The 109,719-nt window shown below is 74.5% G+C and carries 105 protein-coding genes and 1 riboswitch (1 of these 106 cut by a window edge); of the genes, 55 read left to right on the forward strand and 50 right to left on the reverse strand.

What is annotated here, in order from left to right:
• Positions 1 to 267, reverse strand: partial view of an outer membrane protein assembly factor BamB family protein gene (locus tag IE287_RS21080; protein WP_189850681.1) — the 5' portion only. It extends 972 nt beyond the left edge of the window; 267 of the gene's 1,239 nt are visible here — the first part of the coding sequence; its start codon is at positions 265 to 267; its stop codon lies off the left edge, out of view.
• A 195-nt stretch (positions 268 to 462) separates the two neighbouring features.
• Here IE287_RS21080 and IE287_RS21085 point away from each other — a divergent pair, with 195 nt between their 5' ends.
• Positions 463 to 681: a hypothetical protein gene (locus IE287_RS21085; RefSeq protein WP_189850682.1), complete on the forward strand. Its 219-nt coding sequence runs from the start codon at positions 463 to 465 to the stop codon at positions 679 to 681.
• On the opposite strand, the gene dapA is transcribed toward IE287_RS21085, so the two are convergent.
• Entirely contained in the window at positions 660 to 1,553 is an 894-nt protein-coding gene (dapA, locus tag IE287_RS21090; RefSeq protein WP_189850683.1) for a 4-hydroxy-tetrahydrodipicolinate synthase, read from the reverse strand. The two genes, IE287_RS21085 and dapA, sit on opposite strands and share 22 nt — an antisense overlap.
• A gap of 131 nt (positions 1,554 to 1,684) precedes the next feature.
• The gene (locus tag IE287_RS21095; protein WP_229883623.1) at positions 1,685 to 2,131 is read right to left on the reverse strand and encodes a GNAT family N-acetyltransferase; all 447 of its coding nucleotides are present in this window, start codon (positions 2,129 to 2,131) and stop codon (positions 1,685 to 1,687) included.
• Positions 2,132 to 2,222: 91 nt separating this feature from the next.
• Between IE287_RS21095 and IE287_RS21100 the strand changes: the two genes are divergently transcribed.
• A complete protein-coding gene (locus tag IE287_RS21100) occupies positions 2,223 to 2,930 on the forward strand; it encodes an antibiotic biosynthesis monooxygenase family protein (protein WP_189850685.1) in 708 nt (235 codons plus the stop codon).
• A 13-nt stretch (positions 2,931 to 2,943) separates the two neighbouring features.
• On the opposite strand, the gene IE287_RS21105 is transcribed toward IE287_RS21100, so the two are convergent.
• Entirely contained in the window at positions 2,944 to 4,782 is a 1,839-nt protein-coding gene (locus IE287_RS21105; protein WP_189850686.1) for a DUF8508 domain-containing protein, read from the reverse strand.
• 264 nt (positions 4,783 to 5,046) lie between these two features.
• On the opposite strand from IE287_RS21105, the gene IE287_RS21110 reads away from it, so the two are divergent.
• The 4 genes from IE287_RS21110 to IE287_RS21125 all read left to right on the forward strand — a co-directional run bounded on the left by IE287_RS21110 (position 5,047) and on the right by IE287_RS21125 (position 10,003).
• Complete coding sequence (locus IE287_RS21110) at positions 5,047 to 6,495, forward strand: hypothetical protein (RefSeq protein ID WP_189850687.1); 1,449 nt, start codon at positions 5,047 to 5,049, stop codon at positions 6,493 to 6,495.
• Between the two features lie 148 nt (positions 6,496 to 6,643).
• Entirely contained in the window at positions 6,644 to 8,092 is a 1,449-nt protein-coding gene (locus IE287_RS21115; RefSeq protein ID WP_189850688.1) for an alkaline phosphatase PhoX, read from the forward strand.
• Positions 8,093 to 8,222: 130 nt separating this feature from the next.
• The gene (locus IE287_RS21120) at positions 8,223 to 8,936 is read left to right on the forward strand and encodes a GntR family transcriptional regulator (RefSeq protein WP_189850689.1); all 714 of its coding nucleotides are present in this window, start codon (positions 8,223 to 8,225) and stop codon (positions 8,934 to 8,936) included.
• A gap of 47 nt (positions 8,937 to 8,983) precedes the next feature.
• The gene (locus IE287_RS21125) at positions 8,984 to 10,003 is read left to right on the forward strand and encodes a 1-aminocyclopropane-1-carboxylate deaminase (RefSeq protein WP_189850690.1); all 1,020 of its coding nucleotides are present in this window, start codon (positions 8,984 to 8,986) and stop codon (positions 10,001 to 10,003) included.
• A gap of 73 nt (positions 10,004 to 10,076) precedes the next feature.
• Here the strand turns inward: IE287_RS21125 and IE287_RS21130 are convergent, their stop codons facing one another.
• Both IE287_RS21130 and IE287_RS21135 read right to left on the reverse strand, forming a co-directional pair.
• The gene (locus IE287_RS21130) at positions 10,077 to 11,306 is read right to left on the reverse strand and encodes a TerD family protein (RefSeq protein ID WP_189850773.1); all 1,230 of its coding nucleotides are present in this window, start codon (positions 11,304 to 11,306) and stop codon (positions 10,077 to 10,079) included.
• A gap of 45 nt (positions 11,307 to 11,351) precedes the next feature.
• Positions 11,352 to 11,591 carry a hypothetical protein gene (locus tag IE287_RS21135; protein WP_189850691.1) on the reverse strand — a complete coding sequence of 80 codons (240 nt, stop codon included), beginning with the start codon at positions 11,589 to 11,591 and terminating at the stop codon, positions 11,352 to 11,354.
• A gap of 55 nt (positions 11,592 to 11,646) precedes the next feature.
• Here IE287_RS21135 and IE287_RS21140 point away from each other — a divergent pair, with 55 nt between their 5' ends.
• A complete protein-coding gene (locus IE287_RS21140) occupies positions 11,647 to 12,618 on the forward strand; it encodes an AraC family transcriptional regulator (protein ID WP_229883624.1) in 972 nt (323 codons plus the stop codon).
• A 153-nt stretch (positions 12,619 to 12,771) separates the two neighbouring features.
• Here IE287_RS21140 and IE287_RS21145 read toward each other — a convergent pair whose 3' ends face one another.
• Positions 12,772 to 13,626: an NAD-dependent epimerase/dehydratase family protein gene (locus tag IE287_RS21145; protein WP_189850692.1), complete on the reverse strand. Its 855-nt coding sequence runs from the start codon at positions 13,624 to 13,626 to the stop codon at positions 12,772 to 12,774.
• A 208-nt stretch (positions 13,627 to 13,834) separates the two neighbouring features.
• Between IE287_RS21145 and IE287_RS21150 the strand changes: the two genes are divergently transcribed.
• Positions 13,835 to 15,025 (forward strand): hypothetical protein, encoded by a 1,191-nt coding sequence (locus IE287_RS21150; RefSeq protein WP_189850693.1) that lies wholly within the window; start codon positions 13,835 to 13,837, stop codon positions 15,023 to 15,025.
• On the opposite strand, the gene IE287_RS21155 is transcribed toward IE287_RS21150, so the two are convergent.
• From IE287_RS21155 to IE287_RS21185, 7 genes are all read right to left on the reverse strand, one after another.
• Entirely contained in the window at positions 15,022 to 16,290 is a 1,269-nt protein-coding gene (locus tag IE287_RS21155) for an amidohydrolase (RefSeq protein ID WP_189850694.1), read from the reverse strand. The two genes, IE287_RS21150 and IE287_RS21155, sit on opposite strands and share 4 nt — an antisense overlap.
• Positions 16,291 to 16,442: 152 nt before the next feature.
• Positions 16,443 to 19,223 carry a SpoIIE family protein phosphatase gene (locus tag IE287_RS21160; protein WP_189850695.1) on the reverse strand — a complete coding sequence of 927 codons (2,781 nt, stop codon included), beginning with the start codon at positions 19,221 to 19,223 and terminating at the stop codon, positions 16,443 to 16,445.
• On the reverse strand, positions 19,220 to 21,370 hold the full coding sequence (locus IE287_RS21165; protein WP_373307872.1) for a SpoIIE family protein phosphatase: 2,151 nt from the start codon (positions 21,368 to 21,370) through the stop codon (positions 19,220 to 19,222). The genes IE287_RS21160 and IE287_RS21165 overlap by 4 nt, the downstream gene beginning before the upstream one ends.
• A 102-nt stretch (positions 21,371 to 21,472) precedes the next feature.
• On the reverse strand, positions 21,473 to 22,660 hold the full coding sequence (locus tag IE287_RS21170) for an MFS transporter (protein WP_189850697.1): 1,188 nt from the start codon (positions 22,658 to 22,660) through the stop codon (positions 21,473 to 21,475).
• 48 nt (positions 22,661 to 22,708) lie between these two features.
• Entirely contained in the window at positions 22,709 to 23,092 is a 384-nt protein-coding gene (locus IE287_RS21175) for a hypothetical protein (protein ID WP_189850775.1), read from the reverse strand.
• Positions 23,093 to 23,284: 192 nt separating this feature from the next.
• Positions 23,285 to 24,733 carry a peptidoglycan D,D-transpeptidase FtsI family protein gene (locus IE287_RS21180; protein ID WP_189850698.1) on the reverse strand — a complete coding sequence of 483 codons (1,449 nt, stop codon included), beginning with the start codon at positions 24,731 to 24,733 and terminating at the stop codon, positions 23,285 to 23,287.
• A 148-nt stretch (positions 24,734 to 24,881) separates the two neighbouring features.
• Positions 24,882 to 25,652, reverse strand: coding sequence for an IclR family transcriptional regulator (locus tag IE287_RS21185; RefSeq protein ID WP_189850699.1), 771 nt, complete (start codon positions 25,650 to 25,652; stop codon positions 24,882 to 24,884).
• A gap of 122 nt (positions 25,653 to 25,774) precedes the next feature.
• Between IE287_RS21185 and IE287_RS21190 the strand changes: the two genes are divergently transcribed.
• Positions 25,775 to 27,268 (forward strand): aldehyde dehydrogenase (NADP(+)), encoded by a 1,494-nt coding sequence (locus tag IE287_RS21190; RefSeq protein ID WP_189850700.1) that lies wholly within the window; start codon positions 25,775 to 25,777, stop codon positions 27,266 to 27,268.
• A 53-nt stretch (positions 27,269 to 27,321) separates the two neighbouring features.
• On the opposite strand, the gene IE287_RS21195 is transcribed toward IE287_RS21190, so the two are convergent.
• A complete protein-coding gene (locus IE287_RS21195; RefSeq protein ID WP_189850701.1) occupies positions 27,322 to 28,752 on the reverse strand; it encodes an MFS transporter in 1,431 nt (476 codons plus the stop codon).
• A 70-nt stretch (positions 28,753 to 28,822) separates the two neighbouring features.
• On the opposite strand from IE287_RS21195, the gene IE287_RS21200 reads away from it, so the two are divergent.
• From IE287_RS21200 to IE287_RS21210, 3 genes are all read left to right on the forward strand, one after another.
• Positions 28,823 to 29,893, forward strand: a complete 1,071-nt coding sequence (locus tag IE287_RS21200) for a GlxA family transcriptional regulator (protein ID WP_189850702.1) — start codon at positions 28,823 to 28,825, stop codon at positions 29,891 to 29,893.
• Positions 29,894 to 30,035: 142 nt separating this feature from the next.
• Positions 30,036 to 30,758, forward strand: a complete 723-nt coding sequence (locus tag IE287_RS21205) for a DsbA family oxidoreductase (protein WP_189850703.1) — start codon at positions 30,036 to 30,038, stop codon at positions 30,756 to 30,758.
• A gap of 153 nt (positions 30,759 to 30,911) precedes the next feature.
• Complete coding sequence (locus tag IE287_RS21210) at positions 30,912 to 31,970, forward strand: aminotransferase class V-fold PLP-dependent enzyme (protein ID WP_189850704.1); 1,059 nt, start codon at positions 30,912 to 30,914, stop codon at positions 31,968 to 31,970.
• Between the two features lie 163 nt (positions 31,971 to 32,133).
• On the opposite strand, the gene IE287_RS21215 is transcribed toward IE287_RS21210, so the two are convergent.
• Positions 32,134 to 32,640 (reverse strand): MarR family winged helix-turn-helix transcriptional regulator, encoded by a 507-nt coding sequence (locus IE287_RS21215; RefSeq protein WP_189850705.1) that lies wholly within the window; start codon positions 32,638 to 32,640, stop codon positions 32,134 to 32,136.
• A gap of 134 nt (positions 32,641 to 32,774) precedes the next feature.
• Here IE287_RS21215 and IE287_RS21220 point away from each other — a divergent pair, with 134 nt between their 5' ends.
• Complete coding sequence (locus IE287_RS21220) at positions 32,775 to 33,842, forward strand: alkene reductase (protein ID WP_189850706.1); 1,068 nt, start codon at positions 32,775 to 32,777, stop codon at positions 33,840 to 33,842.
• Positions 33,843 to 33,913: 71 nt separating this feature from the next.
• Here the strand turns inward: IE287_RS21220 and IE287_RS21225 are convergent, their stop codons facing one another.
• Complete coding sequence (locus IE287_RS21225; RefSeq protein ID WP_189850776.1) at positions 33,914 to 35,017, reverse strand: pyridoxal-phosphate-dependent aminotransferase family protein; 1,104 nt, start codon at positions 35,015 to 35,017, stop codon at positions 33,914 to 33,916.
• A gap of 86 nt (positions 35,018 to 35,103) precedes the next feature.
• Between IE287_RS21225 and IE287_RS21230 the strand changes: the two genes are divergently transcribed.
• Positions 35,104 to 36,189 (forward strand): amidohydrolase family protein, encoded by a 1,086-nt coding sequence (locus IE287_RS21230; RefSeq protein WP_189850707.1) that lies wholly within the window; start codon positions 35,104 to 35,106, stop codon positions 36,187 to 36,189.
• A gap of 48 nt (positions 36,190 to 36,237) precedes the next feature.
• Here the strand turns inward: IE287_RS21230 and IE287_RS21235 are convergent, their stop codons facing one another.
• Both IE287_RS21235 and IE287_RS21240 read right to left on the reverse strand, forming a co-directional pair.
• Complete coding sequence (locus tag IE287_RS21235) at positions 36,238 to 36,804, reverse strand: GNAT family N-acetyltransferase (protein ID WP_189850708.1); 567 nt, start codon at positions 36,802 to 36,804, stop codon at positions 36,238 to 36,240.
• Positions 36,801 to 38,882 carry a penicillin acylase family protein gene (locus tag IE287_RS21240; RefSeq protein WP_189850709.1) on the reverse strand — a complete coding sequence of 694 codons (2,082 nt, stop codon included), beginning with the start codon at positions 38,880 to 38,882 and terminating at the stop codon, positions 36,801 to 36,803. The genes IE287_RS21235 and IE287_RS21240 overlap by 4 nt, the downstream gene beginning before the upstream one ends.
• Positions 38,883 to 38,984: 102 nt before the next feature.
• Between IE287_RS21240 and IE287_RS21245 the strand changes: the two genes are divergently transcribed.
• Both IE287_RS21245 and IE287_RS21250 read left to right on the forward strand, forming a co-directional pair.
• On the forward strand, positions 38,985 to 39,704 hold the full coding sequence (locus IE287_RS21245; protein ID WP_189850710.1) for a siderophore-interacting protein: 720 nt from the start codon (positions 38,985 to 38,987) through the stop codon (positions 39,702 to 39,704).
• A gap of 319 nt (positions 39,705 to 40,023) precedes the next feature.
• Entirely contained in the window at positions 40,024 to 41,031 is a 1,008-nt protein-coding gene (locus tag IE287_RS21250) for an SCO1860 family LAETG-anchored protein (RefSeq protein ID WP_189850711.1), read from the forward strand.
• Positions 41,032 to 41,129: 98 nt separating this feature from the next.
• Here the strand turns inward: IE287_RS21250 and cobC are convergent, their stop codons facing one another.
• The gene (gene cobC / locus IE287_RS21255) at positions 41,130 to 42,743 is read right to left on the reverse strand and encodes an Rv2231c family histidinol phosphate aminotransferase CobC (protein ID WP_373307874.1); all 1,614 of its coding nucleotides are present in this window, start codon (positions 42,741 to 42,743) and stop codon (positions 41,130 to 41,132) included.
• Positions 42,744 to 42,881: 138 nt separating this feature from the next.
• Between cobC and IE287_RS21260 the strand changes: the two genes are divergently transcribed.
• Positions 42,882 to 43,610 carry a ZIP family metal transporter gene (locus IE287_RS21260; protein WP_189850712.1) on the forward strand — a complete coding sequence of 243 codons (729 nt, stop codon included), beginning with the start codon at positions 42,882 to 42,884 and terminating at the stop codon, positions 43,608 to 43,610.
• A gap of 2 nt (positions 43,611 to 43,612) precedes the next feature.
• Here IE287_RS21260 and IE287_RS21265 read toward each other — a convergent pair whose 3' ends face one another.
• From IE287_RS21265 to IE287_RS21295, 7 genes are all read right to left on the reverse strand, one after another.
• Positions 43,613 to 44,953 (reverse strand): cobyrinic acid a,c-diamide synthase CobB, encoded by a 1,341-nt coding sequence (locus IE287_RS21265; RefSeq protein ID WP_189850713.1) that lies wholly within the window; start codon positions 44,951 to 44,953, stop codon positions 43,613 to 43,615.
• Positions 44,947 to 45,555, reverse strand: a complete 609-nt coding sequence (cobO, locus tag IE287_RS21270) for a cob(I)yrinic acid a,c-diamide adenosyltransferase (RefSeq protein WP_189850714.1) — start codon at positions 45,553 to 45,555, stop codon at positions 44,947 to 44,949. The genes IE287_RS21265 and cobO overlap by 7 nt, the downstream gene beginning before the upstream one ends.
• Positions 45,555 to 47,609, reverse strand: a complete 2,055-nt coding sequence (locus IE287_RS21275; protein WP_189850715.1) for a putative cobaltochelatase — start codon at positions 47,607 to 47,609, stop codon at positions 45,555 to 45,557. Before IE287_RS21275 ends, cobO begins: the two co-directional genes overlap by 1 nt.
• A 49-nt stretch (positions 47,610 to 47,658) precedes the next feature.
• A complete protein-coding gene (locus IE287_RS21280) occupies positions 47,659 to 49,167 on the reverse strand; it encodes a cobyric acid synthase (RefSeq protein WP_189850716.1) in 1,509 nt (502 codons plus the stop codon).
• Complete coding sequence (locus IE287_RS21285) at positions 49,164 to 50,138, reverse strand: cobalamin biosynthesis protein (RefSeq protein WP_189850717.1); 975 nt, start codon at positions 50,136 to 50,138, stop codon at positions 49,164 to 49,166. The genes IE287_RS21280 and IE287_RS21285 overlap by 4 nt, the downstream gene beginning before the upstream one ends.
• 54 nt (positions 50,139 to 50,192) lie before the next feature.
• Positions 50,193 to 50,274: riboswitch (cobalamin riboswitch) on the reverse strand.
• A 159-nt stretch (positions 50,275 to 50,433) separates the two neighbouring features.
• The gene (locus IE287_RS21290) at positions 50,434 to 50,655 is read right to left on the reverse strand and encodes a hypothetical protein (protein ID WP_189850718.1); all 222 of its coding nucleotides are present in this window, start codon (positions 50,653 to 50,655) and stop codon (positions 50,434 to 50,436) included.
• Positions 50,656 to 50,683: 28 nt separating this feature from the next.
• Entirely contained in the window at positions 50,684 to 51,958 is a 1,275-nt protein-coding gene (locus IE287_RS21295; RefSeq protein ID WP_189850719.1) for an inorganic phosphate transporter, read from the reverse strand.
• 374 nt (positions 51,959 to 52,332) lie between these two features.
• On the opposite strand from IE287_RS21295, the gene IE287_RS21300 reads away from it, so the two are divergent.
• Both IE287_RS21300 and IE287_RS21305 read left to right on the forward strand, forming a co-directional pair.
• A complete protein-coding gene (locus IE287_RS21300; RefSeq protein ID WP_189850720.1) occupies positions 52,333 to 53,442 on the forward strand; it encodes an alpha/beta hydrolase in 1,110 nt (369 codons plus the stop codon).
• Between the two features lie 133 nt (positions 53,443 to 53,575).
• Entirely contained in the window at positions 53,576 to 55,018 is a 1,443-nt protein-coding gene (locus IE287_RS21305; RefSeq protein WP_373307873.1) for a hypothetical protein, read from the forward strand.
• Positions 55,019 to 55,040: 22 nt separating this feature from the next.
• On the opposite strand, the gene IE287_RS21310 is transcribed toward IE287_RS21305, so the two are convergent.
• Positions 55,041 to 55,439 (reverse strand): VOC family protein, encoded by a 399-nt coding sequence (locus IE287_RS21310; RefSeq protein ID WP_189850721.1) that lies wholly within the window; start codon positions 55,437 to 55,439, stop codon positions 55,041 to 55,043.
• A gap of 67 nt (positions 55,440 to 55,506) precedes the next feature.
• Complete coding sequence (ypfJ, locus tag IE287_RS21315; RefSeq protein WP_189850722.1) at positions 55,507 to 56,400, reverse strand: KPN_02809 family neutral zinc metallopeptidase; 894 nt, start codon at positions 56,398 to 56,400, stop codon at positions 55,507 to 55,509.
• A gap of 279 nt (positions 56,401 to 56,679) precedes the next feature.
• Between ypfJ and abc-f the strand changes: the two genes are divergently transcribed.
• From abc-f to IE287_RS21330, 3 genes are all read left to right on the forward strand, one after another.
• Positions 56,680 to 58,278 (forward strand): ribosomal protection-like ABC-F family protein, encoded by a 1,599-nt coding sequence (gene abc-f, locus IE287_RS21320; protein WP_189850723.1) that lies wholly within the window; start codon positions 56,680 to 56,682, stop codon positions 58,276 to 58,278.
• A gap of 320 nt (positions 58,279 to 58,598) precedes the next feature.
• A complete protein-coding gene (locus tag IE287_RS21325; RefSeq protein ID WP_006123601.1) occupies positions 58,599 to 58,820 on the forward strand; it encodes a helix-turn-helix domain-containing protein in 222 nt (73 codons plus the stop codon).
• 133 nt (positions 58,821 to 58,953) lie between these two features.
• Complete coding sequence (locus tag IE287_RS21330; protein ID WP_189850724.1) at positions 58,954 to 59,754, forward strand: enoyl-CoA hydratase/isomerase family protein; 801 nt, start codon at positions 58,954 to 58,956, stop codon at positions 59,752 to 59,754.
• 21 nt (positions 59,755 to 59,775) lie between these two features.
• Here IE287_RS21330 and IE287_RS21335 read toward each other — a convergent pair whose 3' ends face one another.
• Positions 59,776 to 60,420 (reverse strand): hypothetical protein, encoded by a 645-nt coding sequence (locus tag IE287_RS21335; RefSeq protein ID WP_308436877.1) that lies wholly within the window; start codon positions 60,418 to 60,420, stop codon positions 59,776 to 59,778.
• A gap of 124 nt (positions 60,421 to 60,544) precedes the next feature.
• Between IE287_RS21335 and IE287_RS21340 the strand changes: the two genes are divergently transcribed.
• From IE287_RS21340 to amaP, 5 genes are read left to right on the forward strand one after another with little or no spacing between them, the layout of a single operon-like run.
• Positions 60,545 to 61,000, forward strand: a complete 456-nt coding sequence (locus IE287_RS21340; protein ID WP_189850726.1) for an Asp23/Gls24 family envelope stress response protein — start codon at positions 60,545 to 60,547, stop codon at positions 60,998 to 61,000.
• 48 nt (positions 61,001 to 61,048) lie between these two features.
• Complete coding sequence (locus IE287_RS21345; RefSeq protein ID WP_189850727.1) at positions 61,049 to 61,240, forward strand: hypothetical protein; 192 nt, start codon at positions 61,049 to 61,051, stop codon at positions 61,238 to 61,240.
• Positions 61,241 to 61,246: 6 nt separating this feature from the next.
• Positions 61,247 to 61,606 (forward strand): Asp23/Gls24 family envelope stress response protein, encoded by a 360-nt coding sequence (locus IE287_RS21350; protein WP_229883626.1) that lies wholly within the window; start codon positions 61,247 to 61,249, stop codon positions 61,604 to 61,606.
• Positions 61,603 to 62,271, forward strand: a complete 669-nt coding sequence (locus IE287_RS21355) for a DUF6286 domain-containing protein (RefSeq protein ID WP_189850728.1) — start codon at positions 61,603 to 61,605, stop codon at positions 62,269 to 62,271. Before IE287_RS21350 ends, IE287_RS21355 begins: the two co-directional genes overlap by 4 nt.
• Positions 62,272 to 62,278: 7 nt before the next feature.
• Positions 62,279 to 62,878 (forward strand): alkaline shock response membrane anchor protein AmaP, encoded by a 600-nt coding sequence (gene amaP / locus IE287_RS21360; RefSeq protein ID WP_189850729.1) that lies wholly within the window; start codon positions 62,279 to 62,281, stop codon positions 62,876 to 62,878.
• 77 nt (positions 62,879 to 62,955) lie between these two features.
• Here the strand turns inward: amaP and IE287_RS21365 are convergent, their stop codons facing one another.
• The 6 genes from IE287_RS21365 to IE287_RS21390 all read right to left on the reverse strand — a co-directional run bounded on the left by IE287_RS21365 (position 62,956) and on the right by IE287_RS21390 (position 68,552).
• Positions 62,956 to 63,711, reverse strand: coding sequence for an SDR family oxidoreductase (locus tag IE287_RS21365; protein ID WP_189850730.1), 756 nt, complete (start codon positions 63,709 to 63,711; stop codon positions 62,956 to 62,958).
• Positions 63,712 to 63,715: 4 nt separating this feature from the next.
• Positions 63,716 to 65,500: a glycoside hydrolase family 15 protein gene (locus IE287_RS21370; protein ID WP_189850731.1), complete on the reverse strand. Its 1,785-nt coding sequence runs from the start codon at positions 65,498 to 65,500 to the stop codon at positions 63,716 to 63,718.
• 34 nt (positions 65,501 to 65,534) lie between these two features.
• Positions 65,535 to 66,380, reverse strand: coding sequence for an SURF1 family cytochrome oxidase biogenesis protein (locus tag IE287_RS21375; RefSeq protein WP_189850732.1), 846 nt, complete (start codon positions 66,378 to 66,380; stop codon positions 65,535 to 65,537).
• 98 nt (positions 66,381 to 66,478) lie between these two features.
• Positions 66,479 to 66,712 (reverse strand): metallothionein, encoded by a 234-nt coding sequence (locus IE287_RS21380; RefSeq protein ID WP_051787423.1) that lies wholly within the window; start codon positions 66,710 to 66,712, stop codon positions 66,479 to 66,481.
• A 63-nt stretch (positions 66,713 to 66,775) separates the two neighbouring features.
• A complete protein-coding gene (locus IE287_RS21385) occupies positions 66,776 to 67,750 on the reverse strand; it encodes a DEDDh family exonuclease (protein WP_189850733.1) in 975 nt (324 codons plus the stop codon).
• Positions 67,751 to 67,934: 184 nt separating this feature from the next.
• Positions 67,935 to 68,552 carry a TetR/AcrR family transcriptional regulator gene (locus IE287_RS21390; RefSeq protein ID WP_189850734.1) on the reverse strand — a complete coding sequence of 206 codons (618 nt, stop codon included), beginning with the start codon at positions 68,550 to 68,552 and terminating at the stop codon, positions 67,935 to 67,937.
• A gap of 142 nt (positions 68,553 to 68,694) precedes the next feature.
• Here IE287_RS21390 and IE287_RS21395 point away from each other — a divergent pair, with 142 nt between their 5' ends.
• The 8 genes from IE287_RS21395 (at position 68,695) to IE287_RS21430 (ending at position 76,378) form a co-directional block, all read left to right on the forward strand.
• Entirely contained in the window at positions 68,695 to 69,492 is a 798-nt protein-coding gene (locus tag IE287_RS21395; protein WP_189850735.1) for an acetoacetate decarboxylase family protein, read from the forward strand.
• Positions 69,492 to 70,376, forward strand: coding sequence for an SDR family NAD(P)-dependent oxidoreductase (locus IE287_RS21400; protein WP_189850736.1), 885 nt, complete (start codon positions 69,492 to 69,494; stop codon positions 70,374 to 70,376). Before IE287_RS21395 ends, IE287_RS21400 begins: the two co-directional genes overlap by 1 nt.
• Positions 70,377 to 70,397: 21 nt before the next feature.
• The gene (locus tag IE287_RS21405; RefSeq protein ID WP_189850737.1) at positions 70,398 to 71,693 is read left to right on the forward strand and encodes an amidohydrolase family protein; all 1,296 of its coding nucleotides are present in this window, start codon (positions 70,398 to 70,400) and stop codon (positions 71,691 to 71,693) included.
• Positions 71,690 to 72,916 carry an amidohydrolase family protein gene (locus IE287_RS21410; protein WP_189850738.1) on the forward strand — a complete coding sequence of 409 codons (1,227 nt, stop codon included), beginning with the start codon at positions 71,690 to 71,692 and terminating at the stop codon, positions 72,914 to 72,916. The genes IE287_RS21405 and IE287_RS21410 overlap by 4 nt, the downstream gene beginning before the upstream one ends.
• A gap of 24 nt (positions 72,917 to 72,940) precedes the next feature.
• Positions 72,941 to 73,654: a VIT1/CCC1 transporter family protein gene (locus IE287_RS21415; RefSeq protein ID WP_189850739.1), complete on the forward strand. Its 714-nt coding sequence runs from the start codon at positions 72,941 to 72,943 to the stop codon at positions 73,652 to 73,654.
• A gap of 107 nt (positions 73,655 to 73,761) precedes the next feature.
• Positions 73,762 to 74,646, forward strand: a complete 885-nt coding sequence (locus IE287_RS21420; protein ID WP_189850740.1) for a sterol desaturase family protein — start codon at positions 73,762 to 73,764, stop codon at positions 74,644 to 74,646.
• Positions 74,647 to 74,707: 61 nt separating this feature from the next.
• Positions 74,708 to 75,319 (forward strand): lysoplasmalogenase family protein, encoded by a 612-nt coding sequence (locus tag IE287_RS21425; protein ID WP_189850779.1) that lies wholly within the window; start codon positions 74,708 to 74,710, stop codon positions 75,317 to 75,319.
• 15 nt (positions 75,320 to 75,334) lie between these two features.
• On the forward strand, positions 75,335 to 76,378 hold the full coding sequence (locus IE287_RS21430) for a zinc-dependent alcohol dehydrogenase family protein (protein ID WP_189850741.1): 1,044 nt from the start codon (positions 75,335 to 75,337) through the stop codon (positions 76,376 to 76,378).
• Here IE287_RS21430 and IE287_RS21435 read toward each other — a convergent pair.
• Both IE287_RS21435 and IE287_RS21440 read right to left on the reverse strand, forming a co-directional pair.
• The gene (locus IE287_RS21435) at positions 76,368 to 77,666 is read right to left on the reverse strand and encodes a CoA transferase (RefSeq protein WP_189850742.1); all 1,299 of its coding nucleotides are present in this window, start codon (positions 77,664 to 77,666) and stop codon (positions 76,368 to 76,370) included. The genes IE287_RS21430 and IE287_RS21435 overlap by 11 nt on opposite strands.
• A gap of 86 nt (positions 77,667 to 77,752) precedes the next feature.
• Positions 77,753 to 79,297, reverse strand: a complete 1,545-nt coding sequence (locus tag IE287_RS21440; RefSeq protein WP_189850743.1) for a S8 family peptidase — start codon at positions 79,295 to 79,297, stop codon at positions 77,753 to 77,755.
• 273 nt (positions 79,298 to 79,570) lie between these two features.
• Between IE287_RS21440 and IE287_RS21445 the strand changes: the two genes are divergently transcribed.
• The 3 genes from IE287_RS21445 to moaA all read left to right on the forward strand — a co-directional run bounded on the left by IE287_RS21445 (position 79,571) and on the right by moaA (position 82,777).
• Entirely contained in the window at positions 79,571 to 79,945 is a 375-nt protein-coding gene (locus IE287_RS21445; protein ID WP_189850744.1) for a DUF485 domain-containing protein, read from the forward strand.
• Positions 79,942 to 81,591: a monocarboxylic acid transporter gene (locus IE287_RS21450; RefSeq protein ID WP_189850745.1), complete on the forward strand. Its 1,650-nt coding sequence runs from the start codon at positions 79,942 to 79,944 to the stop codon at positions 81,589 to 81,591. Before IE287_RS21445 ends, IE287_RS21450 begins: the two co-directional genes overlap by 4 nt.
• 196 nt (positions 81,592 to 81,787) lie before the next feature.
• Positions 81,788 to 82,777 (forward strand): GTP 3',8-cyclase MoaA, encoded by a 990-nt coding sequence (gene moaA / locus IE287_RS21455; RefSeq protein WP_229883627.1) that lies wholly within the window; start codon positions 81,788 to 81,790, stop codon positions 82,775 to 82,777.
• Here moaA and IE287_RS21460 read toward each other — a convergent pair.
• Both IE287_RS21460 and IE287_RS21465 read right to left on the reverse strand, forming a co-directional pair.
• Complete coding sequence (locus IE287_RS21460) at positions 82,760 to 83,017, reverse strand: hypothetical protein (RefSeq protein ID WP_189850781.1); 258 nt, start codon at positions 83,015 to 83,017, stop codon at positions 82,760 to 82,762. The two genes, moaA and IE287_RS21460, sit on opposite strands and share 18 nt — an antisense overlap.
• A 240-nt stretch (positions 83,018 to 83,257) precedes the next feature.
• Positions 83,258 to 83,590, reverse strand: a complete 333-nt coding sequence (locus IE287_RS21465) for a DUF3099 domain-containing protein (RefSeq protein ID WP_189850746.1) — start codon at positions 83,588 to 83,590, stop codon at positions 83,258 to 83,260.
• Between the two features lie 169 nt (positions 83,591 to 83,759).
• On the opposite strand from IE287_RS21465, the gene IE287_RS21470 reads away from it, so the two are divergent.
• Entirely contained in the window at positions 83,760 to 84,035 is a 276-nt protein-coding gene (locus tag IE287_RS21470) for a GlsB/YeaQ/YmgE family stress response membrane protein (protein ID WP_189850747.1), read from the forward strand.
• 75 nt (positions 84,036 to 84,110) lie between these two features.
• Here IE287_RS21470 and tyrS read toward each other — a convergent pair whose 3' ends face one another.
• Genes tyrS through IE287_RS21485 form a run of 3 tightly spaced genes read right to left on the reverse strand, consistent with a single transcriptional unit; the run spans position 84,111 to position 88,338 of the window.
• A complete protein-coding gene (gene tyrS / locus IE287_RS21475) occupies positions 84,111 to 85,376 on the reverse strand; it encodes a tyrosine--tRNA ligase (RefSeq protein ID WP_189850748.1) in 1,266 nt (421 codons plus the stop codon).
• Between the two features lie 50 nt (positions 85,377 to 85,426).
• Positions 85,427 to 86,830: a metallopeptidase TldD-related protein gene (locus IE287_RS21480; protein ID WP_189850749.1), complete on the reverse strand. Its 1,404-nt coding sequence runs from the start codon at positions 86,828 to 86,830 to the stop codon at positions 85,427 to 85,429.
• On the reverse strand, positions 86,827 to 88,338 hold the full coding sequence (locus tag IE287_RS21485; RefSeq protein ID WP_373307875.1) for a TldD/PmbA family protein: 1,512 nt from the start codon (positions 88,336 to 88,338) through the stop codon (positions 86,827 to 86,829). Before IE287_RS21485 ends, IE287_RS21480 begins: the two co-directional genes overlap by 4 nt.
• Positions 88,339 to 88,544: 206 nt before the next feature.
• Between IE287_RS21485 and fabG the strand changes: the two genes are divergently transcribed.
• From fabG to IE287_RS21500, 3 genes are all read left to right on the forward strand, one after another.
• Positions 88,545 to 89,264: a 3-oxoacyl-[acyl-carrier-protein] reductase gene (gene fabG / locus IE287_RS21490; protein ID WP_189850751.1), complete on the forward strand. Its 720-nt coding sequence runs from the start codon at positions 88,545 to 88,547 to the stop codon at positions 89,262 to 89,264.
• Positions 89,265 to 89,269: 5 nt separating this feature from the next.
• The gene (gene fabI / locus IE287_RS21495; RefSeq protein WP_189850752.1) at positions 89,270 to 90,055 is read left to right on the forward strand and encodes an enoyl-ACP reductase FabI; all 786 of its coding nucleotides are present in this window, start codon (positions 89,270 to 89,272) and stop codon (positions 90,053 to 90,055) included.
• Between the two features lie 172 nt (positions 90,056 to 90,227).
• Positions 90,228 to 90,665, forward strand: coding sequence for a hypothetical protein (locus tag IE287_RS21500; RefSeq protein WP_189850753.1), 438 nt, complete (start codon positions 90,228 to 90,230; stop codon positions 90,663 to 90,665).
• Here IE287_RS21500 and IE287_RS21505 read toward each other — a convergent pair.
• Positions 90,662 to 91,357 (reverse strand): FadR/GntR family transcriptional regulator, encoded by a 696-nt coding sequence (locus IE287_RS21505; RefSeq protein ID WP_189850782.1) that lies wholly within the window; start codon positions 91,355 to 91,357, stop codon positions 90,662 to 90,664. The genes IE287_RS21500 and IE287_RS21505 overlap by 4 nt on opposite strands.
• A 163-nt stretch (positions 91,358 to 91,520) precedes the next feature.
• Between IE287_RS21505 and IE287_RS21510 the strand changes: the two genes are divergently transcribed.
• The 4 genes from IE287_RS21510 (at position 91,521) to IE287_RS21520 (ending at position 93,896) form a co-directional block, all read left to right on the forward strand.
• Positions 91,521 to 92,825, forward strand: coding sequence for a CynX/NimT family MFS transporter (locus tag IE287_RS21510; protein WP_189850754.1), 1,305 nt, complete (start codon positions 91,521 to 91,523; stop codon positions 92,823 to 92,825).
• A gap of 17 nt (positions 92,826 to 92,842) precedes the next feature.
• Positions 92,843 to 92,959 (forward strand): SGM_5486 family transporter-associated protein, encoded by a 117-nt coding sequence (locus tag IE287_RS39125; RefSeq protein ID WP_268254990.1) that lies wholly within the window; start codon positions 92,843 to 92,845, stop codon positions 92,957 to 92,959.
• Positions 92,960 to 93,138: 179 nt separating this feature from the next.
• Positions 93,139 to 93,342, forward strand: coding sequence for a hypothetical protein (locus IE287_RS21515; protein WP_189850755.1), 204 nt, complete (start codon positions 93,139 to 93,141; stop codon positions 93,340 to 93,342).
• Between the two features lie 35 nt (positions 93,343 to 93,377).
• Positions 93,378 to 93,896 (forward strand): SixA phosphatase family protein, encoded by a 519-nt coding sequence (locus tag IE287_RS21520; protein WP_189850756.1) that lies wholly within the window; start codon positions 93,378 to 93,380, stop codon positions 93,894 to 93,896.
• A 144-nt stretch (positions 93,897 to 94,040) separates the two neighbouring features.
• Here the strand turns inward: IE287_RS21520 and serB are convergent, their stop codons facing one another.
• Positions 94,041 to 95,288, reverse strand: coding sequence for a phosphoserine phosphatase SerB (serB, locus tag IE287_RS21525; protein WP_189850757.1), 1,248 nt, complete (start codon positions 95,286 to 95,288; stop codon positions 94,041 to 94,043).
• Between the two features lie 219 nt (positions 95,289 to 95,507).
• Between serB and IE287_RS21530 the strand changes: the two genes are divergently transcribed.
• Positions 95,508 to 98,084: an FHA domain-containing protein gene (locus tag IE287_RS21530; RefSeq protein WP_189850758.1), complete on the forward strand. Its 2,577-nt coding sequence runs from the start codon at positions 95,508 to 95,510 to the stop codon at positions 98,082 to 98,084.
• A gap of 76 nt (positions 98,085 to 98,160) precedes the next feature.
• Here the strand turns inward: IE287_RS21530 and IE287_RS21535 are convergent, their stop codons facing one another.
• Positions 98,161 to 98,952 (reverse strand): transglycosylase SLT domain-containing protein, encoded by a 792-nt coding sequence (locus tag IE287_RS21535; RefSeq protein WP_189850759.1) that lies wholly within the window; start codon positions 98,950 to 98,952, stop codon positions 98,161 to 98,163.
• A gap of 1,146 nt (positions 98,953 to 100,098) precedes the next feature.
• On the opposite strand from IE287_RS21535, the gene IE287_RS21540 reads away from it, so the two are divergent.
• The 3 genes from IE287_RS21540 (at position 100,099) to IE287_RS21550 (ending at position 102,278) form a co-directional block, all read left to right on the forward strand.
• The gene (locus IE287_RS21540; RefSeq protein WP_189850760.1) at positions 100,099 to 101,244 is read left to right on the forward strand and encodes a GAF domain-containing sensor histidine kinase; all 1,146 of its coding nucleotides are present in this window, start codon (positions 100,099 to 100,101) and stop codon (positions 101,242 to 101,244) included.
• The gene (locus tag IE287_RS21545; RefSeq protein ID WP_189850761.1) at positions 101,237 to 101,881 is read left to right on the forward strand and encodes a response regulator; all 645 of its coding nucleotides are present in this window, start codon (positions 101,237 to 101,239) and stop codon (positions 101,879 to 101,881) included. Before IE287_RS21540 ends, IE287_RS21545 begins: the two co-directional genes overlap by 8 nt.
• Positions 101,882 to 102,035: 154 nt before the next feature.
• Complete coding sequence (locus IE287_RS21550) at positions 102,036 to 102,278, forward strand: chaplin (RefSeq protein ID WP_031015607.1); 243 nt, start codon at positions 102,036 to 102,038, stop codon at positions 102,276 to 102,278.
• A 175-nt stretch (positions 102,279 to 102,453) separates the two neighbouring features.
• Here the strand turns inward: IE287_RS21550 and IE287_RS21555 are convergent, their stop codons facing one another.
• Positions 102,454 to 103,245 carry an Rv1486c family protein gene (locus IE287_RS21555; protein WP_189850762.1) on the reverse strand — a complete coding sequence of 264 codons (792 nt, stop codon included), beginning with the start codon at positions 103,243 to 103,245 and terminating at the stop codon, positions 102,454 to 102,456.
• Between the two features lie 144 nt (positions 103,246 to 103,389).
• Between IE287_RS21555 and IE287_RS21560 the strand changes: the two genes are divergently transcribed.
• From IE287_RS21560 to IE287_RS21575, 4 genes are all read left to right on the forward strand, one after another.
• Positions 103,390 to 104,181: an ABC transporter ATP-binding protein gene (locus IE287_RS21560; protein WP_189850763.1), complete on the forward strand. Its 792-nt coding sequence runs from the start codon at positions 103,390 to 103,392 to the stop codon at positions 104,179 to 104,181.
• A gap of 97 nt (positions 104,182 to 104,278) precedes the next feature.
• The gene (locus tag IE287_RS21565; protein WP_189850764.1) at positions 104,279 to 104,707 is read left to right on the forward strand and encodes an NfeD family protein; all 429 of its coding nucleotides are present in this window, start codon (positions 104,279 to 104,281) and stop codon (positions 104,705 to 104,707) included.
• A 95-nt stretch (positions 104,708 to 104,802) separates the two neighbouring features.
• Positions 104,803 to 105,744, forward strand: a complete 942-nt coding sequence (locus tag IE287_RS21570) for an SPFH domain-containing protein (protein WP_189850765.1) — start codon at positions 104,803 to 104,805, stop codon at positions 105,742 to 105,744.
• Positions 105,745 to 105,853: 109 nt separating this feature from the next.
• Positions 105,854 to 106,621, forward strand: a complete 768-nt coding sequence (locus IE287_RS21575) for a sulfite exporter TauE/SafE family protein (protein ID WP_189850766.1) — start codon at positions 105,854 to 105,856, stop codon at positions 106,619 to 106,621.
• Between the two features lie 61 nt (positions 106,622 to 106,682).
• Here the strand turns inward: IE287_RS21575 and IE287_RS21580 are convergent, their stop codons facing one another.
• From IE287_RS21580 to IE287_RS21590, 3 genes are all read right to left on the reverse strand, one after another.
• Complete coding sequence (locus IE287_RS21580) at positions 106,683 to 107,189, reverse strand: HNH endonuclease (RefSeq protein WP_189850767.1); 507 nt, start codon at positions 107,187 to 107,189, stop codon at positions 106,683 to 106,685.
• Positions 107,190 to 107,356: 167 nt separating this feature from the next.
• On the reverse strand, positions 107,357 to 107,896 hold the full coding sequence (locus IE287_RS21585; protein ID WP_189850768.1) for a YbhB/YbcL family Raf kinase inhibitor-like protein: 540 nt from the start codon (positions 107,894 to 107,896) through the stop codon (positions 107,357 to 107,359).
• Between the two features lie 24 nt (positions 107,897 to 107,920).
• Complete coding sequence (locus tag IE287_RS21590) at positions 107,921 to 108,703, reverse strand: sporulation protein (protein WP_189850769.1); 783 nt, start codon at positions 108,701 to 108,703, stop codon at positions 107,921 to 107,923.
• An 87-nt stretch (positions 108,704 to 108,790) separates the two neighbouring features.
• Here IE287_RS21590 and IE287_RS21595 point away from each other — a divergent pair, with 87 nt between their 5' ends.
• Positions 108,791 to 109,453 (forward strand): DNA-3-methyladenine glycosylase, encoded by a 663-nt coding sequence (locus tag IE287_RS21595; RefSeq protein ID WP_189850770.1) that lies wholly within the window; start codon positions 108,791 to 108,793, stop codon positions 109,451 to 109,453.
• The last annotated feature ends 266 nt before the right edge of the window (positions 109,454 to 109,719 follow it).

The raw sequence follows: 109,719 nt of genomic DNA on the forward strand, positions 1-109,719 counted from the left end.
CGCGTCCATGCCGAGGGCGCCCCCGGCGGTCCGCCGCTGCCACAGGGGCTCCGGGGCGGTGCCGGGCGGCGGGGTGGCGAAGGCCTCGCCGCCGCCGGCCGGAGCCCCGGAGGGGGTGCCCGAGGGGGCGGAGGGCGCGGCCGCTCCCGGTTCCTCCACCGGGCCGCAGCCCCAGGCGCCCGCGCCGAGGGCCGCGAGGCCCGCTCCCGTGCCCGTCCGCCGCAGCACCGTCCTGCGGGAGACCCCGCGCCCCTCGTGCCGTTCCATCCGTCCGCCCCTCACCTGGTCCGATTCCCTGTTCGACGGCGGGGAGCCTAGCGACCCGGCCGGGCGCCGCCCGGCTTCGGGACACGACGGGGACAGGACCGTGAACCTCGTGACGACACGGCAACCCTTTGTGATCACGGAGCGTTGTCACGGGGGAGCGCAGTGCTCCACCGAGAGACGAGGCGAGGAGCAGACATGAGGACGAAGCCCATGGTCGCGGGGGTGCTCACCGCGGCGGCGGTGCTGCTGCCGGCAGGGGCGGTCCGGGCGGACGAGACGCACACGCACAACGGGCCCACCGTGACCAACGGCCCCAGTCTCAGCCTGCACACCGGGCAGATCGACGACCCGCTGGAGGACGTCCTGGAGCACGCGGCGATCCTCGGGCGGACCTACACCACCGACTCCGCCTGAACCAGCTCCGCCAGCAGGACCCGCAGCCCGTCGGCCGTCTCCCGGTCGGCGGGCCGCAGCGGTTCGCGGACCGGTCCGCCGAGGAGGGCCTTCGCCGTGACCGTGCCGGGCAGGCCGGCGGCCATCATCCGCTCGACGAGGGGCAGCGTGCGGGCGTGCAGCCGGGCCGCCAGGGCGGTGTCGCCGGAGTCGTACGCGTCGAGGACGGCGGCGAGCGGGCGCGGGGCCACGTTGGCGACGGTGCTCACGTACCCCGCGCCGCCGACCGCGTACAGCGGGAGGTTCAGCTCCTCGCTGCCGGAGTAGTACGCGAGGGGGGTCTCGGCGATCAGCCGGGCGGCGGTCAGCAGGTCGTACGAGCAGTCCTTCACCGCGGTGATCCGGGGGTGCCCGGCGAGCCGGCGCATGGTGTCGGGCTCGACGCGGGTGCCGGTGCGGCCGGGGATGTCGTAGACCATCACGGGCAGCCCGGTGCCGTCCGCGACCTTCAGGAAGTGGGCGGCGACCGCGTCCTGCGGCGGGCGGCTGTAGTACGGCGTGACGACGAGCAGTCCGTCGGCCCCGGCCGCCTCCGCCCGGCGGCCCAGCTCGACGGTGTGCCGGGTGTCGGCCGTGCCCACGCCCGCGACCAGCGCCGGAGCCGGGCCGACCGCCTCCCGCACGGCCCGGACGAGCGCTTCCTTCTCGGCGTCCGTGGTGGTCGGGGACTCGCCGGTGGTGCCGTTCAGGACCAGGCCGTCGCAGCCGTCGCCGACCAGCCGGGCGGCCAGCTTCGCGGCCGCGTCGAGGTCCAGGGCCCCGGAGTCGGTGAAGGGCGTGACCATCGCGCAGAGGGCGCGGCCGAAGGGGCGGTGCGTTCCGGTAGTGCTCATGGCAGCAGTCTGGGCGGGTGTCACCGTTCAGGTCCACTTAGATCTGCTTGGCCGGAACGTTCAGTTCGGGTGAACGGAGGCCGGGCGGGGCGGAGGCCCGGTGGGGGGAGGCCCGGTGGGCGGAGGCCGGGTCAGAGGGGGAGCTTGAAGCCCTCGTGGCTCCGGGCGTACCCCAGCGAGGCGTAGAAGCGGTGGGCGTCGGCCCGCTCCTTGTTGCTGGTCAGCTGGACCAGGGCGCAGCCGCGCCCGCGGGCCCGCTCCGCCGCCAGCTCCATCAGCCGGCGCCCCAGGCCCGCGCCCCGGCGGTCGGCCCGGATCCGGACCGCCTCGATCAGCGCCCGCTCGGCGCCGCCCCTGCCGAGTCCCGGGATGTAGGTGGCCTGGAGGCAGCCGAGGACCGTGCCCCGCGCGTCGGCCAGCACCAGCATCTCGTTGCGCGGGTCGGCCTCGATGGCCGCGAAGGCCCGCTCGTGGGCCTCGTCGACCCGGACCGAGACCGGATCGACGACCCGCTCCCCGTCGGCCAGGAGGGCGAGGACGGCGGGGAGTTCGGCGCGGGTGGCGGGGCGAAGGATCACGGGGGCAGCCTCCCACGCCGAACCCCCTTGACCTCGACCAAGGTTGAGGGTGGAGGGTCGAACCGTCCGCACCGAGCAGGAGGAGAGCCCCATGAACGCCGTCGCCCACCCCGACCCCCGCCCCGACCTCCACCGCCCCGGGGTCGGCGCCGTCCTCGTCAGCACCTGGCGGGTCGGCACCCCCGAGCGCCAGCGCGCCGCCGTCGAGGCGATCCGGAGGACCTGGGAGGACCGTGACTGGCCGGACCCCGGCCTGCTCTCGTACAGCGTCCTCGCCGGGACCGACGGGGAGACGCTGCTGCACTACTCGCAGTGGACCGGCCAGCGGGTCTACGACGACTTCGTCCGCACCCACCGGGACGACCGGAACGCCGCGATCGACGCCGCCGTGCCGGGCATCGAGCGGGTGGAGCTCCGCCGCTACGGGCCGATCCACCGCTCCACCGTCCAGGCCGGCGCGGGCACGGGCGAACCGGCCGGGATCGTCGTGATCGTGGAGGCCGACTTCGACGGGGCCGGGCACCGGGAGGAGTGGGTGGACGCGGTGTTCGCCGCCCTGGACGAGGACGCGGCGACGCGGCCCGCGGCCGGCGGGATCAGCGGCCGGTTCCACCTGTCCGTCGACGGCGGCCGGGTCCTGAACTACGCCGACTGGGAGAGCGAGCGGGCCCACGAGGAGTGGATGGCGGACGGAGCCCCGCCGAGCGGGGCCTGGGCGCGGGTCCACCACCATCCGGCGCTCGTGGGCGGCCGGGTGCGCCGCTACGCGCCCGCGCTCAGCCTGAGCGCGGGCGCGTAGCGGCGGGATCCGGTTACGGGCGGAAGCGCAGGACCTGCGGGTCGTGGTCGCTGTCCTGGTCCGCGAACTCGGCGTTGATGTGCACGCTGTCGTACTCGAAGTGGTGCACGCCGGGGCTGGTCAGGATCTGGTCGAGGACCTGGCTGTTGCCCTGGTAGACGTACGAGTAGCGCTCGGAGCGCGGCAGCGACTTCACGGCGGGGTAGAGCACGTCGCCGTCGGTCAGCGCCTCGGTGGTGTCCGAGAACTCGAAGTCGTTGATGTCGCCGACGACGAGGACGTCCGCCTGCTTGTCGAGGGCCGTGATCTCCTTGACGAAGGCGTTCACGGCCTGCGCCTGGAGGAGGCGCTTGGCCTCGGAGGAACGGTTCGGCGGCTGGTGGTGGGAGACGATCGACTCGTCGCCGCCCTTCGAGCCGAAGTGGTTGGCGACCACGAAGACCGTGCGGCCGCGGAAGGTGAACTCGCCCGCGAGCGGCTTGCGGCTGGCCTCCCAGGCGGCGTTCGCCGGGTCGATCCGGCCGGGGGAGAGGGTGAGGGCGGCGCGGCCCTTCGATCCCGTGACGCCGGTCGCGGTGGTCGCGTCGCCGCCCGCGCGGTCGACGAAGGAGACCCGCTCGGGGTTGAAGAGGAAGACCTGACGGATGTTGCCGCCGGGCTCGCCGCCGTCCTTGTTGTTCTCCGGGTCGATCGAGCGCCACTCGTACGCCGGACCGCCGGCCGCCGCGATCGCGTCCGTGAACTTCTTCACGGTCTGACCGGCCGACACCGTGCCGTCGTTCTTGGCGCCGTTGTCGTCCTGGATCTCCTCCAGGGCCAGGACGTCCGGCGAGGCGAGGTTCTCGACGACCGCCTTCGCGAGGGAGTCGAACTTCTCCTGCGGGTCGGTCGGGTCGAGGTTCTCCACGTTGTACGTGGCGACGGCCAGCTCGTTCTTGTGCTGCTTCTGCGTGACCTCGCGCTTCAGGCCGAAGTCCACGACCTCGCCGAGGGTGCGGGCGGTCAGGGTGTAGCCGCCGAACTGGTTGAAGTCGAGCGGGCCCTCGGTCGAGCCGGTCAGCCAGTCGCCGACGTTCGCCTTCGGGAAGGGCCGCTGGGCGAGCGGGATCAGCGACTGGATCTGGAGCCGGCCGGTGTTCTGGGACTCGTACGAGCCGTAGACCGTGCCGCCGCGCCAGTTGCGGTTCTCCCACGGCTTCACCGTGACCCACAGCTCGGAGTACGGGTCCGTGGCGCCGACCACCCGCGAGGAGGAGACGCGGACGTTGGTGCCCTCCAGCGACTCGTAGTAGTCCAGGGCGTAGGCGTCCGGGTCCAGGGCCAGGCCGTTGATCGAGCCGCCGTTCGCCGGGTCGCCCGCGGGGGCGTAGGCGTCCGGCACCGACCAGGGGGCGATGGTGACCGGGGCGGGCAGCGCGTTGCCCTGCGAGACCACGGTGACCTTGGGACGGGAGAGCTGGGTCAGCGACTGGTTGCCGGAGCTCAGACCGCCGGGGACGTACTCGGTGACCGTGCCGTCGACGCTGACCGCGTCGCCGACCGCGACCGTCGGGTTGGAGCCGGTGAAGACGAACAGGCCCTCGCTGGTGGCCGGGTCGTCGTCGCCCTGCGGGTCCTGCATCCAGAAGCCGCGCGAGGAGCCGTAGCCGCGGACGCCGGTGACGACGCCCGTCACGCCGGTGACCTGCTTGCCGACGAGCGGCGAGACCCGGGTGGTGCCCTGGACGTCGTGGATGCGCACCGCGGCGCTGTCCTCGGCCGCGGCGCTCTGCGAGCCGGCGAGCAGTCCGGCCGCGAGGGCGGCCGCGACCACCGCGGAGACGGCGGCGGTTCTCGGTATGGAGGAAGGCATCAGGAGGCTCCGAGGGTGCTTGGAGGAACGGCAGAGGGATCTACGCGCGTCAATCTCTTGCGAGAGCCCCTCACTTGTCAAGGGTCGACGGGTGTACGAAGGCTGACGGGCCCGTGAACCGGCGGGCGTTCCCCCCGATGCGTCTACGCTGGGACGCCGGCCCCCACCGGCCGCCACCGGGATCCGCCGTCGGATCCGACGTGGTCCCCCACCGATCCACACCGGTCCACACCGATCCACGCACGCGTCGAGGAGATCCCCCACATGGCTGCGGAGCACCCCACCCTTCCCCCCGTTCGGCTGCCCTCGGACGCGGAGCTGGCTCGGGAAGCCCTGGCCGCCCCGCTCCTCGCCCACGCCGTGCGCCTCGCCCGCTGGGCGGGACCCGACACCCGGGTCGGGGCGGGCGGCGAACTCGTCGACGAGCAGCTCCCGGACGCGGTCGAGGTCCTCGGCCTCGGCGACGACGAGGACGCCGAGTACTGGGCGGGTGACGCCTGGCGGCTCGCCGTCGACACCGGTCTGGTCGACGTCGAGGACGGCGCCGCCGACGACGCCCCTGGCACCGCCGCCGCCGGTGGGAACCTCGCCGTCGTCGCCGGCGGCGCGCCCCGGGACGTGCTCGCGCTCTGGCTCGACGCCTTCGAGGCCGTCTTCGCCGACGCCGTCGCCCCGGTCCTCGACGACCTGGAGCCGCTGCTCGACGAGGACGGCGGCCTCGACCTCGACGCCCTCGACTGGGACCCCGAGGCGGAGGCCGACTTCCTGGAGGGCGTCCTCGGCAACCTCTACCTGCTGACCGTCAGCGAGGGCGGCCCCGGCGAGGGTCCCGTGCCGCTGCCCGCGCTCGCCGCCTCCATGGTCGTCCCCGACGACATGGGCGAGCCCACCGACGACGTCCTGGAGCAGGTCTCCGACGCGATGATGCGGCTCGACGAGCAGTTCCGGCTCCTGGAGCCGATCGGCCTCGTCGAGTACCAGCCCGTCGACGAGGCCCTGATGGCCGAGGAGGGCGAGGAGCCCGCCCCGTCCGTCGACGACGAGGACGTCTCCCGCTACGGCATGGTCCGGCTCACCCCGCTCGGCCTCTACGGCGTCCGCACCCGCATGCGGGAGGCCGGCGTCGACGCCCCCGCCGTCGGCGACCTCGCGGAGAAGGACGCCGACACCCTCCTCGCCGGCCTCGTCGGCTACCCCGAGGCCGCCGCCCGCGCCGAGACCGAGGACTGGCTCGCCGGCCGGGAGCCGGTCCCCGCCGCCGCCGAACTCCTCGCCGCCGCCCGGGGCTCCGACCCCGCCTCCCCGCTCCGCCGCCTCCACTGCCAGCAGGCCCTCGCCCTGGTCGGCCCCGAGGCCGAGCCGGTCGTCCGCGCGGTCCTCGGCGACCCCGAGCTCGGCGGCCTCGCCCGCGTCTGGCTCGCCGAGCGCGGCGCCGCCGACGTGCCCGCCCCGCCGGAGTCCATGATCTTCTGGCTCGCCGTGGACACCATCGCCGCCCAGCTCGACGCCGCCGGCGACCTGGCCGAGCTCCAGGAGCTCATCGAGGGGCTGACCAGCCGTCACACCGGCTTCCTGGAGACCGCCTGGCGCGTCGAGCACCCCTCCACGGCCGACGTCCTCGACGCGATGGGCCGGCTCCACCCGGACAAGACGGCCGCCAAGGAGGCCCGCAAGGCCGCCTTCAAGGCCCGCTCCCGCACCGGCCAGGCCTGACCGGTCCGCTCCCCGCGGCCGCGGAGCGCCTTTCCCCGGACCGGGGCAGGCGCTCCGCGGCCGTTCCCGCGCCGTTCAGCCGCCGTTCCCGCGGGCGCGCGATGGTGTGCGCGACATCCGGCCACCAGCATGGGAGAGACCGCACACCATGGCGCTCAACCGCAGAGAGTTCACCCAGAAGTCCGCCGTCGCCGGCTTCGCCCTCACCGGCGCCGTCGGAGTGCTCGCCACCGCGCCGGAGGCCCTCGCGAGCGACGAGCGGTCCCACGGCGGGCACGGCCACGACGACGACCACGGCCACGGCGACCACGGGCACGGCCACCACCGCCTCGGCTACGGCCCCCTCGTCGCCGACCCCGACGGCGTCCTCGCCCTCCCCGAGGGGTTCGCCTACCGGGTCGTCACCCGCACCGGCGTCACCCGTCTGGAGAGCGGCGAGTCCACCCCCTCCCACCACGACGGCGCCGCCACCTTCGCCGGGCCGCGCGGCACCACGTACATCGTCTACAACCACGAGCTCAAGGGCGCCCGCTCCCGGTGGGAGCACCCCGTGCCGCTCACCGAGGGCCTCGTCTACGACCCGGCCGCGGCCGGCGGCTGCACCGTCGTCGAGGTGCACCGCGACGGCACCGTCGCCGAGTGGGTCGGCATCTCCGGCACCTCCACCAACTGCGCCGGCGGCCGCACCTCCTGGGGCACCTGGCTGACCTGCGAGGAGAACTCCGACCTCGCCGGCAAGAACGGCATGACCAAGGACCACGGGTACGTCTTCGAGGTCGACCCCCGGGACCGGCGGGCCAACCTCGATCCCAAGCCCCTCAAGTTCTTCGGCCGCTACGACCACGAGGCCGTCGTCGTCGACCCCGAGCGGGGCCACGCCTACCTCACCGAGGACGCCTCCAACCCCAACGGCCTCCTCTTCCGCTGGGTCCCGCCGCAGGGCTTCGAGCACGGCCGCGGCCGGTACCGCCCGCTCGCCGACGACGCCGGCGTCCTCCAGGCCGCCAAGTGCATCGACTCCGCCGGGCGGTTCGTCGACGACCTCTCCCGCGCCACCCGCATCGGCACCGTCTACGGCGTCGACTGGACCGACGTCCCCGACCGCGACGGCCGCGCCACGCCGGTGCGCAAGCAGTTCGCCGACGGCCAGGTCACCCGCGCCCGGAAGCTGGAGGGCATGTGGTGGGCCGACGGCGGCGCCTACGTCGTCTCCTCCTACGCGCGCGAGGAGAGCCCCGGCGCGGCCCACGACGGCCAGGTCTGGTTCTACGACCCCAAGCGCCGCACCCTCACCCTCAAGGTGCTGCTCGGCGTGAACCCCGCGCCCGAGCAGGACGGCGCCTACGACGGCCCCGACAACATCACCGTCTCCCCGTACGGCGGGCTCGTCATCGCCGAGGACGGCGAGGGCGTCTCGCACCTCTTCGGCGCCACCGACTCGGGCCGCACCTACCCGATCGCGCGCAACGACCTCAACGACAGCGAGTTCACCGGCGTCGTCTTCTCGCCCGACGGCGACACCCTGTACGCGAGCATCCAGGACCCGGGCATCATGGTGGCGATCACCGGTCCCTGGCGCCGCCAGCCCCGCCGCTGACGCCCCGTCGGACCCCGGCGCCCGCACGTCGGGGGAAGCCGTGAGGAATCGGGACGGGTTCCCGTCGGGTTCCCGCCAGGTTCCATGATCCTCTGTCGGCTCCGTGGACTGACATCTAACCTGTCAGTCCATGGACGACGCTCTGCGGCCCGTGGGCCGGACCCTGTTGCGCGACCGGGCCTACGAGTCGCTGCGCGAGGCGATCGTGCGCGGCGACCTCGCCCCCGGCGCCCTGCTCAAGGACGCCGACCTCGCCGACCGCCTCGGTCTCTCCCGCGCGCCCGTCCGCGACGCCCTCGCCCGGCTCACCGTCGAGGGCCTCGTCGAGACCAAGCCGCAGAGCTACACCCGGGTCACCCGGCCGGTCACCCGGATCGTCCGGGACGCGGCCTCCGTCGTCCGGGTGATGCACGAGCTCGCCGCCCGCACCGCCGTGCCGCTGCTCGGCCCCGGGGCGATCCGCGCGATGCGCGAGGCCAACGAGCGCTTCGCCGCCGCCGTCCGCGCCTCCGACGTCGAGGCGGCCCTCGACGCCGACGACGAGCTCCACCAGGTCCTCGTCGGCGCCAGCGGCAACCACGCGGCCGCCGCCACCATCGACCGCTACACGCCGCTGATCCGCCGGGTCGAGCGCCGGCTCTTCGGCGATTCCGGCAGCTGCGGCTCCGCCGAACTGCACGCCCGCCTCATCGACGCCTGCGCCGCCGGGGACGTCGAGGAGGCCGTGCGGATCACCAGCGAGATCTGGACCGCGCTCGAACAGCTCGCCGACGACGCCACCGAGGTCGCCGAGGTCACGGGCATCCCCGCGGCCTCGGGCGTCCCCGCGCCCTCGGAGCCTTAGGGCCCCCTCCTGTCCCCGCCCCGTCCGCCACCCAGGGAGAGCCGCCCGTGCCGATCACCGACTTCGAACGCTATCCGCTCCTCTTCGGACCCTCCCCGGTCCACCCCCTCGAACGGCTCGGGCACCACCTCGGCGGCCCGTCCCTGTGGGCCAAGCGCGAGGACTGCAACTCCGGCGTCGCGTACGGCGGGAACAAGACCCGCAAGCTGGAGTACCTGGTCGCGGACGCCCTCGCGCAGGGCTGCGACACCCTGGTCTCCATCGGCGGCGTGCAGTCCAACCACACCCGCCAGGTCGCGGCCGTCGCCGCCCGCGCGGGGCTGCGCTGCGTGCTGGTGCAGGAGAGCTGGGTCGAGTGGCCCGACGCCGTCTACGACAAGGTCGGCAACATCCTGATCAGCCGGCTGGCCGGCGCCGACGTGCGGCTGGTGCGGGCCGGCTTCGGGATCGGCTTCAAGGAGAGCTGGGAGCAGGCGCTGCGCGAGGTCGAGGAGGGCGGCGGGAAGCCGTACGCGATCCCGGCCGGCGCCTCCGACCACCCGCTCGGCGGCCTCGGCTTCGCGAACTGGGCCTACGAGGTGGCGGAGCAGGAGCGGGAGCTCGGCGTCTTCTTCGACACGGTGGTGGTCTGCTCGGTGACCGGCTCCACCCAGGCCGGCATGGTCGCGGGCTTCGCCGCGCTCGCCGAGGAGGGCGGCCGGCCCCGCCGGGTCATCGGGATCGACGCCTCCGCGAAGCCCGCCGAGACCCACGGGCAGATCACCCGGATCGCCCGGTCCACCGCCGCGCTCATCGGCGTCGAGCGCGAACTCACCGGGGCCGACGTGGAGCTGGACGAGCGCTACCACGCCGGCGTCTACGGCGTCCCGGACGAGGCCACCCTCGACGCGATGCGGCTCGCCGCCCGCACCGAGGGCATGGTCACCGACCCCGTCTACGAGGGGAAGTCGATGGCCGGGCTGATCGACCTGGTGGACCGGGGCGAGATCGGCCGGGGCTCGACCGTGCTCTACGCGCACCTCGGCGGTCAGCCCGCCCTCAACGCCTACAGCGCGCTGTTCTCCTAGCGCGACGCCGGAGTCCGGCGCCCGGGGGCGCGCCCCGGGCGCCGGACTCCGCGCGGGGCCGGGGACCGCCCGCTCAGAGCGCCTGGGCGGCGGGCTTCACCATGCCCCGCACCGTCCGGGACTTCACGAACTCGCCCATCGCGGTCATCTCCCACTCGCCGGAGAACTGCTTGATGAGCTTGGCCATCATCACGCCGGTCTGCGGCTCGGCGGAGGTCAGGTCGAAGCGGACCAGCTCCTCGCCGGTCGCCGCGTCCATCAGCCGGCAGTACGCCTTGGCGACCTCGGTGAACTTCTGGCCGGAGAAGGAGTTGACCGTGAAGACCAGGCCGGTGGCGTCGGCCGGCAGCCGGCCCAGGTCGACGGTGATGACCTCGTCGTCGCCGGCGCCCTCGCCCGTGAGGTTGTCGCCGGAGTGCCGGACGGACCCGCCCAGGATGGTCAGCTTGCCGAAGTAGCAGCTGTCCAGGTGGTTGCGCTGCGGGCCGTACGCGATGACCGAGGCGTCCAGGTCGATGTCCTTGCCCCGGTACGCGGGCTCCCAGCCGAGGCCCATCTTCACCTGGGAGAGCAGCGGACGGCCGCCCTTGACCAGCGAGACCGTCTGGTTCTTCTGGAGGCTGACCCGGCCCTTGTCGAGGTTGATCTTGCCGGTGGCGGCCGGGGCGGCCGGGGCCGCGGCGGCGACCCGCGGGTCCGCCGGGGGAGCCGGCGGCATCGGCGGGGGAGTGAAGGAGGGCAGCGTCTGCGCGGGCGGGGCCGGCGGCGCGGGGGCGACCGGGGCGGCCGGCGCGGGGGCCGCGGCGGGCTCCTCGTCGACCGAGACGCCGAAGTCGGTCGCGATGCCGGCCAGGCCGTTCGCGTATCCCTGGCCGACGGCGCGGACCTTCCAGGCGCCGTTGCGCTGGTAGATCTCGACGACCACCAGGGCCGTCTCGCCGGCCAGCCGGGGCGGGGTGAAGGTGGCGATGACCGCGCCGCTGTCGGCGTCGCGGACGGTCGCGGTGGGCTCGATGCCCTGGAAGGTCTGGCCGGCGGCGTCCGGACTGGCCGTGACGACGATCCTCTCGATGCCGGCGGGCAGGCCGCCGGTGTCCACCAGGATCGCGTCCGGCGCCGCGCCGCCGCCGGAGCGGTAGGTGACGCCGGGGCCCGCGGGCTGGTTGTAGAAGATGAAGTCGTCGTCCGAGCGCACCTTGCCGTTGGCGCCGAGCAGCAGGCCCGAGACGTCGAGCCGCACGGGGGCGGCGACGTCCACCGCCACGCGGGGGGCGGTGAGCGGGAGGTTCGAGCCGGGGGTCATTGCGGTCATGCCAGGCTCAACGATCCGGGTCCCTTTGCCGTTCCCTTACCCGCGGCGGGTTCCGCCACCCTGGTTACGCGGATGGCTCCGCGCCTGCCGCTCGTTGCCGAAACGGTACGCCCCGGTCCAGCGGGCCATCACCAGCTGGAGGTCGCCGGACTCCGCCTCGGCCAGGAACTTCGCCGCCCGGGCGCCGCGCAGCACCCCCGCGGCGCGGCCGTGGTGGGTGAGGACGACGGAGCCGTCCTTGCGCTCCTCGTAGGCGAATCCATGGGGTTGTGGCATGCCGGCATCCTGCCCGCCCCCGGACGGTTCCGTCATATGAATTATCTTTCGCACCGTGGGTGCAGCGGGTGGGAGTTTCACGACCGGGGACGTCGACGAGGCGCGTCAGGAACTCGACGTGCGCTACTACACCAGCCGGATGGACGTCGTGGACGACCACCGGTCCTTCGCGGCCCGCTTCGACATCGTCGAGTTCGGGCCGCTCGTCATCGGCGACCTGAGCTGCGGGGCGGACGTCCGGATGAGCTTCGGCGAGCTGGGCGCGTACCACCTCAACGCCCCGCTCAGCGGCACCATGGAGATGCGCCAGGGCCGCGGCCCCGCGGTCCGGGCCACCGCCCGCGAGGCGCTCCTCCTCGACCCCTCCGGGGACACCTTCCTCGACCGCTGGAGCGGCGACGGGCGGATCCTCTCGGTCAAGGTCGGCGCCGACGAGCTGCGCGACCGGCTGGAGAGCCTGCTCGGCCGGCCGCCGCAGGGCCCGCTCGCCTTCCGGCCCCGCGTCGACATCTCGCGCGGCCCCGGCCTCGGCTGGGTGCGGTTCGCCCGCCGGGTCGCCGCGGAGGCGCTCGCCGGGGAGGGCCTCGCCCATCACGAACTCGTCGCCCGCCCGCTCCAGGAGGCGCTCCTCAACGGGCTGCTGCTCGCCGCCGAGCACCCCTGGCGCGAGGAGCTCGCCCACCCGGCCGGGCCGCGCCGCCCGGCGCCGGTGAAGCGGGCCATGGACGCGGTGCGGGAGCGCCCCGAACACCCCTTCACCACCTCCGATCTCGCCGCCCACGCGCGGGTGAGCGTCCGCAGGCTCCAGGAGTCCTTCCGGGAGTACGTCGGGATGTCGCCGATGGCGTACGTCCGCGAGGTCCGGCTCGAACGGGTGCGGGAGGAGCTGCGGGCGGCGGAGCCGGACGAGGTGAGCGTGAGCGAGGTCGCCTGGCGCTGGGGCTTCGCCCACCAGGGCCGTTTCGCCGCGCACTACCGCGAGAAGTTCGGCGAGTCGCCCTCCCGGACGCTGCGGACGGCGCCCTGAGCCGGGGCGTGCGCCCGCGTGCTCCTGTCGGCCGCGCATTCCGGACAGAGGCCGCGTTCCGTGGCTCGCGGTGATCTTGGTGGCGGCCTACGGTGGGAGCGTCCGGCGCTGCCAGCGCGCGCCGTCGAACCGGGCCCGGTCGGCTCCCCCGTATCACCGACCGGGCCCGCGGACGTCCGCTCCGTCCCCGTCCGGCCCCCCGGCACGCCAGCGGGGGGCCGTGGTGGTGAAGCCGCCGCCGAGGTAGACGTCGTCGGGGGTGCCCGCCGGCGGGAGGCCGTGTTCGGCGATCAGCTTCTCCGCGTACCGCTCCGAGTCGTCCCGGGGCTCGTAGCCCAGCGCCCTGGCGGACGACAGGTCCCACCACTCGCGCGTGTTGGCGGAGGAGCCGTGCACCACGGTGTGGCCGACGTCCGGCGCGGTGAGCGCGGCGTGCAGCAGCCGGGCGCAGTCGGCGGGGCTGAGCCAGAGGGAGAGCATCCGGACCGACGTGGGCTCGGGGAAGCAGGAGCCGATGCGGACGGAGACGGTCTCGACGCCGTGCCGGTCCCAGTAGAGCTGGGCCAGGTCCTCGCCGAAGCACTTGGAGAGGCCGTAGAAGGTGTCGGGCCGGTGCGGGGTGGTGACCGGCACCGGCGGCTCGCCGTCGCGCGGCCGGGGGGTGAAGCCGACCGCGTGGTTGCTGGAGGCGAAGACGATCCGGCCGACGCCCTCCTCGCGGGCCGCCTCGTAGAGGTGGTGGAGGCCGGTGACGTTCGCGGCGACGATCGCGTCGAAGTCGGCCTCCAGGGATATCCCGGCCAGGTGCACGATCGCGTCCACCCCCCGCACGGCCTCGCGCAGCGCCGCCCGGTCGGCGAGGTCGGCGACGACCGCGTCCGGGGCGCCGGGCACCGGGACGGCGTCGAGGAGGCGCAGCGCGTAGCCGTGGGCCGGGAGCAGCTCCCGCATGAGGGTGCCGACGCCGCCGGCGGCACCGGTGAGGAGGAGGGTGCGGGGTGCGGGCATCGGGGGGTTCTCCTCGGCTGGGACGCGGGGCCGGTCGGCGGCCATTCACGGACGTGGACACGCTAGGGAGGGGCCGGGGGGTCGTCAAGGTGCGGTGCGAGCAGGTCCGTTCGTCTTGACCCGGCAGGCCCGGAGGGTTAGCGTGCGAGGGTCGTTCATGGATGTGAACGGCCGTGGAGTCGTGTGACCTGTCCTTCCGGGAGCGCCCGTGACCACCCCCGCCCTCCCCCGCACGGGAGCCTTCCTCTACCCCTGGGACGTCGACGGCGACCCCGCCGCCCCCGCGCTCCTCGCCGGCCTCGGCGTCCGGCAGGTCACCCTCGCCGCCGCCTACCACTCCACCCGGGCGCTCAGCCCCCGCCACCCCGCCCGACGGGTCGTCACCGCCGGGCACGCCGCCGTGCTCTACCCGCCCGACCCGGCCCGCTGGACCGGCCGCAGGCTCGCCCCGTACCCCGCGGGCGACTGGGCCCCCGGCGACGCCTGGGGGCGCGCCGCCGAAGCCCTCGACGGCACCGGCCTCGCGGTGCACAGCTGGGTCGTCCTCGCCCACAACTCCCGCCTCGGCGCCGAACACCCCGACACCTCCGTCGTCAACGCCCACGGCGACCGCTACCCCTGGGCCCCCTGCATCGCCCACCCCGAGGTCCGCGCCCTGCTGGTGGACCTCGCCGCCGAGGCGGCCGTCCGCCCCGGCGCGAGCGGCACCGAGCTGGAGTCCTGCGGCTGGTACGGCTACGCCCACCTGCACGCCCACGACAAGACCGGTGGCGTCCCGCTGGACGACCGCGCCCAGCTGCTCCTGTCGCTCTGCTTCTGCCCGCACTGCCGTCGGGGGTACGCCGGGGAGGGCGCCGACCCGGACGCGCTGGCCGCCGCCGTCCGCGCCGCCCTCGCCCCCGTCTGGGCCGGCGCCGGGCCGGCCGGGGAGCTCGGCGCCCGGGCGGCGCCCCTCCTCGCCTGGCGCGCCCGGACCGCCCGCGGCCTCCAGGAGGCGGCCGTCGCCGCCGTCCGGGCCGCCGCCCCGCCCGGCTTCCGGATCCTGCTGCACGCCGACCCGGACCCGTACCGCTGCGGCGCCGACGCCGGCACCGATCCCGCGCACGTCCTCGGTCTCGCCGACGGCGTGGTGGCCCGGCCCGGCCGGCTCGCCGCCTTCGCCGCCCACCGCCCGCCCGGCGCCACCCTCGCCGCCAACCTCTCCGTCGTCGGCGGCATGGGCGGCGCCCCCGGCCGCCTCGCCGCGGACGCCCGGCGCGCCCTCGCCGAGGGGGCCACCGAACTCCGGCTCTACCACGCGGGCCTGGCCTCCGACGGCGACCTGGCCGCGGTCCGGGCCGCGCTCGCGGAACTCGGCCGGCCGGCGCGGGCCGGACGGAATCCGAAGGAAACGCCCTAGCGTGCTTCCAGGGGGCCGGACCGGACCAGGCGGCCGTCCCGGGCCACCACCCGGCCCGCCCGGACCACCAGGTCGCGGCGGGGCAGGTCCACCACGACCTGCGGCACGCACTCGCCCTCGACCAGCATGAAGTCGGCGGGGGAGCCCGGGCGCAGATCGGCGGCGGGCAGCCCCATCAGCGCCGCGCCGCCGTCGGCGGCGACCCCGAAGCAGGCCTCCAGCTCCTCGTCGAGCCGGGCGTCCAGGGCCCAGCCGGCCAGCCAGGCCCGGTGCAGCATGTCGGCGTCGCCGTACGGGCTCCAGCTGTCGCGGACGCCGTCCGAGCCGAGGCCGACCGTCACCCCGCGCTCGGCGAGCCGGCGGAACGGCAGGACCGTCGTCTCGCCCAGCGCGACCGTGGTCAGCGCCACCCCGGACTCCGCGAGCAGCTCCGCCGTCCCGTCGAGCTCCCGGCCGGCCAGCCCCGCGACGGCGAAGGCGTGCGCCACCGTCACCTTGCCCCGCAGACCGGCGGCGCGGGTGCGGGCGGCGATGTCGCGGATCACCGCCAGGCCCGGCTCGCCCCGGTCGTGCAGGTGGATGTCGAGGCCCAGGCCGTGCTTCTCGGCCAGGGCGAAGACCAGGCCCAGCTGGTCGCCCTCCCGGCCGCCGTCCGCGTCGAAGCCGGTCGGGTCGATGCCGCCCACATGGCTGACCAGACCGCTCGCCGCCGCCTCCGCCAGCAGCTCCGCGGTGCCCGGCGCGCGGACCACGCCGTGCTGGGGGAAGGCGACCAGCTCGACGTCGACGATCCCGGCCAGCTTCGCCGCGGCCTCGGCGATCCCCTCGATCCCGGCCAGGCCGTAGGCCGGGGCCACGTCCGCATGGGCGCGCATCGCGCGGGTGCCGAGCGCCGCCGCGTGGGACATCAGGCGCAGCGCCCGCTCGCCCACCGGGGTGGGCAGCGACCGGGCCAGCTCCACGTCCCCGGCCACGTGGTCGGCGATGCCCGCGGCGGCGCGGCGGCGGTACCAGGGCTCGCCCCAGGAGGTCTTGTCCGGGTGGATGTGCGCGTCGACCAGGGTCGGCAGCGCGAGGCGCCCGCCGCCGTCGACCCGCTCGACGGCCACGCCCTCGGGGAGCTCGTCGACGAGCACCCCGTCGACGGCGATCAGGTCGCCGGCCGGGCCGCCGAAGGGCCGGACGTCGTGGAAGAGGGTCGCGGTGCGGGGCGTGGGGCTCACGGGGTCTCCTTCGGGCTCTGGCGGACCCTTTTGGTATACCATGTGGACCCACCGGTCCGGAGGGGTGCGGAGCCGCCGGTCCGGAGGGGTACGGGCCCGCCGGTCCGGAGAGGTACGGAGCCACCGGTCCGGAGCCGTGCGCGGCCTCGGTCCCGAGCCGTGCGGGCCCGCCGGTCCGGAGCGGGGCCCCCTCCTCACCAGGCCAGCTTCTCCAGCGCGTCGAGGTCGAGCGCGGCCGCCGGCCCCGTCCCCGCCGTGTCCGGCCCGCCGTCGCCGCCGCCCGGCCCCACCCGCAGCTCCGCCCAGATGGTCTTCCCCCGCCGCCCGTACCGGGTGCCCCAGCGCTCCGCGAACCGCGCCACCAGGTACAGGCCCCGGCCGCCCTCGTCCGTCTCCGCCGCGTGCCGCAGATGCGGCGAGGTGCTGCTGCCGTCCGAGACCTCGCACACCAGCGTCCGGTCGTACAGCAGCCGCACCCGCACCGGATCCGCCCCGTACCGCACCGCGTTGGTGACCAGTTCGCTCAGGATCAGCTCCACCGCGAAGGCCGCCTCGTCCAGCCCCCACTCGCCCAGCTTGGCCGCCGCCGCGTTCCGCACCGGCGACACCGCCGCCGGGTCCCGCGCCACCTCCCACTCGGCGATCCGGTCCGCCGGCAGCCGCCGGGTCCGCGCCACCAGGACCGCGATGTCGTCCCGCGGCGCCGGCGACAGCAGGTTCGCCAGGATGTCCGCGCAGGTCTGCTCCGGGCTCCGCTCCGGCCGCTCCAGCGTCCGGCGCAGCAGCCGCAGCCCCGTTCCCACGTCCCGCCCGTGGTCCTCCAGCAGCCCGTCCGTGAAGAGGACCAGCTTGCTGCCCTCCGGGATCCGCAGCCGAGTCGACTCGAACGGCACGTCCCCGAGCCCCAGGCCCAGCGGCACCCCCGGCGCCAGCGGAGGGAACTCCACCCGCCCCTCCGCGTCCACCACCGCGGGCCCCGGATGCCCCGCGCTCGCCATCGTGCACATCCCGGTCGCCGGATCGTAGATCGCGTACAGGCAGGTCGCGCCGGTGATCGTCTCCTCCCGCCGGCCGCCGTCGCCCGCCGCGGCCGCCGGCTCCGCCTCCTCGTCGATCCGCCCGGTCAGTTCGTCCAGGTGCCCGAGGATCTCGTCCGGCGGCACGTCCAGCGTAGAGAAGTTGTGCACCGCCGTCCGCAGCCGGCCCATCGTCGCCGCCGCGTGCAGTCCGTGCCCCACCACGTCGCCCACCACCAGCGCCACCCGCGCGCCCGGCAGCGGGATCACGTCGAACCAGTCGCCGCCGACCCCCGCCTTCGCCGGCAGGTAGCGGTACGCCACCTCCACCGCGCTCTGCTCGGGCAGCACCCGGGGCAGTAGGCTGCGCTGGAGCGTCACCGCCATCGCGTGCTCCCGGGTGAACCGGCGGGCGTTGTCGATCGCCACCGCCGCCCGCGCCGCCAGCTCCTCCGCGAACTCCAGGTCCTCCTCGCCGAACGGCTCCTCCGTGTCCGCCCGCCAGAAGTTCGCCATCCCCAGCACCACGTCCCGGGCCAGCAGCGGCACCGTGAGCAGCGAGTGCATCCCGTACGCCAGCGCCCGCGCCGCCCCCTCCGGGTCCTGCGCCCGCCAGCCGTCCGCCGCCGCCAGCTCCTCCTGCACCACCGCGTGCCCGCCGGACAGCGCCGTCGCCATCGGCGTGCTCGGCACGTGGAAGCGGATCACCTCGCCGACCGGCTGGAGCGGCTGCTCCGCCCGCACCCCGCTCATCGCCGTCCGCCGCATCTCCGCCAGCGTCGCGTCCTGCGGCGGCTCCTCGCCCCGCAGCACCGGTTCGAGCAGCTCCACGGTCGCGAAGTCCGCGAACCGCGGCACCGCCACCTCCGCCAGCTCCTCCGCCGTCCGGACCACCTCCAGGGTCGTCCCGATCCGCACCCCCGCCTCGTACAGCAGCTGGAGCCGGCCCCGCGCCACCTCCGCCCGCCCGCTCAGCGCGGCCAGCTCGGTGGTGTCCCGCATCGTCATCACGCTGCCCGAGCCGGGCCCGTCGGCCGGCACGGTGGGCCGCACGCTCACCGCGAGGAGCCGGTCGCCCGCCCGGTGCACCTCGTCCGTCGCGGTCCGCCCGGACTCCAGCAGCTCGACCGTGCGGGAATCGAGCCCGAGCTCCGCGACCGGCCGCCGCTCGGCGTCCGCCGGCAGGCCGAGCAGCCGCCGCGCCTCGTCGTTGGCGAGCAGCAGCCGCCCGTCCCCGCCGACGATCAGCACCCCCTCGCGGACCGCGTGCAGCACCGCCTCGTGGTGCTCCTTCATCCGGGTCATCTCCGCCGGGCCCAGGCCGTGCGTCTGCCGCCGCAGGCGCCGCGCCACCAGCGCCGCCCCGCCCACCGCGAGCACCAGCGCCCCGCCGCCGGCGGCCAGCAGCACCACCAGCCGTCCCTCGACCGCCTCGCTGAGCGACTGCACCTCGATGCCGCTCGTCACCATGCCGACGATCCGGCCGTCGTCGTCCACCACCGGCACCACGGCCCGCACCGCGTCGTTCGGCGCGCCCCGGAAGGTCTCGGTGTACGACTCGCCGTCCACCACCGCCCGCGAGAGGTCGCCGGTGGCCTTCTCCCCGATCAGCCCGGTCTGCGCGTCCGTGTACCGCACCCCGTCCGGGCCCAGCACCGCGATGAAGTCCACCCCGGTCGCCACCCGGGTCTGCTCCGCGCGCTCCTGGAGCGCCGCCGTCGGGTCCGGCGAGGCCAGCGCCGTGTCCACGCCGGGCGCCTTCGCGAAGGCCTCCGCCACCGCGAGCGACCGCACCTCGGCGTCCCGCAGCACGTCCTGCCGGGCCTGCCGGAAGGTGACGAACACCGCCGCCACGATCACCAGGAGCGCGATCAGCGCCTCCAGGGCGAGGACCTGCCCGGCGAGGCTCCGCAGCCCGGAGCCCCGCCCCGCCGGCGAGCCGCCCCGGCGGGCCCTCACGCCGTGCTCCGGGCGATGAGGAGCGCCACGTCGTCGGGGGCGCCGGGGCGCCGCAGCTCCCGCAGCAGCCGGTCGCAGCTCTCCTCCAGGGAGAGCTCCCGGGTCTCCTCGACGAGCGCGACGAGCAGCGCGAGCCGTTCGTCGATGGCGCTGTCCCGGGTCTCGATCAGCCCGTCCGTGTACAGCACCAGCCGGTCGCCGGGCAGGAAGGGCACCCGTGTGGTGCGGAAGGCACCGCCGCCGACGCCCAGCGGCACCCCGGTGGAGACGTCGACGAGTTCGGCCGGGCCGTCCGCCGGGAGCCGCACCGGCGGCAGGTGGCCGGCGTTGGCGATCCGGCAGCGGCCCCGGCGCGGATCGTGCACCGCGAACAGGCAGGTCGCGATGGAGTGCTCCGGGCCGACCGTGATCCGGTCCAGGTGCCGCAGCACCTGCGCGGGGGAGAGGTCCAGGTCGGCGAAGGCGCGGGTGGCGGTCCGCAGCCCGCCCATGGTCGCCGCCGCGTCGATGCCGCTGCCCATCACGTCCCCCACCACCAGGGCCGTCTTCCCGTCGGGCAGCGCGATCACGTCGTACCAGTCGCCGCCGACCTCGCTGGACTCCTGGGCGGGCTGGTAGCGGGCGGCCGCCTCCAGGCCGGGCCGTTCGGGAGGGGCGCCGGGCAGCAGGCTGCGCTGGAGGGTCACGGCCGCGTTCCGCACGTTCTGGTACCAGCGGGCGTTGTCGATGCCGACCGCGGCCCGGGCCGCCAGCTCCACGGCGAGCAGCACGTCGTCCGCGTCGAAGGGCAGCGGGTGGTGCCGGTCCCGCTTCAGGTCGAGCGCCCCCAGCACCTCGCCCCGCGCGATCAGCGGCACCGCCAGGTACGAGTGCACCCCGGCCCGCGCCAGCCGCAGGGCCGCCTCCGGACTGCGGGCGATCCGCGGCAGGTCCTCCGGCCCCACCCGGGCCACCAGGACCGGCCGCCCGGTCTGCACGCACCGGGTGACCAGCCGCTCCGCGCCGTACAGGGCGACCGACCCGGGCGGGTCCGCGGCCGCCAGCGCCTCCGTCTCGTGCCCGCTCTTGACCGCCAGCGCCCGGAAGAGCGCCGGGCCCCGCTCGGGGGAGTCCGTCCGGCGCAGCGAGAGCACCGAGTCGAGGACGTCGACGGCGGCCACGTCGGCGAGCGCGGGCACCACCACCGCCGCCAGCTCGTCCGCCGTCCGCTCCACCTCCAGGGTGGTGCCGATCCGGGTGGAGGCGTCCGCGATCAGCGCGAGCCGCCGCCGGGACCGGCCGGCCGCCGCGTCCGCCCGGTGCCGCTCGGTCACGTCCACCACCCACGCGGCCACCCCGAGGACCCGGCCCCCGGTCGCCTCCAGGCGGTAGAACGACACCGACCAGGCGTGCTCGCCGCCGCCGGGGTCGGACGGGGTCCCGCCCATCGCCTGGAGGCCGAGGAGCGGCATCCCGGTCTCCAGCACCCGCCGGGCCGCCGCCTCCAGCGGCGCCGCGTCCACGCCCTCCAGCACCTCGGAGGGCCGCCGGCCCAGGTGCCGGGCGGCCGGCAGCCCGTTGAACCTTTCGAGCGCCGGGTTGACCAGGGCGTACCGCAGCTCGGTGTCGAGGACCGCGAGGCCGATCGGGGACTGGTCGACCAGCCGGTCGGAGAGGGCCAGCTCGGTCTCCACCCGGGCGACGGCGGCCCGGTCGGCGGCGATGCCGAGGGCGTACAGATCGCCCAGGTCGTCGGTGAGCCGCATGTTGCGGAACTCCACCTCGCGGACCGACCCGTCCTTGTGCCGTACGGGGAAGGTCCCCGCCCAGGCCGTGCCGCGGCGCAGCACCTCGCCGAAGAGGCGCATCGCCTCGGACCGGTGCTGCTCGTCGATGATCAGCCGGGCCACGTACTGCCCGAGGGCCTCGTCGGCCCGGTAGCCGAACAGGTCCTCGGCCTGCGGGCTCCACAGCACGATCCGCCCGGCCGAGTCCACGACCACCGCGGCCACCCCGAGCACGTCGAGCAGTCCCCGCGCGTCGAAGGCCGTGCCGGGCACGAGGCCGCCCGGGGGCCCGGCCGCTCCGCCGCCGCCCGTGCCGCGGGGCAGCCCGCCGCGGCCCTCCTCCGTCCCCGTGCCCGTCTCCGGGAAGGAACCGGCCGTCACACTGCCCTCCTCCCGCCTGGGGCCCGAGCCCGCCGCCCCTTCCATGCTCCCCGGCCGCCCGCGGGCACGCACCACGAGCACGGCCGACCAGGAGCCGGCCGGTCATCCGGAGCCGGTGAGGGCGCCGTCCTCCCCCCGGGCCGGGGTCCGCGCCGCCGCGACCGCCGCCCACGTCAGCCCCGCCGCCGCGACCACCGGCAGCAGCACCCGGACGTCCACGGTGGTGACCAGGGCCGCGCCCAGCGCCAGGGCCGCCGCGTTCGGCACGAAGAGGACCGTGTGCGCGGTCGCCGCGACCCGGCCGACCGCCTCCGCCGGGGCCTCCCGCTGGACCGCCGTCACGGCCGCCACCAGCACCCACGGCATGCCCAGGCCGATCACCGCGCTCGCCGTCAGCGCCGCCGCCTCGGAGGGCAGCGCCCGCACCCCGGCCGCCGCCGCGAAGAGCGCGAGGCCGCCGGCGGCGAGGAGCCGCTCCGGGACCCGGCGCAGCAGGGGTCCCGCGGTCAGTCCGGCGAGCACCGATCCGGCGCCCTGCACCGCGTACAGCACCCCGGCGTAGGCGGCGGGGCGGTCGAGCCCCCGGTCCACCACCGCGTAGACCGCCGCCCCGTTCACCCCGGCGAGCAGCATGGTGAGGGCCCCGGTGCCGACCAGCGGCCGCAGCACCGGCGAGGCGGCGAGCAGCCGGACCCCCTCGGCGGTCTCCCGCCACCACGCGCCCGGCTCCCGCGCGGCCCGCGCCGGCGGCTCCTCCCGGACCCGCAGGGCGGCGAAGGCGGCCGCGGCCAGGACGAAGGTGGCGGCGTCCAGGAGGACGACGGGGCCGCTCCCGTACCGGGCGTAGAGGCCCGCCGCGGCCAGCGGGGCGATCAGTTTCGTCGACTCGCCCGCCGTCATCCGCCAGCCGTTGGCCGATCCGAGCCGCTCCTTGGCGAGTCCGGTCGCGAGCAGCGCCTGCTCGGCCGCGTCGTGGACGGCGCCCTGTGCCCCGTAGAGGACGAGGACGGCGAAGAGCAGCCACACCCGGTCGGCCGAGGTCACCCAGAGCAGCAGCGGCAGCACGGCGGCCATCGCGAGGTCGAGGGCGATCAGCAGCGGACGGCGGCGGACCCGGTCCGCGAGCGTGCCGAGCAGCGGCCCGAGCAGGGCCGGGGCCCACAGGGCGAAGGCGGTGAGGGCCGCGAGGCCGTCGGAACCCGTCAGCGACTTGACCCAGATCCCGGAGACCAGCCACATCGCCGTCGTCCCGAACCCGGACACGACCACACCCGTCAGATACCAGCGCATGGCCGAAGGGTGGTCCCTGAGGTGGCCCTCCGGGATCGGGCAGGCTCCCTATTTCCCGAGGCCGGACCGCTTCTCGTGCCACAGGGCCGCGCCCGTGACGACGGCTCCGAGCCCCTCCCACAGGCCGACCCCGAGGAAGCCGGACGGGGCCCGTCCGGTGACGACCGCGAGGGTGAAGACCGCGCAGGTGAGGAGCCGGAAGGGAACCGTCCAGCGGAAGAACGCCTTCCAGTCGGAGAGCGCGGCGAGGACGTAGTAGACGCCCATGTTGAGCGCCGCCATGGAGGAGGCGGTGAGGAAGACCAGGGTGTGGTCGCCGTCCGCGCGGGCCCCGTCGGGCACCGGCTCGAAGCCCATCACCGTGAGCAGGGCGTCCGGGGCGACGAGCCCCACCACCCCGAGGGCGGCGGCGAGGAGTCCGAAGACTGCCATGGTCCAGCCGGACAGCGAACGGGGCAGGCGACGCACGAAGGTCCTCCGTGGAGCGAGATCGGCAGTTCGGGAACGGGCGCTCTGTTCGAGCCCGCCCCTGCCTATCGCACGAGGGCCCGCGGGGGCCAATCCGGCCCCCGCGCAGGTCGCTTCGCCGCCGCCGCGGACGTCACTCGGGCGCCCCCGCGGACGTCACTCCAGCGCCGCCGCCATCGTCTTCCGCGCCACCGGGGCCGCCAGGCCGTTGCCGCTGACCTCGGAGCGGGCCGCGCCCGAGTCCTCGATCATCACGGCCACCGCCACCTGCTTCCCGGTCGACGGGTCCTTCGCGTAGGAGGTGAACCAGGCGTACGGCGTCTTGCTGTTGTTCTCGCCGTGCTGCGCCGTGCCCGTCTTGCCGCCGACCTCGGCGCCGGCGATCGCCGCGTTGGTGCCGGTGCCCCGCTCCACCACCGTCACCATGGCGCTGCGCAGCTGCTCGGCGGTGGACGGGGAGACGATCCGGGTGGCGTCGCCGTCGTCGAAGGACTGCAGGGCGTCGCCGTCGGAGTCGACCACCTCGGAGACCATGTGCGGGGCGGCCAGCCGGCCGTCGTTCGCGATCGCCGCGGAGACCATCGCCATCTGGAGCGGGGTGGCGGTGACGTCGAACTGCCCGATGCCGGTGAGCGCGGTCTGCGCCGGGTCCATCCCGGACGGGTACACGCTCGCGTAGGCCCGGACCGGCACGTCCAGCTCGTCCTCGCCGAAACCGAACTTCTCCGCCATCGCCTTCACCTTGTCCTGCCCCAGGTCGGCCGCCATCTTGGCGAAGACGTTGTTGCAGGAGTACTGGAGCGCGGTGCGGATGGTGGCGTTCTCGCAGGGCGCGGAGGCGTTCTCGTTCTTCAGGACGGTCCGGGTGTTCGGGAGGGTGTACGGGTCCGGGCTCTGCGTCCGCGCGTCCACCGAGGGGTACAGGCCGTCCTCCAGGGCGGCGGCCGCGACCACCAGCTTGAAGGTGGAGCCGGGCGGCAGGGGCTGCCGCAGCGCCCGGTTGACCAGCGGCTTGTCGGGGTCCTCGGTCAGCCGCTTCCAGGCGTCGCCGTCGGTGCTGCCGGCGATGGCCGAGGGGTCGTAGGAGGGGGTGGAGACCATGGCGAGGATCCGGCCGGTCGCCGGGTCGATCGCCACCACCGCGCCCTTCTTCTCCCCGAGCGCCCGGTAGGCGGCCTTCTGCACGTCCGGGTCGATCGTGGTGACGACCGTGCCCGGCGCCTGCTGCTTGCGGGTGACCGCGTCCACCGGGTTCTTCAGCCGGTCGTCGGTGCCGTCCAGGATCCCGGAGTAGATGCCCTCCAGCTGGGTCGCGCCGTACGCCTGCGAGCTGTAGCCGGTGACCGCCGCGTACAGCTCGCCGTCCGTGTAACTGCGTTCGTACGCGAGATCACCGCTCTCGGTGTGCTTCGAGCCGGTGACCGGCGAACCGGCCACGACGATGTTCCCGAGCGGCTGCGCGTACTGCGCGATCGTCTTCCGCCGGTTCTTGCTGTCGTTCGCGAGCGCCTTGCTCTCGTACGCCTGCACCCACGTGGCCCGGCCCAGGAGGGCGAGCACGAGGAGCAGCGCGAAGACCGAGGTGCGCCTGATCGTCTTGTTCATGGCACCAGAAGGGACGAACGGCGCGGTGGGGGGCGTTCCGGTGGTGACCCGATTCTCAGGAAACGTTCATGCGGCACGCATCCGCCGCCGGTCCCGGACCTCCGCTCCCCGGCCGGCCCGGGACGCGCCGGCCCGGGACGCGGCCGGCTCAGAGGCGGCGGGTCGCCAGCGTCAGCCGGTCGCGGGCGTCGACGAGGGCGTCCTTGATCAGCTGCTCGTGGCCCGGGGTGAGCCGCGCGACCGGGACCGAGCAGCTGAGCGCGTCCCGGGCCGGGGTCCGGTAGGGGATCGCCACCGCGAAGCAGCGCAGCCCCAGGGTGTTCTCCTCGCGGTCCACCGCGTACCCCAGCTCGCGCACGGTCGCCAGCTCCTCGATCAGCCGCTCCCGCTCGGTGATCGTGTGCTCGGTCACCGAGGGCAGGGTCTCCGGCAGCAGCGTGCGCACCTGCTCGTCGTCGTGGGAGGCGAGCAGCGCCTTGCCCAGCGCCGTCGAGTGGGCGGGGAGCCGACGGCCGACCCGGGTGAAGGGCCGCAGGTGGTGCTGGGACTGGCGGGTGGCCAGATAGACCACGCTGGTGCCGTCGAGCCGCGCGAGGTGGACGGTCTCGGTGGTGTCGTCCGAGAGCCGGTCCAGGGTGACCCGGGAGGCCGCCACGACCTCGTCGCCGTCGATGTACGAGGTCCCCACGAGCAGGGCCCGCACCCCGATGCCGTACCGGGTGCCGGTGGCGTCGGTCTCCACCCAGCCCAGCTCGACCAGGGTGCGCAGCAGCATGTACAGGCTCGACTTGGGATAGCCGACGGCCTCCTGCACGGCGGCCAGGGTGTGCATCCCGGGCCGGCCGGCGAAGAACTCCAGCAGCTCCACCGTCCGCACCGCCGACTTCACCTGCGCGCCGCTCGCGTCGGCACCCGCCATGACCCCGCCCTTCTCCCTGACTTCCGGACGACCTTGTGGGAACGCCCGCGGCGTCAATAGAGTCCACCCGGAAGCGTTCATGCACAAGAACGACGTTCATCATAGTGAACAGAGGTGTCGTGGTGTCGGCAGCAGCAGTGTGGAGTGTGGACCCCCGGACGGGGAAGCGGCGCGAGCAGGTCGCGACGGAGGCCACCGCCGCCGACGTCGACCGCGCGGTCCGCGCCGCGCACGCCGCCCGGGCGTCCCTCGCCGTCCGCGCCGTCCGCGCGGCCTTCCTGCGGACCGCCGCCGACCTCCTCGACGCCGCCGCCGACGAGGTGGTGGCCACCGCCGACGCCGAGACCGCCCTCGGCGCCCCCCGGCTCACCGGCGAGCTCGCCCGCACCACCGCCCAGCTGCGCGCCTTCGCCGGGGTCGTCGACGCGGGCGCCTTCCTCGACGTGCGCGTCGACCTGCCCGACCCGTCGGCCGTGCCGCCCCGCCCCGACCTGCGGCGCTGGAAGATCCCGCTCGGCGTCGTCGCCGTCTACGCCGCCAGCAACTTCCCGCTCGCCTTCTCCGTCCCCGGCGGCGACACCGCCAGCGCCCTCGCGGCCGGCTGCCCGGTCGTCGTCAAGGCCCACCCCGACCACCCGGCCACCTCCGCCCTCGCGGCCGGACTGCTGCGCCGGGCCGCCGCCGGGACCGGACTCCCCGAGGACGTCGTCGTCCTGCTGCACGGCTTCGACGCGGGCGTCGAGCTGGTCCGCCACCCGCTGGTCGCGGCGGCCGGCTTCACCGGCTCCGTGCGCGGCGGCCGGGCGCTCTTCGACGCCGCCGCCGCCCGCCCGGTGCCGATCCCCTTCCACGGCGAGCTCGGCTCCCTCAACCCGGTCGTCGTCACCCCCGGCGCCGCCGCCGAGCGGGCCGAGGAGCTCGGCGCGGGCCTGGCCGGCTCCATGACCCTGGGCGCGGGCCAGTTCTGCACCAAGCCCGGCTTCGTCCTCGTCCCGGCCGGCGCCGACGGCGACCGCTTCCTCGACGCCGTCACGAAGGGCGTCGGCGAGACCGCCCCCGCCGTCCTGCTCGACCACCGGATGCGGGCCGCCTTCGTCGACGGCGTCACCGAGCGCGCCGCCCTCGACGGCGTCGAGGCCCCCGTCGCCCCCGGCGCCGCCGACGAGCACACCGTCACCCCCGGCGTCCTCACCGTCGACGCGGCCCGCCTCGCCGACGGCGGCCACGCCCTCCTCCTGGAGGAGTGCTTCGGCCCCGTCACCGTCGTCGCCCGCTACGCCGACGAGGCGGAGATCACCGCCGTCCTCGGCCGGCTGCCCGGCAACCTCACGGCCACGCTGCACTGCGCCGACGAGGACCCGGCCGCGCCCGGCCTGCTCGCCGCCCTCACCCCGCTCGCCGGCCGGATTCTCGTCGGCGGCTGGCCCACCGGCGTCGCCGTCGCCCCGGCCCAGCACCACGGCGGCCCCTACCCGGCCACCACCTCCACCTCCACCTCGGTCGGAGCCACCGCCGTCGAGCGCTGGCTCCGGCCGGTCACCTACCAGTCCACCCCGCAGCACCTCCTCCCGCCGGAGCTCCGCGACGGCAACCCCCTGGGCGTCCCGCGCCACTGAGCCCCGTGACCGGGCCCCGCGGATCCCGCGGGGCCCGGCCGCGGTCCGGGGCGTCAGCGGCGGAGGCGCGGGAGGCGCAGCGAGGCCAGGCCCGTCAGGGTGAGCAGGGCCGCGCTGATCAGGACGCTCGCGGGCAGGGCCGTGCCGAAGCCCCGGGTCACCAGCGAGCCGAAGACCGCGATCGCGAGCGCGCCCGCCGTCTGGCGGACCGCGTTGAGCAGGCCCGCCGCCGTCCCCGCCCGCTCGGCCGGCACCGCCTCCATCATCGCGGCGATCAGCGGCGGCAGCGAGAAGCCCACCCCCAGCGACATCGGCACCAGCAGCAGCGCCTGGGCGGTCCGCGAGGTGGACCCGTCGACCGCGAGCAGCGCCAGCAGACCGGCGACGGCGACCGCCTGGCCGAGCAGGGCCGGCACCCGCGCCCCGTACCGCGCCGCCGCCTTCGCCGAGAGGACGTTCACCCCCGCGAGCAGCACCGTCATCGGCAGGAACATCAGCCCCGCCTCCAGCGCCGAGAGGCCGAGCTCCTGCTGGAAGAAGAGACCGAAGACGAAGACCGTGCCGTAGAAGGCCACGCTGTTCGCCGCGCCCACCGTCACCGCGACCGCCACCGTCGTGTTCCGGAACAGGCCCAGCGGCACCACAGGGTGCCGCCGCCGCGCCTCGACCAGCAGGAAGGCCGCGAAGGACACCGTGGCGAGACCGAGCGCCCAGCGCCCCTCCGTCCCGCCCTCGATGGCCGCGAAGGTCAGCGCGCCGAGCCCCGTCACCGCCGTCAGCTGGCCGGGCACGTCCAGCGGCGCGGACCGCCGCGCCGAGGCCGGCACCCGGGTGAGCAGGGCCAGCGCGAGCAGCCCGAGCGGCAGATTGACGAAGAAGACGCCCCGCCAGCTCCACGCCGTCGTCAGCGCCCCGCCCGCCACCGGCCCGAGCGCCACCGCGACCGTGCCGCCCGCCGCCCACAGCGCCACCGCCCGTGCCCGCCGCCCCGGGTCCGCGTACGCCTCGCGCACCAGGGCGAGCGAGGCGGGCAGCATCACCGCCGCCGCCACCCCCTGCACCGCCCGGGCCGCGAGCAGCGAGGGCAGCCCGGGCGCGAGGCCGCAGGCGGCCGAGGCGAGCGTGAAGAGGAGGGCCCCCGTGGCGAAGGCCCGGCTCGCCCCCACCCGGTCGGCCAGGGTGCCCGTGGAGAGCAGCAGCGCGGCGAAGACGAGCGTGTAGGAGTCCACCACCCACTGGAGCCCCGTCATCCCCGTGCCCAGGTCGGCCCCGACGGCCGGCAGCGCCACGTTGACGACGGAGGTGTCCAGGGTGATGAGGGCGAAGCCGAGCACGGCGGCGCCGAACGCGGGACCGGGCGGAGGCGGGGGCGGGGGCGGCGGGCCGGCGGACGGCGGCGGCGGTCCGGCGGGGTCGACGGGGACGTGACCGGCGGGGGAGGGTTCGGGGCCGGGGGAGACGGGGTCGGTACGCGTCGAGGTCATGGCCCCACCCTCGTGACCGGCGGCGCCGTACAGTAGTGGCCCGAATGCCAGATGACCGGAGGTTCTGGCTATGCCGCCGCAGCCGCACCCGTCCGTCCCGCCCCCGCCCGCGTCCCCCGCGCCCCTTCCGGCGGTCCCTCCCCTCCGCCCCGCCCCGCCCGCCGTGCCCGTCCGCCGGGTCGCCGTCATCGCCGCCCCGCCCGTCTCGATGTTCAACCTCGCCATCCCGGAGATGCTCTTCGGCAAGGTCGAGGTCGACGGGGCGCCCGGCTACGAGACCGTCATCTGCGCCCCCGACCCCGGGCCGGTCGCCACCACCGGCGGGCTCGACCTGGTCGTGCCGCGCGGGCTCGACGCCGTCGACGCGGCCGACACGGTGGTCCTCGCGGGCAGCGGCTCGTACACCGACCCGGACCCCCGCATCCTCGGCGCCCTGCGCCGCGCCGCCGCCCGCGGCGCCCGGATCGCCTCGATCTGCACCGGTGCCTTCGCGCTCGCCGAGGCCGGTCTCCTCGACGGCCGGGCCGCCACCACCTATTGGGCCTACCGGCAGCTCCTCGCCGACCGGCACCCCGCGGTCGACCTGCGCGGCGACGTGCTCTACGTCCAGGACGGGCCGGTGCTCACCTCCTCCGGCTACGCGGCCGGCATCGACCTCTGCCTGCACGTCATCCGCACCGACCACGGGGCCGCCGTCGCCAACGCGGTGGCCCGGCTCGCCCTCGTCGCGCCGGTCCGTCCCGGCGGCCAGGCGCAGTTCACGGACACCCCGCTGCCGCCCGAGCGCGGGGTCTCCCTCGCCGGCACGCGCGCGTGGGTCATGGAACACCTCGACGCGCCGCTCACCCTCACCGACCTCGCCCGGCACGCCGGGGTATCGGTCCGCACCCTCTCCCGCCGCTTCCGCGCGGAGACCGGGGTGAGCCCGCTCCAGTGGCTGCTGCACCAGCGGGTCGAGCGGGCCAAGGAGCTCCTGGAGACGACCTCGCTCGGCATGGACGCGGTCGCCCGGGCGAGCGGGCTCGGCTCCGCGGACTCGCTCCGGCAGCACGTGCAGAGCCGTACGGGACTGACCCCGAGCGCGTACCGGAGCTCCTTCAGCCGGCTGGCCCGGAGCGCCGCCGCGGGCGCCGCGACCTGATCCGGCCCCGGTCCGCCGCGTGCTCCGGCTCACACCGGGCGGAGAAACGGAATGAGATCCGGTCCGGTCCGCGTTGGCCGGAAGAGGACGGACCATCCCCGTCGTCCGCCCCGCCGTCCGTCACCCCCGGAGAAGGAACCCCATGCGCGTAGAGATCTGGTCGGACATCGCCTGCCCGTGGTGCTACATCGGCAAGGCCCGTTTCGAGAAGGGCCTCGCCGCCTTCGCCCACCGCGAGGACGTCGAGGTGGTGCACCGGTCCTTCGAGCTCGACCCGCACCGGGCCAAGGGCGACACCGGGCCCGTCCTGGAGATGCTGGCGAAGAAGTACGGGCGGACGCTCGACGAGGCGCGGGCCATGGAGGCGCACGTGGCGTCCAACGCGCACGCCGAGGGCCTGGAGTACCTGGCCGACGGCCGCGACCACGGCAACACCTTCGACATCCACCGGCTGCTGCACCTCGCCCGGGAGCGCGGCCACCAGGACCGGCTGCTCGACCTCGCCTACCGGGCGAACTTCGCCGAGGAGCGGTCGGTCTTCGACGACGAGACCCTCGTCGCCCTCGCCGTGGAGGCCGGACTCGACGAGGCCGAGGCGCGGGGCGTCCTCGCCGACCCGACCGCCTACGCGGACGCCGTCCGGGCCGACGAGCGCGAGGCCGCCGAACTCGGCGCCGACGGCGTGCCGTTCTTCGTCCTGGACCGCCGCTACGGCGTCTCCGGCGGACAGCCCGCCGAGGTCTTCACCCGGGCCCTGGAGCAGGCGTGGCAGGGCCGCGCCCTCCAGCCGGTCGCCGCCGCCGCCGGCGGCACCGGCGCCGAGGCCTGCGGCCCGGACGGCTGCGAGGTCCCGCCGCGCGCCTGACCGCGCACCCGCGGACCGATCCGAGGCTCCGCACCGAGGCCCTGTCCCTCGGCTTGGGTCCGCGGCTCTGACCTGCGGAGATAAGCCGCGCTTGGGGGACCTCCATGATCGACGGGCATTGACGGGCGGTCGCGGGGAGCCCAGGCTGGGCCCATGGACCCCCTCGACCAGCCGCTCGGCGGCGCCGAGTTCGCCCCCAAGCGGACCTACCTGAACACCTCCGCCTGCGGTCTGATGCCGCGCCGCACCGTCGAGGCGGTCACCCTCCTCGCCGAGGAGACCGCCGACGGGCGCGCCGACGGCGCGGGCAGCTTCGACGTCGTCGCCGAGGCCCGCGCCGCCTACGCCCGGATCGCCGGGGTCGCCCCCGAGCGGGTCGCGGTGGGCAGCTCGGTCGCCGTGCACTGCGGGATGATCGCCCAGTCGATGCCGTCCGGTGCCGAGATCCTCTTCCCCGAGGGCGACTTCTCCTCCGTCATCACGCCCTTCACCGTCCGCGGCGACCTGAAGACCCGGTTCGTGCCGCTGGAGCGGCTCGCCGAGTCCGTCCGCCCGGAGACCGCGCTGGTCGCCTTCTCGGCCGTGCAGTCGGCCGACGGCCGCACCGCCGACCTCGCCGCGGTCCGGGCCGCCGCCGCGGCCCACGGGGCCCGCACGCTGCTCGACGCCACCCAGTCCGCGGGCTGGCTGCCGCTGTCGGCGGGGGAGTGGGACTACACGGTCGCCGGCGCCTACAAGTACCTGCTCTGCCCGCGCGGCGCGTCCTTCCTCACCGTCACCGAGGAGGCCCAGGACAGCCTGCTGCCGATCCACGCGGGGTGGGTCACCGGCGAGGAGCTGTGGGCCAACAGCTACGGCCCGGTGCGCGAACTCGCCCGCTCCGCGCGCCGGTTCGACGAGCCGGCCGCCTTCCTCTCGTACCACGGCGCCGCCCGCTCGCTGGCCCTCCTGGAGGAGGTCGGCATCGAGTGGATCGAGGCCCACGACAAGGGGCTCGCCGCCCGCTTCCGGTCCGGCCTGGTCTCGCTCGGGCACGAGCCGGTCATGGACGACTCCACGGTCGTCGCGGTGCCGGGGCTCGGCCACCGCGCGGACGCCCTGCGCGCCGCGGACGTCCTGCTGTCGGCCCGCGCCGGCAATCTGCGGGCCTCCTTCCACCTCTACAACACGGCGGCCGACGTCGACCGCGCCCTGGACGTCCTGGCGGGCTGAACACCCCGCCGCCGCTCCGGCGGTCCGCCCGGTCGGCCGGCACCGAGGCCGACCGGGTCGGCCCGGTCCGGTGGTCCGGCCGCTCCGGCGGATCGCCCGGTTCCGCGGGTCCGCCCGGTGTGTCCGGTGCGTCCGGTCCCGCGGGTCCGCCCGGCCCGCCGGTTCAGCAGTTCAGCGGCGGGCAGTCGCCCGCCTCCTCCGCCTCCTCGCGCAGGTTGTCCGCGACCAGGTCGAGGAGGCGGGCCAGCTCCGCGCGGTCGTCCGGGCCGATCCCCGCGAGGGAGCTCTCCTCCAGGTCCGACCAGGCCCGCTCGACGCCCCCGCGCAGCGCCCGTCCCTCCTCCGTCGTCTCGACGAGGACGGCGCGCCGGTCGGACGGGTCCGGGCGGCGCAGCACGAGGCCGCACTGCTCCAGGCGCTGGAGCATCTTCGTCACCGTCGAGGGGTCGAGTCCGAGGGAGTGGATCAGCTCCGACTGGCGCACGGCCCCGCAGTCCCACAGGACCATCATCATCAGTTCCTGCCCCGGGTAGAGGCCGAGCTCCCGCAGCCGCCGGCCCATGGCGATCCGGTGCGCCCGGGCGGCGCGGGCCAGGGTCATGCCGACCGGGCCGCCGCGGGCGGCGGACGGCAGCTGGTCGGCGGTACAGGCGGGCTCGGCTGTGGTCATCGGGGCTCCTCGGGACGGCTCTTCACCCCTCAGGTTACCGTGGCGCCCAGTATTGATTGGCTGGCCAAGGAATGGGTTACAGTGGCGGCGGGTTCAATACTTGGCCGACCACATAAAACTTCCGGGAGACCCTCATGACCACCGCCTTCGACCCCCACGACCTCGCCGGCACCCCCCTCGCCAACCGCATCGCCATGGCCCCCATGACCCGCAGCCGGGCCGACGCCGTCCTGCGCACGCCCACCGCGCTGACCGCCGAGTACTACGCCCAGCGCGCCTCCGCCGGCCTGATCATCACCGAAGGGGTCCAGCCGGTCCCCGAGGGTCAGGGCTATCCCGACACTCCCGGCCTGCACAGCCGCGAGCAGATCGCCGCCTGGCGCGAGGTCACCGACGCCGTCCACGAGCGCGGCGGCCGGATCTTCGCCCAGCTCATGCACGCCGGCCGGATCGGCCACCCCGACCTGCTCGACGGCGGCCTCCACCCCGTCGGCCCCTCGCCCGTCGCCGCGGCCGGCCAGGTCTACACCCACGAGGGCCCCAAGGACTTCCCCGCCCCGCGCGAGCTCACCGGCGACGAGATCCGCGAGGCGGTCGCCGGCTTCGCCGCCGCCGCCCGCAACGCCGTCGAGGCCGGTTTCGACGGCGTCGAGATCCACGGTGCCAACGGCTACCTGATCCAGCAGTTCCTCGCCACCGGCTCCAACCACCGCACCGACGAGTGGGGCGGCCCGGTCGAGAACCGCATCCGCTTCGCCGTCGAGGTCGTCCGGGCCGTCGCCGCCGAGATCGGCCCCGACCGCACCGGCCTGCGCATCTCCCCGGCCAACTCCCTCAACGACATCGCCGAGACCGGGACCGAGGAGCTCTACCCCGCCCTCCTCGACGCCATCGAGCCCGTCGGCATCGCCTACCTCCACGTCCTGGAGACCCGCCCGGAGCTCCGCCCGCTCGTCCTCGACCTGCGCAAGCGCTTCGCCGGCACCTTCATCCTCAACCCGGCCACCGACGGTCCGACCGGCACCGAGTCCCTCGCCCTCGTCGAGGAGGGCGTCGCCGACCTCGTCGCCTACGGCGCGCTCTTCATCGCCAACCCCGACCTGCCCGCCCGCCTGCGCGCCGGAGGCCCCTTCGCCGCACCCGACCGCGCCACCTTCTTCGGCGGCGACCACCGCGGCTACACCGACTACCCCGCGCTGTAGCCCCGGCGCCCGGGCACGCGGAAGGGCGGGGTCCGCACCGGACCCCGCCCTCCGCCGCACACCGCCGGCGCCTACGCCGACCAGGTCTCCGTGACCGCCCGGCGGGCGCCCTCCAGGTCCACCGTCCGGCCCGCCTCGCCGAGCACCGCGCCCAGCGCGGCCAGCGAGGACTGCACGGCGTTCGGCGTCGCGTCCGCCCCGTAGTGGTTGACCCGGATCATCTCCCCGGACAGCGCCCCGCCGCCCGCGATCAGCGGCAGCGACGGGTCCGCCGCCAGCGCCTTCGCCACCAGGCCGGTGGCGTCCAGGCCGGCCGGGGCCCGCAGCGTCGTCGCCACCGGCGCCGCGTCCGCCGCCTCGTGGACGTACGGCTCCAGACCGCCGCCCAGCGCCACCGCGCCCGCGCGGGTCGCCGCCGCCGCCGAGGCGTGCCGGGCCATCAGCCGGTCCAGGCCCTCCGCCTCGATCCGCTCCACGCACGCCTCCAGGGCCAGCATCTCCAGCTGCGCCGGAGCGTGCAGCAGCGCCTTGCGGCCGCCGTCGATCCACCGCTCCTTCCAGTCCAGGAGGGAGAGGTACGAGCGGCGCGGGGCGGCCGGGTTGGCGGCGAACCGCTCCCAGGCCCGCGCGCTCACCGACACCGCCGAGACGCCCGCGGGACCGCCCATGGCCTTCTGCGCGCCGATGATGCACATGTCGACGCCCCAGGCGTCCGGGAGGACCGGCTCCGCGCCGATCGACGCCACCGCGTCCAGGTAGAAGAGCGCGCCGTGGGCGCGCACGACCTCGCCGATCTCCGCGACCGGGTTGGTGTTGCCGGTGGCGGCCTCCGCGTGCACCAGCGAGACGAAGTCGATCTCCGGGTGCTCGGCGAGCGCCCGCTCCACCTGCCCGGCGGTGACCGCCGTGTGGAAGGGGACGACCAGGTCGACCACGGTCGCCCCGCAGTCGCGCAGCCAGTTCCCGAAGGTCTGCCCGTACGGACCGGTGACCACGTTCAGCGCGGTCGAACCGGCCCGCGCCCCGCTGCGGATGCACCCCTCCAGCGGCAGCAGCGCCTCGCCCTGGGTGATCACCACGTCCTGCTCGGTGGAGAGCAGCGCGGCGACCCGCCGCTCGATGGACGCGAAGTGCGCGGCGGTCATCGGGGCCAGGTCGAGCAGCGGGTGTGTCACGGTCACGGTGGCGCCTTCTCGGGTCGGTGGTACGGCCGTGGCCAGCGTACGCCCACCGCCCCGGCGCGCCCTCGTACAGTGCTGGCATGAGCGATCACGAGGTGTTGCACGTGAAGGGGCGGGTGCTCGTCGGCCCGGAGGACGTGCGGGACGAACTCTGGTGCGTGGACGGGCGGATCACCTTCGAGCGGCCCGCCGGGGAGGCCCTGTCCGTCGAGGGCTGGGCCCTGCCGGGACTGGTCGACGCCCACTGCCACGTCGGCCTGGACCGCCACGGGCCGGTCGACGGGGCCACCGCCGAGAAGCAGGCCCTCACCGACCGGGACGCCGGCACCCTGCTGATCCGGGACGCGGGCTCGCCCTCCGACACCCGCTGGATCGACGCGCGCGAGGACCTTCCGAAGATCATCAGGGCGGGCCGGCACATCGCCCGCACCCGCCGCTACATCCGCAACTACGCCCACGAGATCGAGCCCGCCGACCTCGTGGAGTACGTCGGCCGGGAGGCCCGGCGCGGCGACGGCTGGGTCAAGCTGGTCGGCGACTGGATCGACCGCGAGGTCGGCGACCTGGCGCCGTCCTGGCCGCGTCCCGAGGTGGAGGCGGCGATCGCGGAGGCGCACCGGCTCGGCGCACGGGTCACCGCCCACTGCTTCGCCGAGGACTCGCTGCGCGACCTCGTCGAGGCCGGCATCGACTGCGTCGAGCACGCGACCGGCCTGACCGAGGAGACCATCCCGCTCTTCGCGGAGCGCGGGGTGGCGATCGTCCCCACGCTGGTCAACATCGCGACCTTCCCGCACCTGGCCGACGGCGGCCGGGAGAAGTTCCCCCGCTGGTCCGCCCACATGCGCCGGCTGCACGCGCGCCGGTACGACACCGTCCGCGCCGCGTGGGACGCGGGCGTGCCGGTCTTCGTCGGCACCGACGCGGGGGGCTCCCTCGCCCACGGCCTGGTCGCCGAGGAGGTCGAGGAGCTGACGAAGGCCGGCATCCCTGCCCTCGACGCCCTCTCGGCCACCACCTGGCGGGCCAGGGACTGGCTGGGCCGCCCCGCCCTGGAGGAGGGGGCCCCGGCCGACCTGGTCGTCTACGGCGAGGACCCGCGCGCGGACGTCCGCGTCCTCGCGGCCCCGCGCCGGGTCGTGGTCAACGGCCGGATCCTCGCCTGACGCGCACCGCGCCCGGCGGTCCCCGCGGTCCCGCCGGGCGCCGCCGGGTCAGGCGGCCCGGCGGAGGAAGGCCAGCCGGGCCTTCTTCTCCGGGATGAACACCTCCGGCAGGTCGACCTCGGGCAGCACGACCTCCGGGCCGAGCTCGAAGCCGGCCCGCTCCATGCGCCGGACGGCCTTCTCGTTCGCCGCGTCCGGCTCGACCACGATCCGCAGGTGGTCGCGGAGGCAGAAGGCGGTGAGGGCGGTGATCAGGCCCGCCGTGAAGCCGGGGGACGGGGCGGAGCTCGGGGCGATGAGGAAGTGGCAGCCGATGTCGCCCTCCTCGACCTCGTAGCACTCGCCGACCCGGTCCGCCGCGGGCTCGTAGGTCTGGAAGAGGGCGGTCGGCTGCCCGTCGAGCTCCACCAGGAAGCCGTGGTGGGTGGTGAGCGAGTCCAGGTGCGCGTAGACGTCCCTGACCTGCTCGACGGTGGTGCCGTTCATGCCCCAGAAGCGGGCCCGCTCCTCGTTGACCCACGCGTGGATGAGCGGGGCGTCCGCGTCCGGGGCGATGGGCCTGACGACGACGGTGCCGAAGCCCTCGACGGTCTGGACGTGTACGGGGGTGGTCATCCCTGCTCCTTGGTGAGGCGGTTCCAGTCGGTGGTGACGGGGGCGAGCTCGCCCCGCAGCCACAGGGGGAGTTGGTCTTCGTGGTGCGGGTCCCCGGCCACCCCGGACGCGCCGAACGGCACGATCCAGCCGCTGCGTTCGCGGTCGGCGAGGTCCCACACGTACCGGGCGGCGGACGCCCGGGCGCTGAGGTCGGTGTAGCCGGGGGCGCTGGAGGTGGAGAGCACGCAGTCGTGGTCGCCGCCGAGCCCGGGCCACCGGTCGGCGGCCGCGTCGGCGGGGTCCGGCAGCGCCTGCCAGGGCGCGAGCCGGTGGGTGGCGCCCCAGACGGCGGGCGGCTCGCCCGCGGCCGTCTCCTCCAGGGCCTCGCGGACCGTCCGGGCCACGTCGGCGGCCGGCACGGGTCCCGCCACCAGCAGCGTCTCCAGGGCGAGGCCGACCCGCGGGCCGAGGTACAGCCAGGGGTGGAACACCTCGGGGTGGGGCGCCGGTCCGCGCAGCCCGGCGAAGACCTCGTGCCCGGCGAGCCGGCGCACCACCGCGCCCCGGACCGCCGCGTACAGTCCGGCGTCGGCGCTGTCGGCCTCCATCCGGCGGTCCCAGGCGAGCAGCCGCCCGCGGAGCTCCGCGGCGGCGGGGGAGAGCTCCCCGGCGGCCTCGACGGCGGCCAGCAGCCGCGCCGCGGCGCGGTTGTCGGTGTCGCGGTGGACGGCGGCGGTGGCCTCCGGGGTCCAGGCGTCGGAGGCGTCGAGGAGCTCGGCGATCCGGTCGGCCCGGTGCGCGGGCGCGAACTCGACGCCGAGCGGGGCGGCGAGCCCCCGGGCGTTGGCCATCACGGCCCGGCCGCGGACCTCGGCGCGGGGGAGCGGCGCGGGCTTCGCCGCCCAGTCGTGGCCGGGCTCCCACGCGGGCACGGGCCGCAGCGAGTTGGCCCGGTCGCGGACGGGAACGTGTCCGGCGACCCGGTGCAGCAGCCCGCCCTCCGTGTCGGCGGCGAGCACCACGTTCACCGGCTCCACCCAGGCGTCGAGCGCCGTGTCGACGTCGGCGACGGTACGGGCGGCGAGCAGGCGCGGCAGGACCTCGAAGCCCAGCAGGCCGGTGACCCGGGGCACGTACCGCAGGCTCAGCCCCTCCCACGCGGCACCGGGCTCCGCCGGGCCGTCGTCCGTGAGGACCGGGCCCCGGGCGGTCTCGACCAGCTCGACCGTGACCGGTGCGCCGCCGGCGACCTCGACGGTCTCGGTGTGCGCGGCGGCCGGACGCCAGCCGTCGGGTCCGAGGGCCTCCACGCCGCCGTCGGCGGTGCGCCGCAGCCGCTCCCGGTAGAGGTCCTGGTAGTCGGCCATCGCGTTGGTGATCGCCCAGGCGACCCGCCCGGTGTGCCCGAAGTGGGCGAGCCCGGGGACCCCCGGCACGGCGAGGCCGACCACGTCGTACGCGGGGCAGGCGAGCCGGATCTGCTGGTAGACGCCCGGCGCCTCGATGAACCGGTGCGGGTCGCCGGCGACCAGGGCCGCCCCGCTCGCGGTCCGCTCGCCGGCCACCAGCCAGCCGTTGGAGCCGGCCGTGGCCGGGCCGTCGGCGGCGAACAGCTCGGTCCACTCCTCGCCGAGCCCGGTCGCCACCCGGTCGCGCCACAGCTTGGTCGGGAAGCCGGCGAAGAGGATGTGGGTGGAGAGCCAGACGGCCAGCGGCGTCCAGGCCTCCCAGCGTCCGGGGGCGAGCCCGGTCGCGGCGAACTCGGGCGCGCGGCGGGCCCCTTCGGCCAGTCCGTCGTTGACGCCGTCGGCGTAGGCCCGGACCCAGTCCGCCGTCTGCGGGTCGGTCTCCTCCAGGCGCGCCAGGCAGCGGCGCGCGGTGTCGGCGAGCCGGACCCGGCGGGCGAAGACGTCCCAGCCGGTCTCGCCCGCGCCGAGGAAGGCCGCCGTGGTGCCCTGCGCCCGGTGGCGCTCGACCTCCAGCTGCCAGGCCCGGTCCCGTGCGGTGACCCGGCCCTGCGCGAAGGCGAGCTCCGCCGGGTCCGCGGCGCGCAGATGGGGGACGCCGTACGCGTCCCGGTAGACCTCGATGCTCACCCGATCCGATCCCGTCCGTGTGCTTCCAGATTCATTAGGTTAGGCTGACCTAAATTAATCGCTGACCCAAAGTAACCCATGGGTCCGGGGGAGGAGCACGCGGTGGGGCACGGGTGGCAGGGCGCGGTCCTGAAGCTGATGGGCGCCAAGGACTTCACGTTCACCGTCACGGGGGCCGAACAGGTCACCGAGGACTACCGGCGGGTCCGCTTCACGGACGGCGGGCTGCTCGCCGCCGCCGGGATCCACCCGACGATGTGGGTCCGCATCTGGTTCGAGAACGCCGGCAAGCCGCACCAGCGCGCCTACACCCTGGTCGACCCCGACCAGGAGGCCGGCACCTTCAGCCTGGAGTTCGCCCTCCACGACGGTCCCGCCAGCCACTGGGCCCGCGGCTGCGCCCCCGGCGACACCGTCGAGGCCACCCTCCAGGGCTCCGGCTTCGAGACGCCGGAGCCCCGGCCCGAGCGGCTGCTCGTCGTCGGCGACGCGGCCTCGCTGCCGGCCGTCAACTCGCTGCTCGACGCCCACCCGGACCTCCCGGCCACCATCTGGTTCGAGACCCAGCACGCCTCCGACGAGGAGCTGCCCTTCCGCACCGACCCGGACCGCCACGAGCTGCGCCGGGTGCCCCGGCAGCGGTCCGGCGCCGACCTCGTCGAGAGGGTCAGGGCCGAACTGCCCGCCCTCGCCGGCCCGGAGGCGTACGTGTGGATCGCCTGCGACACCGCGACGACCCGGGCGCTGGCGGCGTACGCCCGCAAGGAGCTGGCGCTGCCCAAGGAGCGGGTGCACGCCCTCGGCTACTGGCGGCCGAGCTGAGCCGTCCCGCCGGGGCGTGATGTTGACGATCCGTGACCCCGCGGGGGCGCGGATCGTTTCCTTTGCCCGTGCGGGGCCCTCTCCGGAGCCGGGCCCACCTCCCCGTACGAAACACGCGGGACGGCCGGGAACGGTTGTGTCGAAACGAATCGAAAATGAACACGGAAACCCCCCTTTGGAGTGAACTCACGTCAGGCGACTGTCGGTTCACTCTCCGTGCGTAAAGATTCCGGTGTCTCAAGTCGCCGCCGCCGCGCAGACCCACCGTCCCCGTGGCGAGCGGCCGGCGACGCCATGTCTCTGTGGGGGTTCCACCATCTTGAACAGCAACACCTTCCGCACGTCCGTCCGCCGCACCGCCGCCGCCGCGACCGTCGCCGCCCTGGCCGTCGGCCCCGTGCTCCTCGCGGCCCCGGCGGCGCAGGCCGCGGGCGACGAGGGCCGCGCCACCGCCGTCGTGCTCCGCACCTCGCTCGACGTCGACCTCCTCGGCAAGACCGTGCAGGTCCCGGTCCGCGCCACGCTCAACGAGGTCAAGGCGCCCGAGAGCGAGAGCGAGACCGCGCTCAGCGTGAAGGTGAAGGGCGCGGAGGGCGGCGAGCCGATCGACATCCTCACCGCCGACGTCGCCACCTCGACCGCCACGGTCGACGAGAAGAAGGCCGAGGGGTACGTCAACCTCGCCAAGGCCCGCCTCCACGTGCCCGGCCTCCCGGCCCTCGCCGTCATCGAGGTCGAGAAGGTCACCGCCAAGGCGGTCTGCGAGGCCGGCCGGAAGCCCGTCGCCGAGTCCAACGTCCTCGGATACGTCCGCGCCCTCGGCCAGAAGGTCACGCTCACCGCCGGCGGCCGCAGCCGGGTCGAGGTGCCGGCCGTCGGCACGGTCACCCTGGACCTCTCCCGCACCACCACGACCGACCGCACCGCGGCCGCCACCGCCCTGGAGCTGGACGTCGAGGTCGACCCGCTCAAGCTCGGCGTCGCCAAGGTCAAGGGCACCGTCACCCTCGCCGAGGCCACCTGCGAGACGCCGAAGGGTCCGGCCCCGACCGGGAAGCCCACCGAGAAGCCCACCGAGAAGCCCACGGAGCGGCCGACCGAGCAGCCGACCGGGAAGCCCGCCGAGCAGCCCTCGCCGCAGGCCACCGAGCCCGAGGACGACGGCGGCCTCACCACCGACAACGGCGGCTCCACCCCGACCCAGAACCTCGCCGAGACCGGCGGCAGCTCCGCCACCCCGTACCTCGCGGGCGGCGCGCTCGTCCTCCTCCTGGCCGGCGGCGGCGCCGTGGCCCTGACCCGGTCGCGCGCCCGGGCCCGCGGCTGACGGCCCGAGGGGGCGGCGCGCCGGGGGCGCGGGGGGAAACGGGCCGGGGCGGGCGGTGTGACGACACCGCCCGCCCCGGCCCGTCCGCGCGCGGCGGCTCAGCCGCCCAGCAGCAGCGCCTGGTCCAACGCCTGGAGGAAACGATTCGTCGTCGCCCGGTCCCGGACCGCGAGCCGCAGCCAGTGCCGGTCCAGACCCGGGAAGGTGTCCCCGCGCCGGGCCGCGAACCCCAGCAGCCGCAGCCGCTCCCGGACCGCGTCCGCGCCCTCGATCCGGATCAGCACGAACGGCCCCTCTGCCGCCGCCACCGTCCGCACCTCGTCGAACTCCGCGAGCCCCGCCAGCAGATGCGCCCGCTCCGTCCCGATCCGGTGCGCCGCGTGCTCCGCCTCCGCCAGCGCCGCCCGCCCCATGCAGGCCTCCGCCGCCACCAGCGCCGGCGTCGACACCGGCCACAGCGGCTGCGCCCGCTCCAGGAGCGCCACCGTCTCCGGCTCCGCCAGCACATAGCCGATCCGCAGCCCCGCGAGGCCCCAGGTCTTCGTCAGGCTCCGCAGCACCACCAGGCCCGGCACGTCCGTCCGCCCGGCCAGCGCCTCCCGCTCGCCCGGCACCGCGTCCATGAACGCCTCGTCCACGACCAGGTACCGCCCCGGCCGCGCCAGCGAGGCGATCGTCTCCGCCGGATGCAGCACCGAGGTCGGGTTGGTGGGATTGCCGATTACCACCAGGTCCGCCTCCTCCGGCACCGCCGCCGGATCCAGCCGGAAGCCGTCCTCCTCGCGCAGCAGCACCCGGCCCACCTCGTGCCCGGCGTCCCGCAGCGCGGCCTCCGGCTCGGTGAACTGCGGGTGCACCACCACCGGCCGGCGCACCGGCAGCGCCCGCGCCAGCAGTACGAACGCCTCCGCCGCGCCCGAGGTCAGCAGCACCCGCCCGGCGGGCAGGTCGTGCCGCTCGGCCACCGCCGCGCGGGCCGAGCGCCCGTCCGGATAGGCGGCCAGGCCCGTCAGCGAGTGGGCGATCCGTTCCCGCAGCCAGTCCGGCGGGGTCGCCGTCCGGACGTTGACCGCGAGGTCGATGAGTTTCTCGTCCCGGACCTCGGCGTCACCGTGATGACGCAGGTCGTGGGCTTGGCTGCCCGTGTGGGGGCCTTCCGTGTGGGTGTCCATGTCCGCCGTCGTGTGGGGGGTGGGGAAGTGGGGTGTGCCAGGCTCGCCAGCGATGTACCCGCACGTCAAGGGCGACAACCGTGCGACGGACGTCACTTCGTCCGGACCAAAGGGGACGAAACCGGCGATCGCGCACGTCACGCGCCGCGACTTCCGCTTCGGCACCAGCAGCACCGCGCCCGGCCCCGCCGCCCGCAGCGCCGCCGCCTCCGCCACCGACGCCGTCCCCGTCGCCGCCAGCGGCACCTCCGACGGATGCGGTACCGCCACCCCCGCCAGCTCCTCCGCCGGGAACCCCCTCACCGGCACCCCGAGACGCACGGCCGCCGCCACGATCCCCGGCTCCGCCACCCTGGCGTCCAGCGTCGCGACGCCCGCCACGCGCGCGTACCGCCGAGCGGCCCCGTCCCCGACGCCACCCGCCCCGTCCCCGCCCGTCGCGTCCGCGCCGCCCGCCGCACCCGTCCCGCCCGCACCGCCTGTCCGGTCGGCCTCCGCCGCGCCCGCGGCCGGAAGGGGTGCGCCGTCGGCCGGCTCCACCTCCGCCGGCCCCGCCTCCGCCAGTCCCGCCTCTGTCAGCGCCGCCCGCACCAGGGCCCAGACCTCGTCCCCCGTCGCCCCCGACCGGACCCCCACGCCGATGTGCACAGCGGGCACCCGATCCGATACCAAGGGCCCATGGCTGTGATCGTCGCGCTCGGCGCGTTCCTCATGACGCTCTTCGGCGGCTGGGTCGCGCAGCGCGTCACCGACCGCCGGCACCTCGTCCTCGGACTGGCCGGCGGCCTCATGCTCGGCGTCGTCGGACTCGACCTGCTGCCCGAGGCCCTGGAGGCCGCGGGGGAGGAGGTCTTCGGCGTCCCCCAGGCCCTGCTGCTCTTCGTCGGCGGCTTCCTCTTCGCCCACGTGGTGGAGCGGCTGCTCGCCACCCGCCGCGCCGCGCACGGCGCCGAGCCGGGGGAGCGGACCCCGCAGGTGGGGCTCGTGGCCGCCGGCGCCATGGTCCTGCACAGCCTCATGGACGGCATCGCGCTCGGCGCCGCCTTCCAGGTCGGCGGCGGCATGGGCGCCACCGTCGCGCTCGCCGTCGTCACCCACGACTTCGCCGACGGCTTCAACACGTACACGCTCACCAGCCTGTACGGGAACGAGCGCCGCAAGGCCCTCGCCATGCTCTTCGCCGACGCGCTCGCGCCGATCGCCGGCGCCGCCCTCGCCACGCTCCTCACTCTTCCGGAGGAACTCCTCGGCAGCTATCTCGGCTTCTTCGGCGGCGCCCTGCTCTACCTCGCCGCCGCCGAGATCCTCCCCGAGGCCCACCACGAACACCCCGCCCGCACCACCCTGCTCTGCACGGCCGCGGGCGTCGGCTTCATCTGGCTCGTGGTGGGCGTCTCCGGCGGCTGACCTCACGCGCAGTGCCCGACGAACCGCGCGGCCACCTCCGGCGACCCCGCCCAGTGGGTGTGCACGTAACTCGCGTGCACCCCGCCCCGCACGAAGCCCTCCACCCTCCGCTCCGGCTGCCGCAGCCCCCACGCGGCCACCGGCCCGGCACCCGGCTCGATCACCGTCCGGTGGAACTCGTGCCCGCGCAGCCGCGCCCCGGCCGGCGCCAGCACGCTGTCGTTCACGGCCACCGCGTCCCGGTACCCGAGCGTCAGCCGCTCCGACATCCGCGCGTCCGCGTCCAGCACCCCGCACATGGGCGTGCCGTCCAGCGACCGCGCCAGGTACAGCAGCCCCGCGCACTCCGCGGCGATCGGCGCCCCGCCCGCCGCCAGCTCCGCCACCGCCTTCCGCAGCGGCTCGTTGGCGGCGAGCTCCGCCGCGTACATCTCCGGGAAGCCGCCGCCTATGACGAGCCCGCCGGTCCCCTCGGGCAGCGCCTCGTCCCGCAGCGGGTCGAAGGCCACGACCTCGGCGCCCGCGGCGGTCAGCAGCTCGGCGTGCTCCGCGTACGAGAAGGTGAACGCGGCTCCCCCGGCCACCGCCACGACCGGCCGGCGCCCCGCCGGGGCCGTCGCGGCGGGCGGGCTCCACGGCTCGGCGGCCACGGGCGGCGCCGACCGCGCCAGCGCCAGCAGCGCGTCGAGGTCGCATCCCCGGCGCACCTGCTCCGCCTGGGCCGCCACCGCCTCCAGGGCCTGCGCCTGCCGCTCGGCGACCGGGATCAGCCCGAGGTGCCGCGAGGGCGTCGCGACGGCCGGCGCCCGCCGCAGCACCCCGAGGACGGGCACGCCCGACTCCCCGAGCGCCTCCCGCAGCAGGTGCTCGTGCCGGTCGGTCGCGACCTTGTTGAGGATCACGCCCCCGATCCGCACCTCCGGGTCCCAGGAGGCGAAGCCGTGCACCAGCGCCGCCACCGACCGCGACTGCGAGGACGCGTCCACGACCAGCACCACGGGCGCCCTCAGCAGCTTCGCCACCTGCGCGGTGGACGCCAGCTCGCCCTGGTCGGCGGCCCCGTCGTACAGGCCCATCACGCCCTCGACCACGGCCAGGTCGCAGCCGCGCGACCCGTGCGCGAAGAGCGGCGCGACCATCCCCGTCCCGCACATGAAGGCGTCGAGGTTGCGGCCCGGGCGGCCGGTGGCGAGCGCGTGGTAGCCCGGGTCGATGTAGTCGGGGCCCACCTTGTGCGGGGAGACGGACAGGCCACGGGAGGCGAACGCGGCCATCAGGCCGGTCGCCACCGTGGTCTTGCCCGCGCCCGACGAGGGGGCCGCGATGACGAGACGTGCTACCACTCGATGCCCCGCTGGCCCTTCTGACCGGCGTCCATCGGGTGCTTGACCTTGGACATGTCGGTGACGAGGTCGGCGAAGTCCACCAGCGCCTGCGGCGCGTTGCGGCCGGTGATCACGACGTGCTGACGGCCCGGACGGTTCCGCAGCACCTCGACGACCTCCTCGACGTCGATCCAGCCCCAGTGCAGCAGGTAAGCGAACTCGTCGAGGACGTAGAACGCGTACCTCTCCTCGGCCAGGTCCCGCTTGACCTGCTCCCAGCCCTCGCGCGCCTTGTCCTCGTGCGACTGCTCGCCCTCGGCGACCTCGCGCTGGATCCAGGACCAGCCCTCGCCCATCTTGTTCCAGGTGACCGTGCCACCCTTGCCGGTCTCGCCGAGCGCCTTGAGGGCGTTCTCCTCGCCGACCTTCCACTTGGCGGACTTCACGAACTGGAACACCCCGATCGGCCACCCCTGGTTCCAGGCGCGCAGCGCCATCCCGAAGGCGGCCGTCGACTTCCCCTTGCCGACGCCCGTGTGCACCATCACCAGCGCCCGGTTGCGGCGCTGACGGGTCGTGAGGCCGTCGTCGGGCACGACGGTCGGCTGTCCCTGCGGCATTAAGCGGCCCTCCTGGCAGAACGGTTGACTTGCGCTTCCCGGACGAGCCCGGCGATCGCGTCGGCCCGCAGCTCGTCCAGCGTGACGGCGGTGCCGCCCAGATCACGGGCGAGGTTCCCGGCGAGACCGAGCCGCACCGGGCCCCCCTCGCAGTCCACGACGACGCTCGCGGTGCCGTCGGCGGCGTGCAGCCGCGCGGCCCGCGCGGCCAGACCCACCGGGTCGGGACCGCCGGTCGCCCGCCCGTCGGTCACGACCACGAGCAGCGGCCGGCGCGAGGGGTCCCGCAGCCGCTCCACCCGCAGCACGTCGTGCGCCCTCAGCAGCCCGGCGGAGAGCGGCGTACGGCCTCCGGTCGGCAGCTCCTCCAGGCGCGCGGCGGCCGCGTCCACGGAGGACGTCGGCGGCAGCGCCAGCTCGGCGTCCCGCCCCCGGAAGGTGACGAGCCCGACCTTGTCGCGCCGCTGGTAGGCGTCGAGCAGCAGCGACAGCACGGCGCCCTTCACCGCGCCCATCCGCTTCCGCGCCGCCATCGACCCGGAGGCGTCCACGACGAACAGCACCAGGTTCCCCTCGCGCCCCTCCCGCACCGCCTGCCGCAGGTCGTCCCGGCGCACCACGAGCCCCGCCCCCGACCGGCCCCGCGCCCGCTGGTGCGGAGCGGCGGCCCGGACGGTCGCGGCGAGGTGCAGCTTGGTCAGCGCGCCCCGGGGCCGGGTCGCCCCGGTGGTCCTGCCGTGCTCGGTCCGGGCCCGGGAGCGGCGTCCGGCGGCCCCGTCGCCCACCCCGGGCACGCTGAGCACCTTCGTGCGGAAGGGCTCGGCGGCCTTCACGGCGGCCCGCTCACCGGCCGCGCCCCGCGGCGCGGGCGCCCGGTCCGGTGCCTGCTCCGGTACCCCGTCGCTCCCCGGTGCCCGCTCCGGTACGCCGTCGGTCCCGGGCGCGGGCCCCTCGCCGCCCTGCGGCGGCACCCCGCCCCCGCCGCCGGGACCGCCGTCCCCCGGCCCGTCGGGCCCCGGGTCCGGGTCGTCGTCCGGCTCCTCGCCCCCGAACCGCTCCAGGGTCTCGTCGAGCTTGTCCTCGTCCATCCCCGGCGCGTCGAACGGATTGCGCCGGCGCCGGTGGGGGAGGGCCAGCAGCGCGGCCTGCCGCACGTCCTCGCCGGTGACCTCCTCCCGGCCCGCCCACGCGGCGAGCGCGGTCGCGGTCCGGGCCATCACGATGTCGGCGCGCATGCCGTCGACCTCGAACGCGGCGCAGGTGGCGGCGATCTGGAGCAGCACGGCGTCGCCGAGGGCCACCGAGGGCAGGAGCCGGCGCGCGGCGACGATCCGGGCGCGCAGCGCCGCCTCCTCGCCGGCCCAGCGGGCGGCGAAGCCGGCCGGGTCGTCCTCGAACGCCAGCCGCCGCCGCACCACCTCGACCCGCTCCTCGGGCACGCGGGAGGCGGCGACCTCCACGGTGAGCCCGAAGCGGTCGAGAAGCTGCGGCCGCAGCTCGCCCTCCTCGGGGTTCATCGTCCCGACGAGCAGGAACCGGGCGGCGTGGCGCACCGAGACGCCCTCGCGCTCCACGTGGGAGGCGCCCATGGCGGCGGCGTCGAGGAGGTGGTCGATGAGGTGGTCGCTCAGCAGGTTGACCTCGTCGACGTAGAGGATCCCCCGGTGCGCGGCGGCCAGCAGTCCCGGCTCGAAGGCCTTCACGCCGTCGGCGAGCGCCTTCTCGATGTCGAGCGACCCGACGAGCCGGTCCTCCGAGGCCCCGACGGGCAGCTCGACCATCCGCGCGGGCCGGGCGTCGGCGCCGCCGTCCCCGTGCGGCCCGTCCGGGCACCCGGGGTCGGGCGAGGCGGGGTCGCAGCTGAACCGGCACCCGGCGACGACGGCCACCTCGGGCAGCAGCTCGGCGAGGGCGCGCACGGCGGTGGACTTGGCGGTGCCCTTCTCGCCCCGCACGAGCACGCCGCCCACGCTCGGGCTGACGGCGTTCAGCAGCAGCGCGAGCCGCAGGTCGTCCATGCCGACGACGGCGGTGAACGGGTAGCGGGTGCTCATCGGGCGGTCACTCCTTCGGTGCGTACGGATGCGGGGACCGGGCGGACGCTCACGGCGCCCCCGGCGGGACGAACGGCAGCCCCTTCGGGGCGCCCTCCTCGACGAGCCGCAGCAGCGCGTCCGTGTCGGCGTGCTCCTCGATCAGGTCGCCGAGCCGGTCGAGCTGCTCCTCGCGCAGGGTGCCGAAGGAGGTGTCGGGGGCGGGGACGAAGGCCCGGCCGGCGGCGGCCGCGACCTCGCGCAGGAAGGCGCGGCGGAAGCCGTCGCTCTCCAGGGAGCCGTGCCAGTGGGTGCCCCAGACGGCGCCTACCCGGCAGCCGTCGAGGAAGGGCTCCCCGCCGCGCACGTCCGCGACGCCGTGGTGGATCTCGTATCCCTCGACCCGCTCTCCGAGCGCCTCGCCGACCGGCCGCGCGAGGGTCTTCTCGCGGGCGAACCGGACCCGCACGGGCAGCAGGCCGAGGCCGTCGACGGAGCCGGCCCTCGACTCCACCTCGTCCTCGATGTGCTCGCCCAGCGCCTGGAAGCCGCCGCAGATCCCCAGCACCGGGCGTCCCTCCGCGGCCCGCCGGGCGATCGCGCCGGCGAGGCCCCGCTCGCGCAGCCAGGCCAGGGCCCCGACCGTGCCGCGGGTGCCGGGCACGACGACCAGGTCCGCGTCGGCCAGCTCCTCCGGCCGGTCGACGAACCGCACGATCACGCCCGGCTCGGCGGCCAGCGCGTCGACGTCGGTGAAGTTCGACATCAGGGGGACGGCGCAGACGGCGACCCGCAGCACGTCGGCGCCGAGCGGCGGCGCCACGACGGACTCGCGGACGGTGCCCCGCAGCGAGACCCGCAGGCCGTCCTCCTCGTCGATGCCGAGCCCGTGCGCGTACGGCAGGACGCCGAAGGTCCGGCGCCCGGTCAGCCCGTGCAGCATGTCGAGGCCGGGCTCCAGCAGCGTCACGTCGCCCCGGAACTTGTTCACCAGGTACCCGGCGATCAGCTCCTGGTCCTCGGGGGCGAGCAGCGCCGTCGTGCCGAAGAACTGGGCGAAGACCCCGCCCCGGTCGATGTCGCCGACCACCACCACGGGGAGCCGCGCGGCCCGCGCGATGCCCATGTTGACGATGTCGGTGCGCCGCAGGTTGATCTCGGCGGGGCTGCCCGCGCCCTCGCAGATCACCGCGTCGTGGGTGGCCCGCAGCTCCTCCAGGCAGGCGAGGACGGGCTCGAAGAGGGCCTGCTGCCGACCGCCGTGGTAGCCCCTGGCGCTCATCTCGCCGACCGGCCTGCCCATGAGGACGACCTGGCTGGACCGGTCGCCGCCGGGCTTGAGCAGCACCGGGTTCATCAGCGCGGTCGGCTCGACGCGGGCGGCCTGCGCCTGCATGGCCTGGGCGCGGCCGATCTCGGCGCCCTCCCGCGTGACGAAGGAGTTGAGGGACATGTTCTGTCCCTTGAACGGCGCCACCTTGACGCCCCGGCGGACCAGCCAGCGGCAGATGCCCGCCGTGACGACGCTCTTGCCCGCGTCCGAGGTCGTCCCGGCGACGAGCAGCCCCCCACCTCTCACTTCGTCCTCCGCTTCACCGTGTCCGTCAGGATCCGGCCGCCCACGCAGACGGCCAGGGTCAGCCAGGTCACCCGGCGGGAGAGCCGGACGGCCCGGTCGATGTCGGCGACCTCGACGGGCCGCCCCTCGCCGTTGAGGACGGGCCGGTGCTCGACCCGCCCGCCGTACGAGAGCGTGCCCCCGAGCCGTACTCCGAGCGCTCCCGCGAACGCGGCCTCGACCGGGCCGGCGTTGGGGCTCGGGTGCTTCCCCGCGTCGGAGCGCCAGGCCCGCACGGCCCCGCGCGGGTCCCGGCCCGCGAGGGCCGCGAGGGCGGCGGTGAGCCGTGCGCCGGGCCAGCCGGCCAGGTCGTCGAGGCGGGCGGAGGCCCAGCCGTAGCGGAGGTGGCGGGGGGACTTGTGGCCGACCATGGCGTCGAGCGTGTTGACCGCCCGGAAGCCGACCAGGCCGGGCACGCCCGCGACGGCGCCCCAGACGAGGGCGCCGACGACGGCGTCGGAGGTGTTCTCGGCGACGGACTCGACGACCGCGCGGGCCATGGCGGGCCCGTCCAGGGACTCCGGGTCGCGCCCGACGAGGTGCGGCATCCGCTCCCGGGCGACCTCCAGGTCGCCGGCGGCGAGCGCCCCGCCGATGGCCCGGGCCTCCCGGCCCAGGGTGGTCCCGCCGACGACGGCCCACACGGCGGCGGCGGTCAGCGCGGCGGACGCGGTGCGGCTGCGGCGCACCGCGCGGGCGGCCAGCACCCCGGCGGCGGCGGCACCGCCCGCGCAGACGGCGGTGTGCAGGGCGCCCCGGCCGCGGTCGTCGCGCCACAGGCGCTCCTCGACGGCGGCGGCGGCCCGGCCGAAGGCGGCGACGGGGTGGCCGCGGCGCGGGTCGCCGAGGACCAGGTCGACGGCGAGGCCGGCGGCCGCTCCGTACGCGAAGACTGCGGTGGCTCGGGAAGCCACGGGGATGCGGCCGGGCATGGCGGCGTGTCCTCACTCAGGGTCCGCGCCCTGGGTCGACGTGACCGGCGGCGAGAGTTCCTGACTCCCGGTCCCGGCTGTCCGCCGGGCCCGGTCACAGTGGCGGGACCGCGCCGGAATCGCACCGGGCTTCCTCTCCATTGCCGCCGTATTGGCCCCGGCAGTCCACCACGCCCCGCGAAGGGCCGTCAACTCACCCTTGACCTGCGACGGGTCACTGTGCGGAGCGCCACAGACACGAGGGCCGGGCCCGCCCTCTCCACGAGGTGCGGGCCCGGCCCCGGAGCGCCGTGGATCAGACGACGATGAGGTAGATCCCGTAGGCGACGGCCGCCGCGCAGAGCGCGAAGCACGCGTAGGCGCCGGTGCGGGCGAGGGTCGCGGAGCCTCCGGAGGCCGCGGCCTCCTCCTGCTTGGTGAGGCCGACGATCCCGAGGGTGAAGAGGCCCACGAGGGCGACGGTCGCCACGAGGCTGACTCCGAAGACGGAGCCGAGAGCTGCCCAGTCGATCTTCATGGCTTGGGTTCCCGTTTCCTTAGGGGGCTCAGACCGCGGCGGCGGGGGCCGGGGGAGCGGCGGGGTCGTTCGGACCCGGCGCGTGGATGGTGGTCTTGAGACCGTCGTCCGCGACGGCGGCGACGGAGCCGGCCGGCGGCGGGGCGACGGCCGCGATGGCCGTGGTCACGACGCCGGGGGTGCCGGAGTCCGGGCCGCCGAGGTCGTCGCCGTTCACGTTGTTGTGGTCGACCGGCTCGCGGCGGGAGAGCACCCAGATCACGGCCGAGCCGCCGACCAGGACGAACGCCGTGGCGGCGATGCCCCAGGGGCCCTGCTTGGTGAGGAACTCGGCGCCGGCGCCGACGAGGCCGGCGGCCGGGAGGGTCAGGCCCCAGGCGACGAACATCCGGGTGGCGGTCGACCAGCGGACGACGCCGCCCTTGCGGCCGAGGCCGGCGCCCATCACGGCACCCGAGCAGGACTGGGTGGTGGAGAGGGAGAAGCCGAGGTGCGAGGAGGCCAGGATGACGGTCGCGGCGCTGGTCTGGGCGGCGAAGCCCTGCTGCGGCTGGAGGTCGGTGAGGCCCTTGCCCATGGTGCGGATGATGCGCCAGCCGCCGAGGTAGGTGCCGAGCGCGATGGCCACACCGGCGGAGACGATGACCCACAGGGGCGGGTTCGAGCCGGGGGCGACGACGCCCTGCGTGACCAGGGCGAGGGTGATGATGCCCATCGTCTTCTGGGCGTCGTTGGTGCCGTGGGCGAGGGAGACGAGACCGGCGGAGGCGATCTGGCCGGCCCGGTAGCCCTTGGCGGTCGCCTTGGCCTCCGGGTTCGCCTTGATCTTGTACGTCAGCTTGGTCGCGGCCATCGCGGCGAGGCCGGCGACGAGCGGCGCCGCCACGGCCGGGATGAGGACCTTGGTAACGATGGTGGAGCCGTTCACGGCCGACCAGCCGGCCGACATGACCGCGGCGCCGATGAGGCCGCCGAAGAGGGCGTGGGAGGAGCTGGACGGCAGACCCAGGAGCCAGGTCAGCAGGTTCCACAGGATGGCGCCGACGAGGGCCGCGAAGATCACTTCCGTGCGGATGCCCTCTTCGTTGATGATCCCGCCGGAGATCGTCTTGGCGACCTCGACGGACAGGAACGCGCCCACCAGGTTCAGCACGGCGGACATGGCCACCGCCGTCTTGGGCTTGAGTGCACCGGTCGAGATGGTCGTGGCCATCGCGTTGGCGGTGTCGTGGAAACCGTTCGTGAAATCGAACACGAGAGCTGTCACGACCACAATGGCGAGCAGCAGCGTGATGTGTTCCATTTACCCAGGCAATCGTTTGACGTCAGTGGCTGGACGAACGTAGGCAACCTGAGTGAACGGAAGGTGAACTGGGCAGGGCATCACGGTGTCCCGAACCGGTGTCGTGAGATTCCGCTTAGCCTCCCGGAGGCCTCCGTGTCCACCATCCGGTCACCCCGCAACCCCGGGTAATCCCGCCTCTCACGGGACGCACCGGACCCAAGCCGCCTTCCCTCCCGATCGGCGCGTTCCACGCCCTGGACGGTTTCATCCGCACGGGGCACCCCCGGGGGAGACCCTCGTCACCCTCCCGGGGCACCCCCCCGGAGGGGCGCGGGGACCCGCCCGGCCCCTTCCCGGTGGCAGCCCCGCCGTCCCGTGCCGAGACTGGGGGAGTGCGCCCGGCTACAGCGACGGCAGCGGCCGTCACCACCCTGATCGGTGTCGGCGCGGCCGTTGTGGCGGCCGGCCGCCACGCGAGCGGCGTCGCCCTCCGGGGCGCGTCCGGACGGCCCCTCCCCGGCGACCCCAGACTCACCGTGCACGCCACGGGGCCCGAGCGGGTCACCCTCACCCGCAGCCTCGCCTCGCTGCGCCCCGGCACGTACGGCATGACGGCACCCGGCCTGCACGCGGTCACCGGACCCGTCCTCGACCGCGTCCCGCACACCGCCGACACCGTCGTCCGCCGCCTCGAACGCGTCGAGCGCGGCGCGCTCGGTCCCGGCAGCCGCGTGCGCCTCACGCCCCAGCTGCACATCGGCACCCCGGAGACCGCCCTCGGCCTGCCCCACGAGGACGTCGAGATCCCCGGCGAGCTCGGCCCCCTCCCGGCCTGGCTCGTCACCGGCCCCCGCGCCACCTGGGTGGTCGCCCTGCACGGCCTCACCGCCGGCCGCGAGCACGCGCTGAACCTCGTCCCCTTCTACGCCCGGCGACGCGTCCCCGTCCTCGTCCCCGCCTACCGCGGCGACGAGGGCGCCCCCTCGCCCGCGGACGGCCTCGCCCAGCTCGGCGACACCGAGTGGCGCGACGTCGACGCGGTGCTCCGCTACGCGGTCCGGCGCGGCGCGGGCAAGATCGTCCTGCACGGCTGGGGCACCGGCGCCACCATGGCGCTGCGGGCCGCCGCCGAGTCGGGGGTGCGCGACCGGATCGCCGGCCTCGTCCTCGACTCCCCGGTCCTCGACTGGGAGGCGACCGTCCGCAACCTCGCCGCCGCGCGGGGCGTCCCCGCCCCCCTCGTCCCGCTCGCCGTCCGCGCCGCCCTCGGCCGCACCGGCCCGCACCCCGACCACACGGCGGACCTCGGCGTCCCGGTCCTGCTGGCCCACGGCCCCGACGACACCATCGCCCCCTGGGAGCCCTCCGTCGAACTGGCGGCGCGCCGACCCGACCTGGTCACCCTCCTCCCCGTCCGCCACGCCCCCCACACGGCCATGTGGAACGCCGACCCCGTCCGCTACGAGGAAGCCCTCCGCCGCTACCTCACCCCCCTGCTCTGAGCCGCGCGCCCGCACCGGCGGCTCCGCCGGAGGGCGCCGCCCCGCGGCGCCGCGCCCCGCCCGCCGGCCGGGTCCGGCTCGGCGTGGCGGATTCCGATTGGGCTTTCGGGCCGTCAGCGGGAAGACTGCCCCCGTGACGTCTCGAAAGCCCGATGAACCATTGGCGCGCAACTCCAGACTCCGACTCGTCCGTCCGCGGTCGCTGGCCACCGCCCGACGGGCCGCGACGACGCGGCGCACCCGGCCTGCCCCGAGGCCGCCCGAGGGCACCCCGCCCCGCGCGGAGCTGGCCCGGCAGGCGCGGCTCGTCCTCGCCGACGCCGTACGGATCGCCCGCTGGGCCGCCACGCCGCGCGGCCCCCAGGCGGGTCCCCGCGCGGTCGCCGCCGGCGCCTCCGCTTCCGCCCCGCTCGACGGCCCGACCGCGGCCGAACGGGCCGCCGCCGAGCTGGACCTGACACCGGCTCGGGTCCGGGCCGGCTGGGACCGGGCCCGGCTCGCCGGCCTCGTCGAGCTGCACGGCGCCACGGTCCGCCCCGGCTGGCGGCTCCAGGCCTGGGACCGGGACGACTCCGCGGTGCTCCGCGGCTGGGTCGCGCTCCTCGACGCCTGGTCCCTGGTCCACCCCGCCCCCGAGGGCGTGGCGCCGGGCGCGGTCGCCGAGGTCGTGGAGGCGGTCCCGCAGGTCCTGTCGCTGCTCCAGCTCTCGCAGGGTCCGGTCCTCGTCCCCGTCCTGCTCGACCTCCTGGGCCAGCGCGTGGACGAACTCCGCGAGGAGCGCTGCGAGGTGCCCGGCGACGGCGCCCCCGGGCGGACCGCCCCGCCCGCCCCCGCCGAGCGGCTGCCCGCCCTCCTGGACTGGGCCCTGGAGGGCCTCGCCGAGGTCGGCGCGCTCACCCTGGACCCCGCGGCCGGCCCGGAGGGACGTCACGCGAACCTGACCCCGCTCGGCAACTGGGCGGTCTGGGTCAAGCTGGAGCAGATCTGCGTGGCCGCGCAGAGCCCCGCGGGGAACATCGAGCAGTCCGCGGCCGACATGCTCCGCGGCTGCGCCCGGCTCACCCCGGGACCGGCCCGTGACGAGTACCGCGCCTGGCTCGCGGCCCGCCCGCTCGCCGGCGCGGTCGCCGAACTCCTCGCCGCCGCCCGGGGCGAGGACGCGCTGCTGCGCGGGCTCGCCTTCGAGGCGCTGCGGGTCGTCGGCGCCCCCGCCGAGGCGGAGGTCCGCGCCGCGGTCGCCGAGGCCTCGCTGCGCCCCTACGCGCTGCTGTGGCTCGCCGAGTACGACGGGACCGACCCGGACGACGCCCCCGAGGTCCTCACCCGGGAGGAGGCGACCTGGCTGTGGGTGGACACCGCGGCCGCCGTCGCCGACCACGGCGAGAGCGAGCTGCTGGTGCGGCACCTGGACTCGGCCGTGCAGGGCACGGTGCCCGCGCTGCTCGACGAGGTGCGGGCGGTGGGTCATCCGAGGACCGTGCAGGTGCTGGTGGCGCTGGCCGCCGCCCACCCGGACCCGGCCCTGGCGAAGGCGGTCCGCCGGGCCGCCTTCCAGGTCCACACCGGGGGGGACTGACCGCGGGCGCGCGGCGCTGGGGTCAGTCGCCGCCGGGGGTGTACGTGCCGAAGCTCCACACGTTGCCCTCGGCGTCCTTCGCCAGGTAGTCCCGGGAGCCGTACTCCTGGTCGGTGGGCGGCATCACGATCTCCGCGCCGTGGGCGACGGCCCGGGCGTGGTGCTCGTCCACGTCCCGGACGCGGACGTAGACCCCCACCGGGCCGCCCGCGCCCATCGCCCGGTCGAAGACGCCGTCGGTGCCGCTGCTGCCGAGCATCACCGTGCCGTTGCCGTAGCTCAGCTCGGCGTGCGCGACCAGGCCGTCCTCGCCCTCGTACACCGCGGTGGCGGTGAAGCCGAAGGCCTCGGTCAGCAGGGTGATCGCCGCCTTGGCGTCCCGGTACTTCAGCGCCGGGCAGACGTCGGGTGCCTCGGACATCCCGCTCACTCCCTCTCGGTCGGTCCCGATGTGACCTGGGACACAGTCTCGCAGGCGGCACCGACAATCAGCCGAAGGTGTTGCACCGGGCCATGTCGCCCGTCCGGTAGCCCGTGTGGAACCACTGCCGGCGCTGCTCGGCCGAGCCGTGGGTCCAGCTCTCGGGGGTCACCCGGCCCTGGAAGCGCTCCTGGATCCGGTCGTCGCCCACGGCGGCGGCCGCGTCGAGCCCGTCCCGGATGTCGGCGTCGTCGAGCCGGGAGATCAGCGGCCGGCCGGTGGACTCGTCCGGGGTGCCGGTCGCGTGCCGCGCCCACACGCCCGCGTAGCAGTCGGCCTGGAGCTCGACCCGGACGGCGTTGGAGTCCGCCCCGGTCCGCCCGTCCTGGGCCCGGGAGAGCGTCCCCATCAGGTTCTGCACGTGGTGCCCGTACTCGTGGGCCACCACGTACGCCTGCGCGAAGGGCCCGCCGCTGGAGCCGAACGTGGTCCGCAGCTCGTCGAAGAAGCCCAGGTCCAGGTAGACCCTCCGGTCGCCGGGGCAGTAGAAGGGGCCGACCGCCGAGCTCGCCGCGCCGCAGGCGGTGTTCACCCGCTGGGTGAACAGGACGGTGGAGGCGTCGGCGTAGGTGCCGCCGCGGCGCGCGTACTCGCCGCGCCAGTAGTCCTGGAGGCTGTTGACGACGGCCACGGTCCGGCAGTCCTGGCGGCTGTTGGCGTCCGCGCCGGTCCGGCAGGCCCGGTCCACCTGGGCCGCGGAGGAGGAGCTGGCGGCGGGCTGGTCCTCGCCGCCGGAGGAGAGGCCCAGCTGGTCGGGGCCGACGCCGAAGAGGAGGCCGAGGATCAGCGCGACGAAGGCGGCGAGCCCGCCCCCGACGGTCGCCCGGCCGCCGGGGATGCGGCTGCCGCGGACGTCCTTCACCTCGGAGGTGTCCAGACGGGCGTCGTCGTCGAACTGCACGGTCCACCTCCGCGTCACCGCGGCGGCCAGACCGCCGCCCTCCGCCGAGTATCAGCCGGTCTTTCGCGTGCTGCCCCTTTTGTTCCCTCCGTGGAGCGCTGAGAGAAAAGTCCCTATCGTCCCCTCGTCGCCCGTGTGGCCGAAAACGAGTTGCAGGCGCCGGATAGACTGGCCGCATGGACATTCTCCCCTGGGACATCCTCCCCTGGGTGCATTAGCGGCGTCGCAGCCCGTCACCTGTCGTCATCCGCCCTATCCCCACCGCCCTGGAGTCTGTCCGTGATCACCGCTTCCGGCATCGAGCTGCGCGCCGGCGCCCGCATCCTCATCGAGAACGCCTCGTTCCGCGTCGCCAAGGGCGACCGCATCGGCCTGGTCGGCCGCAACGGAGCGGGCAAGACCACCCTCACCAAGTGCCTGGCCGGCGAGGGGCAGCCCGCCGCCGGCACCATCGCGCGCTCCGGCGAGGTCGGCTACCTCCCGCAGGACCCGCGCACCGGCGACCTCGACGTCCTCGCCCGCGACCGGGTCCTCTCCGCCCGCGGCCTCGACGTCCTCATCCGCAAGATGCGGATGAACGAGGAGCGGATCGCGACCGGCTCCGGCGCCACCCGCGAGAAGGCCCTCAAGCAGTACGAGCGCCAGGAGACCGAGTTCCTGACCAAGGGCGGGTACGCCGCCGAGGCCGAGGCGGCCACCATCGCCGCCGCCCTCGGCCTGCCCGACCGCGTCCTCGGGCAGCCGCTGCACACCCTCTCCGGCGGCCAGCGCCGCCGGATCGAGCTGGCCCGGATCCTCTTCTCGGACGCGGACACCCTGCTCCTCGACGAGCCCACGAACCACCTCGACGCCGACTCGATCACCTGGCTGCGCGACTACCTGAAGACCTACCGCGGCGGCTTCATCGTCATCTCCCACGACGTCGACCTGGTCGAGACCGTCGTCAACAAGGTCTTCTACCTGGACGCCAACCGCTCCACCATCGACGTCTACAACATGGGCTGGAAGCTCTACCAGCAGCAGCGCGAGGCCGACGAGAAGCGCCGCAAGCGCGAGCGCCAGAACGCCGAGAAGAAGGCCGCCGCCCTCAACTCGCAGGCCGACAAGATGCGCGCCAAGGCCACCAAGACGGTCGCCGCGCAGAACATGGCCAAGCGCGCCGAGCGCCTGCTCTCCGGCCTGGAGGCGGTCCGCGTCTCCGACAAGGTCGCCAAGCTGCGCTTCCCGGAGCCCGCGCCCTGCGGCAAGACCCCGCTCACGGCGGAGGGCCTGTCCAAGTCGTACGGCTCCCTGGAGATCTTCACCGACGTCGACCTGGCCATCGACAAGGGCTCCCGCGTCGTCATCCTCGGCCTCAACGGCGCGGGCAAGACGACCCTGCTCCGCCTCCTCGGCGGGGTCGAGCAGCCCGACACCGGCGAGGTCACCCCCGGCCACGGCCTCAAGCTCGGCTACTACGCCCAGGAGCACGAGACCCTGGACCCGGAGCGCACGGTCCTGGAGAACATGCGCTCCGCCGCGCCCGACCTCGACCTGGTCGAGGTCCGCAAGACGCTCGGCACCTTCCTCTTCTCCGGCGACGACGTCGACAAGCCGGCCGGCGTGCTCTCCGGCGGCGAGAAGACCCGTCTGGCGCTGGCCACCCTGGTCGTCTCCTCGGCCAACGTGCTGCTGCTCGACGAGCCCACCAACAACCTCGACCCCGCCAGCCGCGAGGAGATCCTCGGGGCGCTGCGCACCTACAAGGGCGCCGTCGTCCTGGTCACCCACGACGAGGGCGCCGTGGAGGCGCTCGACCCGGAGCGGATCATCCTGCTCCCGGACGGCGTCGAGGACCTGTGGGGCCCGGACTACGCGGACCTGGTCGCCCTGGCCTGAGTCCGGACTGGATCATTCGGCTCATCGGTGATCCATCATCTGAGTGAGACGGTCTCGTACCTCCGGCGCGGACCTCTGCCGAATCCTTCCGGCAGGGTCCGCGTCGTACGTTTGTTCCCCGAGCGCTGCTGACCTGCCGATCCCTTGATCCACTCCTTCGGGGGTCGGGTTCCGGCCGTGCGGAATGACGGCTTCCGGTCGTGTGGACGCGGTACTCGTCCGCAAACCCGGCAGGACGGACCTTGTCGAATGGGTGGCCAGGACGACGGGGAGGGGTGATCATGAGAAGTCCAGAGCGCACTTCCCATGAGGAGGCACGGGTGGCCGAGACTCTGAAGAAGGGCAGCCGGGTGACCGGCGCCGCGCGCGACAAGCTCGCGGCAGACCTGAAGAAGAAGTACGACTCCGGTGCGAGCATCCGGGCGCTGGCCGAGGAAACGGGCCGCTCCTACGGATTCGTCCACCGGATGCTCAGCGAATCCGGAGTCACGCTGCGTGGTCGCGGCGGGGCGACACGAGGCAAGAAGGCAGCCTCGGCCTGACGCCGGGGGCGGCTCGACCGGGTCCATCGGGACGTCCCCGGTGGGCACCCGGTCGGTCCTGCGACCGACCGGATGGTTACTGTGCAGTCACTTAGCATCGGATGCAGTGCTGCACCGGAACCGGAGGCGCCCCATGACCACGCCCGACGACTCCCAGCTCGTCTTCGACAAGGACGGTGTACGGCTCACCGTCGAGGACGCCGTTGCCACGGTGACCCTGACCAACCCGGCGAAGCGCAACGCCCAGTCTCCCGCTCTGTGGCGGGCGTTGACGGAAGCCGGCCGGTCTCTTCCGGGCAGCGTGCGGATCGTCGTCCTGCGCGGTGAGGGCCAGTCCTTCTCCGCCGGACTCGACCGACAGGCCTTCACGCCCGAGGGCTTCGACGGGGAGCCGTCCTTCCTCGACCTCGCACGGGGTTCCGACGCGGACCTCGACGCGGTCATCGCCGAGTACCAGGAGGCGTTCACCTGGTGGCGCCGCAGCGACCTCGTGTCCATCGCGGCCGTCCAGGGCCACGCCATCGGTGCGGGCTTCCAGCTCGCCCTCGCCTGCGACCTGCGGGTCGTCGCCGAGGACGTGCAGTTCGCGATGCGCGAGACCAGCCTGGGCCTCGTCCCGGACCTGACCGGGACGCACCCCCTCGTCTCCCTCGTGGGCTACGCCCGCGCGCTGGAGATCTGCGCCACCGGCCGCTTCGTCCACGCCGACGAGGCCGAGCGCATCGGCCTGGCCAACATCGCCGTGCCCGCCGCCGAGCTCGACGCCGCCGTACGGGACCTCGGTGCCGCCCTGCTCGCCGCGCCGCGCGACGCGGTCGTCGAGACCAAGGCGCTGCTCCGGGGCGCCTCCGGCCGCTCCTACGAGGAGCAGCGGGTCGCCGAGCGCGCCGCCCAGGCCCGCCGCCTCCGCGACCTCGCAGGCCTCGGCGACTGAAGCCGCGCCCGCGAGGGCCCCTCAGCGCACCTCCGTGACGAGGACGGTGACCGCGGTGCCCTCCGGGACCGCCGCGGCCGCCGCCGCCCGGGCCGCCCGGGCCACCTCGGCCGGCGGATGCTCCGCCGCCACGGCGAACTCCACCCGGACGGCCCCCTCCGTGCGGAGCACCGGCGGGCCCAGCGCCTCGGTCACCGCCGCCACGCCGGGCACCAGCAGCACCGCGGCCGCCACGGGATCGTCCGTCGCCGGCGCGGTGTGGACCGGTGGCGGCTCCGCGGGCTCCGCCGCGGGCGCCTCCTCCAGCAGGTCCGTCACCCGGAGATCGGCCTCCGTCACGGCCAGGCCCAGCTCCGCCGCCGCCGCGAGCAGGACCGCCCGCACCTCCTGCGCCGTCTCCGGCAGCGGCCGCCCGGCGGCCGCCACCGCCGAGAACTCGGCGTCGATCCTCAGCGGCCCCGGCGCGAGCCCGCCCGGCGGCACCGGGAACGGCGGATCCGGGAGCTCCGCCTCCGCCGCCGCGCCGATCCGCAGCCTGCCCGGCACCGCGCCCGGCACCCCCGCCGCCGCCCGCACCAGCACCGTCCGGGCCGCGCGCTCCGCGAGCCATGCCCCCGCCGCCGTGCCGAGCGGCAGCAGCCTGCCCGGCGCCAGGCGGTCGCGCACCGCCGCACTCCAACCGTCACCCGTCGTCATTGCCCCAGCCTGCCGTATACACGGAGCGGTGTCGGGGAACCGCCCTTAGTGTGGGCGAAGAACCCCGAAATATCCCAGAAGGGGAAGAAATTCGATGACGGACAGTGAACGCAGTGGCGAGAACGTCTCGGTGACCAAGCGCGGCGGCGGCACGGCCGCGGGCCGGGGCAGGACCACGATCGCCGACGGAGTGGTCGAGAAGATAGCCGGAATGGCCGCACGCGACGTGGTCGGCGTCCACGCCATGGGCAGCGGGCTCTCCCGCACCCTCGGTGCCGTCCGCGACCGCGTCCCCGGCGGGGGCGGCGGCAAGGCGGGCGTCACCCGGGGCGTGAAGGCGGAGGTCGGCGAGGTGCAGACCGCGCTCGACCTGGAGATCGTCGTGGACTACGGCGTCTCCATCGCCGACGTCGCCGGAGCCGTCCGCGAGAACGTGATCGCGGCCGTGGAACGGATGACCGGCCTGGAGGTCGTCGAGGTCAACATCGCGGTCAGCGACGTGAAGCTGCCCGACGAAGAGGAAGACGAGCCCGAGTCCCGGCTCCAGTAGCCGGCGGGCACGGGCAACGGCCCCACAGGGGCCGGAAAGGGGTACAGCATGAGCATGGCGGTGGTCGGTCTGCTGGCCGGCATGGGTCTCGGCTTCGCCGGGTACTTCGGCGGCTTCGGCGCGTTCCTGCTGGTCGCGGCCCTGGGCGCGGTCGGTTTCGTGGTCGGTCGCTTCCTCGACGGCGACCTCGAACCCGGCGACCTCCTCCGGAGCCGCGACCGCGGCGACCGGCGGCGGTGACGGCGGGTGCCCACGGACGTGACGGAACGGCCGCCGCTGCGCGAGCGCGGCGCGACCACGATCGCCGACCGGGTGGTCGCCAAGGTCTCCGCGCAGGCCGCCCGGGAAGCCCTGGGCCGCGTGCCGGAGGGCGGCCACCCGCCCCACGCCTCGGTCGTCGTCCACCGGGACGCGGCCCGCATCTCGATCAGCCTCGAACTCGACTACCCCACGGACGTCGGCCGCCGCTGCGGCGCCGTCCGCGGCCGGGTCCGCACCCGGGTCGAGGAGCTCGTCGGCATGGAGGTCCACGAGGTCGCCGTCCACGTCGAGCGCCTCCACTCCGCGCGCACCGCGCCCACCGCGAGGAAGGGCCGGCTCGCATGACGACACCCGAACGGCCCCCCGTCCCCCGGGAGACCGCGGCGGGCGGCGACGCGGGGACGGACGGCGGCGACGCGAACGGCGGGGGCGTCCCCGTCCTCACCGGCGGCGGTGCGGCCCCGGAGAAGGCCCGGCGCTTCTGGTCCGTGCGGCGGATCCCCGCCGCGCTGCTCGCCGCCGCCGTCCTCGGCGGCGCCGGACTGCTGCTGTACGACGTCGCCGCCGTCCGGGCCGACCGGGACGCCATGAGCTGGCGGCGCGAGCTCGCCGACGGGCTCGCGACCCGGCCCCTCGACGACACCGCCGTCCTCGTGGGCGCCGCCGTCGCCGTCCTGATCGGCGTCTGGCTGCTCGTCCTGGCGGCCACCCCCGGTCTGCGCGCCGTCCTGCCGATGCGGCGCACCCACCCCGACCTGCGGGCCGGACTCGACCGGGAGGCCGCCGCGTTCGCCCTGCGCGACCGGGCCATGGAGGTCTCCGGCGTGCAGTCGGTGAAGGTCCGGGTCGGCCGCTCCAAGGTCGCCGTCCGGGCCGTCTCCCACTTCCGCCCCCTCGACGACGTCCGCGCGGACGTCGAGTCGGTCCTCGCCGACGGCGTCGAGGAGCTCGGACTCGCCCGCCCGCCCGCGCTGACCGTCCGGGTGGACCGACCCTCCACGAAGGGGTGACGCCTCCGTGAACGCACCCGTCACCGCCGTCCTGCGGCGGGTCGACCGGGGCCTGATCGGCCTCGCCGGGCTGCTGCTCGTCGTCCTCGGCGGCGCCGTCCTGGCCGCCGCGCTCGACCTGCCCGTCCCGTCCTGGTGGCCCTGGTCGGGCCCCGGCGACGTGCTCCTGACCGCCGCCGACCGCCGGCGGTGGCGCGCGGAGGGCTGGTGGTGGCCGACCGTCATCGCCGCCCTCGGCATCGTCGTCCTGCTCGCCCTCTGGTGGTTCCTCGCCCAGTTCCGCAGGGGCCGGCTCGCCGAGGTCCTGGTCGACACCGGCGACGGCGACGCCGCCGTGCTGCGCGGCCGGGCCCTGGCGGACGTCCTGGAGGCCGACGCCGCCGCCCAGGAGGGCGTGGCCCAGGCGAAGGTCGCGCTCACCGGCCGCCGCACCGCCCCCCGCACCCGCGTCGCGCTCCTCCTGGAGCCGTACGCCTCCCCGGCCGAGGCGCTGACCGGCCTCGGCGGCGAGGCGCTCGCCCGGGCCCGCGCCTCGGCGGGTCTGGCCGCCCTCCCCACCGAGGCCCGCCTCCGCGCGGTCCGGCACCGGGCCCGCCGCGTGAACTGACCGGGGCTCCGCACGGAAGGTCCCGCCGGGCGTCGCACGCCCGGCGGGACCTTCCGTACCGGATCCGGCCCCCGGGCTCAGAAGCCGTGGCGGGCGCCGCCGTCCACCGGGAGCATCACCCCGGTCAGGTAGGAGGCGGCGGGGGAGAGGAGGAAGGCGGCCGTGCGGCCGAACTCCTCCGGGGTGCCGTAGCGGCGCAGCGGGATGGCCCGCTCGTTGGCGGCGCGGGAGGCCTCCGCGTCGCCGGAGAGGGCGTCGAGCTGCCGGACCCGGTCGGTGTCGATGCGGCTCGGCAGCAGGCCGACCACCCGGATGCCGCGCGGACCCAGGTCGTCGGAGAGGGACTTGGCGAAGCCGGCGAGGCCGGGGCGGAGCCCGTTGGAGATGGTCAGGCCCGCGATCGGCTCGTGCACCGAACCCGAGAGGACGAAGCCGATCACCCCGCCCTCGCCCAGCGCCTCGGCGGACGCCCGGGCGAGCCGCACCGCGCCGAGGAAGACGGTGCCGAAGGCGGCCGTCCACTCCTCGTCGGTGTTGTCCGCGGCGAAGCCCGGCGCCGGGCCGCCGACGCTGATCAGGACGCCGTCGAAGCCGCCGAACCGGGCGCGGGCCTCCGCGATCAGCCGGGCCGGGGTCTCCGGGTCGTCGTTGTCGGCGGCGAGGCCCGCCGCGCCCTCGCCCAGTCCGGCGACCGCCGCGGCGACGCCCTCCTCCTCGCGCCCGGTGACCAGCACCCGGGCGCCCTCCGCGAGCAGGGCCTCCGCGGAGGCCCTGCCGAGCCCCCGGGTCGCGCCGGTGACGACGTACACGCGGTCCTTCAGTCCAAGATCCATGGCCCTATCCTGCCGCCTCGTCGCCGGCCAGCGCGAGCGCCGTCCCGACCAGTCCGATGTGGCTGAAGGCCTGCGGGAAGTTGCCGAGCTGGCGGCGCGTCACCGGGTCGTACTCCTCCGCCAGCAGCCCCACGTCGTTGGTCAGTCCCGCCAGCCGCTCGAAGAGCTCCACGGCCTCCTCCCGGCGTCCGGTCGCCCGCAGCGCGTCGGCGAGCCAGAAGGAGCAGACGAGGAAGGTGCCCTCCCGCCCGGGCAGTCCGTCGACCGCGCCCGAGTCGGGGGTGTAGCGCCGCAGGAAGCCCCGGTGGGTCAGCCCCTCCCGGACCGCGTCGACGGTGCCGACCACCCGGGGGTCGTCCGGCGGCAGGAAGCCGACCCGGGGGATGAGCAGGGTGGCGGCGTCGAGTTCGGCGGAGCCGTACGACTGGGTGAAGGTGTTCCGCACGGGGTCGTACGCCTTGGCGCAGACGTCCGCGTGGATCTCGTCCCGGAGCGCCCGCCAGCGGTCCGGCTCCCCGGGCAGCGAGGGGTCCGCCTCCAGGGTGCGCACCGCCCGGTCGGCCGCCACCCAGGCCATCACCTTGGAGTGGGTGAAGTGGCGGCGGGGGCCGCGCACCTCCCACAGGCCCTCGTCGGGTTCGCGCCAGTGCGACTCCAGGAAGCCGAGCAGGCTGAGCTGGAGGTTCCAGGCGTGCCGCTCGGGCGGAATGCCCGCCTCCCGGGCGAGCGACAGGGAGTCCATGACCTCGCCGTAGACGTCGAGCTGGAACTGCTCGACGGCCGCGTTCCCGGTCCGCACCGGCACCGAGTCCGCGTAGCCGCGGAGCCAGGGCAGCGCGGTCTCGGGGAGCCGCCGCTCGCCCGCGGGTCCGTACATGATCTGGAGGTCGGCGGGGTCGCCGGCGACCGAGCGGAGCAGCCAGTCGCGCCAGGCGGCGGCCTCGTCGGCGTATCCGGCGGCGAGGAGCGCGCCGAGGGTGAGGGAGGAGTCGCGCAGCCAGCAGGCCCGGTAGTCCCAGTTCCGCACGCCGCCGATCTCCTCCGGCAGGGAGGTGGTCGGGGCGGCGACGATCCCGCCGGTGGGGGCGTAGGTCAGCGCCTTGAGGGTGATGAGGGAGCGGACCACGGCGGCGCGGTACGGCCCCCGGTAGGTGCAGCGAGCGGTCCACTCCCGCCAGTCGGCGAGCGACTGCTCCAGGGCCTCGAAGGGGTCGACGAGGGCGGGCCGCCGCTCGTGGGAGGGGTGCCAGGTGAGGACGAAGGCGACCCGCTCGCCGGCGGCGACGGTGAAGGCGGAGCGGGTGGAGTACTGCTGGCCCCAGGTCTTCACCTGCGGTTCGCTGCGCAGCCAGACGGCGTCGGGCCCGGCGACGGCGACCCGGTGCCCCTCGGAGCGCCGCATCCAGGGCACGACCGAGCCGTAGTCGAAGCGGAGGCGGAGCACGGCGGCCATCTCCACCCGGCCGCTGATCCCCTCGACGATCCGGACGACGTCCGGGGCGCGGTCCCGCTGGGGCATGAAGTCGGTGACCTTGACGCTGCCGGTGCGGGTCTCCCAGAAGGTCTCCAGGACGAGGGAGTCCTCGGCGTAGCGGCGGGAGGTGCAGGTGGTGGCGCCCTGGGGGGCGATCCGCCAGTGGCCGTTGTCCTCGTCGCCGAGGAGGGCGGCGAAGCAGGCGGCGGAGTCGAAGCGGGGCAGGCAGAGCCAGTCGACCGAACCGTCGCGGCCGACGAGCGCGGCGGTCTGGAGATCGCCGATCAGGGCGTAGTCGTCGATGCGTCGGGTCACGCTCTGGGCTGTTCCCGCCGGCGGCGGCGGTCAATCAGCGGGGCGAGGTGGCCTGGATCGCGGCGCCGTCCCCTTGCGGGGCCTCCGGGGCGTCCCCGGGGGTCTCCCCGGCGCCGTCCTCCGCGGCGCGGGCGGCGGCCTCGCGGTCGCGCCTCTCGCGCCGGGCGAGGACGATCCAGCCGACCGGCACGCCGGCGGCGAAGAGCCACCACTGGACCGCGTACGCCATGTGGGCGCCGATCGAGTCGTGGTCCGGCTCGGGGATCTGCTCGGGGGAGCCGTCGGCCGCGGCGGGCTCGGTCTGCTCGACGTAGCCGCCCAGCACCTCGCGTCCGATCAGCTCGGCCTGCTGGCCGCTGCTGATGAGCATCACCTGGCGGTCCGGCAGGCCCTTGAGGTCCTTGATGCCGCTGGCGCCGGTGGTCTCGTCGGCCTTGAGGCGGCCGGTGACGGTGACCTCGCCGCGGGGCGCGGGCGGGACCTCGGGGTAGTCGCGCTGGTTGGCGGCGGCCGGCACCCAGCCCCGGTTGACCAGGACGACCGTGCCGTCCTTGAGGACCAGCGGGGTGAGCACGTGCGCGCCGACCCGGTCGTCGGATGAGGTGCGGCGGCGGACGACCACCTCGTGGGCGGTGTCGAAGGTGCCGGTGGCGGTGACCGGGCGCCAGTAGTCGGCGCGGGGGACGACGTGGCCGGGGGAGGTGAGCTCCTCGACCGGGACCGGCGCGGCCTTCAGGTTGTCGGCGATCAGGGCGTTCTGGGCGACCCGGCGTTCGTGCCGGTGGAACTGCCAGAAGCCCAGCTCGATCATCACGGGGATGAGGGCGAGGGCGACGAGGGTGAGGATCACCCACTGCCGGGACAGCAGGAAGCGGTACACCCCATGACCGTACCCTTGCGCCCACGGGGCGGCCGCAGAGGGGTCGGGTGACCGGAGTCACCCGACCAGGATCGTTTCTTCACAAGGGGCCGGGTGGCTCACACCCGGTCGACGATGCCCGCCTTCCCCTCCGCGCGGGCGCAGTGGGCGCCGCAGTACCAGTTGCCCTCCACCTCGACGCCCTGCCCGATGATCTGGACCCGGCAGTGCTCGCAGATGGGCGCCATGCGGTGGATGGCGCAGGCGAAGCAGTCGAAGACGTGCACCGCGCCCTGCGCGTGCACTTCGAAGGACATGCCGTAATCGTTTCCGCAGACCTCACAACGTGCCATGCGCCACAGGGTGGGCCCCGGGGGCCGTGCGCGCCGCGCGGCACGCCCGCCGGGGGCGGGGTGTCACCCGTCTGCCGGGGCGACGTCCCGCAGCAGGTGGGCGTAGGCGGCCTCGTCGACGATCGGGGTGCCGAAGCTCCTGGCCTTGACCGTCTTGGAGGTGCCGGCGTCCGGGTCGTTGGTGACGAGCAGGCTGGTGAGGCGGGAGATCGAGCCGGCGACGTGCAGCCCGGCCTCGACCGTCCGGTCCTCCAGGAGCTCCCGGTCGACGGAGGTGTCGCCGGAGAAGGCGACCCGCATCCCCTGCTTGAGCGGCTTGTCGCTCTCGTACCGGCCGGGGTTGGGGTACGGGCAGGCGGGCCGCCTCCGGGAGGGGCGCCAGCCGCCCGCCCGGTAGGAGGACGGGGCGCCGAGCGCGGGGCGGGCGGGGCCGGAGGCCCACTCGGTGAGCGGGCGGCACTCCAGGAGCGGCAGCCGGACGTTCCGCTCCGCCGCCGCGTGCAGGCTGGGGCGGAAGGCCTCGGCGAGCACGCGCGCGTCGTCGAGGGCGTCGTGCGCGCGCTGCTGCACCACCCCGAAGTGGGCGGCGAGCGAGGCCAGCTTGTGGTTGGGCAGCGGCAGCGCCAGCTCCTTGGCGAGCGCGATGGTGCACAGCCGCTGCTTCACGGGCGCGGTCCGCTCGGCCCGGGCGTACTCGCGGGCGATCATCTGCCAGTCGAACATCGCGTTGTGCGCGACGAGGACGCGCCCGTCGAGGCGGGCGGAGAACTCCTCGGCGATCTCCCCGAAGAGCGGAGCCCCCTCCAGGAGGTCGCTGGTGAGGCCGTGGATCCAGACCGGTCCGGGGTCCCGCTCCGGGTTCACCAGGGTGTACCAGTGGTCCTCCACCTCCCCCTGCGCGTCGAGGCGGTAGACGGCGGCGGACACGATCCGGTCGTCGCGGGCGAGACCGGTGGTCTCCACGTCGACGACCGCGTACCCCTGCGGGTAGGCGGCCGGCCACGTCGCTGCTGTCGTGCGGTCGTCGAGCATGGTCATTGAGAATACGGCCCGCGACCGACAGCCCCACCCTCACTGCCCCTGATGTCCGCTATGTCACTCCCGCCGGGTGGCCTGCCGCACGGGAGCGCGCTTGCGGAGCCGCCCCCCGCGCGCGGGCCCGGCGCCGATCGCCGCCCCGCGCGCGTGCCGCCGCGTTTCCCTCCGGCCCCGGGGCGGGCCCTCATCGGCGCAGCAGCCCCTCGACCAGGGCGCGCACCGAGACCGCGAAGAGCCGATCGGTCTCCACCGGGGCGGCCAGCGCGCGGGCGAGCGGCGGGTCGGCGTCGGCGGTCTCGGCGTCCCACAGCTCCTCCTCGGCGGGCGACTGGGCCGGGGCCCGTTCGCGGTTGCGCTCCACGAGGACGTACCCGACGACCTGGAAGGCGACCGCCCGCACCAGCTCCGCCGCGCGCTCGCCGCGCAGTCCCGCCGCGTGCGCCTCCCGGACCAGGGCCCGCTGGGCCGGCAGGAACATGCGCTCGGTCAGGCCGCGCTCGTGGACCATCGCCACCAGGTGCGGACGCTCGCGCAGGGCCCGGCGCAGGGCGTGGGCCACCGAGCAGATCCGCTCCGCCGGGTCGGCCCCGTGCGGCCGGATCGCGCCCAGGTCGGCCACCGTCCGCGCGGCCAGCGCGTCGAGCAGCGACTCGCGGTTGCCCACGTGCCAGTAGATCGAGGTGACCGCGGTGTCGAGGGCGGCGGCGAGCCCGCGCATGGTGAGCCCGTCCGGTCCGTGCGCCCGCACCAGGGCCGCCGCCGCGTCCAGGACCTCCTCGCGGCTGAGCGTCCGGCGTGTCATCCACTGCTCCCTGATGAACCGTCAATTCCCGTCGCGCACGCGTCTTTACCCTTCATCGACAGCGGTGTAACAGTGTTACAGGCCGTCGCCCCGGCAGCTCCGGGAGGCCGGCGGCCGTCTCCGTCCGGAAGGGTGGTACGACATGGCACGAGTACGGTACGGGGCGCGCACCGCGGCGGAGGCCGCCGCCGCCCGCGCCGCCGCCGCGAAGCTCCCCGACATCTGGTCCACCGGCGTGGTCGCCCTCTGGGAGACCGATCCCGACGCGGTGGCGGCCGTCCTGCCGCCCCCGCTGAAGCCCACCGGGCGCCCCCTGGTCCGGGTCACCGTCAGCAAGGTCGACCTGCCCGGCTACCCGCTCGGCGCCGGCTCGGTCTCGGTGGCCGCCGCCCACGGGGCGACCGAGGGCTGGTACCCGCTGGTCATGCCGATGACCCACGAGCGGGCCCTGGCCGGCGGCCGCGAGGTCTTCGGCGAGCCGAAGAAGCTGGGCGAGGTCGTCGTCGAGCGCGACGGGCTCGTGGTGGGAGCCCGGCTCGCCCGGCACGGCATCGCCTTCGTCGAGGTGCGCGGCGCCGTCTCCGGCGCGCTGCCGCTGCCCGAGCCGGCCGAGAAGACCGACTTCTACTTCAAGTTCCTTCCCGGCGTGGAGGGTTCCGGCTTCGACGCCGACCCCGTCCTGGTCCACTGCGTCCGCCGGGAGAAGGTCCGGAAGCTGGAGCGGATCACCGGGGACGTCGTCCTGCGCGAGTCCATGTACGACCCCGTCGCCGATCTCCCGGTCCGCCGGATCGTCGAGATCACCCTCGGCGAGAAGACCTCCGACCAGCGCGGCCGGGTCGCCGAGCGGGTCTCCGCCGAGGCGCTGCTGCCCTACGTCCACCAGCGCTACGACGACCCCGCGCAGATCCTCGACGGCCCCCCGGAAGGAAGCGTCTGATGGAGCTCGGGGAGGGACAGGTCGCCGTCGTCACCGGCGCCGCGAGCGGCATCGGCCGGGCCATGGCCCGCCGCTTCGCCGCCGAGGGCCTCGCCGTCGTCCTCGGCGACGTGGAGCGGGGACCGCTCGACGAGGCCGCCGGCGCACTGGCGGCGGACGGGGCGCGGGTCCTCGCCCGGACCGTCGACGTCTCCGACCCGGAGCAGGTGCGTGCCCTCGCCGACGCCGCCTACGACGCCTTCGGCGCCGTCCACGTCCTCTGCAACAACGCCGGCGTCGGTTCCGGCGCCGAGGGCCGCATGTGGGAGCACGAGCCCAACGACTGGAAGTGGGCCTTCTCCGTCAACGTGTGGGGCGTCTTCCACGGCATCCAGGCCTTCGTGCCCCGCATGCTGGCGGGCGGCGAACCCGGCCACGTCGTCAACACCTCCTCCGGCGACGGGGGCATCGCCCCGCTGCCCACCGCCTCCGTCTACGCGGTCACCAAGGCGGCCGTCGTCACCATGACCGAGTCGCTCTACGCCCACCTGCGCGCCGAGCACGCGCGCGTGGGCGCCTCCGTGCTCTTCCCCGGACCGCACATGCTCCGCACCGGCCTGTGGGAGTCGCACCGCAACCGGCCCGAGCGGTACGCCAAGGAGCGCCCGCGCCGGACCCCGTACCGCTCCCTGGACCAGTGGGAGGCCGCCATGAAGGAGGCCGGCCACGAGGTCGCCTTCACCCCGGTGGAGGAGGTCGCCGAGCACGTCGTCGAGGGGATCAGGGCAGACCGCTTCTGGATGCTCCCGGCGAGCGAGCACAGCGACCGGCAGATCGCGGCGCGCTCGCGGTCGATGCTCGACCGCGCGAACCCGTCCTACCTGGAGAGCTTCATCCTCGACTGACCTGACTGAGGGGCCATGTCCATGAGCCACGAGGACCCGTACCTGATCGTCTCCTCCGACTGCCACGCCGGGCTTCCCACCGAGGAGTACCGGCCCTATCTGGAGTCCCGCCACTACCGGGCCTTCGACGACTTCCTCGCCGGGCGCCAGGCCCGCCGCGAGGCCATGACCCGCCTCGGGGTGCGCAACGAGGACTTCGCGTCGAAGTGGTTCAGCGACCACGAGGAGGGGCTGCGCGGCGGCTGGGACCACGCGCAGCGGATCAAGGAGCTGGACGGCGACGGCGTCGCCGCCGAGGTCGTCTTCCCCGACGCGGACGCCGTCGACAGCCGGACCGCCGCCCCCTTCGGCGTCGGCCTCGGCCTCTCCGGCGACCAGGACCCCGAGCTCGGCATGGCGGGCGCCAAGGCGCACAACCGCTGGCTCGCCGAGTTCGTCGCCCACGACCCGGCCCGGCACTGCGGCGTCGCCCTGCTGCCCGTCACCGCCGACCCGCGCGAGGTGGTCGCCGAGATCCACCGGGCCAAGGAGTCGGGGCTCGGCGCCCTGATGATCCCGTCCATGTGGGTCGACAGGCCGCCCTACCACGACCGGCGGTACGACCCCGTGTGGGCGGCCGCCGCCGAGACCGCGATGCCGGTCCTCACCCACTCCGGCGCCGCGCCCCGCGAGGAGTACGGCGACCACCTCGGCATCTACGTCTCCGAGGTCACCTGGTGGCCGGCCCGGCCGCTGTGGTTCCTGCTCTGGTCCGGGGTCTTCGAGCGCCACCCGGGGCTGCGGTTCGGCGTCGCCGAGTCCGGCTGCTGGTGGCTGCCGAACCTGCTCTGGTTCATGGACCGGCTCTACCTCGGCGCGCACGGCGGCAAGAAGCTCTCGCCCTTCGCGGAGCTGCTGCGCCCGCCGAGCGAGTACCTGGACCGGCAGGTCTTCGTCTGCGCCACCAACACCAAGCGGCGCGAGCTGGCGCAGCGGTACGAGATCGGCGTCGACACCATCCTCTGGGGCTCGGACTTCCCGCACCCCGAGGGCACCTGGCCGAACACCCGCACCTGGCTGCGGAACACCTTCCACGACATCCCCGTGGCGGAGACCCGGCGGATGCTGGGCCTGGCCGCCGCCGAGGTCTTCGGCTTCGACACCGGGAAGCTGGAACCGGTCGCCCGGCGGATCGGCCCCACCCCCGCCGAGCTCGGCCAGCCCGCCGACCAGACCGCCGTCGAGGCCTCCTGGGCCCGCTCCCGCGCGACCGGCCGCCACTGGCTCACCGGCGGCGACTTCCCGGTCACGGGCCCGGACGCGGGGGTGACCCCGTGACCGACCGCCACACCGTGATCTCCGCCGACTGCCACGCCGGCGCCGACCTCCTCGACTACCGGCCCTACCTGGAGAAGCGGTTCCACGACGACTTCGACGCCTGGGCCGCCGCGTACGTCAACCCGTACGAGGACCTGCTCGCCGACACCGCCGACCGCAACTGGAACTCCGGCCGGCGGCTGCGCGAGCTGGAGGAGGACGGGATCGTCGCCGAGGTCGTCTTCCCCAACACCATCCCGCCCTTCTTCCCCTCCGCCTCCCTCATGGCCCCGGCCCCCACCCGGGAGGAGTTCGAGCGCCGCTGGGCGGGACTGCGCGCCCACAACCGCTGGCTCGCCGACTTCTGCGGCCTCGCCCCCGGCCGCCGGGCCGGCGTCGCCCAGATCCTCCTCAACGACGTCGAAGAGGCCGTCCGCGAGATCCGCCGCACCCACGCGGCCGGCCTCACCGGCGGCATCCTGCTCCCCGGCACCCCGCCGGGCAGCGGACTGCCGGAGCTGTACTCGGAGGCGTACGACCCGATCTGGGCCGTTTGTGAGGAGCTGGGGGTCCCGGTGAACCACCACGGCGGCTCGGCCTCCCCGCCGCTCGGCGACGAGCCGGCCGCCCGGGCCGTCTTCATGGTGGAGACCACCTGGTTCTCCCACCGGGCGCTGTGGCACCTGGTCTTCGGCGGCGCCTTCCGCCGCCACCCCGGCCTCAGGCTGGTCCTCACCGAGCAGGGCTCCGGCTGGATCCCCGGCGTGGTGGAGATGCTGGACTACTACCACGGGCGCCTCGTCGCGGCGGCGGGCCGGGCGGTCACCGCCGAGTCGAAGTTCGGCGCGGGCCTCGCCGACTCCATGGGCCGCAGTCCCGGCGAGGTCTGGCGGGACAACTGCTTCGTCGGCGCCAGCTTCATGCGCCCCCACGAGGTGCCGCTGCGCGACCGGATCGGCCTCGACAAGATCATGTGGGGCAGCGACTACCCCCACGACGAGGGCACCACCCCCTACTCCCGCGAGGGGCTCCGCCTCGCCTACGCGGGCCTGCCCCGCGAGGAGGTGGCGGCGATGGTCGGCGGCAACGCGGCCCGCGTCTACGGCTTCGACCTCGCCCTCCTCGACCGGCTCGCGGCCGTCCACGGCCCGACCGTCGAGGAGATCGCCACCCCCCTGGAGAGGGTCCCGGAGGGCGCCACCAGCCCGGCGTTCGCCCCGGGCGGGTCGGTCCGCGTCTGGTGACCCGACGGGTGCGACCCTCCAGGGGTGACCGCAGCCCCCGCACACGACGAGGCCCACGGCGGCGCCCTCGGTTCCCGTCTCAACTGGCTCCGGGCCGCCGTGCTCGGAGCCAACGACGGCATCGTCTCCACCGCCGGCCTCGTCGTGGGCGTCGCCGGCGCCACCGGGTCCCGGGCGGCCCTCCTCACCGCGGGGCTCTCCGGCCTCCTGGCCGGCTCGCTCTCCATGGCGGTGGGGGAGTACGTCTCGGTCTCCGTCCAGCGCGACTCCGAGACCGCGGCCCTCGCCGGCGAGCGGAAGGAGCTCCACGAGAGCCCCGAGGCCGAGCTCGACGAGCTCACCGCCCTCCTTACCGCCCGCGGCCTCAGCGCCGGCGTGGCCCGCGAGGCCGCCGTGCAGCTCACCGAACGCGACGCGCTCAGGGCCCACGCGCGCGTGGAGCTGGGCATCGACCCCGACGACCTCACCGATCCCTGGCACGCGGCCTGGGCCAGCTTCCTCGCCTTCACGGCCGGCGCCCTGCTCCCGCTGCTCGCGATCGTCCTGCCGCCCGCCTCCCTCCGCCTGTGGATCACCGTCGTCTCGGTCCTCGCCGCCCTCGCCCTCACCGGCTGGTGGGCCGCCCGCCTGGCCGCCGCCCCCGCCCCGCGCGCCACCCTCCGCACCGTCGCCGGAGGCGCCCTCGCCATGGCCGTGACCTACGCGGCAGGCTCCCTCCTGGACGTCGCCGGGGTCTGACCGGGACCCGCTTGTCGGAAGCCGCCAAAGCCTGCTGACACGTCGTCTCGCATACTTGTCGGTAACGGCGTCTAGCCGCCCGCGGGGACGGGCCCTACCGTCGACGCATGCCGAACCTGCCCGATGTCGTGCTCTGGTCCATACCGGCGTTCGTCCTGCTCACCGTCGTGGAGATGGCGAGCTACCGGCTCCACCCCGACGAGGACGCCGCCGGGTACGAGGCCAAGGACGCCGCCACCAGCATCGGCATGGGACTCGGGAGCCTCTTCGCCGACCTCGTGTGGAAGATCCCGGTCGTCGCGGTCTACGCCGCCGTCCACGAGCTCACTCCGCTGCGCGTCCCCGTCCTGTGGTGGACGATCCCGCTGATGCTGCTCGCCCAGGACTTCCTCTACTACTGGTCGCACCGGGGCCACCACGTCATCCGGCTCCTGTGGGCCGGCCACGTCGTGCACCACAGCAGCCGCAGGTTCAACCTCTCCACCGCCCTGCGCCAGCCCTGGACCGGCTTCACCTCCTGGCCGTTCTACCTGCCGATGATCGCGCTCGGCGTCCACCCCGCCGCCGTCGCCTTCTGCTCCTCGGTCAGCCTCGTCTACCAGTTCTGGATCCACACCGAGCGCGTCGACCGGCTGCCCCGGCCCTTCGAGTACGTCCTCAACACCCCCTCCCACCACCGCGTCCACCACGCCTCCCAGGGCGGCTACCTGGACCGCAACTTCGGCGGGATCCTCATCCTCTGGGACCGGCTCTTCGGCTCCTGGACCGGCGAGACCGAGCGGCCCGTCTACGGCCTCACCAAGAACATCGAGACCTACAACCCGCTCCGCGTCGCCACCCACGAGTACGCCGCCATCGCCCGCGACGTCCGCGCCGCCCGCGACTGGCGGGAGCGCGCCGGACGCGTCCTGCGCGGCCCCGGCTGGCAGCCGGCGGACCGCACCCCCACCCCGTCCCACGACCGGACCACCGCCCCGGAGCCCACCGCGTGAACACCCCCGGCACCACCCTCCCGCCCCCGCCCGCACCGCCCCCCTCGCCCTCTCCCGGGTCCTGCTCGGCGCCTTCCTCCTCGCCGCGGCCGTCGACCTCGGCTCCCTCCTCGCCGGCGCCGACACCGGCCACCTGGTCGCCAAGCCCCTCCTGATGCCGCTGCTCGCCGCGTACGCGGCCGCCCAGGGCGCGCCCCGGCTCCTCCTCGCCGCGCTCCTCCTCGGCTGGGGCGGCGACGTCCTCCTGCTCCTCGACGCCGACTGGGCCTTCCTCGCGGGCATGGGCTCCTTCGCCCTCGGCCACGTCTGCTACCTCACGCTCTTCGCGAGGCGCCGCACCTCGCCCGCCCTCGGCGCGGTCTACGCCCTGGCCCTCGCGGGCACCGTGCTCGCGCTCTGGCCCGGACTCCCCGCCGACCTGCGGATCCCCGTCGCCGGCTACTCCCTGCTGCTCACCGCGATGGCGTACCGGTCCAGCTCCCTCGGCGCCCTCGCCGGCGCCGGCGGCGCCCTGTTCCTGCTCTCCGACACCCTCATCGCCACCGGCATCGCCGAGTGGCCCCAGCTGCCGGCCCCCGACTTCTGGGTCATGCTGACCTACATCGCCGCCCAGTACCTGCTGACCGCGGGGGCCCTGCGGACGATGTACGGTGCACGTCGTACAACGAGCTGACCAGGACGAGGAACCATGCGCGCCACCACCATCCACGCCCCCTTCGACATGCGCGTGGAGGAGGTGCCCGACCCGGTCGTCCAGGAGCCCACGGACGTCGTCGTCCGGGTCCTGCGCGCCTGCATCTGCGGCAGCGACCTGTGGGCCTACCGCGGCGAGTCCGCCCGGCAGCCCGGCCAGCGCATCGGCCACGAGTTCCTCGGCGTGGTCGAGGAGACCGGCTCCGAGGTCCGCGGCTTCACCGCGGGCGACCTCGTCGTCGCCCCCTTCGTCTGGTCCGACGGCACCTGCGACCACTGCGCCGAGGGCCTCCAGACCTCCTGCCCCCGCGGCGGGTTCTGGGGCTCCGTCGGTTCCGACGGCGGCCAGGGCGAGGCCGTCCGCGTCCCCTTCGGCGACGGCACCCTCGTCAAGCTCCCCGCCGACGCCGCCTCCGACGACCGGCTGCTCACCGCCCTGCTCGCCCTCTCCGACGTCATGGGCACCGGCCACCACGCCGCCCTCGGCGCCGGCGTCCGCCCCGGCTCCACCGTCGCCGTCGTCGGCGACGGCGCCGTCGGCCTGTGCGGCGTCCTCGCCGCCAAGCGGCTGGGCGCCGAGCGGATCATCGCCCTCGGCCGCCACACCGCCCGCACCGACATCGCCCGCCTCTTCGGCGCCACCGACGTCGTCGCCGAGCGCGGCGAGGCCGCCGAGGCCGCCGTCCGCGAGCTCACCCGCGGCCAGGGCGCCCACGGCGTCATCGAGGCCGTCGGCACCGAGCAGTCCATGCGCACCGCCGTGAACATCACCCGCGACGGCGGCTCCGTCGGCTACGTCGGCGTCCCGCACGGCTCCGGCACCGGCCTCGACCTCTCCGTCATGTTCGACCGGAACATCGCCCTGCGCGGCGGCGTCGCCCCCGTCCGGGCCTACCTCCCCGAGCTGCTCGCCGACGTCCTCGACGGGACCATCGACCCGTCCCCGGTCTTCGACCTGACCGTGGACCTCGACGGCGTCCCCGCCGGCTACCGGGCCATGGACGAGCGCACCGCCCTCAAGGTCCTCGTCAAGCCGTGACCCAGGCGGGGGCGTCCCCGCCCGGCAGCCCCGGCGGGCGCGACCAGCCCGCCGGGCCGCCCTCGTAGGCCACCGGCGACACCGCGTGCCGCAGCCGCCCCAGCGGGCCCTCCGACTCCGTGACGTACCGCCCGGGGTCGTACCGGGGCAGCCCGTGCGCCAGCCAGTGCCCCGTCTGCGCCAGCGCGAGCCGCACCAGGCGGCTGCCGCCGTCCCGCTCCTGCTCGGTCAGCGACCGCAGCACCGCCGCCGCCAGCAGGTACCCCGTCCCGTGGTCCAGCGCCTGCGCCGGCAGCGCCCCCGGCTCCCCGGCCGACCCCTCCGTGACCGCGATCCCGGTCGCCACCTGCACCAGGCTGTCGAAGCCCCGCCGCCCGCCCCACGGCCCGTAGTCGCCCCAGGCCGACAGCCGGGCCGTCACCAGCCCCGGCCGCTCCAGGCCGTACCGCTCCAGGGCTCCCGGCCGGTACCCCGTCACCAGGACGTCCGCCCCGTCCAGGAGCTCCTCGAAGGTCCGCCGGTCCGACGGCCGGTCCAGGTCCAGGGCCGCCGTCCGCTTCCCGACGTCCGTGTCCGCGTGCTGGTCCGGCAGCTCCGGGGAGGCCGGCGGATCGATCCGCAGCACGTCCGCGCCGAGCAGCGCCAGCGTCCGGGTCGCCACCGGACCCGCGATCACCCGGGTCAGGTCGAGCACCCGCGGCGGACCCGTACGCCCGCGGGGCGGGGCCTCGTCGAGCCGCTCCCGGCTCAGCACCGGCCGCGCCGCCACCTCCCGGCCCTGCGGGTGGGCGGCCCACGCCTCCGGGGTGCGCAGCGCCACGGCGAGCCCCCCGGAGGCGTACACCGCCGCCTCGACCCCGGCCGCCGTGCGCCCGCCGATCGCCTCCGCGACCGCCTCCACCGAGTCGGCCGCGCCGAGCGCCGCGAGCAGCGCGGCCTTGTGGTGCGGGTAGTTGGCGTGGGTGCGGACCCAGCCGTCGGCCGCCCGCCAGAACCGCGACAGCGGCGCGAAGCTCACCGGTGCCCGTCCGTCCACCCGCAGGTGGCGCTCGCTCACGAAGGCGGTGGCCACGGCCCCGTCGTCCACCCGCACCGGCCCCGCCGCGCCCGCGTGCTCCGCGGCCGCGAGCCCGCAGGCCGCGACCGTCGCCCGCGCGAGGTCCATCACCGGCAGCCGGGCGGGCAGCAGTCCCGCCGGTCCGCCGTACTCCACCCGGTCCACCAGGGCGGGATCGCCGCCCAGGACCGCCCACAGTGCTTCCGTACCACTCCGAACCGTGCTGTCCATGCCCGCACTATGGCACCCGGTGCCACTCCGGAGACGCGAAGGGCCCCGGTGCGGTCGACCGCACCGGGGCCCGTGACGCTAGGGCGTCACCACTTGCGGACGGCGTCCAGGGCGTCCACCAGACCGGCTCCGTAGAAGCCGTTCTTCTGCGTGCCGCCCTCGCAGACGGCGTCGATCTTGCCGTCGCCCTCGATGTCGTACGGGTTGGTGCAGCTGCGCTCGTCGGCCTGCGCGTACAGCAGCGCCTTCAGCGCGGCCGGGCTCGCGTAGGGGTGCGTCGACTTCAGCAGCGCGAGCACACCGGCGGCGTGCGGCGACGCCATCGACGTACCGGCCTTGTAGTTGTAGCCGCCGTTGACCGTGGTCGACAGGATGCGGCCGTTGACCGCCGGGGCGTCCGGGGTCTGGTACTCGGTGCGGTCACCGCCGGGGGCGGCGATGTCGATGACACCGAGACCGTAGTTCGAGTAGGACGCCTTCAGGTCCTTCGCGCCGGTCGCGGAGACCGTCACGACGCCCGGCAGCTGCGCCGGGTAGTCCAGGCAGACGCTCGGGTCGATGACCCGGTCGCCCGGCGTGGTGTCGTTCGGGCTGGAGTTGTCCAGGATCTCGTCGGCGGCGAGGTCGAACTTGGAGTTGCCGGCCGCGGCCACGTTGACCGTGCCCTTCTTCTCCGCGTACCGGGTCGCCCGGGTGACCGCCTCGATGAGGGCCTTCTGGTCCTCGTCCGTCTTGCAGGCGAACATCCACGGGTCGGTGTAGTAGCTGTTGTTCGTGATGTCGACGCCGTGCTCGGCCGCCCACACGAAGCCGCAGACGACGGCCTCGGTGTAGAAGAAGCCGTCCGGGGTGGACACCTTGATGCCGGAGACCTTGACGCCCGGGGCGACACCGGTGATGCCGATGCCGTTCTTCGCGGCGGCGATGGTGCCCGCCACGTGGGTGCCGTGGTCCGACTCGCCCGGGTTGGGGCGCCACGAACCGGGGGTGGTGTCCGGCTTGCCGGAGACGCAGTTGGCGGACGCCTTGGCGTCGAAGTTCGGCGCCAGGTCCGGGTGGGTGTCGTCGACACCGGTGTCGATGACGCCGACCGTCACGCGGCTGCTGCCGAGGGTCTTCTTGTGGGCCTTGTCGGCCTTGATGGCCGGCAGGTCCCACTGCAGGGGCTCCAGCGCGTCCTGCTCGTCGGTGGCGCGGGCCGCGGCGGCCGCGGCCTCGGTGGCCGACAGCGCCTGCGTGGCCTCGCCGACGGAGTTGTCGTTCTGCGCCGAGAGCGGGGCGGTACGGGTCGCACCGGCCGACACCACGCCGCGGGCCTTGCGGATCGTCTGCGCGAACGCGGGGTTCTGCGAGTGGACGACGATGACGCCTATCTGGTCGTACGCGATGACGACCTCGCCGCCGGCGGCGGCTATCGCCTTCTTCACCGAGGCGGCCGTCCAGCGGCCCCCCTCGACGTTGACGACGTACGAGAGCTTCTCGCCCGTCGCCGCGACGGTGGCGGCCGCCGGAGCATCGCTCAGTTCCGCGGCGGAGGCGGCGCCGGAGGGAAGGAAGCCGAGCGAAGCGGTGAGCGCGAGACCAGCAGGCAGAGCGAGTACTCGGCCGCGCCTCGATCCCAGATGAGCCATGGGTTCTCCACATCATCCGTATGTACTGCGCGCGCGCGGGGTTGCGCGCGGGCAGGTGCATGACGAGTGAAGCTATCGCTGATCTTCCCCACCCTTCAATGAGTTGAGAAGACTTGATGAAGATTCGCACGAAGAAAACCACCGCGCTGAACCACTTCGCATCGGGCTCCGTGCCGTTGAGCAGGGGAGGGGCTCCAGCAGGCGCCCCCGTCCCACACCCCGGGTGAGGCCCCCTTGACCATGCCGTCCGTCCCCGCGTCACGAGGAGAGTCCGTGGCTACCGAAGCACCGCCGCCGCCGAGAAAGGGCACCGAGACCGCCCCCGGTCCCGCCCGGCCCACCACGGAGCAGTTCGTCGAGGTCCAGGAGAGCGAGGAGTTCGGCGAGCTGCGCCGCACCTACCGCTCCTTCGCCTTCCCCCTCACGGTCGCCTTCATCACCTGGTACCTGCTCTACGTCCTGCTCTCCAACTACGCGGGCGGCTTCATGGGCACCCGCCTCTTCGGCAACATCAACGTGGCGCTCGTCCTGGGCCTCGGCCAGTTCGCCACCACCTTCCTCATCGCCTGGCTCTACTCCCGCCACGCCGCCCTCCGCCTCGACCCCAAGGGCGAGGCCATCAAGGCCCGTATGGAGGGCGACGCATGAGCACCCCCGCCGCCTCCCTGCTGCTCGCCGCCGACAACGCCACCACCGAGCACCGGCCACTGATCATCGCCCTCTTCGGCGCCTTCGTCATCGCCACCCTGGCCATCACCGTCTGGGCCGGCCGGCAGACCCGCAGCGCCGCCGACTTCTACGCCGGCGGCGGCCAGTTCACCGGCTTCCAGAACGGTCTCGCGATCTCCGGCGACTACATGTCCGCCGCGTCCTTCCTCGGCATCAGCGGCGCCATCGCCCTCTACGGCTACGACGGCTTCCTCTACTCCATCGGCTTCCTCGTCGCCTGGCTCGTCGCCCTGCTCCTGGTCGCCGAACCGCTGCGCAACTCCGGCCGCTTCACCATGGGCGACGTCCTCGCCTACCGGATGCGCCAGCGCCCCGTCCGCACCGCGGCCGGCACCTCCACCATCGTCGTCTCGATCTTCTACCTGCTCGCCCAGATGGCCGGAGCCGGCGTCCTCGTCTCGCTGCTCCTCGGCATCACCAGCGACGGCGGCAAGGTCGCGATCGTCGCCCTGGTCGGCGTCCTGATGATCGTCTACGTGACCATCGGCGGCATGAAGGGCACCACCTGGGTGCAGATGGTGAAGGCGGTGCTCCTGATCGCGGGCACCCTCCTCATCACCTTCCTCATCCTGCTGAAGTTCGACTTCAACCTCTCCGACCTGCTCGGCGCCGCCGCCACCAACAGCGGCAAGGGCGACGCCTTCCTGGAGCCCGGCCTCAAGTACGGCGTCACCGAGATCTCGAAGCTCGACTTCCTCTCGCTCGGCATCGCCCTCGTCCTCGGCACCGCCGGCCTGCCGCACATCCTCATCCGCTTCTACACGGTCCCGACCGCCAAGGCCGCCCGCAAGTCGGTCAACTGGGCCATCGGCATCATCGGCGCCTTCTACCTGATGACGATCGTCCTCGGCTTCGGCGCCGCGGCCCTGCTGAGCCCCGAGACCATCACCTCCTCCAACAAGGCCGGCAACACGGCGGCGCCGCTCACCGCCCTGGAGGTCGGCGGCGGCGCCGACTCCACCGCGGGCGCGATCCTCCTCGCCGTCATCTCCGCCGTCGCCTTCGCCACCATCCTCGCGGTCGTCGCCGGCCTCACCCTCGCCTCCTCCTCGTCCTTCGCGCACGACATCTACGCCAACGTGATCAAGCGCGGCCAGGCCACCGAGAAGCAGGAGATGCGGGCCGCCCGCTGGTCCACCGTCTTCATCGGCGTCGTCTCCATCGGGCTCGGCGCCCTCGCCCGCGACCTCAACGTCGCCGGCCTGGTCGCCCTCGCCTTCGCGGTCGCCGCCTCCGCCAACCTGCCGACGATCCTCTACTCGCTCTTCTGGAAGAGGTTCACCACCCAGGGCGCGCTCTGGTCGATCTACGGCGGCCTGGTCTCCTCCGTCGTCCTCGTCCTCTTCTCGCCGGTCGTCTCCGGCGGCCCGAACTCGATGTTCAAGGGCGTCGACTTCCACTGGTTCCCGCTGGAGAACCCGGGCCTCGTCTCCATCCCGCTCGGCTTCCTCCTCGGCTGGCTCGGCTCGCTCCTGTCGAAGGAGGAGCCGGACAAGGGCAAGTACGCCGAGCTGGAGGTCAAGTCCCTCACCGGCGTCGGCACCGCCGCGGCGGTCGAGCACTGACCCCTCCGCACCCGGCCGTATACGGTCCGCAGCGAAACCCCGGCCGCGTCGTAGAGTTCTACGACGCGGCCGGCCCCGTCCTCGTGACAATCGGACCGTGCCCGCCGTCCGGACCGTCACGTAGGCTCGGACGAGAAGAGGGACCCGGGGACGGGTCCGCAAAATCCCGGGGAACCGGAGAAGGGGAGAGGGACCCGTGCTCCTCGACACGTACGGCCGAGTCGCCACCGACCTGCGCGTTTCCCTCACCGACCGGTGCAATCTGCGCTGCACCTACTGCATGCCCGAGGAAGGCCTGCAGTGGCTGGCCAAGCCGGACCTGCTCACCGACGACGAGATCGTCCGGCTGATCCGGATCGCCGTCACCGACCTCGGCGTCACCGAGGTCCGCTTCACCGGCGGCGAGCCGCTGCTCCGCCCCGGCCTCGTCGGCATCGTCGAGCGCTGCGCCGCCCTGGAGCCCCGCCCCCGCATGTCCCTGACGACCAACGGCATCGGCCTCAAGCGCACCGCCGCCGCCCTCAAGGCCGCCGGCCTCGACCGGGTCAACGTCTCCCTGGACACCCTGCGCCCCGAGGTCTTCAAGACCCTCACCCGCCGCGACCGCCACCACGACGTCCTCGACGGCATGGCCGCCGCCCGCGAGGCCGGCCTCACCCCGGTGAAGGTCAACGCGGTCCTCATGCCCGGGCTCAACGACGACGAGGCGCCCGACCTCCTCGCCTGGGCCGTCCAGCAGGGGTACGAGCTCCGCTTCATCGAGCAGATGCCCCTCGACGCCCAGCACGGCTGGAAGCGCGACGGCATGATCACCGCCGGGGACATCCTGGAGTCGCTGCGCACCCGCTTCACCCTTACTCCCGAGGGGGCCCAGGAGCGCGGCTCCGCCCCGGCCGAGCGCTGGGTCGTCGACGGCGGTCCGCACACGGTCGGCGTCATCGCCTCCGTCACCCGCCCGTTCTGCCGGGCCTGCGACCGCACCCGGCTCACCGCCGACGGCCAGGTCCGCACCTGCCTCTTCGCCACCGAGGAGACCGACCTGCGGGCCGCGCTCCGCTCGGACGCGCCGGACGCGGACGTCGCGGAGCTGTGGAAGAAGGCGATGTGGGGGAAGAAGGCCGGTTCCGGTCTGGACGACCCGAGCTTCCTCCAGCCCGACCGCCCGATGTCAGCGATCGGCGGCTGAGCCGTCCGGTCCCGCGGGGCCGGACGGGTCCTCGGATCCGGTCCACTCGGCGAACGGCACGACGTCCTTCAGGAAGCCCCGCACGCCGAGGAACTGCGCGAGGTGCTCGCGGTGCTCCTCGCAGGCGAGCCAGGTCTTGCGCCGCTCCGGAGTGTGCACCTTGGGGTTGTTCCAGGCGAGCACCCAGACGGCGTCGGCCCGGCAGCCCTTCGCGGAGCAGATCGGCTTCTCGTCACCCACGGGACCATTGATCACCGGACCATTGTCCAGCAAGGGCGATGCCGAGCAGCCACGGGGGGAGCTGCCCGGCATCGGTCCGTCGCTCCGACGGGGGATGCGGAGCGCGTACGCAGTATGTCACGGCACCCCGGGTACGGTGCACCGGAACTTCATGATTGATCTGAGCTTTTCTTGAGGTTCCCGGCGGTTTCGCCGACACGTTCCGTGACCGGCGGACACCGGTCCGGGCCGGGCGGGACCCTACGGCCGTTCCGCTCCGGACTCCGCCCCGTCCTCGGCCGCGCCGAGCGCCGGCCGCACCGGTGCCGGCAGGTAGGCAGACGGGAGCGAAGGGGCCGACTCGCGGCCGGCGTTCGCGATCACCACCGCGATGTACGGCAGCAGCACGCCGAGCGCCAGCGCCACGATCGCCACGTGCCGTTCCACGTTCCACAGCACCGCGGCCGCGATCACCGAGAGCGTCCGGACCGACATGGAGATGACGTACCGCCGCTGCCTGCCCCGGACGTCGTCCGCGAGCCCCTGCCGGGCCCCGGTGATCCGGAAGACCTCGGGCTCCCCTCGCTTCCGCATCGCGTTCCACCACCCGCCGCTCGTGCCGGAGCCTCCCCGGTCCGGACCTCGGACCACCGTACGCCCACCGCCCCGGGCCGACGAGACCGGGGCACGTACGGAGGCGTCCGACATGCGCCGTATGGCCGACGGGTCGAGACTGGGGCCACATGCGTACGAGGAGGCGACTATGAGTTGGTTGTGGGCGATCATCGTCGGTTTCGTCCTGGGCCTGATCGCGAAGGCGATCCTGCCGGGGAAGCAGCAGATCCCGCTGTGGCTGACGACGGTCTTCGGCATTCTGGGCAGCGTCCTGGGCAACGCGGTCGCCACGTGGATCGGCGTCAACGACACCAAGGGCATCGACTGGACCCGTCACCTGCTCCAGCTCCTCGGCGCCGTGCTCGTGGTCGGCGTCGGCGACATGGTCTGGGCCTCGCTCAAGGGCAACAGGCGGCGCGCCTGACGGGCCCGCGCAGCCCGGAGGCCCGGTACGGCGACCGCCGTGCCGGGCCTCCGGCGCGTCCCGCCGTGACGGCGCTCAGCCGGCGTACTCGATCGCCGCGAGGTTCTTCTTGCCGCGGCGCAGCACCAGCCACCGGCCGTGCAGCAGCTCGCCCGCCTCGACGACGGCGTCCTCCGCGGTCACCTTCGCGTTGTTCACGTAGGCGCCGCCCTCCTTCACCGTGCGCCGCGCCGCCGACTTGCTCGCCACCAGGCCGACCTCGGCGAACAGGTCCACGACCTGGCCCAGCTCGGTCACGCGCGCGTGCGGCAGCTCGGAGAGCGCGGCGGCGAGCGTCGGCTCGTCCAGCTCGGCCAGGTCGCCCTGTCCGAAGAGCGCCTTGGAGGCGTCGATGACGGCCGCGCACTGCCCGGCGCCGTGCACCAGCGTGGTGAGCTCCTCGGCCAGCGCCCGCTGGGCGGCCCGCGCCTGCGGCCGCTCCGCGGTCTGCGCCTCCAGCTCCTCCAGCTCCTCGCGGGACTTGAAGGAGAGGATCCGCATGTAGGCGGAGATGTCCCGGTCGTCCACGTTCAGCCAGAACTGGTAGAACGCGTACGGCGTGGTCATCTCCGGGTCGAGCCAGACGGCCCCGCCCTCGGTCTTGCCGAACTTGGTGCCGTCCGCCTTGACCATCAGCGGCGTCGCCAGCGCGTGCGCCTCGGCGCCCGGCTCCAGGCGGTGGATCAGGTCGAGGCCGGCCACCAGGTTGCCCCACTGGTCGGACCCGCCCTGCTGGAGGGTGCAGCCGTACCGCCGGTACAGCTCCAGGAAGTCCATGCCCTGGAGCAGCTGGTAGCTGAACTCGGTGTAGCTGATGCCCTGCTCGGACTCCAGGCGGCGGGCCACGGAGTCCTTGGTCAGCATCTTGTTGACCCGGAAGTGCTTGCCGATGTCCCGCAGGAACTCGATCGCCGACAGGCCGGCGGTCCAGTCCAGGTTGTTCACCATGACCGCCGCGTTCTCCCCCTCGAAGGAGAGGAAGGGCTCGATCTGCGAACGCAGCCGGTTCACCCAGTTCGCGACCGTCTCGGGGTCGTTCAGGGTGCGCTCGGCGGTCGGGCGCGGGTCGCCGATCTGGCCGGTGGCCCCGCCGACGAGCGCCAGCGGCCGGTGCCCGGCCTGCTGGAGCCGGCGGACGGTGAGCACCTGGACCAGGTGGCCGACGTGGAGACTGGCCGCGGTCGGGTCGAAACCGCAATAGAACGTGACGGGACCGTCCGCGAGAGCCTTGCGCAGGGCGTCCTCGTCGGTGGACTGGGCGAAGAGCCCACGCCACTTCAGCTCGTCGACGATGTCCGTCACGGTCGTCAGTCTCCTTGGATAGTTACGGGTGACAGCCCAGTCTAGGCGGGTCAGACGCCCTTGCTGACCGAGCTCATGTTGAAGTCGGGCACCCGCAGCGCGGGCATCGCGGCCCGGGTGAACCAGTCGCTCCACTCGCGCGGCAGGGTCCGCTCCGTCCGGCCCGCCTCGCTGGCGCGCGAGAGCAGGTCCACCGGGGACTCGTTGAACCGGAAGTTGTTGACCTCGCCGACCACCTCGCCGTTCTCGACGAGGTAGACGCCGTCCCGGGTCAGACCGGTGAGCAGCAGCGTCGCCGGATCGACCTCGCGGATGTACCAGAGGCAGGTGAGCAGGAGCCCGCGCCCGGTGGCGGCCACCATCTCCTCCAGCGAGCGGTCGCCCCCGCCGTCCAGGATCAGGTTCCCGGCCCCCGGCGCCACCGGCAGACCGGTGAGGCCCGCCGTGTGCCGGGTGGTGAGGAGGCGGTCGAGGACGCCGGCCCGCATCCACTCCACCGGGGCGACCGGCAGGCCGTTGTCGAAGACCGAGGCCTCGTCGCCGGAGGCGTGCGCGATCACGAAGGGCTCGGACTCCAGGCCCGGCTCGTTCGGGTCGCTGCGCAGGGTCAGCGGCAGCGGGGAGAGGGTCTCGCCGAGCCGGGTGCCGCCGCCGGGGCGGGAGAAGACCGTCCGGCCCTCCACCGCGTCCCGGGCCGCCGAGGACCACAGCTGGTAGATCAGCAGGTCGGCCACGGCGGACGGCGGCAGCAGCGTCTCGTACCGGCCCGCCGGCAGCTCGATCCGCCGCTCGGCCCAGCCGAGCCGGACGGCCAGCTCGGCGTCGAGCGCCGCCGGGTCGACGTCCTTGAAGTCCCGGGTGGAGCGCCCGGCCCAGGCGGAGCGCGGCCGGCCCTCGGCGGTCGCGACGGACTTGGCGTTGAGCTCCAGGGTGCCGTTGGGCTGGTCGTGCCGCAGCCGCAGCCCGGTCGAGGTGCCCAGGTAGGTGGAGGTCAGCTCGTGGTTCGCGAAGCCGTACAGCTCCCGGCCGCCGGCGCGCGCGCGTGCGAACGCCTCGCCGAGCGCCGGGGCGAAGTCGGCGAAGACGGCGGAGGAGGTCTCGACGGGCGCGTCGGCGAAGTCGGGGGAGGAGGGCACGCCCTCCACCAGCGGCTGCGCGTCCTCGGCGGGCCCGGCCGCCCGGGCCGCCGCCTCGGCGGCCCGGACCAGCGGCTCCAGGTCCTCCGCGGTCACCGCGGAGCGGGACACCACGCCGGAGGCGGTGCCCTCGGCGCCGTCCACCGTGGCGATCACGGTGAGGGTGCGGCCCCGGGTCACGCCGTTCGTGGTGAGCGCGTTGCCCGCCCAGCGCAGGTTGGCCGAGGACTCCTCGTCCGCGATGACGACGCACCCGTCCGCGCGGGACAGCTCCAGCGCCCGCTCGACGATCTCGTACGGCTTGCTGACGCGGCTCATCGACCGGCCTCCTGCGTCGTGTTGAGAATGTTGACGCCCCGGAAGAGGGCGGAGGGGCAGCCGTGCGAGACGGCGGCCACCTGGCCCGGCTGGGCCTTGCCGCAGTTGAAGGCGCCGCCGAGGACGTACGTCTGCGGGCCGCCGACCTGCTCCATCGAGCCCCAGAAGTCGGTGGTGGTGGCCTGGTACGCCACGTCCCGCAGCTGCCCGGCCAGCCGGCCGTTCTCGATGCGGAAGAAGCGCTGTCCGGTGAACTGGAAGTTGTACCGCTGCATGTCGATCGACCAGGACCGGTCGCCGACCACGTAGATGCCCCGCTCCACGCCGCCGATCAGGTCCTCGGTGGACAGGCCGCCCGGGTCGGGCCGGAGCGAGACGTTCGCCATCCGCTGCACCGGCACGTGCGCGGGGGAGTCCGCGAAGGCGCAGCCGTTGGACCGGCCCAGGCCGGTGAGCTTCGCGATCCGCCGGTCCAGCTGGTAGCCGACGAGCGTGCCGTCCTTCACCAGGTCCCAGGACTGTCCCTCGACGCCCTCGTCGTCGTACCCGATCGTCGCCAGCCCGTGCTCGGCCGTGCGGTCGCCCGTCACGTTCATCACGGAGGAGCCGTACGCCAGCTTGCCCAGCCGGTCGAAGGTGGCGAAGGAGGTGCCCGCGTACGCCGCCTCGTAGCCGAGCGCCCGGTCCAGCTCGGTGGCGTGCCCGATGGACTCGTGGATCGTCAGCCACAGGTTCGACGGGTCGACGACCAGGTCGTAGCGCCCGGCCTCGACGCTCGGCGCCCGCATCTTCTCGGCGAGCAGCTCCGGGATCTCCTCCAGCTCCCCGTCCCAGTCCCAGCCGGTCCCGGTCAGGTACTCCCAGCCCCGGCCGACCGGCGGCGCGATCGTCCGCATCGAGTCGAACTCGCCGGTGGTGCCGTCGACCGCGGTCGCGGTGAGCTGCGGGTGGAGCCGCACCCGCTGCTGGGTGGTGACGGTGCCCGCCGTGTCCGCGTAGAACTTGTTCTCGAAGACGGTGAGCAGGGAGGCGTCCACGTGCGCCACCCCGTCGGCCCGCAGCAGCCGCGCCGACCAGTCGGCGAGCAGCGCGCTCTTCTCCTCGGCCGGCACCGAGAACGGGTCGATCTCGTACGAGGAGATCCACGTCCGGTCGGCGTGGACCGGCTCCGCCGCCAGCTCCACGCGCTCGTCCGAGCCGGCCGCCGCGATCACCCGCGCCGACAGCTGGGCCATGGCCACGGCCTGCGAGGCGACCCGGGCCGCCCCGTCCATGGTCAGATCGACCCCGGAGGCGAAGCCCCAGGCCCCGCCGTGCACCACCCGCACCGCGTACCCGAGGTCGGTGGTGTCCGACGAACCCGCCGGCTTGGCGTCCCGCAGCCGCCACGAGGCGCTGCGCACCCTTTCGAGGCGGAAGTCGGCGTGCTCGGCGCCGAGCGCCCGCGCCCGCGCGAGCGCCGCGTCGGCGAGCGCCCTCAGCGGAAGGGCCGTGAAGGCCGGATCGATGGAATGGGCCCCAGTTGGCACAGCTGTCTCCTGTCGTGTGACACCGGTCGTCCCGATCATGTCGCGCTTTGGGCCGTGATGCCCAGGCAATTCTGTAGGGACCCGACAGTGGCATGCTGACGCCACTGTCAGGGCCCGATTCCGCGGATCGCGGAACGGGCCGATAGGTTTCGATGTACCAGACCGCTGATCGAAAGGGTGATCCGTTGAGCCGCTCGGTTCTCGTCACCGGAGGAAACCGGGGCATCGGCCTCGCCATCGCCCGCGCGTTCGCCGAGGCGGGCGACAAGGTCGCCTACACCCACCGCTCGGGCGAGCCCCCGGCCGAGCTGGCCGAGCTCGGCTGCCTCGCGGTCCGGTGCGACATCACCGACGGCGAGCAGGTGGAGCAGGCGTACAAGGAGATCGAGGAGAAGCACGGCCCGGTCGAGGTCCTCGTGGCCAACGCCGGCGTGACCAAGGACCAGCTCCTCATGCGCATGTCGGAGGACGACTTCACGTCCGTCCTCGACACCAACCTCACCGGCACCTTCCGGGTCGTGAAGCGCGCCAACCGTGGCATGCTCCGCGCGAAGAAGGGCCGCGTCGTCCTGATTTCCTCGGTCGTCGGTCTGCTGGGCTCCGCGGGCCAGGCCAACTACGCCGCCTCCAAGGCCGGCCTGGTCGGCTTCGCCCGCTCGCTCGCCCGTGAGCTCGGCTCGCGGAACATCACCTTCAACGTCGTCGCGCCCGGCTTCGTCGACACCGACATGACCGCCGTGCTCACCGACGAGCAGCGCGCGGGCATCGTGTCCCAGGTCCCGCTCGGCCGCTACGCGCAGCCCGCGGAGATCGCCGCGGCCGTGAGGTTCCTCGCCTCCGACGACGCCTCGTACATCACTGGAGCCGTCATCCCGGTTGACGGCGGACTGGGAATGGGTCACTGAGCACGATGACGAACACGTCCGGAATCCTCGAGGGCAAGAAGATCCTCATCACCGGTGTGCTGATGGAGTCCTCCATCGCCTTCCACGCCGCGAAGCTGGCCCAGGAGCAGGGTGCGGAGATCATCCTCACCGCCTGGCCCCGGCCGACGCTCACCGAGCGCATCGCCAAGAAGCTCCCCCGTCCCGAGGACGTCAAGGTCCTGGAGCTCGACGTCTCCAACGACGAGCACCTCGCCCGCCTGGAGGGCCAGGTGCGCGAGCACCTGGGCGACCGCATCGACGGCGTCGTGCACTCCATCGGCTTCGCCCCGCAGGACGCGCTCGGCGGCAACTTCCTGAACACGCCGTTCGAGTCGGTCTCCACCGCCATGCACATCTCGGCCTTCTCCCTGAAGTCCCTGACGATGGCGGTCCTCCCGCTGCTGAGCGAGGGCGGCTCGGTCGTCGGCCTCACCTTCGACGCGAAGTTCGCCTGGCCGCAGTACGACTGGATGGGCCCGGCCAAGGCCGCCCTGGAGGCCACCAGCCGCTACATGGCCCGCGACCTGGGCAAGCAGAACATCCGCTGCAACCTGGTCTCGGCCGGTCCGCTCGGCTCCATGGCCGCCAAGTCCATCCCGGGCTTCTCCGACCTGGCGAGCGTCTGGGACAGCCGTTCCCCGCTGGAGTGGGACCTCTCCGACCCGGAGCCGGCCGGCCGCGCCATCGTCGCGCTGCTCTCCGACTGGTTCCCGAAGACGACCGGCGAGATCGTCCACGTCGACGGCGGCCTGCACGCGATCGGCGCCTGACCGCACCGCCTCCACCGCGACGGCCGGGGCCGGGTGCGCGTCCTTCCGGGGACCGCGCGCCCGGCCCCGGCCGTTTCCGGGTCCGTACCGCCCCGAGTCGAAAAGTCCGGCGGATCACCGCAGACTGGTCGGAGCGTGTCGTTCCGGCTACTCACGGGGAGGAGGTACGGGCATGCGCGCGCTGCACCGCGGCTTCGCCGCCTATGCCTCGGTCGCCGCCCTGCTTCTCGGGACCGCCGTCGCCGCGGAGGTCCACGCGGCCCCCACCCCCTCCGAGGAACCCGTCGTGGCCGTCCCGGACGGCGACGGGCCGGACGGGTTCGGTGCCTCCTGCCACGCGGTCGTCGAGGGCTCCCGGGTCACCGCCCACTGCCGCAACCCCTACCCGCGGACCGACCGGATACGGCTGCACGTCGAGTGCGACCCCTGGTGGGACCTGGACACCGACAGCGCGCCCGTGGACGTCGCCCCCGCCGACCACGCGACGGTCACCGCCCGCTGCTGGAAGCGGGTCCGCTCCGCCTGGGTCACCCACGAACGCGTCCCGGACCCCCCTCCCGCACCCCCGGCCTCCGACGCCCCCCGCCCTTCCGCGCCCCCCGCCGCCTAGGCGGACTCCTCCGGCCCCGGCTCCTTCCCGCCCAGGCACATGAACGGGTAGCCGGCCGCCTCCTCCGCCGCCCGCTCGGCGTCTCCGGCGCGGATCGCGTCCACCAGGCGCGCGTGGTCCATGTGGTTCTCCGGGCGCAGGACCTGCCCCACGTCGTCGCGCAGCCATTCGCGCAGGAGGTCGCCCAGGTCGGCGTAGAGCTCCGTCAGCACGTCGTTGCCGGAGGCCGAGACCACCGCGTGGTGGAAGGCCGCGTCCACCGTCACGAACCGCTCCGCGTCCCCCGACTCCCATGCCTCCTCGCGCCGGAGCAGCAGCGCGTCCAGCTGCTTGAGGTCCCGCTCCGACCGGCGCTGCGCCGCGAACCGCGCGGCCGCCGACTCCAGCGTGGAGCGCAGCTCGGCCACGTGCCGCGGGTCGGAGTCCGCGAACCGGCGGTGCATCACCCCGGCCAGCTCGCTCGTCGCCGCCACGTAGGTGCCGGAGCCCTGCCGGATGTCGAGCAGGCCGTTGTGGGCGAGGGCCCGGACCGCCTCGCGGACGGTGTTGCGGGCCACGCCCAGCTGCTCGACCAGTTCGGGTTCGGTCGGGATCCGCGAGCCGACCGGCCATTCGCCGGAGGTGATCTGGTTCCGCAGCTCCGAGATCACCTGGTCGGTCAGGCCGGTGCGCCGGGGGTGCCCGAGGGTCATGGGGGACTCGCCTTCCGCGGTGGGGTCGGGGTCGTTCGGGAGGGGTTCGAGGGTGGTGCGAGGGGTGGTGCGGGAGGGGTGGTGGTTCGAGAGCGAGGCGGTGCGGGAGGGGTGGTGGTTCGAGATTGGACAACCAATCATCCCATGATTCTATGATGGTCCCATGCCAGACGAGCCGAAGACCCTCGACCCCGCCGCCGTCACCCGGCCGGCCCCCCTCCCGGAGCACCCGGCCCCCGCCCCGGAGACCGGCCGCACGGCCCGGTGGACCCTCGGCCTCGTCTCCGTCGGACTCGTCCTCGCCGCGCTCAACCTGCGCCCCGCGATCACCAGCCTCGGCGCCCTCCTCGAAGAGGTCACCGCGTCCCTGCACATGAGCGGGACCGTCGCCGGCGTCCTCACCTCCGTGCCGCCGCTCTGCTTCGCGATCTTCGGCATCACCGCCCCGCGCCTGGCCCGCCGCTTCGGCCCCGCCGCCGTCGTCTGCGCCGGCATGGCCGCCATCCTCGCCGGCCTGGTGCTGCGCCCCCTGGCGACCGGCACCGCCGCCTTCCTCGCCGCCAGCGCCCTCGCCCTCATGGGCATCGCCGTCAGCAACGTCCTCATGCCGGTGATCGTCAAGCGGTACTTCCCCGACCGCATCGGCAGCATGACCGGCCTGTACTCCATGGCCCTCGCGCTCGGCACCTCGCTCGCCGCCGCCGTCACCGTCCCCCTGACCGACGCCCTCGGCGGCGACTGGCGCCTCGGCCTCGGCGTCTGGGCCGCGGTCGCGGCCCTCGCCGTGCTGCCCTGGCTCCCGCTGGTGAAGGACCGCACCGGCACGCCCCGCACGGAACCGGGCGCCCCGGCCGCCACCGCACCGGCCCCCGCCGCCGAGCGCGCTCCGCGCCCGATGCACCGCAGCCGCACCGCCTGGGCCCTCGCCTGCTTCTTCGGCCTCCAGGCCACCGGCGCGTACATCACCATGGGCTGGATGCCGCAGATCTTCCGCGACGCCGGCGTCCCCGCCTCCACCGCGGGCGTCCTGCTCGCGGTCACCATGGTCATGGGCGTCCCGCTCGCCTTCGTCATCCCGCGCCTCGCCACCCGGATGCGCCACCAGGGCCCGATCGTCGTCGCCCTCGGCACCTGCGGCCTCGTCGGCTACACCGGCCTCCTCCTCGCCCCGGCCGGCGGCGCCTGGGTCTGGGCGGTGCTCCTCGGCATCTCCAACTGCTCCTTCCCGCTCGCCCTCACCATGATCGGCATGCGCTCGCGCACCGGCGCCGGCGTCGTGCGCCTCTCCGCCTTCGCCCAGTGCGTCGGCTACCTCATCTCCATCCCCGGCCCCCTCCTCGTCGGCGTGCTCTACCAGCACAGCGGCGGCTGGGGCGTCCCGATCGCCCTCATGGGCGGGCTGATGGTGCCGCAGATGATCGTGGGCTCGCTCGCCGGACGGGACCGGACGGTCGAGGACGAATCCTGAGATGCGAGACTGGGCCCATGCCCGTTCTCGAACCCAATCCCCAGGGCGGCCAGAAGAAGCTGCTCCTCGTGCTCGGCGCGATGCTCGGCATCACGGTCGTCATCGCCGTCATCGCCTCGATCGCCTCCCCCTGACCCCGTCCGCCCCGGCGGCCGGGGGTGGGGACAGCCCCCGCATCCCCTAGGGGGAGGACTCAGGGGCACGTGGGTGGATCACCGGATGGGCCGGCGCCCCCGCGCTCCCTACGGTGGGGACACGCCGCGGTTCCGCGGCACCCACCTCCCCTCAGGGGTACTCCACCACGGAGGCGGCCATGGCGGCCCTCACCCGCACCGGCGACCGGACCACCCCGGCCGGCGTCGACACCCGGCTGCCCTGGTGGGCCCTCGCCCTCCCGGTGGCCGCCTTCACCGTCCTCCTCCTGCTCGTCACCGGGCCCGGTGAGGCCGCTGCGGCGGGCGGGGGAGAGGGGATCGGCAGGGTCCTCCGGCTGATCGGGCAAACCCTCGCTCTCTGAGTCAGGACGGGCCGATCCGTGCCAAGCTGTGGACCATGAGCGTCGAATCAACCCGCAGGATCGTGCTGCTCCGGCACGCGAAGGCAGACTGGGGCCAGGAGACCGACCACGAGCGTCCGCTCGCCGAGCGCGGCCGCAAGGACGCACCCGTGGCGGGCCGCCGGCTCGCCCGGTCCGGCATCCCCTTCGACCTGGTCCTCTGCTCGACCGCGGCGCGCACCCGCGAGACGTGGAAGCTCGCCGTCCACGAGCTCCCCGAGCGCCCGAGGACGGTCTACGAGGAGCGGATCTACGAGGCGTCCCTCGGCGAGCTCATCGCCCTTCTCAACGAGGTCCCGGAGGACGTCTCCGACGTCCTGGTCGTCGGCCACAACCCCGGCGTGCACGCGCTGGCCGACGCCCTCGCCGGCGAGGCCGAGGGGGACGCCCTCGCCCGGATGAACCGCAGCGGCTTCCCGACCGCCGCCTACGCCGTCCTCGCCTTCACCGGCACCTGGAAGTCCGTCGAGCACGGCGTCGCCCGCCTCGTCGACTTCTGGACCCCGCACGACTGATCCCCGCACCCCCGCCCACGGGCGCCGGCACGGGCGACGTACACGCGGAGGGGCCCGGCCGTCCCGGGACGGCCGGGCCCCTCCGCGTACGACGCCTCACACCTGGCGGGACGCCTCACGCCTCACGGCGACGGGCGCGCGGACTCAGTGCTCCCGCGACTCCGCGTCGCCGCCGCCGTCCGCCGCCTCGACCTCCTCGCGGGTGATCCCCAGCAGGTACAGCACCGTGTCCAGGAACGGCACGTTGACCGCCGTGTGGGCCGCCTCGCGCACCACCGGCTTGGCGTTGAACGCCACCCCGAGTCCCGCCGCGTTCAGCATGTCCAGGTCGTTGGCGCCGTCGCCGATCGCCACCGTCTGCGCCAGCGGCACCCCGGCCTCCGCGGCGAAGCGGCGCAGCAGCCGCGCCTTGCCCGCCCGGTCCACGATCTCGCCGGTCACCCGGCCGGTCAGCTTCCCGTCGACGATCTCCAGGGTGTTGGCCTGGGCGAAGTCCAGCCCGAGCCGCTCCTTCAGGTCGTCGGTGACCTGCGTGAAGCCGCCCGACACCACGCCGACCTGGTAGCCGAGCCGCTTGAGCGTCCGGATCAGGGTCCGCGCGCCCGGCGTGAGCCGCACCTCGGACCGCACCTTGTCCACCACCGACGCGTCCAGGCCCTCCAGGAGCGCCACGCGCGCGTGCAGCGACTGCTCGAAGTCCAGCTCGCCGCGCATCGCCGCCGCCGTCACCTCGGCGACCTTCTCCTCGCACCCCGCGTGCGCCGCGAAGAGCTCGATGACCTCGTCCTGGATCAGCGTCGAGTCCACGTCCATGACGACCAGCCGCTGGGCCCTCCGGTGCAGCCCCGCCGAGACCACGGCCACGTCCACGCCGATCGTGTGCGCCTCGGTGGCCAGCGCCGTCCGCAGCACCTCGGTCGCGCAGCCCGAGACCGCGAACTCGACCGCCGTCACCGGGTACTTCGCCAGCCGGAAGATGCGGTCGATGTTGCCGCCCGCGCCGGCGATCCTGGCCGCTATGGCCGCCGTCTGCTCGGCCGTCAGCGGGTGCCCGAGCACGGTCACGTGCGAGCGCCCCTCGCCGCGCGGCCGGTTGTCGCCGGTGCCCGAGATGATCTCCGCCTGGAGCTTCAGCGACTCGGCCCAGCTGTGCACGGTGGCGCGCAGCTCGCCCTGGGAGGCGACCGTCGGCTCGGTGACCAGCGCGCACAGCACCAGCCGGCCGCGCGAGACGACCTGCTCGATGTCGACGACGTCCACGGAGAAGGCGGCCAGGGTGTCGAAGAGACCGGCGGTGATACCGGGCCGGTCCTTCCCGAAGATCTTGACGAGAAGCGTGGGAACGTCCGAGGCGGGAACGGCGGGAACGTCCGGTGTCTGCGATGCGCTCATGGTGCCCCCCACCGTATCGGGCACCCGATGCCACCGGGCGCCCCGTCCCGCGTACCGGACACCCGGCCGGGCGAGTCCGGGACCGGAGCGGCCCGGCGACCCTCCCTCGGGTCTTCACGCCGCCCGACTTTCGGATCGGGGACCCGGCCTGAAATAGTTCCCCAGGATGATTCGCCATCCCTAGGGCCCCCGAGACGGGGGCGCATCGGGGGACACACAGTGGGGCATGGAGTGCCAGAACTCGTACTCGAACTCAACGGCAGGACCTGGACGCTGGAGCCGTCCCGGGCCTACACCCTGGGGCGCGACCCCCAGGGGGACCTGGTCATCGACGACGCCAGGGTCTCGTGGCGGCACGCCACGATCAGCTGGAACGGCCGGAGCTGGGTCGTCGAGGACCACGGCTCCACCAACGGCACCTTCGTCGCGGGGCAGCGGCTCCAGCAGCAGGAGATCGGCCCCGGGACCGCCGTCCACCTCGGCAACCCGACCGACGGCCCGCGCCTGAACCTCTCCGCCGCGCACGCCGGCCAGGCCGCGCACGCCGGGCAGCCGGCCCACGCGGGACAGCAGGGCACCGCCCCGGTCCGGCCCGCGCAGCAGCCGGCCGGGCCGCAGGCCGACTGGGCCACCCACGACGCCCCGCCGCAGCAGGGCGGCTGGCAGCAGCCCGCCCCGCAGCACGGCGGCCACGTCCCGCCGCAGGTCCCCCACCAGGGCGGCGGTCCGGTCGAGCAGCTCGCTCAGAAGACCAACGGCGCCGCGGGGGCGTCGTCGGCCTACTCCGACCGCAGCCCGACCACCTTCCACCAGCTCGCCCTCGGGCGCGTGATGCGCATCGGCCGTGCGCTCGAGAACGAACTGGTCGTCTCCGACCTCCAGGTCTCGCGCCACCACGCCGAGTTCCACGCCACGCCCGACGGCCGCATGGAGATCCGCGACCTCGGCTCGCACAACGGCACCTACGTCAACGGCCAGCCGATCCCGAAGGGCGGCAGCGCCCTCCTCGGTCCGCAGGACATCGTCGGCGTCGGCCACTCCACCTTCCGGATCGTCGGCGGCCAACTGGAAGAGTTCGTCGACACCGGCTCGGTCTCCTTCTCGGCCCGCCACCTCACCGTCACCGTCGACGGCGGCAAGCAGATCCTCAAGGACGTCTCCTTCGGCGTCCCCGAGAAGTCGCTCATCGGCGTCATCGGTCCCTCCGGCTCCGGCAAGTCGACCCTCCTCAAGGCGCTCACCGGCTACCGGCCCGCCAACGAGGGCGACGTCCTCTACGACAACCGCAGCCTCTACAAGCAGTTCGCCGAACTGCGCCAGCGCATCGGCCTGGTCCCGCAGGACGACATCCTGCACAAGGAGCTGACCGTCCAGAAGGCGCTCCGGTACGCCGCCAAGCTCCGCTTCCCCGGCGACACCGCGACCGCCGAGCGCGAGGCCCGCATCGACGAGGTGCTGCGCGAGCTCAAGCTCGACATCCACAAGGAGAAGAAGGTCACCTCCCTCTCCGGCGGCCAGCGCAAGCGCGTCTCGGTCGCCCTGGAGCTGCTGACCAAGCCCTCGCTGATCTTCCTGGACGAGCCGACCTCCGGCCTCGACCCGGGCATGGACCGCGACGTCATGCAGCTGCTCCGCGGCCTCGCCGACGACGGCCGCACGGTCCTCGTCGTCACCCACTCGGTCGCCGAGCTGGCCCTCTGCGACAAGCTCCTCGTCATGGCGCCCGGCGGCTCCGTGGCGTACTTCGGCCCGCCGGACGAGGCGCTGAACTTCTTCGGCTACTCCTCCTGGGCCGACGTCTTCTCCGCCTTCGAGAACTACCGCGACTACGACTGGGCCGGCCGCTGGAAGGGCTCGCAGCACTACCAGCTGTACGCCGCCGACATCGACGCCGTCGCCGCCCAGCCCGTCCACATGCCGCAGCAGGCGATGTCCCGCCCGCCCAAGCCGCAGGGCTGGGGCTCCCAGCTGTGGACCCTGATCCGCCGCTACACCTCGGTGATCGTCTCCGACAAGGGCTTCCTCGCCCTCATGGTGATGCTCCCGGCGGTCATCGGCTTCGTCTCGGTCGTCATCCCCTCCGACTTCGGCCTCGCCCCGCCGACACCGCCGTCCCGGTTCAACGGCGACGCCGGCATCATCATGCTGATCCTCACGGTCGGCATGTGCTTCTCCGGCGCCGCGAACTCCGTCCGAGAGCTGATCAAGGAACGGGTCATCTACGAACGGGAACGCGCCACCGGCCTCTCCCGCTCGGCCTACCTGATGTCCAAGGTCATCGTCCTCGGCGTCATCACGGCCTTCCAGGGCGTCATCCTCTGCGCCATCGGCTTCGCCACCCGCGACCTGCCCGCCGAGGGCCTGCTCATGCCGCCGGCCGTCGAGCTCTGCCTCACCGTCATCGCGCTCGGCCTCACCTCGATGATGGTCGGCCTGGTCATCTCCGCGCTGGTGAAGACCGCCGAGAAGACCATGCCGCTGCTCGTCATGTTCGCGATCGTCCAGGTCGTCTTCACCGGCATCCTCTTCAAGGTCTTCGGCTCGCCGGGCCTGGAGCAGTTCGCCTGGCTCATGCCCTCCCGCTGGGCCATCGCCGGCGCCGGCACCACGCTGGACCTCGCGCACCTCATGGCGCCGTGGGACCCGAAGAACCCCACCGACCTGGACCCGCTCTGGGACCACAGCGCCGCCCAGTGGGGCTTCAACGTCGGCGTCCTGCTCGTCATGACCACCGTCCTCGGCGTCCTGGTCGCGCGCCTGCTGCGCCGCCACGAGCCCGAGGTCATGCGCAAGTAGCGGCCCGCCTCCGCACGCACGCGCCGAAGGGCGGCACCCCGCACGGGGTGCCGCCCTTCGGCGCCGTCGAGGCGCCTCAGTACGCGCTGTTGACGTTGTCGATCGAGCCGTAACGGTCGGCCGCGTAGTTGGCGGCGGCGACGATGTTGGCGACCGGGTCGTACTGGTCGAACTTGGTGCCCTTCACGTGGTACGCCTTGAAGGTCGGGTAGATGACCTGGAGCAGACCCTTGGACGGGACGCCGTTGATGGCGTTGATGTCCCAGTTGTTGATCGCGTACGGGTTGCCGCTGGACTCGCGCATGATGTTCTTGTGCAGGCCGTTGTACGAGCCCGGGATGTCGTGCTTGTCCATGATGAACAGCGCCTCGCGGATCCAGCCGTCGAGGTTGTTCGCGAAGACCGGCGTCCGCGTGACGGAGCGGCTCGCGGCCGTCTTCGTCGCGGCGCGCTTCTTCGCGGCCGCCTTCGCCTTCGCCTCGGCCTTCGCCTGGGCGGCCCGCTTCTTCGCGGCGGCCTGGGCCTTCGCCTTGGCCTCGGCCTTCGCCTTCGCGGCCTTCACGGCCTTGGCCTTCGCGGCGGCCTGCGCCTTGGCCTTCGCCTGGGCGTCGAGCTTGGCCTGGAGGCCGATGGTGGTGTGCTGGTCGGCCACGCTCGCGGCCAGCGCCTTGGCCTGCGGGGCGTTCGCGTCGTAGGACCACGCCACCCGCTGGCTCGTGTTCAGCGCCTGCGGCTCGGTCTCCGTGGAGCCGTTGTTCGGCACGAGCGAGAGGGTGAGGGCGGCAGCGCCCAGGGCGGCGACACCGGCGATCGTGGCCTTGTGGGTCTTCTTCAGACCACGACTGTGGCCAGGGGTGTTCTGAGACATGCAGGACTACCTCTTCGAATCGCTGGGGGTCGCTGGGCCGGGGCGGCTGCGCCTGCTCGGCGGCGACGGGGGCAATTCTTAGCGGCAGCAAAATCTCGTGGCAAAGGTGTGACGTACGATCCCGGGTAGTGGATCAGGGGCTCGTGTACGCGCCCGACACATGCCTTCAGGGCCGATTCGTCCCGCTCCGAACCGGCCTCGCGCCCTCCACTAGGCAGCTTCGTAAGTGACCTGCGTCCTATGCCCGGGCTCACACGGGATCCAGGGCGACCTCACCTGGCGTTGCGACCGCAATGCACACAGTGAGGCTTCTCCACCGGAAGGAGGAGAGGGGCGCCCCCCGCCCTCGTGCCAGAGGCGGTACCCCCTCCCCACCCCGGCGTACGCGCTCCGCCCTCCACGGGCCCCGCTCACCGCCCCACCGGCCCCACCTCGCCCCCGCGGGCCCGCCCGCACGCATGCACGCGCGCGTGCTCCCCTTCCCGCCCGGCGTCCCCGTCCGGCGCGCGGCTCCACCGCCCGCCGGCCGCCCCCGCCCCCCGCCGTCCCACCCCTCCGTCCCCGGCGCGCGTCCGTCACCGCATCCCCGGCGCCTCCCCAGCGCCGCCACCACGTTCGTCTCGAACGCCGCCCGCAGCCCGTCCAGCGGGTTCTCCGCCGGCCGCACCAGCGGCTCCGCGCCCGGCACGCCCGCGTCGTTCACCGGCAGGTCGAGCCCGCCCGGCTCCCCGGCCGCCGCCACCAGCGCCCGCCGGCGCACCGCCTCCCCCACGTCCCCCGGCACCGCCACCACGCGCGTGCCGTGCGCCGCCCGCACCCCGGCGGCCGTCGCCTCCAGCACCGGGACCGTACGGGCGCCCAGGTCCCGGCCCGCCCGGCCCGTGCGCCGGCGCCCGCCCCAAGCCCTCCGAAGCCCCCCTCACGATCGGCCACCACCACGCCGTCCGTCCCCTCGCTCGCCCCGCGGGACGCGCCCGGCCCCGGCGGGCTGGGCGCGTCACGGCCCCGTCCGGCCCCGCTCCCCCCACCCCCCGCCGCCGCCCCCGGCCCGGACCCCCGGGGCCCTTCGGCCTAGGTCCCGCGACCTGCGCCCGAGCCGTCTCCGGACCCATACGGACCGTCACCCCCCGCCGGTACGGTGAGGCCATGAGCCACCGACCGAGCTCCGGCCTCGCCGCCGTGAGCACCGCACTCCTCGCGATGAGCCGGCAGATGGAGGTCCGCGACGTCCTCAAGACGATCGTGGCCTCCGCCCGCGAGCTCCTCGACGCCGAGTACGCGGCCCTGGGCGTCCCCGACGACCACGGCGGCTTCGCCCAGTTCGTCGTCGACGGCGTCACCGACGAGCAGTGGAAGGCCATCGGCCCGCTGCCCCGGCAGCACGGCGTCCTCGCCGCGATGCTCCACAAGGCCGAGCCCGAGCGGCTCGCCGACGTCCGCGAGGACCCCCGCTTCGGCGGCTGGCCCGACGCCCACCCCGAGCTCTCCGACTTCCTCGGCCTGCCCGTCCGCGACGGCGACGAGACCCTGGGCGCCCTCTTCCTCGCCAACAAGCGCTGCCCCAGGCCCGGCGGCGGCTGCGGCTTCACCGCCGAGGACGAGGAGCTCCTCGGCATCCTCGCCCAGCACGCCGCCATCGCCCTCACCAACGCCCGGCTGTACGAGCGCAGCCGCGAGCTCACCATCGCCGAGGAGCGCTCCCGCCTCGCCCACGAGCTGCACGACGCCGTCAGCCAGAAGCTCTTCTCCCTCCGGCTCACCGCCCAGGCCGCCGCCGCCCTCGTCGACCGCGACCCCGCCCGTGCCAAGGGCGAGCTCCAGCAGGTCGCCGCGCTCGCCGCCGAGGCCGCCGACGAGCTGCGCGCCGCCGTCGTGGAGCTCCGCCCCGCCGCCCTCGACGAGGACGGCCTCGTCCACACCCTGCGCACCCAGGTCCAGGTCCTCGACCGCGCCCACACCGCCACGGTCGTCTTCGACAGCCCCGGCATCCGCGCCCTCCCCGCCGCCCAGGAGGAGGCCGTCCTGCGCGTCGCCCAGGAAGCGCTGCACAACGCGCTCCGCCACGCCGACGCGGCCCGCGTCGCCGTCACCCTGGTGCGCAGCGGCCAGGGGGCCCGGCTCACCGTCACCGACGACGGCCGCGGCTTCCACCCGGGGACGGTCCGCAGCGCCGGCCGCCACCTGGGCCTCGTGTCCATGCGCGACCGCGCCGCCGGAGTCGGCGGCGCCCTCACCGTGACCTCCGCACCCGGCGAGGGCACCACGATCGAGATGGAGGTCCCCGGTGGCTGACAAGCCCATCCGCGTGCTCCTGGTCGACGACCACCAGGTCGTCCGCCGCGGCCTGCGCACCTTCCTGGAGGTCCAGGACGACATAGAGGTCGTGGGCGAGGCCGCCGACGGCGCCGAGGGCGTCGCCCGTGCCGAGGAGCTCCGCCCCGACGTCGTCCTCATGGACGTCAAGATGCCCGGCACCGACGGCATCGAGGCCCTCAAGCGGCTGCGCGCCCTCGACAACCCGGCGAAGGTCCTCGTCGTCACCAGCTTCACCGAGCAGCGCACCGTCGTCCCCGCCCTGCGCGCCGGCGCCTCCGGGTACGTCTACAAGGACATCGACCCCGACGCCCTCGCCGGCGCCATCCGCTCGGTCCACGCCGGCCACGTCCTGCTCCAGCCCGAGGTCGCCGGCGCCCTCCTCGCCCAGGAGGACCCCCAGGGCGGTACGGGCCGGGGCACCACCCTCACCGAGCGCGAGCGGGAGGTCCTCGGCCTGATCGCCGACGGGCGCTCCAACCGGGAGATCGCCCGCGCCCTGGTCCTCTCCGAGAAGACGGTGAAGACCCACGTGTCGAACATCCTCATGAAGCTCGACCTCGCCGACCGCACCCAGGCGGCGCTCTGGGCGGTGCGCCACGGCCTCACCACCTGAAACGCTCCCGTCACGCGCCGGGGCGCACGCCCGTTCAGAACGTCATACCGTCGGGTGCACATCCCCCGTTCGGCGCAACCCGGCGGGGCCGGCGGCGTTCTCCAGGGCGTGCTGCGGCGGACCGGCCGCAGCGATGACCAGGAGGAAGTACCAAGTGAAGAACCTCAAGAAGGCCGCTGCCCTCACCATGGTCGCCGGTGGCATCGTCGCCGCCGGTGCCGGTGTCGCCTCCGCCCACGGCGCCGAGGCCGACGGCAAGGCCCTCAACTCCCCGGGTGTCGCCTCCGGCAACCTGGTGCAGGTCCCGGTCCACGTTCCCGTGAACGTCTCCGGCAACACGGTCAACGTGATCGGCCTGCTCAACCCCGCCTTCGGCAACGGCGCCTTCAACGGCTGACCCGCCACCCCGACGGCCCCCCGGAAACCCTCCGGGGGGCCGTCCCCTTTTCCCGCCCTCCGGGACGCCCTCCCGGAGGACCGCCCTCCGGGACGACCCCGGAAGGTTCCCCTTCCCGGGACGCCCTCCCGGAGGACCGCCCCGCACGGGTCGAGCGCCCCGCCGACCGCGGAGGTCAGAAACCCCGTTCCCGCTCCCGCTCCTCCACCCACGCGTTGTACGCCGCGACCTGCGCCCGCCGCGCCACCCGCTCCACCGGCGCCAGCACGGCCCCCCGCGCCGCCATCTCCGACGCGCTCACCGCCCCGCCGTGCCCGTTCCCGTACGCCAGGTCGACCATCAGACCGATCCGCTGAGCCAGCTCCAGGACCCGGACCGCGCGCTGCGGGTAGCCGGGGGCCAGCACCTCGCGGCCCGCCTCCCCCCGCGCCCGGTACGCCTCCCGCGCCGCCTCCGCCGCCGGACCCGACGCCGCCACGTCCAGCCGCGTCAGCGCCGCCGTCGCGTCCCGCAGCGCCTCCGCCAGCTCCCGCTCCGCCTCGCCCAGCGACGGCACGTCCGCCGGCGGCGCCTCCCGCACCGCCAGGCAGTGCCACACCACCTCGACGTGCACGTCCCCGCGCGGCCCCGCCTCGGAGACCTCCGGCACGAGCCCGTACGGCGCTCCGTACCCGACCACGGCCTCCTCCGCCTCCAACGCGCGCGCGTTGAAGTCCGGCGGCCCGCTCAGCCCGAGCGGATGCCCCGGCGCGGGCAGGGCCACCCGCCACCCGGTCACCCCGAGCCGGCGCAGCCGCCCCAGGGCCAGCGTCAGTCCCACCGGACCCGCCTCACCCGGCAGCCCCGCCACGCGGTGCACCGCGTCCTCCCCGACAATCGCCAGTGCCGCGTCGTCCGGCGACACCGCCCCGGCCAGCAGGGCATTGCCCCAGGCGGCCAGGCGTCCTGAACGTGGTTCCGAAAGCATCCCTCCAGAGTAGGGACCCGAACGACGCCCTAGGGACCGGGCCGCCCCGCCGATGACGTAGGTTTTCCCGTGGACGCCGCGCCCGCGGCACAAGGCGACGACACGAGCCGACACGACTCGACGGCAAGGGGAGACAACGCGCTCATGAGCGATGTACTGGAGCTGGTGGACGTATCGGTGGTCCGCGACGGACGCGCTCTGGTGGACGAGGTCTCCTGGTCGGTCAAGGAGGGGGAGCGCTGGGTCATCCTCGGCCCGAACGGCGCCGGCAAGACCACCCTGCTGAACCTCGCCTCCAGCTACCTCTACCCCACCTCCGGCACCGCCACCATCCTCGGCGACCGCCTCGGCGGCGTCGACGTCTTCGAACTGCGCCCCCGCATCGGCATGGCCGGCATCGCCATGGCGGAGAAGCTCCCCAAGCGCCAGACCGTCCTCCAGACCGTCCTCACCGCCGCGTACGGCATGACCGCCACCTGGCACGAGGACTACGACCCGGTCGACGAGGCCCGCGCCAAGGCCTTCCTCGACCGCCTCGGCATGACCGAGTACCTGGACCGCCGCTTCGGCACCCTCTCCGAGGGCGAGCGCAAGCGCACCCTGATCGCCCGCGCGATGATGACCGACCCCGAGCTCCTCCTCCTCGACGAGCCCGCGGCCGGCCTCGACCTCGGCGGCCGCGAGGACCTCGTCCGCCGCCTCGGCCGCCTCGCCCGCGACCCGTACGCCCCCTCCATGATCATGGTCACCCACCACGTCGAGGAGATCGCCCCCGGCTTCACCCACGTCCTGATGATCCGTCAGGGCAAGGTGCTCGCGGCCGGCCCCATGGAGACCGAGCTCAACTCCCGCAACCTCTCCCGCTGTTTCGGCCTCCCGCTCGTCGTCGAGCGCGTCGGCGACCGCTGGACCGCCCAGGGCCTGCCCCTCGGCTAGCCCGCCCCGCAGGGCCGACCGGCCGCCGTGACCCGCACAGCCGCGGCACCGCACCGCGCCCTGTCCCATCCGGCCCCACCCGCCCTACCATGACCGTGTGGACATCGACGCATGGATCTGGTGGCTGATCGGCGCGGTGGGGCTCGGCATCCCCCTGGTCCTGACCGCGATGCCGGAATTCGGCATGTTCGCCGTGGGCGCGGTCGCGGGCGCGATCACCGCGGCCCTCGGCTTCGGGATCGTCGCCCAGGTGATCGTCTTCGTGGTCGTCTCGGTCGCGCTCATCGCCGTCGTCCGGCCGATCGCCGCCCGTCACCGCGCGGGCGGGCCCGCCCACGCCACCGGGATCGACGCCCTGAAGGGCCGTCAGGCCCGGGTCCTGGAAAGGGTCGACGCCGAAGGCGGCCGCATCAAGCTCGCCGGCGAGATCTGGTCCGCCCGCTCCCTCGACGCCACCCGCGTCTTCGAACCGGGCGAGGAGGTCGACGTGGTGGAGATCGAGGGGGCGACCGCCGTCGTCATCTGACCGAAGCCCGCCCATGACGTCCAGGCGTCTGGGAAACTCGATCATCGGAAGAGAAACCCGGCAGACAACCGGCAGCGAAGGGCACGGGGAACACGATGTCAGCAGTCATCATCGTCCTGATCATTCTGGTGGTGCTCGTCTTCATCGCCCTGATCAAGACGATCCAGGTCATCCCGCAGGCCAGCGCCGCGATCGTGGAGCGCTTCGGCCGCTACACCCGCACCCTCAACGCCGGCCTCAACATCGTCGTCCCGTTCATCGACACGATCCGCAACCGCATCGACCTGCGTGAGCAGGTCGTCCCCTTCCCGCCCCAGCCGGTGATCACCCAGGACAACCTGGTCGTCAACATCGACACCGTCATCTACTACCAGGTGACGGACGCGCGGGCGGCGACCTACGAGGTCGCCAGCTACATCCAGGCCATCGAGCAGCTCACCGTCACCACGCTGCGCAACATCATCGGCGGCATGGACCTGGAGCGGACCCTCACCTCCCGCGAGGACATCAACGCCGCCCTCCGCGGCGTCCTCGACGAGGCCACCGGCAAGTGGGGCATCCGCGTCAACCGCGTCGAGCTCAAGGCCATCGAGCCGCCGACCTCCATCCAGGACTCGATGGAGAAGCAGATGCGCGCCGACCGCGACAAGCGCGCCGCCATCCTCCAGGCCGAGGGCGTCCGGCAGTCCGAGATCCTCCGCGCCGAGGGCGAGAAGCAGTCCGCCATCCTGCGCGCCGAGGGCGAGTCCCAGGCCGCGGCCCTCAGGGCCGAGGGCGAGGCCCAGGCCGTCCGCACCGTCTTCGAGGCCATCCACGCCGGCGACCCGGACCAGAAGCTCCTCTCGTACCAGTACCTCCAGATGCTCCCGAAGATCGCCGAGGGCGACGCCAACAAGCTCTGGATCGTCCCCAGCGAGATCGGCGACGCCCTCAAGGGCCTCTCCGGAGCCCTCGGCAACATGGGCCAGGGCGCCCCCGCCCCGTCCTTCGGCAAGGACGTCCCGTCCGCCAGGCGAGAAGAACCCACCGTCGACTGACGGATTGCTGACACGTACACGTAACTCCGGGCATGATCGGTGCGAGCCCCTCGACCCTCGCCGCGCGCAGGGCGGGGAGGCGAGCCACTGACCATGTGAGGAAACGGCCTTGTCCATCTGGGAAATGCTGGCGGTCTTCGCCGCCGGCATCGGCGCCGGCGCCATCAACACCATCGTGGGATCGGGGACGCTCATCACGTTCCCGGTCCTCCTCGCGACCGGACTGCCCCCGATCACCGCGAACGTCTCCAACGCCCTCGGGCTCGTCCCCGGTTCCCTCAGCGGAGCCATCGGCTACCGCCGCGAACTCAAGGGCCAGACCCGCCGGGTGCTCCGCCTCGGCTCCGCCGCCCTCGCCGGCGGCCTGATCGGCGCGATCCTCCTGCTCGCCCTGCCCTCCGAGGCGTTCGACGCGATCGTCCCCGTCCTCATCGCACTGGCGCTGGTCCTGGTCCTCTTCCAGCCCCGCATCTCCGCCGCCGTCCAGCGCCGCCGCGAACGGACCGGCAGCGAGGCCCACCCCGACGGCGGCCCCGCCCTCCTCGTCGGCCTCACCCTCGCCAGCATGTACGGCGGTTACTTCGGCGCCGCCCAGGGAGTCCTCTACCTCTCCCTCATGGGCCTGCTCCTCGACGACAGCCTCCAGCGGATCAACGCGGTCAAGAACGTCCTCGGCGCCCTCGTCAACGGCGTCGCCGCCGTCTTCTTCCTCTTCGTCGCCGAGTTCGACTGGACCGCCGTCCTCCTCATCGCCGTCGGTTCCACCCTCGGCGGCCAGATCGGCGCCAAGGTCGGCCGCCGCCTCAAGCCCGCCGTCCTGCGCGGAGTGATCATCGCCGTCGGCGTCGTCGCCATCCTCCAGCTCACCCTGAAGTGACCCCGGCATGACGGGAGGGCCCGCCCCGCACCCGGGGCGGGCCCTCTCCGTCCCGTACGGCTCAGGCGGCGTTACGAGCCAGCCACTCCGGCAGCTCCGACCGCTCGCCCGCCCGCATCGCCAGCAGCATCGCGTCCGCCGGCGTCGGCACGAACGGCTCGAAGAGCAGCGGCATCCCCGCCTGCTCCGGCGTCCGGTCCGCCTTGCGGTGGTTGTCCTCCGCGCAGGAAGCGACCGTATTCAGCCAACTGTCCCCGCCCCCCTGCGCCCGCGGGACCACGTGGTCCACGGTCGTCGCGCGCTTCCCGCAGTACGCGCACCGGTGCTGGTCCCTGACCAGCACCCCCCTCCTCGACCACGGTGCCTGTCTTCGGAAGGGCACCCGGACGAAGCGGCAGAGCCTGATCACCCGGGGCACCGGCAGGTCGACGGCGGCGGCACGCACCCGCAGATCGGGGTGGGACTGCTCCACGACGGCCTTGTCCTGCAGGACAAGCACCACCGCACGGTTGAGTGTCACCGTCGAAAGCGGCTCGAAGCTCGCGTTCAGTACCAGCGTGTCCCGCATTGTGCCCACCTCCCGTTGTGCCGGCCCGGCCCCCCCATAGGGCTCTCGGGCGTGGATCAAACGATGGCCGGGCCGGCCGGGGTCGGACAACGCAATTTCGTGCGCAACAAAAGATGCCCGCTTCTGATCTCTCCAAGACCAGAAGCGGGCAAACAACAGACGAACGATCAGCCCGCCGCGGGAGCCGCGTACTCACCGACCAGCTGGGCCCGGCCCAGCGTGTGGAAACGCAGGTGGAAACCGACGGCGGCCGGCGAGGCGTCGGCGTCCGGCCCCAGCCTCTCCGTGTCCACCGCGTAGACCGTGAAGACGTAGCGGTGCGCCGGGTCGCCGGGCGGCGGCGCCGCCCCGCCGAACTCCCGTGCCCCGTAGTCGTTCCGGGCGTGCACCGCACCGGCCGGCAGCCCCTCGAAGGAGCCCGAACCGGCTCCGGCGGGGAGCTCGGTCACCGACGCCGGGATGTCGAAGAGCGCCCAGTGCCAGAACCCGCTGCCCGTCGGCGCGTCCGGATCGAAGCAGGTCACGGCGAAGCTCCTGGTCCCCGCCGGGAACCCCTCCCAGCGCAGCTGCGGGGAGACGTTGCCCTCCGCGTACACCTGGTCGTCCTTCAGCACCCCGCCGGGCGCCACGTCGTCGCTGGTCACGACGAACTCCGCCACCGGCGGATGGAAGGCGTGGGGGAGCGGAGCCCGCTGGCCCTCGGACATGTCGAACCTCCGGATCGTTCCGTACTACAGCCAGTTGCGACGGCCGCCGACCTCGGCGAGCCACTGGTTCAGGTACGCGTTCCAGTCGGTGGTCTGGTAGCTGTCGAGGCCCACCTTGAACGCGCGGAAGGAGTCGCTGCCCTCGGTGAAGAGACCCGGCTTCTTGTCCATCTCCAGCACGACGTCCATCTCGCGGTCGTCCGCGACGAAGCTGACCTCGACCTGGTTGAGCCCGCGGTACTGCTGCGGCGCGAAGAACTCGATCTCCTGGTAGAAGGGCAGCCGCTGACGGGTGCCGCGGATGTGCCCGCGCTCCATGTCCGCGCTCTTGAAGCGGAAGCCCAGCTGGATGAAGGCGTCGAGGATCGCCTGCTGCGCCGGCAGCGGGTGCACGTTGATCGGGTCGAGGTCGCCCGAGTCGACCGCGCGCGCGATCTCCAGCTCGGTCCTGACGCCGATCTCCATGCCGTGCAGGCGCTGCCCGCCGATCGTGTTGACCGGGGTCTCCCACGGGATCTCCAGCCCGAACGGCACGACGTGCACGGCGCCGGCCTTCACCTCGAAGGCCCCGCCGAGGCGCACCTTCACGAACTCCACGTCCTGCTTGTGCTCCTGGTCGCCGCCCTCGACCTCGACGCGCGCCTGGAGACCGACGGACAGGCCCTCGATCTGCTGGTCGACGCTGCCGCCCTGGATCCGGACCTCGCCCTGGACGACACCGCCCGGGACCACGTTCTCCTCGGTGAGCACCGTCTCCACGGTCGCCCCACCGGCACCCAGGCTCGCCAGCAGTTTCTTGAATCCCATGCCACTCACTCCTTCTCGTTCCTGTCCCCTACATACGCGCGACGACCGTAGCGGGTTCCGAACCGTCCCCCGGTACGCTCGGACGCCATGAGCGAGAGCCCCGACCGTACGCCGCTCCCGCGGAGCTTCTTCGACCGCCCCGTTCTGGAGGTGGCCCCGGATCTCCTCGGCCGCACCCTCGTCCGTACGACCGACGAGGGACGGCTGGAGCTGCGCCTCACCGAGGTGGAGGCGTACGCCGGCGCGATCGACCCCGGCTCGCACGCCTTCCGCGGCCGCACGGCCCGCAACGCCGTCATGTTCGGCCCGCCCGGCCACGCCTACGTCTACTTCACCTACGGCATGTGGCACTGCCTCAACCTGGTGTGCGGCCCCGAGGGCGAGGCGAGCGGCGTCCTGCTCCGGGCGGGCGAGATCCTCCACGGCGCCGCCCTGGCCCGCCCCCGCCGCCGCTCGGCCCGCAAGGACGCCGAACTGGCGAAGGGCCCGGCCCGCCTCGCCACCGCTCTGGACGTCCCCGGCTCCCTCGACGGCACCGACGTCTGTGGCGGCCCCGACGCCCCCCTCGCCGTCCTCACCGGCACCCCGCCCGCCCGCTCCCGGATCCGCACCGGTCCGCGCACCGGGGTCGGCGGCGACGGAGCCGCGCACCCCTGGCGCTTCTGGATCGCCGAGGACCCCACGGTCAGTCCGTACCGTCCCCACACGCCCCGGAAGCGCCGACTTGACCCGACCAGGACGGAGGCGTAACGTGGCCCGAGCCGCTTGAGACGGTGGTGCTTCTTCAAGCGCCCCGAGAGCGGCCATCCACTTCACTGCGACGAATCCCCCCGGGGCCTATTTCGGCATGCCGAAATTAGTTCCTAAAGGCTCGATTATGAGCCGCAGGGGAAATCGGCTAAAGTAGTGGACGCGCCGGAAGGCCCCGAGGAAATCGAATTCGGGACCGGAAAGCACCGAGGAAATCGGGTCGGAAAGATCTGATAGAGTCGGAAACGAAGGAAGCGCCCGGAGGG

The sequence above is a fragment of the Streptomyces omiyaensis genome, from assembly GCF_014650895.1.
GTDB classification, from domain to species: domain Bacteria; phylum Actinomycetota; class Actinomycetes; order Streptomycetales; family Streptomycetaceae; genus Streptomyces; species Streptomyces omiyaensis.

Bases quoted from the DNA above. Each gene is read 5' to 3' on its own strand.
- IE287_RS21085 (WP_189850682.1), top strand. From the start codon at position 463: ATGAGGACGAAGCCCATGGTCGCGGGGGTGCTCACCGCGGCGGCGGTG.
- dapA (WP_189850683.1), bottom strand. From the start codon at position 1,553: ATGAGCACTACCGGAACGCACCGCCCCTTCGGCCGCGCCCTCTGCGCG.
- IE287_RS21100 (WP_189850685.1), top strand. From the start codon at position 2,223: ATGAACGCCGTCGCCCACCCCGACCCCCGCCCCGACCTCCACCGCCCC.
- IE287_RS21105 (WP_189850686.1), bottom strand. From the start codon at position 4,782: ATGCCTTCCTCCATACCGAGAACCGCCGCCGTCTCCGCGGTGGTCGCG.
- IE287_RS21110 (WP_189850687.1), top strand. From the start codon at position 5,047: ATGGCTGCGGAGCACCCCACCCTTCCCCCCGTTCGGCTGCCCTCGGAC.
- IE287_RS21115 (WP_189850688.1), top strand. From the start codon at position 6,644: ATGGCGCTCAACCGCAGAGAGTTCACCCAGAAGTCCGCCGTCGCCGGC.
- IE287_RS21120 (WP_189850689.1), top strand. From the start codon at position 8,223: ATGGACGACGCTCTGCGGCCCGTGGGCCGGACCCTGTTGCGCGACCGG.
- IE287_RS21130 (WP_189850773.1), bottom strand. From the start codon at position 11,306: ATGACCCCCGGCTCGAACCTCCCGCTCACCGCCCCCCGCGTGGCGGTG.
- IE287_RS21135 (WP_189850691.1), bottom strand. From the start codon at position 11,591: ATGCCACAACCCCATGGATTCGCCTACGAGGAGCGCAAGGACGGCTCC.
- IE287_RS21145 (WP_189850692.1), bottom strand. From the start codon at position 13,626: ATGCCCGCACCCCGCACCCTCCTCCTCACCGGTGCCGCCGGCGGCGTC.
- IE287_RS21155 (WP_189850694.1), bottom strand. From the start codon at position 16,290: ATGGTATACCAAAAGGGTCCGCCAGAGCCCGAAGGAGACCCCGTGAGC.
- IE287_RS21170 (WP_189850697.1), bottom strand. From the start codon at position 22,660: ATGCGCTGGTATCTGACGGGTGTGGTCGTGTCCGGGTTCGGGACGACG.
- IE287_RS21175 (WP_189850775.1), bottom strand. From the start codon at position 23,092: ATGGCAGTCTTCGGACTCCTCGCCGCCGCCCTCGGGGTGGTGGGGCTC.
- IE287_RS21180 (WP_189850698.1), bottom strand. From the start codon at position 24,733: ATGAACAAGACGATCAGGCGCACCTCGGTCTTCGCGCTGCTCCTCGTG.
- IE287_RS21185 (WP_189850699.1), bottom strand. From the start codon at position 25,652: ATGGCGGGTGCCGACGCGAGCGGCGCGCAGGTGAAGTCGGCGGTGCGG.
- IE287_RS21195 (WP_189850701.1), bottom strand. From the start codon at position 28,752: ATGACCTCGACGCGTACCGACCCCGTCTCCCCCGGCCCCGAACCCTCC.
- IE287_RS21200 (WP_189850702.1), top strand. From the start codon at position 28,823: ATGCCGCCGCAGCCGCACCCGTCCGTCCCGCCCCCGCCCGCGTCCCCC.
- IE287_RS21205 (WP_189850703.1), top strand. From the start codon at position 30,036: ATGCGCGTAGAGATCTGGTCGGACATCGCCTGCCCGTGGTGCTACATC.
- IE287_RS21210 (WP_189850704.1), top strand. From the start codon at position 30,912: ATGGACCCCCTCGACCAGCCGCTCGGCGGCGCCGAGTTCGCCCCCAAG.
- IE287_RS21215 (WP_189850705.1), bottom strand. From the start codon at position 32,640: ATGACCACAGCCGAGCCCGCCTGTACCGCCGACCAGCTGCCGTCCGCC.
- IE287_RS21220 (WP_189850706.1), top strand. From the start codon at position 32,775: ATGACCACCGCCTTCGACCCCCACGACCTCGCCGGCACCCCCCTCGCC.
- IE287_RS21230 (WP_189850707.1), top strand. From the start codon at position 35,104: ATGAGCGATCACGAGGTGTTGCACGTGAAGGGGCGGGTGCTCGTCGGC.
- IE287_RS21235 (WP_189850708.1), bottom strand. From the start codon at position 36,804: ATGACCACCCCCGTACACGTCCAGACCGTCGAGGGCTTCGGCACCGTC.
- IE287_RS21260 (WP_189850712.1), top strand. From the start codon at position 42,882: ATGGCTGTGATCGTCGCGCTCGGCGCGTTCCTCATGACGCTCTTCGGC.
- cobO (WP_189850714.1), bottom strand. From the start codon at position 45,555: ATGCCGCAGGGACAGCCGACCGTCGTGCCCGACGACGGCCTCACGACC.
- IE287_RS21275 (WP_189850715.1), bottom strand. From the start codon at position 47,609: ATGAGCACCCGCTACCCGTTCACCGCCGTCGTCGGCATGGACGACCTG.
- IE287_RS21285 (WP_189850717.1), bottom strand. From the start codon at position 50,138: ATGCCCGGCCGCATCCCCGTGGCTTCCCGAGCCACCGCAGTCTTCGCG.
- IE287_RS21290 (WP_189850718.1), bottom strand. From the start codon at position 50,655: ATGAAGATCGACTGGGCAGCTCTCGGCTCCGTCTTCGGAGTCAGCCTC.
- IE287_RS21295 (WP_189850719.1), bottom strand. From the start codon at position 51,958: ATGGAACACATCACGCTGCTGCTCGCCATTGTGGTCGTGACAGCTCTC.
- IE287_RS21310 (WP_189850721.1), bottom strand. From the start codon at position 55,439: ATGTCCGAGGCACCCGACGTCTGCCCGGCGCTGAAGTACCGGGACGCC.
- IE287_RS21330 (WP_189850724.1), top strand. From the start codon at position 58,954: ATGACCACGCCCGACGACTCCCAGCTCGTCTTCGACAAGGACGGTGTA.
- IE287_RS21340 (WP_189850726.1), top strand. From the start codon at position 60,545: ATGACGGACAGTGAACGCAGTGGCGAGAACGTCTCGGTGACCAAGCGC.
- IE287_RS21345 (WP_189850727.1), top strand. From the start codon at position 61,049: ATGAGCATGGCGGTGGTCGGTCTGCTGGCCGGCATGGGTCTCGGCTTC.
- IE287_RS21355 (WP_189850728.1), top strand. From the start codon at position 61,603: ATGACGACACCCGAACGGCCCCCCGTCCCCCGGGAGACCGCGGCGGGC.
- IE287_RS21365 (WP_189850730.1), bottom strand. From the start codon at position 63,711: ATGGATCTTGGACTGAAGGACCGCGTGTACGTCGTCACCGGCGCGACC.
- IE287_RS21380 (WP_051787423.1), bottom strand. From the start codon at position 66,712: ATGGCACGTTGTGAGGTCTGCGGAAACGATTACGGCATGTCCTTCGAA.
- IE287_RS21385 (WP_189850733.1), bottom strand. From the start codon at position 67,750: ATGACCATGCTCGACGACCGCACGACAGCAGCGACGTGGCCGGCCGCC.
- IE287_RS21390 (WP_189850734.1), bottom strand. From the start codon at position 68,552: ATGACACGCCGGACGCTCAGCCGCGAGGAGGTCCTGGACGCGGCGGCG.
- IE287_RS21395 (WP_189850735.1), top strand. From the start codon at position 68,695: ATGGCACGAGTACGGTACGGGGCGCGCACCGCGGCGGAGGCCGCCGCC.
- IE287_RS21400 (WP_189850736.1), top strand. From the start codon at position 69,492: ATGGAGCTCGGGGAGGGACAGGTCGCCGTCGTCACCGGCGCCGCGAGC.
- IE287_RS21405 (WP_189850737.1), top strand. From the start codon at position 70,398: ATGAGCCACGAGGACCCGTACCTGATCGTCTCCTCCGACTGCCACGCC.
- IE287_RS21420 (WP_189850740.1), top strand. From the start codon at position 73,762: ATGCCGAACCTGCCCGATGTCGTGCTCTGGTCCATACCGGCGTTCGTC.
- IE287_RS21430 (WP_189850741.1), top strand. From the start codon at position 75,335: ATGCGCGCCACCACCATCCACGCCCCCTTCGACATGCGCGTGGAGGAG.
- IE287_RS21435 (WP_189850742.1), bottom strand. From the start codon at position 77,666: ATGGACAGCACGGTTCGGAGTGGTACGGAAGCACTGTGGGCGGTCCTG.
- IE287_RS21440 (WP_189850743.1), bottom strand. From the start codon at position 79,297: ATGGCTCATCTGGGATCGAGGCGCGGCCGAGTACTCGCTCTGCCTGCT.
- IE287_RS21450 (WP_189850745.1), top strand. From the start codon at position 79,942: ATGAGCACCCCCGCCGCCTCCCTGCTGCTCGCCGCCGACAACGCCACC.
- IE287_RS21465 (WP_189850746.1), bottom strand. From the start codon at position 83,590: ATGCGGAAGCGAGGGGAGCCCGAGGTCTTCCGGATCACCGGGGCCCGG.
- IE287_RS21470 (WP_189850747.1), top strand. From the start codon at position 83,760: ATGAGTTGGTTGTGGGCGATCATCGTCGGTTTCGTCCTGGGCCTGATC.
- IE287_RS21480 (WP_189850749.1), bottom strand. From the start codon at position 86,830: ATGAGCCGCGTCAGCAAGCCGTACGAGATCGTCGAGCGGGCGCTGGAG.
- fabI (WP_189850752.1), top strand. From the start codon at position 89,270: ATGACGAACACGTCCGGAATCCTCGAGGGCAAGAAGATCCTCATCACC.
- IE287_RS21500 (WP_189850753.1), top strand. From the start codon at position 90,228: ATGCGCGCGCTGCACCGCGGCTTCGCCGCCTATGCCTCGGTCGCCGCC.
- IE287_RS21505 (WP_189850782.1), bottom strand. From the start codon at position 91,357: ATGACCCTCGGGCACCCCCGGCGCACCGGCCTGACCGACCAGGTGATC.
- IE287_RS21510 (WP_189850754.1), top strand. From the start codon at position 91,521: ATGCCAGACGAGCCGAAGACCCTCGACCCCGCCGCCGTCACCCGGCCG.
- IE287_RS39125 (WP_268254990.1), top strand. From the start codon at position 92,843: ATGCCCGTTCTCGAACCCAATCCCCAGGGCGGCCAGAAGAAGCTGCTC.
- IE287_RS21515 (WP_189850755.1), top strand. From the start codon at position 93,139: ATGGCGGCCCTCACCCGCACCGGCGACCGGACCACCCCGGCCGGCGTC.
- IE287_RS21520 (WP_189850756.1), top strand. From the start codon at position 93,378: ATGAGCGTCGAATCAACCCGCAGGATCGTGCTGCTCCGGCACGCGAAG.
- serB (WP_189850757.1), bottom strand. From the start codon at position 95,288: ATGAGCGCATCGCAGACACCGGACGTTCCCGCCGTTCCCGCCTCGGAC.
- IE287_RS21535 (WP_189850759.1), bottom strand. From the start codon at position 98,952: ATGTCTCAGAACACCCCTGGCCACAGTCGTGGTCTGAAGAAGACCCAC.
- IE287_RS21540 (WP_189850760.1), top strand. From the start codon at position 100,099: ATGAGCCACCGACCGAGCTCCGGCCTCGCCGCCGTGAGCACCGCACTC.
- IE287_RS21555 (WP_189850762.1), bottom strand. From the start codon at position 103,245: ATGCTTTCGGAACCACGTTCAGGACGCCTGGCCGCCTGGGGCAATGCC.
- IE287_RS21560 (WP_189850763.1), top strand. From the start codon at position 103,390: ATGAGCGATGTACTGGAGCTGGTGGACGTATCGGTGGTCCGCGACGGA.
- IE287_RS21570 (WP_189850765.1), top strand. From the start codon at position 104,803: ATGTCAGCAGTCATCATCGTCCTGATCATTCTGGTGGTGCTCGTCTTC.
- IE287_RS21580 (WP_189850767.1), bottom strand. From the start codon at position 107,189: ATGCGGGACACGCTGGTACTGAACGCGAGCTTCGAGCCGCTTTCGACG.
- IE287_RS21585 (WP_189850768.1), bottom strand. From the start codon at position 107,896: ATGTCCGAGGGCCAGCGGGCTCCGCTCCCCCACGCCTTCCATCCGCCG.
- IE287_RS21590 (WP_189850769.1), bottom strand. From the start codon at position 108,703: ATGGGATTCAAGAAACTGCTGGCGAGCCTGGGTGCCGGTGGGGCGACC.
- IE287_RS21595 (WP_189850770.1), top strand. From the start codon at position 108,791: ATGAGCGAGAGCCCCGACCGTACGCCGCTCCCGCGGAGCTTCTTCGAC.